We start from the raw sequence: 90,739 nt of genomic DNA, 5'->3' as shown, positions 1-90,739 counted from the left end.
CAGAACCGGGGGCAGTCCCTAACGCGGGTCAATAACGCCGGCCATGCAAATAACCGTGGCAAGCAAATACCCCACGCCGACGCGAAGCCCCAGGCACATGCCCGCGCCCTCCTCTGGGATGGATAAACGCGGCTGCGGCCGCGCCTTGGCCACGCTGCCTCAAACAGCCCCCGCCCAACAACCCCGCCCAACGACCCGACCCAACAGCCCACGCTCAACAGCCTCGCCTTAAACAACTCCGTCCCGGCCGGAACCAAAGGTTCCAGCCGGGACGGGAGCTACCACCCGCCGTCGCGTACGGCTCGAGCGACGCATGGCCGCCACCCGCCATCGCGCGTTCGGCTCGAGCAGCGTTTGCACCGTGAATCCAGGGCCATAGGCTGCGGTGCGTCAAGGACATACCGGGCCGACAGGCGCCCTGAACCGTCGGCCTAAGTAGCGTGGATGAGGATCAGCCTCGCGCTGTTCTCCTCTTCAAGCGTGACCCTCAGGACCGCCGGCCCGTGGCTTCCGGGAAGAACAACGGCATCTGCCACCCCCCACATGGGGTACGCCACCGTTACCGCAGGGCGCTGGCCGAGCCAGGCCGGAAGCTCTATGGACTGCTCGGCCCCGCCTCCCCGGCGGTGCACTGCTATGGCCAACGTCGCCTCACCCAACCTGGCGCCCTGCGCGATCCAGTTGTCGCGCCACCCCGGAAGTCCCAAGGGGAACGTGGGCAGGCTGGCCGAAATTCCTCCGCGCAGCTGCTTGTAAACTTCCACTCCGGCGCGAACCACCTCCAACTGGGCGGGCCCGAGGGTATCAATCCGGCCGGCAAGGTGGACCCGCGACAGCAGCGCACTGATCAGGGAGAACGCCAACTGCTCATCGCCCATGGAGCCTTCCACGGAGGCCCAGACGCCCGACTGTTCCGGTGTGATGGCTAGCGGCGCGGCGGCCGAAATCGGCGGGGTCTTGGCAAAATCCTGCTGGTCGGTCAGCGACTGGACCGGGAACACAGCACCCGAGGCGCCATCCGTGCGGGAACCACCAGCAGCGCAGCCCTCGATTGTCAGGCCCGGATGCCGATCCATCACCGCGGTCACCCAATCCAGGAAGGCTCGGTTGTGGTCCAGCAGCCCTGCGCCGACGGCACCATTGAGGTCCGTGCCTGCGCCGATGTCGATGTTGTAATCCAGCTTGAGGTACGCCAGGTCAAAATCGGCCATCAGCCGGTCAACCATGGTGTCCAGGTGGGCACGCGCGGCGGGGTGGCGCAGGTCCAGCTGGTAGCGGCCCCACTCCTTGATGCGTTCTCCGCCTCGGCTGAAGAAGGCCTCCCCCGGAAGAAGCTCGGCAAGCCGGCTCCGTGCCCCCACCACTTCCGGCTCGAGCCAGAGTCCCGGCTTCATGCCAGCCTCGCGGATCTTTCCGATCAAAGCGGCCAGGCCGCCGTCGGGGAAACGTTTGACGGAGGGCTCCCACTCCCCCACGGAGTCCCACCAGCCGCCGTTCTCGTCGTCGTACCACCCGGCGTCGATGCAGAAAACCTCCACGCCCAGCGCGGATGCGGCTGCGATCAACGGAAGCTCCTTCTCCGTAGTGGGGTCCGACATGAGGCAGTTGAGGAAGTCGTTGTAGATGACCGGAAGGTCCACATTGTCAGGGTGCGGCCGGCGGATACGGCGGCGGTAGGCGGTCAGCTCTGCGGCGACGGCGTTGATGCCGCCGGTGGGGACCACCGCGACTGCAGCGGGCGCGGTGGTGAAAGTCTCGCCGGGTTCGAGGGTCACAGACCACTGGTGCTCCGCCGCGGTGGGGCCGGAGATCGTCAGGTAGAGGTCGTCATACCGGTCACCGAGTTCGTAGTGCCAGGCGCCGTTGTGCTCCAGCTGCCACGCCAGCACGCTCCCGGTGGCCAGGTCCTCGAGGATGCCCATGGGCAGTTGCTCGGCAGTGGACCACGCACCCGTTGACGTTGCCGCGATCCGGTTCTTGGAACCCACCTGGCCGTATTCCACCATTCCGACGTTGTACAGGCCATGTTCCGCGATGGTATTCCGGCGCCATCGGAACTCCCCCGACCATGGATTGGCGGCCTGCCAGAGGCCCAGCTGTTCTTCCCAGTCCTGGCCGTGGCCCAGCCCCGACAGGGTGAATGAGGAGACGTATTCAACGCCGACGGCGGAGCTTCCGGCCTGCACTTCGGTCCAGCAGCGCAGCACGGACGAGCCGGCGGCGAGCTCGTAGTGGACGGTGGCGCTGATGCCGGAGACGGGATCCGTGGCATGCAGTTCGAGCCGCCGGACGCCCCTCGCTTCGGATTCCTGCACGTTTGTCAGCCGCATCCTCTGGGCGGCTCCGCCATCCACGTGCCGCTTGCCAGCCGTACCGTGCCGCCCGTCGCCGGCGAGGGCAATCTCCACGACCGGCAACGATGAACGGCGCAGTTCCTCCAGGTCGCGTGGCCCGACCTGGGCGTGCTGGATGGTGAGCAGCCTCGGTGCGATGTGGTCACCATGAAGGAAGTGCAGCTGCAGGCACTCATTTCCCCAGGACAGGACCTCTCCGCCGGCTGCGACTTCAAGAGTCGGGGGCTTGTCCTCAAGCTCGGGACTAAGGTGCGCAAGGGTCATGGTGGCTCCCGGGAGTATGCGGCCAGGCGTTTCGAAGCCGCCGCTAAACGATGGTCAGTCCTTAGAGGATAACGTTATCCCAGCGGTTTGGCGAGCAAGTAGATAACCGGGCAGAAAAGTGAGACGACGACGGCGGGATGTCCCGCCGTCGTCGTCTCCCCAGGCCAGTGCCGCGGCAAAGGACGCAAAGTCCGTTGCCGCTGCGCCGTCGTCGAATTCGTGCTTTCTGTTGGCGGACAGTACCTTCGGCACCGGCAAGCCTGATGCAAACAATGGCCGCTTACAAGAGATTTACGGGAGCCAGCGCGTCATCACTCCGCCCGGAGAGCCGCCGCTCCCTGTGCGAGCTTCGTGATCTGCTTCCAGTCCCTGTCATCAACGGCTCTGCGGGGCGTGAGCCAGCTGCCGCCGACGCATGAGACATTCGGCAGGGCGAGGTAATCGGGCGCCGAGCCAAGGCTGACGCCGCCTGTGGGGCAGAACTGCACCTGCGGGATAGGGGCTCCGATGGCGGCCAGGTAGTCGGGTCCACCGGCCGGGCCTGCCGGGAAGAACTTCATGGCTTCCAGGCCGCGCTCCAGGACAGCCATCACTTCGCCCACGGTCGCGACGCCCGGCAGCACCGGAACGTCAAGGGTGAGCATGTGGTCCAACAGCGACGGCGTCACGCCGGGGCTGACCAGGAACTGTGCACCGGCGCCCACAGCGGCGTCTGCTTGGCCCGGCGTAAGGACGGTTCCGGCACCAAGGAGAATCTCCGGAACCTCGTTGGCGATGAGCTTAAGCGAGGTGAGGGCGCTCTCGGTCCGTAGCGTGAGTTCAATGATGCGGACCCCGCCCGCTGCCAGCGCCCGGGCAATGGGCACCGCATTTTGCGGGTCGTCTATAGTCACCACCGGGATGACCGGGGAAACGTGCAGGACACTGGTGGCCTCAGCCATGGTTGATCTCATTTCTCAGGCCTTCCAGCCCGTGGGTGTCGATAAGGCGGTACCAGTCCATGAGGAGATCAGCGAACCCGCGGTGGGTTGCCATTTCGTCGTCGAAGATGCTCCGGCAGCCAAGCAGCGCCGGGACCACGTCCGCGGCGTTCCCTGTCGCGGGCAGTACAGCGTGGAGCTCCGCCGCGAGCGGATCGTTCAGCTCCGCCGTCGGGGTGGATGCCACATGGTGCATCCATGCCGCCACGGCGAGCGCGGCCCACCTTGGCTCGCGGCCGGCGTCGAGGTTGCCTTTGACCGTCCTCAACAACCGCAGCCCGATCTTTTGCGAGCCGTCGCTGCCAACTTTGGCGGTGGTGTGACCGAGGGCAGGATTCGCGAAACGCCCCAGTACCTGGGCGCAGTACGCTTCTCCTTCCAGTCCCGCTGGCAGGCTGATCGTGGGAAGAACATCCTCGACCATCATGCGGCTGCAGGCGGTGAGGAACGCATCCTCCCGCACGGCGTCGCTGATGGTCGTGTTCCCGGTGGCCAGTCCCAGATACGCCAGCATCGAATGGCTGGCATTCAGCAGGCGCAGCTTGGCCGCTTCCCACGCCGCAACGTCTGTGCTGAACACTGCTCCGGCGTCCTCCCAGCGCGGGCGGCGCGACGCAAAATTGTCTTCAATGACCCATTGCATGAATGGTTCCGCCACCACCGCGGCCTCGTCCCTGAGCCCCAGTTCACGCTCGACGGCGTCAAGGTCACCATTCGTGGTGGCCGGCACCATCCGGTCCACCATTGTGTTGGGGAATGACACGTTCGCCTTGAGCCAGGACGCGAGCGGGTCCCCCTCTGCCGCCGGAAGCGCCGCGGCAAAGGCGCGCACGAGCTCCCGAGTCAGGTCCCCGTTGCCCGGTAGGTTGTCGCATGAGACTACTGTGAGGGGCCCGGCCTCCGCCCGGGCCCGCTGCTGGAGGCCCCTGGCGATCTGCCCGATCGCTGTCCGGGGTGGCTGGCCGGCAACGTCAGCCCGGACCTGTTCATCAGAGAGGCTCAGCGTTCCGGTGCGGGGGTCTATACGGTATCCCTTCTCGGTGACGGTGAGCGTGACCACCGACGTCGATGAGGCGGCAATGCGGTCCGTCACTGCGAGCGGGTGGTGCAGCCCCGAGATTGCCTCGGTGATGCTGGAAACCACCCGAAGCGGCGCTGCACCACTGCCCCTCTCACTCACCGTGAACAGGCAGTCCTGCGGTCCGAGCTGCCGCGCCACAGTGTCCGAGCGCTGCGTGACTCCGGCGATCCCCCAATTGGAATCGCCCGAGGCCAGCATCGCGTTTTCGGTGAACACGGCGGTGTGTGCCCTCGCGAAGGCGCCTAGGCCGAGGTGCACGATGCCCGGCTGGAGCGCATCGCGCGGAAAGGGTGCCCTCTGGTTTCCGCTGGCCGCAAGGGAGGCGGCAGTCAGGCGTGTGATGGCACTTCCCCCTCCGCGGTTCGCTGGGCGTGCGAGCTGGTTTCTTCAAAGGTTGGGACCAGGCCTGTGCCACCCTTCCCGCCCACCACTAGAGATGCGGCGGCCGCGCCGTAGCGGGCTGCCACAGCAAGACTGTCGCCGAGCACCATCCGGGCCGTCAGCGTGCCAACGAACGCGTCACCCGCGCCTGTCTGGTCCACCACAGACGGCGCAGGAATCGCGTCGATCCAGGACGAATCCTGGGAGTCGTCCAGTTGGCCGCCGGCCAGCTGGATTCCCTCAGCCCCGCAGGTGACTGCCACATTCGCGGCGCCAAGACCGCGGAGTTTCGCCGCGGCCTCGGCTGGCGACTGGCACGCCAGCAGTGCTGACGTTTCACCGGGGAAGGACGGGGTGGCCAGGAAGGTCTGCGGGGCCAGCGCCTCGAGCAGCTCGGAAGCTTCTTCCGCGCTGGTCAGGCGGGGCCGGAAATTGGGATCGAAAACAAAGCGTTTGGCGAGCGCGGCGGCCTTCAGGACGGCGGCGCGGGACGACGCGGAGATGGCGCAGGCGATGCCGCCCGCGACCACCGCCCCGGCCGCCGAGAAGACGCCGGGGTCAACATCCCACGGTCCGAGCGTTGAGCCCACGCTCCCGGTGCGGGCGTAGGAAAACTCGCGTTGCCCCTGGGGGTCGCAGTGCATCAGGTACACGCCCTGCTGCCCGGTCCTGAACTTCAGCAGCTCGGTGGAAACGCCAAGTTCCCGGATCCGGGCGGCAATCGCAGTGCCGAGGTCGTCGTCGGGGAGTACGGAAAGCAGCCCCACGTTTGCTCCCGCAGAAGCCGCGGCCGCCGCCACATTCAGGGCATCCCCTGAGATGCCCAGCTGTGCGGGAACGCCGTGGGCGAACGGCGCATCGGTCGCCACTTCGATGAGGATTTCGCCCATCACGACGACGTCGAACGGCTGACGCTGGTTCTCTTGCGTTGCGGCGCTCACCAGTCGTGCACCGATCCGTCGAGCCGCCGGTTGACGGGCAGATACTTCGGGTCGAACGGGAAAGATGCGGCGGCTTCCGCGTTGAATTCCACGCCGAGGCCGGGGGCCTCGCCGGGGTGCATGTACCCGTCAGTGAACGTGTATGAGGTCTTGAAGACCTCGCCGGCGGGATCGCGGTGGCCCATGTACTCCTGGACACCGAAGTTGGGAATGCTCATGTCCACATGCAGCGCCGCGGCGAAGGAGACCGGCGAAAGATCCCCCGCGCCGTGGGAGCCGGAGCGCACTCCGTAGAGGTCCGCCAGCGAGAAAATCCTGCGCAGGTGGGTGATGCCGCCTGCGTGGGAGACAGAGGTGCGGATGTAGTCGATCAGGCGTTCGGTAATCAGCTGCTGGCAGTCCCAGATCGAGTTGAACACCTCCCCCACCGCAATGGGCGTGGTGGTGTGCTGGCGGATCAGGCGGAAAGCCGACTGATCCTCTGCCGGCGTCGGGTCCTCAATCCAGAACGGGCGGTACTTTTCGAGTGCCGCCCCGAGCCGGCCGGCCTCGATCGGCGTCAGCCGGTGGTGGACATCATGCAGGACGTGGACGCCGTAGCCGAACTGTTCGCGAACGTGGGCCATCATCCTGGGCGCGAAGTCCAGGTAGGCAGTGGTCTCCCACAGGTCCTCCTGGGGAAGGTTGCCGCTTGCCGGTTCATAGGTCCGGCCGTCCACGGGCGCAATGCCATAGGTCTTCTCCAGCCCGGGCACTGCGGCCTGCGCGCGGATCGCCTTGTAGCCGAGGTCCAGGTGATGCTGGAAATCCGCGCTGAGGTCCTCCAGTGTGGAACCGCTGGCATGTCCGTAAACCATGACTCCTTCACGGGCCGCACCGCCCAGGAGTTCGTAGACGGGCATGCCCGCTGCCTTGCCCTTGATGTCCCACAGCGCGACGTCGATCGCGGCGATCGCGGTCATGGTCACCGGCCCGCGTCGCCAGTAGGCGCCCTTGTAGAAGTACTGCCAGGCGTCCTCGATCCGGCGTGCGTCGCGACCTATCAACAACGGGCAGAGGTGCTCCGTCAGATAAGAAGCGACGGCCAGTTCGCGGCCGTTGAGGGTGGCGTCGCCGATGCCGGTGACGCCGTCCTCGGTTTCAACAACGAGCGTGACGTAATTCCGTCCTGGCGACGAAACCACTACCCGTGCGTCGGTGATCTTCACTGGTTGATCCTTAGGTAAGTGGGAAAAATCAAAGTAGGTCGCAGTAACCGTCGTTCAGTCCTCAAAACGACACTTACTGCTACTCAGTTGGGCTGGCAGTAGTGCGGGGCGTCAGTTGGGGCCGAGGCGGAGCATGACCTTGCTGCTGCCGGACGCAGGATCCGCCGAAACCCGCATGGCCTCCGCGGCCTGGTCAATCCCGAACTTGTGGGTAATGACGGGAGATACGTCGAGTCCGGCGGCCATGGCGCTGAGTGCGTCACTGATCTCGTCCACGAAGCGGTAGGAACCGATCCAGGTGATCTCGCGTGTCACCAGGTCCCCCAGCGTCGCAGGAGCCGCAGCACCAGGCAGGTTGCCCACCTGGACCAGGGTTCCGCCGCGGGCAGTGGCCCGGAGGACACCACCCAATACGCCGGGAATGCCGGAGGCTTCGAACACCAGCTCCATGTCTTCCGGAAGGCCGCCGCTTCCGGAGACGTTTAGGACTTCGTCAGCGCCCATGGCCTTGGCAATCCGCAGCGAGGCATCGTTGATGTCCGCCGCGATCACTGTCCTGGCTCCGGCGAACTTGGCTGCTGCGATCACCAAGGAGCCGATGGGTCCGGCACCGTTTACCAAGACGTCCCTGCCGGCGAGGGATCCCACCCTTCCCACTGCGTGCAGGGCGACGGCGAGCGGTTCGGCGAGTGCACCGTGCAGGGTGTCCACACCTTCCGGCAGCGGCCGGATCTGGGCTGCCCTGGCGAGCTTCCGTTCGCTGAACCCGCCGTCGGTATGCGGGTCAAAGGCCGCCGAACCGAAGTACCGGATGTGCGGATAGAGGTTGGTGCGGCCAGCCAGCCGTTCCGGCATGGTGCCGTCCCCCACCAATTGCGCAGGGTGAACCGTGACCGGCTGGCCGACGTCGAGGTTTTGCACACCTGCGCCCAGCTGGGCGATCCGGCCGGCCACTTCGTGGCCGAGAACCAGCGGCGACTTCAGCGCAGCAGTCCCCGAGGCACCGTGGCGCCAGTACGAAAGGTCCGAGCCGCAGATGCCGCCCCATTCGACGTCGAGCACTACCTCGCCGGGGCCGGCAACAGGTTCCGGCCTGTCATCGATGCGCAGGTCGTTGGCTCCGTGGACTACGACGGCTTTCAAACCGCGTCCTCCAGCCGGACCATATCGCGGCCGCGGACCTCAGGTCCGACGGCGGCGGAGACCAACGTAATCAACGAGTAGCCTACGAGCATCGCGGCCAGCGGCCACCAGTGTCCTGTGACGGCCGTGAGCGTCGCAGCCAGCAGGGGTCCGATGGCGGTGGCGAGGATGCCCCCGATTTCCTTTGCCAGGGCGAGCTGTGTGAAGCGGGTGCGGGCTCCGAAGAACTCAGCCATGGTGACGCTCTCCATGGCGAAGAGGCTCAGCACGCCCAGGTTCAGGCCGATCACGATGGCGACGGTGATAACCGTTGTGTTGCCGCTTGTGATCATCATCATCATGGGGATGGCGAAGAGCGCCGTAAGGGCGCTCAGTGCGAGGTACAGCGGCTTCCGGCCGAACCGGTCGCCCAAGAGGCCCATGATCGGGATGGTGATGAAGCCCAACAGAGAGCCGTAAACGATGGCTGTGGTGCCGACACTCTTGTCCACGAGCAGGACAGTCGCGAGGTAGCCGATGAGGAAGGTCTGCACGAGCCCAGAGTTTCCGGCCTGACCGAAACGGAGGCCGAGGGCGATCAGGAAGGACTTGCCCTTGCGCTGGTGCAGGGCCGCCTCGATGGTGCTGGTGCCGGCCTGGACGGCCGCCGCGGCTATGTCCTTCTTGGCCAGGGCGACGCCGTCAACAACATCGGCGCGCTGTTCGAAGACCGGGCTTTCCTTGAGCGAGCGGCGGATCCAAACCGCGAAGATCATCAGCACGAAGCTGGCCAGGAACGGGATGCGCCAGCCCCAGCTGAGCAGCTGGTCCTCAGGGAGGATGCTGACCAGGATGGCCCAGAGCCCGGAAGCCGCGAGGGTGCCGGAGTTCGTGCCGAGACAGACGAGGGAGGAGATCAGGCCGCGGCGGCGGGCCGGTGCGAATTCCGCGAGCATCACGGTGGCTCCGGCGATTTCAGCGCCAGCGCCAAATCCCTGGATCAGGCGCAGCGCCACGAGCAGGATCGGAGCCCAGATGCCGATCATGGCGTACGTGGGAAGGACACCGATGAGGGTCGTTGAGGCGCCCATGAGTGCAATGGTGATGAACAGGACCTTCTTGCGCCCGATCCTGTCACCCATGCGGCCGAAGTAGATAGCGCCCACCAGGCGGGCAACATAGCCCACACCGTACGTCGCCATGGCTGCGATGAGGCCCATCACCGGGCTCACCTCCGGGAAGAAGATCTTGTTGAAGACAATGGCAGCGGCCAGTGAGTACAGCTGGAAGTCCATGAACTCCATGGCGGTCCCGAGCCAGCCGGAAACGGCGACCTTGGCCAGGTCCCGCGTGGTCCGCGACTCCGGCTTAGTGGTGGGTGGTGCGATGCTCTCGGTCATCAGGTGCTCCTTTGCAGGCGATGAAATGAAGGGGAGAGTGGAACGGAAGAGAGTGCCCGGAGTTGTGCTGGAGTGACCGGCGACACCCTGTGGTGTACTACCATACAAGCACTACCATTCTAGTGTGTCAACAGAATAGACTGGGAGCATGGCAACCGACAAACGCGGCAAAGGACAGCAACCACGGCTGTCCGTCCGGGACCAGACGCTCGAAACCCTCCGGCGGCGCATCATCTCACTGCAGCTCCCGCCGGGGGAACCCCTGTCGGAGAACGAGCTCTCGCAGGAACTGGGGGTCAGCCGTACACCGGTCCGGGAGAGCCTGATTCTGCTGCGGGAGGAGGGGCTTGTTCAGGTCTTTCCCCAGATCGGCTCGTTTGTTTCCCTCGTGGATCTGGCCCGGGTATCTGAAGCCCAGTTTGTCCGGGAGGCGATCGAATGCGCTTCCCTCCGTGATGCAGCTGTTGACGACGCCGGCATCGCAGGGCTTCGGGACATCCTCCAAAGTCAGTCGAAGGCTGACTCCAGCGGGGATGTGGAGGAGTTCTTCCGCCTGGACGAGGATTTCCACCGCGAACTTCTCAGGCTGGCGGGGCACGAAGCTGCCTGGGCTGCAGTCAACTCAGCCAAGGCGCACCTGGACCGGGCCCGGCGCATGAGCCTGCTCAACACCAGGCCGATTTCAACGCTGATCCGACAGCACGCTGCCGTAGTGGATGCCCTTGAGGCCAACAACCTGCCGGAGGCCGACAGTTCCCTCCGCCTGCACCTGCGAGGCGTCTTTGATGATGTCAAACGGATCCAGGCCGCGACTCCGGAGCTCTTCTCCGATGGCGGAGTCCGTCGCGCCTCCCGCCGGAGCATCGCCCGCCTCGCCTGACAAGCCGCCACGAAGAGCAAGAGGCCGGGAGGCTAGGCATCAGGCCTTGCCCGCAACCGTCAAGCCACGCTCTCTAGCAATCCGGAGCGGGACTGGACCCCGGCATAGTAGCCGCCCTTGAAGAAGAGCAGCGGTTCGGCGTCCAAGCGGGCACTTAGGGCCCGGACCGCTGCCACAACGATGGTGTGGTCGCCGCCGTCGTACTCCTGGTGAAGTTCGCAGTCCACCCAGGCCAGGGCCCGGTCCAGCACCGGATTGCCAAGGGGTGACGGAGAATGATCCACACCGGCGAACTTGTCAGCTCCTGACCGCGCGAACTGGGCGGCCAAGTGCCGGTGCTCGGCCGGAAGGATATTCACCGTGAAGGTTCCGGCGGCACGAAGCAACGGCCACGTGCTGGAGGTCCGGGCCGGGCTGAAGGTCACCAGCGCCGGATCCAGCGAAAGGGATGAAAAGGACTGGCACGTGAAGCCTGCAGGTCCGCGGTCAGTTGCAGCCGTAATCACCGTCAGCCCGGAGGCAAAATGGCCAAGGACGGTACGTAATCTGTCCGGGGTGACATCGGAGTGTTCCGGCATGGATTCTTCCTTTCGGGGTCTGTCCAACAAACCAACCACTCGGTTATGCCGGTTCTCAACACCCGGTGAAACGCGCCGACGTGCAAGGCAACACGGCTTCACGGCCCGAAGCACGGGGTAACGAAACCCGCCGCCTTCACTCTTTTCGTGACCGTTTCCAGTGGCGGACCTGCACCGAAGGGCCTACGCCTTGGCTGCGATAAAGTCGCGGTCCTCCTTGGACAGAACGATCTGTCCGTGCCCGTCACGCTTGATGGTTCCGCCCGCTGCGATGTTGACCTTCGCCGATACGGTGCGCGGCAGGATCAGGCATCCTGGGTTTTCTGTCAGCCATCTTTGCGTCGTGGCATCGAGCCTGCCCCACAGCTCACTAATGCACATCTAAATCCATGCCGCCTTCCCCCTGGCTTGATATGGATGACCGGACACCCTCCACATCCGGATCAATGCCAAGAATACGCCCGGTCAGCGCGGAACGACAGAGACTCCGGCGATGACGCTGGAGCTGCGGGAAGCCTCGCGAAGACCCACCACGGCCGCGATCGCCCGGGCGATCTTGGACCCTCCCTGGTCAGACGGCTCGATGGAATTGGCGTAGTCCCCATCATCGTTGCAGATCAGACGCAGGTCGATGAGGGAAGCGCCACGGGCGAAGGCTGCACGGGTGATGCAGTCATTGAAAAAAGCCAAGGCCGCCTTGATGAGCCCGTGCTCTGGCACCGAAGCAGGAGTGTCGTAGATCGTACAAACAGCTATGGGCAGCCCGGTAGCGGCAAGCGCTTCCATCATGGCTTCGTAGTCCGCTGCAAACCGATCTTGGGCGCTCCTGAACAGCTGGAGGGTTTCTGCGACGGAGCTGGCAGGAGACGCGAGCAGGTAAGCGAAGCCAAGCGCGTCGTTTCCGCCTGCACTGATAGCCAGATGGGTCGCATCATGCGGCAAGGAACGCAGCTGCCCCAGGACTCCGGAGATGACGTCGCCGTCTATCGCCAAGAGGGTGGCCCTCCAGCCGGGTGGAAGTTCTCCTCGAAGGTGATTGACGACGTCAGGATCGCCGCCGACGTACGCTTTGTTGTCGAAAATGGAGTCACCGAGCAGAACCACATGGCCGGTTGAAGGTACCGGATCTTTTCCACCAATCACCGTCAAAACCCCCTCTTTGTTGCCCTCGGACCGCAGGCCTTGAAAGTGCTCCTGTGGTCAGCAGATATGTCCCCGGAGTGCTCCCTATTTTCTCATTGCTCTGGACAGACTCGGCGCCGGGCCGTACATTCATTAGCAACCCCAGTGACAGCCCTCAGGGGCGGGACCTCTTCCGGCCGAGTGCACGGCCGCAAGAAACGCTGCTGTAGACGCATGGCGGCACATAATGCACATCGCGGAAATGAGCCCGTTATGGCCACCTCGCAGTTTGAGCAATTCCTCAACGAAGCCACCATTCCAGACCCGGACACTGACTGCCCGCTCCAGGCCGATTGCCTTTACGGACTGTACGTCAGCTGGTGCTTTCTTCAGGGCTTCGATCCCAAGCCGGACGAAGCGTTCCGGGCGGCCATGAGGCGGAACGGCATCGACGTCCAGGACAGCCGGCTCCGGATGAACGGGCCCGCAGCAGCGGACTACATCCTGGCCAGCTACCCCTCGGCAGCCTGACATGTCCATCAGCTCTGACGCTTACACCTTCGACGGATCCAGCCAGGACAATGTCCTCGTCTTCGCAGGGCACTACATGCACTGCGGACAACTGATGGAAAAAGGCGGGACAGAACTGCGGCGCTTCCAGGCATCCCGGTCAACAGAAAACGTCCAGGATGAAGCCCTGGACGTATACCTGTCCACCCGCGTCCTCAGATGCGTCTGCGGCTTCCAGATCGAAGTACCGGAATAAGGCTGGTTACTGCTCCCGCTGCCACCTGCGGATCCATAGCATTTCGACGGCGGCATCGAGGAGGTAGATCTTGCTGATCCGTCCCTTGGCCGCGTAGACCACGTCGATGGCGGCGAGTGTGGCTGCTGTTCCTATCCCAAGGCGCCTGGCCATGGCAATGTCCTGGGTATCGTCGCGGCTAAGGAACTGGACAATGCCAATGGTGACCAACAGACCGGAGACTGTGCGGACCAGCCATTTGTCTGTCTTAGGCCCCGTTATAGCTTCAAAGCTGCGCATATGAACCAGCGGCCAGACTCCGCTCACGACGTTAAAGCTGCCTTGAAGCCTGGATACTGGTAGCGACGCCATCGGCACTCCTGGAGGGTCTACTGCTGTTCACGTGACTTGGCGTGATACTACTCCTGGCCAGGGACAGCGAAAAGTGGACGGCTCTGGCCGTTCGCGTGTCAGGCGCGGGCGTGCTCGGCGAGAATGGTGTCGATCTGGCTGACAGCCTCCTTCAGGCCCTCTTGCATGCCCATTTCCACCATCTTTTCCATCTGCTCTTCCGACTCGAAAGAGGAGTTGATGGTCATCCTGGTGCGGCCGCCGAGGTCCTCAAGGGTGACCGTGGCGTGCGTGGTGCCCATGGCCTCGACGGGAGCGCCGGTGTCGTCGGCGAAGCCGTCGTCGAACTCGAGCTGGCTCGGAGCCTGGATGGCGGTGAAGCGCCACCAGCCCCCCGCCTTCTCGCCCTCTGGACCTGTCATGTAGTAGCCGGCCTTGCCGCCGGGCTGGAAGTCGAACTGCTCAAAGGTGGCCGGCCACGTAGGCGGGCCCCACCAGCGCTCCAGCTGCCGCGGGTCTTCCCAGATCTGCCAGACGCGCTCGACGCCGGCGTCAAACTCGGCGATCAAGGTGAAGCTCAATGCCTCGAGATTCTTCATGGAACTGACAACGGTCATTGCGGAACCCTTTCCTATCCTTCAGCCAGAATGTCCGCGATCCGGTCGACGCGCCGCCGCCAGATCGCCTCATACTCGTCGAGCAGGCGCCGGGCTTTCTGCAGGCCTTCATGATTGCCCCGCACGATCTGCTCCCTTCCACGCTTTTCCTTGATCACCAGGGAAGCGCGCTCCAACACCACCACGTGCTTCTGCACCGCGGCGAAACTCATGGCGTAGAGGGCAGCGAGGCCAGACACCGAATACTCAGCCACCGTCACCCGCCGGACAATATCCCGGCGGGTGGCGTCCGCGAACGCCTGGAAGAGCCGGTCGACGTCGGCATCACTCATCTGATCTACAACCATTTGGTTGTAGAATATGTCCGTTGTAGTGGGGTGTCAACGGTCCAGGGTGGAGTCTCTTATCTGGACGGGGCGGAACCCCCCAGCTCCCGGTACTTCGAGGCACGCGCTTTCAGCAGGTCCGCCACGGGCACTCCGGCGATGGTGCTGAGTTCGTATTCAATGGCCCGTGCCATACGGACGCAGAACTCCTTCGGTTCGAGCGAAGCGTCGTCCCGTTCGTCCACGATGTGGTCCACCAGCCCATTGGCATACAGCGCTGCGACGTTCACGCCCTGCGCTTGTGACATCTCCGGAGCAAATTCTGTGGTGCGGTGCACAATCGCACTTGCGCCTTCCGGGGGAAGGGGCGACAGCCAGCTGTGCTGTGCCGCTATGGTCCTGTCCGCGGGGAGCAGCGCCAGGGCTCCGCCACCGGCGCCCTGGCCGAGCAGCACAGAGACCGACGGCGATTCCAGTCCAATCAGTTCGTACAGGGACCTAGCGATCTCCCCGGCCAGGCCGCCTTCCTCGGCCTCCTGCGAGAGTGCAGCGCCGGCTGTGTCGATGACGGTCAGGAGTGGGAGTCGGAGTTCCTCCGCCAGCTTCATCCCACGCCGCGCCTCCCGCAATGAACCCGGCCCCATACCGGCCGCATCCTTCCGCAACGGGCGCGCATGGCCGAGGACCACACAGGACTGCCCGCCGAAGCGTGCAAGTGCCAGCAGGAGCCCAGGATCCTTCTCGCCCTGGCCAGTGCCGCTCAGCGGCAAGGCGTCATCCGCGCCGAACTTGAGGAGCTGGCGCAGGTCCGGCCGCCGCTGCTTTCGGGAAATTCCGATCGAGGTCCACGCATCCACGGGCGACGGCCGGACCCCAAGGCTGGCCGGCGCCGTCTTTCTGGCCGTCGCCCCCTGGCCGGCAGGCGCTGCCGCAAGGATGTTCAGCGCCCGCTCGATGATTTCCGGCAGGGCCGCCGGTTCCACGACGCCGTCGATCAGCCCCTTGTGGAACAGGTTTTCGGCCTCCTGCACATTCTCCGGGAAGGACTCTCCATGCAGCGCCTGGTAAACCCGTGGCCCCAGGAAGCCCAGCAGGGCGCCGGGTTCGGCCACGTTGACGTGTCCCAGGGAGCCCCACGAAGCCATGACTCCCCCGGTAGTGGGATGGCGGAGGTAGACAAGGTAAGGGAAGCCGGCCTGCCGGTGCGCCCGTACCGCACCCGTGATCTTGACCATGGACAGGAATGCGAGCGTCCCTTCCTGCATGCGCGTGCCTCCGGATGCCGGACCAGCGAGCAAGGGAAGACCCTCTGCCGTGGCTCGTTCCACGGCAGCCACGATCTGCTGCGCCGCGGCACGGCCGATTGAGCCGGCGAGGAAGGAAAACTCACTGACGATCACCGCCACCCGGTGACCACGGATCATGCCGGCCCCGGTGATCACCGATTCATCGGTCCCGCTTCGCTCCCGCGCCCTTTCAAGGTCGCGGGCATACTCCTGACTCAGCGGCGGCTCCTGGGCGGGGCCGTTCCAGGACACGAACGACCCTTCATCAATAACGGTGTCCAGCAGTTCGGTGGCGTTCAGGTGCCGGACCTTTTCTGTGGTTGGCACGTCAGTTCGCCCCCACTGCCGCATGGGTCAGAGCCAGCCACTCACGGATGTCCGCCCCGTCCTCGTCCAGCAAGGGCGGCGCGTCGTGCTTGGTCACGGTGGTCTCGGTGGTGTCGCCGGGTGCGAAGAACCTCAGCGGAGGCCCGGGCAGGCTGATGTTTCCGAGCAGCGGGTGTGCAACGTCGATGACCAGCCCCTGCGACGCCACCTGGTCCCACCTGTACACCTCATCCAGCGAGCGCACCTTCCCGCTGGGGATCCCGGCGTCGTTCAGCTTCTTCAACAGCTCCGCCGCACCATAGTCGGCAAAGACGCGTTCGACGGCGGCGATCACCCCGTCGCGGTTCCGCACCCTTTCGGCGTTGCTGGCAAACCCGGGTGCGGAGGGGTCCAGGCCGAAGGCAGCGGCGAAGGATGCCCACAGCTTTTCGCTTCCCACGCTGATCTGTACGCTCCCGTCCCGGCAGGAGAACAGCCCGTAGGGCGCGATGGACGGGTGATGGTTTCCCTGCGCCTGTGGCACTTCCCCGGCCATTGTGGTCCGGGTCCCCTGAAAGGCATGGACGCCGATCAGCGATGCCAGCAGGGATGTGCGCACAATCTGTCCGCGGCCGGTTCTGTCCCGTTCGACCAGCGCTGCCAGCACGCCGAACGCTCCGTTCATACCGGAGAGGAGGTCAGCGATGGGGACGCCCACGCGCTGGGGGTCGTCCGGTCCGGAGCCTGTAAGTGACATGAGGCCAGCCTCGCCCTGGAGGATTTGGTCGTAGCCTCTGCGCCGGGATTCGGGGCCGTCGTGGCCGAACCCCGTGATGGAGAGGATCACCAGCCGTGGATTGATCTCGTGCATGACCTTGGTTGAAAACCCAAGGCGGTCCATGACACCGGGACGGAAATTCTCGATCACCACATCCGCACGGCCCAGCAAACCGCGCAGCACTGCCTGACCGTCACCGCTCTTCAGATCCAGGCTGATGGACTCCTTGTTGCGGTTGCAGGACATGAAGTAGGTGGACTGCGGGGCATCATCATGGCCAACAAAGGGCGGTCCCCAGCCGCGGGTGTCATCGCCGGTACCCGGGTTCTCCACCTTGATCACCCGGGCACCCAGATCGGCGAGCATCATGGCGGCATGCGGGCCGGCCAGGGCGCGGCTCAGGTCCACCACCAGGTGCCGGGACAGGGGGCCACTGTTGCGGCTGTGGTCGGTTCTGCTCATTGCCTTGGGCTCCTTCGGTTGTGTGCTGGCAGGGACGATGGCGGGCTGCGGTTCGGTCCGGTTAGGCGGTTCCTGGCCCTGGATTCCCGGAGCTACAGCCATCCGGGCACCACCAGGGCCAGCCAGGCCAGGACCGGTCCGGCAATTATCACGACGCCGCTGTAGCCGAGGATCTGTTTGTAGAACTTGTCCTTGTCCACGTCTTCAGGGGCGTTGGCCAGGACCAGTGCCCCGTTGGTGGAGAACGGTGAGACGTCCACGATGGTGGCTGAAACGGCAAGGGCACAGATAACCCCGACTGCGCCGATCTCTCCGGTGGAGAGGAAGGGCACAGCCAGCGGAATCAGGGCTGCGAGGATGGCGGTGGAGGAAGCGAAGGCGGATACCACGGCCCCGATGTAGCAGATGAGGAGGGCCGCCAGCAGGGGCATGCCCATTCCGGCCACGCCGTTGGAGACGAACTCGATGGTCCCGGCTTCCTCCAGCACGCCAACGAAGGTCAACATGCCACAGATGAGGAGCACAGTGGACCAGCTGATCTTATTGATCGCGCCTTTCTGGGCCTTGGGCGAGACCAGTGCGAGTACGAGGGCGATGGTGATGGACACAAATCCGACGTCCACCTTGAATCCGAGGGCAATGACGGCCAGCGCAATCAGTCCGGCAATGGTCACAAGCTGCGGCAGCCTCTCGGAACGATCCTTGGTTGCGGCCGCGCCGTCGCCTGCGGGGTCCCGCGGCCCGTACATTCCGGAACCGAATCCCTTGAAAGGAACGTCGGAGCCCGACCTGGCGCCGACGCTGACCGCCATCCTGGCTTCCGCGGCTAGCTCCACGAAGTGGCCGACGCGGGAGGACAGGAGTTCCCGGCCGCCGAGGACAATGAACAGAATCAGGGCTATGACGAAGTTGAACACCAGGCTGGACAGGAAAAGGGCCGTGGGGCTGAAGTCCAGGCCCGTTTTGGCAAGGATGCCGTTCACTGTCACTCCATAGACCGCGATTGGCGAAAAGCCCCCGGCCTGCGCACCGTGGATCACCATCATGCCCATCAGCAACGGGCTGATCTTGTACTTTCCCGCAAAGCTGAGCGCAATCGGGGCAATGATGGCTACGGCGGCGGGAGACAGGGCGCCAACGGACGTGATGACCGCCGTGATGGCAAACATGACCCACGGAATCAGGGCTACCCTGCTGCCCACCATCTTGACTGCACCGCGGACCAGCAGGTCAATGGTGCCGTTGTTCTGGGCGATGGCGAACAGATAGGTCACGCCAACGATGGTGAGGAACAGGCCGCCGGGAAAGTTGGCCAGGATGTCGTTGGTGGACATCCCCAGGACCAGGCTGCCGAGCAGGAAAGCCCCGACAAAGGCGAGGGCGCCCATATTCAAGGGCAGGACTGTGGCGAGCAGGAACATCGCCGCCAGGATGATGATGGACAAGACAGGAGCGGACATCTTTGGTCCTCCAATAAAGACAGAAAGTGTGATGTGAGTAACTGGCTCACTGGACTAGCCTCCTAGACACCTAGTCTATCTGTCAATACGCCTGCAGTGTATTCTTGGAAAACCGACGACGTAGTGAGGCTTTTGTGGAGAAGACAGCGCGGCTTGGACTGGAGCGGCTTACCCGGCCGCGGCTTTACGAGCAGCTCGTGGAGCAGATCCTCGCCTATATCGAGTCGGCCCAGCTCGTCCCGGGGGATCTTCTGCCCGCTGAACGGGATCTGGCTGAGCGGCTGGGGGTCTCCCGCGCAACGCTTGCCCAGGCCCTCGTTGCCCTCGAGGTCCTTGGCGTGATTGATGTGCAGCACGGAACGGGCGCCGTCCTGGCACGGCGCCCCAGCGTGGCCTCGGTGATCAAGGGACTGCGAGAGCACCAGAGCAGGCTGCCTGAAATCGTGGAGGCGCGCAGCACCCTTGAGGTGAAGCTGGCAGCCCTGGCCGCTGAGCGGCGCACCCAAGAGGACCTGAAGGCGATCGACGACGCTCTTCAGGTCATGGCCGATGAAATCAGCAAAGGTGACCGCGGAACCCACGGTGACGAACTGTTCCACCAGGCCATCACCGGAGCGGCCCATTCGTCAGTGCTGGCACAACTGATGGCATTCATTGCCGAGATGATCCTGGAAACCCGGATGGAGTCACTCGGCCAGCCCGGACGCCCCGAACAGTCGCTGGCCTCACATCACAAAATCGCGGACGCCATCCGCGCCCAGGACCCGGCCGGCGCCGCTGACGCAATGCTCGCCCACATCGACATGGTGTCGGACGTGGAGCTGCTCCGCTGAGCTTCCTGTGCTTTTGGCGGCGCTAGGTCCTTAACGGACGACGGCGAGACTCACCAGGGTGCCGCCGCCTTCGGCCAGCAGTCCAACGGCGTTTCCGGGCTGATCAGGAAAGATGAGATCGGTGATGGTCGCCAGGCCGTCCTGCGCGAAGACTTCCACGGAGCACCGGTCCAGGAAGATCCGCAGCCTGAGCCGGCCGTCTTCCAAGGGCACGGCAACGCGTTCCACCGACGGGAATGTCTCATGGAACCCCACGTTGCCGGACTGCGTCCGGTCCAGGCTGAGCTCGCCGGAAATGCATTCATATGCCAGCACTGTCCGAAGTCCGGCGGGATCTTCGTGGCCGGATGCGCCGCCGGGTGCACCGCCAGCTTCGCTGCCTGCCCGGAGCACGAGCCCTACCGTGGCGGCAGCGCCGGGTTCGAATTCCGCGTCGATCCGGAGCACATCACCGGAGGCGTCGGCCGGAAGCCAGGCCACGCCTTCCGCCAGCGGCTGCCTATCCAAGGTGAACGGCGCCGTACTCTGGCCACCCTGCTGCCCGAGCGGATCCATCGCTTCCTGGACCAGCACGGGCCGCCCGCCGCGGGAGATGAGCCTGACTTCACGGGCAAGCGACATGGCGCTCCGCCAGCCGTCCGAGGGTGTGGAGCCGGCGTACTGCCAGTTGCTCATCCAGCCGATCATGAGCCGGCGCCCGTCCGGGACATTACTGAAGGACACCGCGGCGTAGTAGTCCCTGCCCCAGTCGAGCCACCTGTAGTCAGTCATCCGGCTGTTATCGGGCTGCATGCCTTCGGTGACGGTGGTTTCGGAGCGGAACGTCACGCCGTCGAACGTTCCGATGAAGTACTGGGAGCCGGAGCCGCCGGCGATGCCGCCGGGACTGAGGCTTACCACCATGACCCACCGCGTGTCGGAGGCGTCGCCGTCGAGCGGCAATTCAAAGAGGTCCGGGCACTCCCACAATCCTTCCGTGGCGTTCGCCGGGCCGAAGGTGCTCAGGTATTCCCAGGACTTGAGGTCCTCTGACCTGTAGAGAACCACTTCGCGGTTCAGCGCCTCGACTGCGACCATCACCCAGTAGCAGCCGGCGTCGCCCTCATGCCAGAAAACTTTGGGATCACGGAAGTCCGAGGAGGCCCGGTCAAGAACAGGGTTCCCGGCGTACTTGGTCCAGGTGTCGCCGTCGTCCGTGCTGTAGGCGAGGGACTGGGCCTGCCGCCCGGCGAGGGGTGACTCAGGCGAATACGCGCTGGTGTAGATGGCCACCAGCGGAGGCACTCCACCGATGCCGAACCCGCTGGTGTTATGGTGATCCACCACCGCAGAGCCGGAAAAGATGCTCTCCTGCTCATCGCACAGGATAGCCACGGGCCCCTCCTCCCACTGCAGCAGGTTCTCCGAGGTTGCGTGCCCCCAGGACATGTTGCCCCAGTCATTGCCGTGCGGGTTGTGCTGATAGAAGAGGTGATAGGTGCCGTTGGAGTAGACCAGGCCGTTGGGATCGTTGAGCCAATTGCGCTCCGCGGAGTAGTGCCATTCTGGCCGGTAGGGGACGTCGAGTCCGGTGATGCTTTTCATGAGGATATGTTGTGCGCTTTCGCGTGAGGGGGCCGGTCAGCCCTTGACGCCGCTGGAGGCGATGCTGTTGATGAAGGAACGCTGGAACGCGATGAACAGGACCACTACCGGAACGGTGATGAGGGACGCGTATGCCATCACTTCGCCCCAGGAGACGTTGAGCTGGAAGAAGTATTGGATGCCGATCATCACCGGGCGGAGCTCCTCGGACTGGACCACCATGAGCGGCCAGAGGTACGAGTTCCATGCGGGCAGGAAGGTCAGGATGGCAACAGTGGCGGTGGCGGGTCCGGCCAGGGGCATGACCACCTGGCGGTAGATCTTGAACCAGCCGGCGCCGTCAATCCTTGCCGCCTCGTCCAGTTCCTTGGGGATGGACTCGAAGTACTGGTGGTAGAGGTAGATGGAGAACGCATTGGCGATGAAGGGGATGATCTGGACCTGGTAGGTGTCCAGCCAGCCCTTCGAGATCTCCAGGCTGAACCCGTTGAGCTCAAAGTACGGCAACTGGTTCACCCACCACACCAGCGGCAGCGCCAGGGTCTGGAAGGGCACGATCAGGGTCGCGAGGATTGCAGTGAACACCACGCGTTTGCCCCGCACCTGCATGCGCGACAGCGCGAACGCGCAGAGGCTGTTGATGAAGATGCCGAGCACCACGGTGACCGCGGAGATCCCAATGGAGTTGACCAGGAAGCGGGCGGCCGGGACCCTGTCGAATACGGCTGCGTAGTTGTCGAACGAGATGTTTCCGATCGGCAGGAAAGCCGCCACGGAGGACATGTCGCCGAAGATCTGCTGGTCCGGTTTCAGCGAGGAAATCAGCATGAAGAGGATGGGGAAGGCTGCGACGGCGGCGAACAGGATCCGTATGGCCATGGTCCCCAGGCTGTTGAGTTGAAGTGCGTTTTTCACGTCAGTCCTTCTCTCTGGTCAGGTAGCGCTGCACTGCGGAGATCAGCAGCACGAGGACGAAGAATACGAGCGAGATGGCCGAGGCGTAGGAGGTTTCCTGTTGCTTGAAGCCGGAGCGCACCGCTTCGTAGATGATGGTGGTAGTGGAATCGAGGGGCCCGCCCTGGGTCATGACGCTGACTTGGTCGAAGAGCCCGAGCGCCTGGATGGTGATGGTCACCAGGATCAGGGTGCGGGTGTGCTTGAGGCCCGGCCAGGTGACGTAGCGGAACTGGTGCCAGCGGCTGGCCCCGTCCAGCTGGGCTGCCTCGTACAGTTCGCCCGAGATGCTCTGCAGGCCCGCGAGCCAAATGATCATGTGGAAGCCGGCGGCCTGCCAGATGGACAGCGCAATGATGGCCGGCATGGCCGTGGCGGGATCGTTGAGCCAGTCGGGGCCATGGATAAGGCCGAAGCTGGCGTTGGACAGCAGCTCATTGATCAGTCCGTCCTTGCGGTACATGAACATCCACAGCAGCGATACGACCACCATGGACGTCACGACAGGCAGGAAGTAGACAGTCCGGAAGAAATTCACGCCGCGGAACTTCTTGTTGATGAGCAGGGCCATTGCCAGGGCGAGGGCGGACTGGACGGGGACCACCACAACGGCGAAGTAGCTGACGTTCAGCAGTGCGCGCCAGAACGTGGGATCGGTGAAGAGCCGGGCGAAGTTGTCGACGCCGACAAACTCCACCGGCCGCGGGGAAATAAGGCGGGCGTTGGTAAAGGCCAGGCCAAAGCCCAGAATGGCCGGGAGGAAGACGAACGCCAGGAGAAGCAATGCGGCGGGGGCGATCATTCCCCAGCCGCTGATCTGTTCGCGCAGGTAGCGCGGACGCCGGCGATGCGGATTGAGGGGCGGCCGGACCGGGGCGGAAGCGGTCGAACGGCGGCGGGGTGAGGGAAGCTGGGTGGTTGTCATGGGATTCTCCGTTGACAGTCAGGGCCGGCTGGTACGACGACGGCGGCGGTTGAGCACCGCCGTCGCCGTACCGTTCGGCAGCTGGCTAGCTCTTGTAGCCGCCGTTGGACTTGATGTTGGCATCAATCGCCTTTACGGCCTTGTCCAGAGCCGTCTTGGGGTCCGCGCCGGCCAGGATGTCCTGGACAGCCTTGCCGTATTCGGTGGCGATGAAAGGGTAGGCGGGGGTCTCGGGCCGCATCACGGCGTAGTTGCGGGAGAAATCCATGAAGACCCGGTTGGCGCCACCCTTCGCATAAGCGGGGATCAGGGCTGCGGCGTCATCGGTGGCGGGAATAGTTCCGGTGGCCGTGGCGACTGCGGCGAGGTTTTCGGGCTTGAGTGAGAAGGAGAGGTAGTCCATGGCCGCGTCGGCGTTCTTGCAGCCGCTCGTGACACCCCACTGCCAGGAGGCGCCGCCGATCTTGGGTCCGGTGCCGAGGTCCACCGTCGGCATGACCACGAGGTCATCTCCGAAGGCGGCCTTGGCCTTGTCGGCTGCCCACGAACCCGTGTACAGCACAGCGCTCTTGTTGTTAAGGAAGTCCTGGGTGGAGTCCTTGCCGCTCTTCGTGGCCATGAAGCCCTGGTCGGCGAGCCCGTGGAACCACTTCGCCCACTCGATGGCCTTGTCGCCGTTCAGGGCGCCGTCGGCCGACTGGAAGCCGTCCCGGTTGATGAGGTCACCGCCGAAGGACTGAAGGAACGGCGAGTAGCCGTAAGGCAGCCACTCGCCCGTCCCCGCGGTGCCCATGTCCAGCGGGTAGTCCCACTTGCCAAGGGCCTTGAGCTTGGTCAGGGCGTCCTGGAACTCGTCTTTGGTCCAGGGCTGTTCGATGGTGGCTACCCGGACGCCGGCAGCCTTGAGGTCCGAGGCGCGTGCCATCATGGCGAGGGCCACGTCGTAGTAGCCAACGGCGTAGGTCTGGTCTTCCCATTTGGCCACCGTGCTGGGGAGGTTCTTGGAGAGATCGGTTGAGAGATTCAACGGCGTCAGATACTTGGCCCACGCCCAGTTGGGAACGTTGGGTCCGTCGATGTCCACGATGCATGGCAGGTTGCCGGATGCCGCAGCCGAGACCACGGAATCGTTGTAGGACTCTTGCGGGAAAGCCTGGACCTTGATTTGCGCCTTGGCGCTGCTGCTCTTGTTGTAGGAGTCGACGATGTCTTGGATCGCCTTGAGCTCAGCAGGATTGCCCGCGTTGTGGGTCCACATGGTGATCTCTTTGGAGCTTTCGGACGAGGCCGAGGAGCTGCCTTTTGAGCAGGCCCCCATAGTGCCGAGGAGGGCCGCCGCAGCTACACTGGTGGCCAGGATCCGGGTGAATCGTTTGTTCATGATGGTCAATCTTTCTGCTGATTTTATGCGTGGATGATAGCCCCGGATCTGTGGGGGCGCGGCCGGTGCAACGGCTGCGTCCCTTTTGATGTGGTCACCGGGCTGGGGACTGTCTTAGGGATGGTGCTTTGGTGCTTGGTGCGGTTGATCGGCTAGCTTGGCGGCGGGCCCAGCGACGCCCGCTCAATGAGGGGGCAGTCAAGTTGGACCTGGACCGCGGGCAATCCCGGATTTTCGATGTCCTCCAGGATTCGGTTGACTGCCCAACGGCCCATCTCGTAGTGGGGAAGGGCCACCGTAGTGAGTCCGGGCCATAGGGCGTCTGCGATGATTTCCAGGTTGTCGATTCCCACAATGGAGACGTCCTCAGGAATGCGGAGCCCCAGCGCCGTAGCCGCCTGGTAGGCGCCCATGGCAACCCTGTCGTTGAAGCAGAACAGGGCAGTGGGACGGCCGGGCTGGCCCAGAAGCTTCAGTGCAGCCTCACGGCCTCCCTGGGTGTGGGCCGTTCCAATGACATAGTGGCCGGGGTTGTCCTCCAGCCCGTGGCGCCGAAGAGCGTTATGGAAACCCTCCCGCCGGCCGTGCGTAGCGGGAATGTCGTCCTCGTTGTTGATCATCCCAATGCGGGTGTGGCCCGCAGTGATAATGGCCTCAACAGCTGTTTCTGCTGCGCCAATCTCGTCCGGGGTAACGGAAGAAATGAACTTATCATCAGCGGCGGCATCCAAAAGTACTGTGGGGAGTCCCGCCAGCTGGGTGGGGACCTGGGCGTTTTGGTGGTACATCCTGGCGTAGACAACACCATCCACCTGGTGCTGCTGAAGCATGCTGATTTCACGGTTTTCCAGCTCGCTGTCCATGCCCGAGTTGACCACCATCACCACGTAACCACGTTCATAGGCGGCATCCTGCGCACCGCGGATCATGGCTCCCGCAAAGGGTGTGGTGGTGATTTCATCACTTACCAGGCCTAGGATTTGGGACCGCTGGTTCCGCAGTCCGCTCGCCAGCCTGTTAGGGGCGTACCCAAGGTCCTTGGCCACTTCCCGGATATGTTCCTGCGTTGCAGCCTTGACCCGGAAACTCGTGGCCTCGTTAAGTGCGTGGGAAACCGTCGTCACGGAGACCCCGGCGGCCTTCGCCACCTCGCGTATTCCCACTCTTGTCGTCATCGACTTCCCTTTGCAAAACGTTTTGTATTCGGTGTGAGCCACCATACACAAAACGTTTTACACTTGTCAACGGCAAGATTCCCGGCGTCAAACTCCATCCTCTCGCCCCACGCGACACCGGCGCGGCAGGCAAACCAGACACACCATGTGCTGATAGGTCAGGAAAACGTTTGCCTGTGGATCAGGAAAACGATTGCCTGGAAGGGAAATCGCGGCTAAGCTTGCCAAAAATCGGTTGCTCCGCGCCTACCCCTGCGGTGCGACCGGCCGCGAAACCTTTTCGATAGGCGAGCCGCATCAAACCGCTGGCGGACGAGGTCAAGTACTCAATCCAAGGCTCTAATCAGAACAGCACCCATAAGAAACAGGAACCACAAATCGATCCAGGAGGACCGATGAGAAATGCTTCAATGATGAGGCGATGGGCCCGATTGCTCGGGCTTGCCGCAGCCGTTGCCCTTGTGGCCCCGGCAGGAAGCTTCCCCCTGCCGGGTAGCGCTGCTCCCGCGGTGGCCGACACGGGCCAGGACGTGACAATCACCGAAAGCGTGGACGCGAGCGGCTTCGTCCATCCCGGCATCGGCGTGACAGCCGCGAGCCTGCGCAACGCCCGCGCCATGGTCAAGGCCGGCACCGAGCCGTGGAAGAGCTACTACGCCGCGATGGCGGAGACCCCGTTCGCCGCGAAGGACTTCCGCTCCTCCAACGCCGGCAGTGTCCTCGACCAGCCGGGCACCACGGCGTTCAACTCCCAGGGCGTTCAAAGCAAGCTCATCCGGGACGCCTTCGGAGCCTATACGCAGGCAGTTCTCTACGTCATCACAGGCGACCCCGTGTACCGGGAAAACGGAATGCGACTCATCCGCACCTGGAGCAACATTGACCCGGCGAAGTACGCCTACTACCCGGATGCGCACATCCACTCGGGGGTCCCGCTCTATCGGCTCGTGGCAGCGGCTGAGATCTTCCGCGCCACGAGCGTGCCCAGCGGCTATGCGGCCTATGACCTGGGCTGGAACGACCAGGACACCACAAAGCTGAGCGCCAACCTGATTGCGCCGATGACGGAAACGTTCCTGCACACCAACTGGCGCTATCTGAACCAGCACGACTATCCGCTCACGGGCGCGATCGCCGGGTACATCTTCACCGGGAACCGTGACCGGTACAACGAGGCGGTGGAGTGGTACACCGTCAACGCGTCCACCTCCCGGCCGGAGCAGAACGGTTCGATGGCGGCCCTCTTCCCCCTAATCTCCAAGGATGACCCGCTCAATACGTATGGCTACTCCTTCGTCCAGCACCAGGAGATGGGCCGCGACCAGGCCCACGCGTGGGACGGCGTCAACATCCAGGGCGCACTGGCCCGCTTCCTGACAGTCCAGGGCACCAAGATTGATCCCTCTGCCGGGACTGCTTCCACGGCTCCGGACGCAGTCTCACCCTACAAGTTCCTGGGTGACCGCCTCCTCAAGGGCGCGAATGCCTTCACGGGTTACATGCTCGGCTACGAGACGCCTTGGATCGACACCACGGGCGGCCCGGGCTCACTCTCTGAAGCCTACCGAGGACGCTTGTACAACCCGATCGACGAGCTCTACAACGTCTACAAATACGATCTTGGCGTGGACGTCGACAAGGAGGCGCCCTACGTCGCCGAACTGCACGCCAAGGCCGACGGACCGAAGTTCTACTGGGGCACTGGCCTCTCCAACTCCTGGGACAGCAACCCGGACTACAGCCCCGAGTACTGGCTCTCTCTTCCGGCCCAGGTCGCGGGCCAGACGAGGCCCGTGGCGACTGATCCGAAAGTCCAGCTGGAAACCCGCAGTTCGGCCATGGACACGCACTCGAAAGTCATGACCGAGGATGATCGGACCTTCGTGAGGGTCGACGCGTCCAAGAAGGGCAACACCATCGCCGTGCGGACCCTTATGTACCCCAGCCGCAGCGGCTACAGCCCGGTCGGCGTCCAGTTCCGAACGAACGGGCCCGCTACCCTCGCGATCGGACAGGACCCGGCCACCCGGCTTGAGGTTCCGCTGCCGGACACCCACAACGAGTGGCGGTATGTCACCTACGACGTCGACGCCGACAAGCTGGCCGGCAAGGACCTGGGCGGTGAAAACCTTGCCTACTTCACCGTCCTCGGCACCGGTAGCGTCAGGGCAGACTTTGACTACGTCAACCTCGAGGCCAAGACCCAGTTGACGCCACCGCAGTTCCCTGCCGACGTGACCACCCCGATTATCGCTATTGCCGGGGCGGCCGTGACACGTTCACTCGCCGCCACGGACGCCCCGGGCGAGGTGCTGAAATACAACGGCGTCGGGCTGCCCGCGGGCGCAAGCCTCGACTCCGCGACTGCCGAGCTTAAGTGGAAGCCATCTGCTGGCGATGTCGGTACGGCCACCTTCCAGGTCGTAGCCGACGACGGCACCACCGTCTCGACGCGTCCCGTTACAGTGGTCGTGGCCGCTGACCGGCAGGCAGCCTACGACGCCGCACTGAAAGGCTTCGATCCGAACGCGGTGTATGAGTCGCCGTCGTTCTCGGCCTTCGACGCGGTCAGGACTGAAGCCACGTCGGCCATGCAGACGGCCGACGACGCCGGCTACCTTGCTCAGCTTGTACGCCTCCAGGGAGCGGTTGCCGGGCTCAGGCTCCTGACACCGCACCTGGCAGACGACGGTTCGATCGACTACCGCGGGCTGGTCACGACGAACCCGACCAGCGTCCAGCCACGGAACCTCGTGGATGGCGACTTCAACACGACGACGGGAGACTTGCGGGCACCATTCACACTGGACTTTGGCCAGGGCTTCCAGGTCTCCGCGGACTCGTTCGGCCTCCAGGCGAGGTTCAACTTCGCGAACCGTTCCCAGGGCGCCAATGTTTACGGCTCCCGTGACGGACGGACGTGGACGCTCCTGACTGAACGGGAGACCACCAACACGACTGCCAGCGGTTTTGCGATGGAGACCATCCCGGTACGAGCCGAGGTGGCCGGGCAGACGTTCCGCTACCTGAAAGTCCAGGTGGACCACCCCGGCGTGCCAACGGACCCCGCCTACCCCGGCATCTCGTCCTTCAGCGAGTTCCGGATCCACGGCGAGCGGCACGAGGTGGCCAATGCCATCTCGTCGCTGTCCATCTCGACGTCCAACGCGAACAAGGGCCTGGCCACGAACGGGGACACGGTAACATTCGACGCCGTGGCCACCGAACCGCTGTCCACGCTGAATGTCGTCGTCGAAGGTGCGCCCGCCACGGCCACCTCTACCGACGGGATCCATTGGAAGGCCAGCGCGGTGCTACCGAGTAACGTCGAGTACGGCCGGGACGTCCAGTTCACGGTGGACTACCGGACGGTTTCGGGGAAATTGGGCACCACGCTCACAGCCACCACGGATGGTAGCCGCCTTGCCCTCTGGAATACCGCCATCCAGCGGACGCCCATCGTTCAGGGCTGGGTGAACGCCTCCACGCCGGCATGGCCGGGGACCGGCACAACGCAGGCCAACGGATGGCGGATGTTCGACCAGAACTTCGCCACGGCCCCGGACACGACGACGGCCAACGGCTGGGTCACGGTGAAGCCTACCGACGGCACGCGGATCATCGCAGACATGGTGCGGGTCTACCCGCGTTCGGATCAGATCGCCCGCGGCAACGGCACTGTCATCCTAGGCTCCAACGACGGTGGAGCAACGTGGCAGACCTTTATGACCGTCACGGGCATGTCGGCCGCCAACTGGTACACGTTCACGCTTCCGCAGCGGGCCGACTTCGGCCAGGTCCGGGTGCTCGATGAGCACGGCGGCCACGTGAACATCGCGGAGGTGGAGTTCCTGCACCGGGCCTCCTAAGTCTCCAGTACGAAAAGTCCAGAGGACGACGCCGGGATCACCCGCCGTCGTCCTCTGACGTTTCGCGGTCACTCAAGACAAGGTCAGGACGGGTCCCGAGGTAGTGAACGCCGGGGTTCACCAATAGGGAACAGTGGCGGAAGTCCTAGCCCAGAGATCAATCCAGAATTTCTTTTCGACATATTTGACTCTGCGCGACTCCTTATGCAACGCGCGTAAATCCCGAGAAGCGCAAACGGTTGCGCTTGTGGTCCTTGACGCCCAGAACGGAAAGTAAAGAGGCTTGAAGCCCCTTCAGAAGCATGCTTAGGGTATTGCCAGGCGCAGCACAGGAGACCCCAAGCGGCCTATGGCAAGGGCCGAAAGACCCTTCTCACCCAAAACGAAGGCGTCCCGAGAGATAGCTGTAGTCGATGGGCCACCGGAGTTTTGGAAACCGGGCATCCGCCCATCTTCCACGAAAGTTTCATACTCCTCGAGAAGAGCAAACATGCATAAGCACCCCCATAATCCCCAGACCCTGCGGAAGCGATCGGCTGCCGCAACACTGGTGGCGGCACTTGCCGTTACCACGTTCCTGGCGGCTCCGTCGGCCCAGGCAAACGAGCCGTCGGACCCGCCGGTAAGCCAGCAGCCGCCGGCACCCACCCCGGGGTTCCCGCTCCCCACCCAGCACACGCAGCAGGCGTATGACCCGGCGTCGGACTTCACCTCAAAGTGGACCCGCGCGGACGCCAAGCAGATCATGGCCCAAAGCGACTCAACAGTCGCTCCCGGGGAGAACTCCATGAGCCCGGCGGTGACTATGCCGGAGATCCCCGAAGATTTCCCGACCATGAACGACGACGTCTGGGTGTGGGACACCTGGTCCCTGACAGACGAAAACGCGAACCAGATCAGCTACAAGGGCTACGACGTGATCTTCTCGCTGGTGGCGGACCGCCACGCCGGGTATGGCTTTGACCAGCGCCACTGGAACGCACGCATCGGCTACTTCTTCCGCAAGACCAACGCTGATCCGGCCAAGGACAAGTGGAACTACGGCGGCCACCTGTTTGTTGATGGTTCCTCGATCGGCAACACCGAATGGTCCGGTTCAACCCGCCTGATGCAGGGCAACCACGTGAACGTCTTCTACACGGCCACCACGTTCTACGATGTGGCCGAGCGCAATGCCGGCGGCGGCGGAATCGCCCCGGATGCCGTCATATCGAAGGCGCTGGGCAACATCCACGCAGACCAGAACGGCGTGACGTTCGACGGCTTCGAGCACACCAAACTGCTTGAACCGGACGGCAAGATGTACCAGAACAAGGCTCAAAACCCGGGCTTCGCCTTCCGTGATCCCTACACCTTCGAGGACCCGGCCCATCCCGGGAAAACCTACATGGTGTTCGAGGGCAACACCGGCGGTACGCGAGGCGACTACAAGTGCAAGGAAGAGGACCTCGGTTACAAGCCAGGTGATCCGAAGGCTGAGAACCTGAATGAGGTCAACAGCAACGGAGCCTACTACCAGACGGCTAACGTGGGACTCGCCGTGGCGGACAATAAGGACCTCACCAAGTGGTCCTTCCTGCCTCCCCTCCTTTCCGCAAACTGCGTCAACGACCAGACCGAGCGCCCGCAGATCTTCATCCAGAACGAAGGCGGCAAGAACAAGTACTACCTGTTCACGATCAGCCACCAGTTCACCTACGCGGCAGGCATGCGGGGTCCTGACGGCGTCTACGGCTTTGTCGGCAACGGTGTCCGTTCCGACTACCAGCCGATGAACAACAGCGGCCTTGTCCTGGGATCTCCGACGGACTTGAATCTGCCGTCAGAGTCGCCGGAAGCTCCGACGCCTGAACAGAATGGCCGGCAGTTCCAGGCGTACTCGCACTACGTGCAGCCAGGGGGCCTGGTGCAGTCCTTCATCGACAATGTGAACGGCGTCAGGGGCGGATCACTTTCTCCGACTGTAAAGATCAATTTCCGCAACGGAATTTCTGAAGTTGACCGTTCCTTTGGCCAGAATGGCCTCGGCCCGTATGGTTACCTGCCCACTAATGTCAAGGTTGGCGGCAAGGGCCTGTACAAGTAACGCACAATAGCCAGGCCGCAATTGCTTGACGCAAAAGCCTGCTGAAATACTGTGAGCGGGGGCACCGGAAACGGCGTCCCCGCTCCTTTTGCCGGTAACCTGTCCTACCTGAATGGGCCATGATGTCCGAAAAAGCGAAACTTCGTTCCCCTGCTGGCGAGCGGAGGACCTGGATTGCAGTTGCAGTGGCTGCCACCGCATTGCTCGTGGCCTTGGTGGCTCTCATTCCCAACGTTCACAAGCCCGACGACGCCGGGCGCCGGGCAGAAACTGCCCTCAATGCTGTTGCCACGGCCCAGGCCGCCTTCAAGACTTCCCGGGACACCTATGGGTCGTACTGGTTGTCAGGCGGAGATGGCACCCTTGAGGCCGGGCGCCCTATCCAAGCCGCCGGAGTAGAGGATCTCCGCAGCATCAATTGCGCCGACGGCTGGGTAGCTGCGGCCAGGATCGGCAGCGACATCTTCCTCCGGTCAAGCGTTGAGGATGCAACGGCCAAGGCAGGAGTCCGCGAAGTCCGCCGGCCTGACTGTATTTCACTTGAAGCCGTTGATTCCATGCTCAGCGACCTGGGCAGAATCGACCGCTCACCGGCACCAGGAACAAAACCCCAACGACCTGCAGGTTCCTCCCTGTACCGCCCGAGTTACCACATCACGCCGGAGCGAAATTGGATGAATGATCCGCAGCGGCCGTTCCTCCTCGACGGGCTTTGGCACTACTACTACCTCTACAACGCGGACTACCCTGACGGCAACGGAACCGAGTGGTACCACCTCACCAGCAAAGACCTGGTGACATGGAAGGACGAGGGTGTTGCCATCCGCAAGTACCAAAACGGGCTGGGGGACGTCGAAACGGGCAGTACCGTGGTGGACTACGAGAACACGTCCGGCTTCGGAAAAGGCGCCGTCATCTCCATCCTGACCCAGCAGGACAAAGGCGTGCAGAGGCAGTCACTTTTTTATTCAACCGACGGTGGTTTCAGCTTTTCCTCCTATGAAGGAAACCCGGTGATGGAGAACCCCGGAGCGGAACACTGGCGCGACCCCAAGATCGTCCGCGACGAAGCACATGGGCAATGGCTTATGGTCCTGGCCGAGGGCAACAAGCTGGGGATGTACACGTCCACGGACCTCAAAGGCTGGCGGTACACCTCAAGCTTCGAGAGGTCCGGCCTGGGCACTCTGGAATGCCCGGATATTTTCCAAATGGACGTCGACGGCGACCCCGCCAAGAGAACGTGGGTCCTGGCAGCCAGCGGCAACGGAAGTGAAGAGGGCCGGACAACCGGCGTCGCCTACTGGACCGGAACCTGGGATGGAACAAGGTTCACTCCGGCCGATGAGAGGCATCAATGGCTGGACGCGGGCTCGGACTTTTACGCCGCCGTGAGCTGGGATGACCCGAGGCTTACGGAAGGCCAGCGGATGCAGTCCCGGCAAGTCATGGGCTGGATGAACAACTGGAACTACGCCCGGGAACTCCCCACAGCAGACTGGCACGGCGGAATGGACTCGATAGTGCGGGATATCCGGCTCAAGACCGTCCAGGGCAGGCCCGCCCTCGTCTCGACTCCTTCGAAGACCTTGGCCCGCATCGAAGGAGAACCGTCGTCGCACGGCCCGGAGCCCATCACCAAGGAGGAAACTGCGGGGCTTCCGGCCGTGCAGGGTGGCGCCTACCGGCTGGACCTGACCATCGGACAGGCTACCGCGGAAGAGCGGGCGGCTAAAAGCGCGGAAAGTGCCGGCAAGGGATCTGAGGCTCTCCTGCAGTTCGTAAGCGATGAATCCATCTTCGCTACAGTCGGTTACAACTTCGAGGACGGAGCCGCCTTCGTCACACGGGAACCGCCAGGTGATGCTGCAGGCCTTGCCCCGCTGTTCACCGAGAGACGCACGGCCTCCGCGCCGCCCAGGAACGGCACGGTAGACCTGACGGTATTCGTCGACCATTCCTCCATCGAAGTATTCGTCAACGGAGGAGAACAGACGTTTACATCGCTGGTTTTTCCCAAGTCGGATGAGCAGGCCGTGAAGCTGGTGACAGGTGGCGGGGTTCTCACCCTGGAGGCCCTCACTTATACGCCGTTACTGTCAACGCGCTAATGAAGCCGTCGCAATTTTGACAGAAGCATGTGACTGATGCCATAGTCGCTCTCATGGACCTGTTGGACAGCTGGACAGCTAGACAAGACCGCGTGGTGCGCGTTGGTGCGGCGGAGCAGGTTTTCGCGTCGCTGCGGGGCGCGATAGAAGGCGGAAAGATCCCCGTCGGCACCCGCCTTGACTCGGAGGCCACGCTCGCCCGGCAGTACGGCGTGAGCCGGACAATGGTCAGGGAGGCGCTGCGTTCCTGCACCGCCTTGGGACTCACCGCGACGTATACAGGCAAGGGAACCTTCGTCATCGCAGACAAGGTCGCCCACGACCTCAAACTCGGCAAATACTCCGCCAGCGCCCTTGTGGAGGCGCGCCCCCACGTGGAAGTTCCTGCCGCAGCCCTTGCCGCGCAACGCCGCAGCAGTGAAGACCTGGAAGCCCTGCGGGAAATCCTTCGCGAAATGTCGGAGGAGGACAATATCCAGCAGTGGGTGCTCCTGAACACCGAGTTCCACATGACCGTCGCCCGGTGCAGCGGTAACGGTGTCTTCGAAACATTCCTCTCAGACATCTGTGAAGCCATGGCAAACCAGTCGAACACCCTTAACCTGGTGGCCGACCGGCGAAAGGAATCGGGCGACGAACATGCCCGTATTTTCGATGCCATTGAGCGCGGTTCAGCCGAAGACGCATCCCGGGCCATGACCATGCATTTGCACGGCGTGGAGTGCGCCCTGGGCACAATCGTCCCGGGCAAAGCGTCCAAAGCCGGCCATACTGGCTGACTTTTAGACCCCCGGGCTAACAATCGGGCGCGTCACCGTCCGCAGAATACCGTGCAACTTCCTTGCCACGGAACACCCTGACATAGAACTCCCATGCCTTTTCCTGTCCAAACCCGTCAACGAAGCCCTGTGAGGACCCCATGACCATAACTAATACCGCCAGCGCCGCCAGTAGTCCGGCGGGCAACCAGGCCGGGACGCGTTCTGAACATGATCTGCTCGGTGACCGTGAGGTCCCGGCCGACGCGTACTGGGGCGTGCATACCCTGCGCGCGGTGGAGAATTTCCCGATCACGGGCCAGCCGCTGGCCTCGAACATGCACCTGGTCCGCGGCCTGGCCGCCGTGAAACAAGCAGCCGCCCGCACCAACCGCGAACTCGGGCTCCTGGACGCCGGACGCGCCACCGCGATCGAACAGGCCTGCCAGGACGTCATCGACGGCAAACTCAGCGCCGAGTTCGTCGTGGACGTCATCCAGGGCGGCGCCGGGACCTCCTCGAACATGAACACCAACGAGGTCATCGCCAACCGCGCCCTGCAAATCCTTGGCCACCCCAAAGGCGACTACGCCCGCCTGCACCCCAACGACCACGTCAACCTCTCCCAATCCACCAACGACGTCTACCCCACCGCCGTGAAACTCGCCACGATCTTCGGGATCAAAGAGCTCCTCGCCGCCCTGGCAGAACTCGAAGAAGCCTGCGCCGCGAAAGCCGCCGAGTTCCGCACCGTCGTCAAAATGGGCCGCACCCAGCTCCAGGACGCCGTGCCCATGACCCTGGGCCAGGAATTCGGCACCTACGCCATCACCATCGGCGAAGACCGGCTCCGGCTCGCCGAAGCCGAAGTCCTCATCCACGAAATCAACCTCGGCGCCACCGCCATCGGCACCGGCCTGAACGCCCCGCCCGGCTACGCCGCCACCGCCTGCCGCCACCTCGCCGAGATCACCGGCCTGCCCCTGGTCACCGCCCCGGACCTGATCGAAGCCACCCAGGACGTCGGCGCGTTCGTGCACCTCTCCGGCGTCCTCAAACGCGTCGCCGTGAAACTCTCCAAAATCTGCAACGACCTGCGCCTGCTCTCCTCCGGCCCCCGCGCCGGATTCGGCGAAATCAACCTGCCCGCCGTCCAGTCCGGCTCCTCCATCATGCCCGGCAAAATCAACCCGGTCATCCCCGAAGTCGTCTCCCAGGTCGCCTACGAAGTCATCGGCAACGACGTCACCATCACCATGGCCGCCGAAGCCGGCCAACTCCAACTCAACGCCTTCGAACCCATCATCGTCCACAGCCTCCACAAGAGCATCTCCCACCTCGAAGCAGCCTGCCGCACCCTCACCAAACGCTGCATCCAGGGCATCACCGCCAACACCGAACACCTGCGCCTCACCGTCGAACAATCCATCGGCCTCGTCACCGCACTAAACCCCCACCTGGGCTACACCACGGCCACCGCCATCGCCCAGGAAGCACTCGCCACCGGCAAAGGCGTCGCCGAACTCGTCCTCGAACACGGACTGCTCACCGCCACGCAACTCCAAGAACTCCTCAGCCCCCAACGCCTCGCAAACCTCACCAAACAAAACCCCCAGCCCTAGCAGCCATACCCAGCCCACTCAAGGGAGCAGGGGCACACCGTCGTGCCCAAATCTTCCGCACCTACCCAAGGATGGACCATGAAAAACAAATCAACCATGTGGATTCTGGCAGCGCTCCTGTTCGGAATCATCAGCGGTCTGCTGTTCCACTGGCTGCTCCCGCTGGAAGCCCGCGGATCAGTGGTTACGGTCCTCGACACAGTGACCCATATGTTCCTGAACCTGATCAAGATGATTATCGCCCCGCTGATCTTTGCCACCCTCGTTTCGGGCATCGCGGGAGCTGCGAAATCAGCCGGAGTGGGCAAGCTCTTCGGCCGCTCGATGATATGGTTCTTGTCCGCCTCAGTCCTGGTGGGCGCCTTCGGCTTCATCACGGCCCATGTGCTCAACGTTGGTGCCGGCCTGCACCTGGTACCCGGCGGGGACTCGGGGGTGGAAACGAAAGCCCTCGATTACGCGGAGTTCTTCACCCACATCATCCCCACCAGCGTTTTCGCTGCCCTGACGGCGAACAATCCCCTTCAGATCCTCGTCTTCGGCGCGCTCTTTGGCATCGCATTGCTGAATCTGCGGAAGAAGCGCCGCTCCTCCATTGCGGATGCCATCGATGAACTCATGGGCGTCATGCTCAAGGTCACCGGGTACGTGATGCTGGCAGCACCCGTGGGCGTTTTCGCGGGCATCGCGGCCGCGTTCACATCCCAGGGGCTCGATGCGTTTGCCACCTATGCGTCCTTCATCGGCGGGTTCTACGTGTCCCTCTCGGCGCTGTGGGTCCTCATGATCGCCGTCGCTGTTGCGTTCCTCGGACGGGCGGCGTTCCGCCTGGTCCGGATCGTGCGTGAACCCATGGTCATCGCCTTCGCCACCTCCAGTAGCGAAGCCGCCCTGCCCAAGCTCATTGAGGGTTTGACCAGGTTCGGCATCGAGAAGCGCACCACCGGTTTCGTGCTCCCCTTGGGTTACTCCTTCAACGTGGACGGTTCCATGATGTACATGACGTTCGCATCCGTCTTCCTCTTGAACGCCTACGGCATCGACATGGACCTTGGCCAGCAGATCGCCATGACCGCCATGCTGCTGCTCAGCAGCAAAGGCATGGCAGGCGTACCCCGCGGTTCGCTCGTCGTCGTGGCCGCCGTGGTCCCTGCCTTCGGTATCCCGGCTGCGGGCATTGGCGTTCTCCTGGTGATCGACCAGCTCCTGGATATGGGCCGAACCGCCACCAACATCCTGGGAAACGCCATTGCCACCGCCGTCATTGGGCGGAACCATGACCAGGCTTCCTCCCTGGTCCCGGCGTCACCGGCGGCTGCCGGTCACGACGCACAAGACACCGAAGGCAGCAGGGAGCCTGAGCGTGTCGCGATGCACTGACCTGGTCCCACCCGGCATCAACCAATGATCAGCCGATTTACCCCTCACCCCGGATGAAAGGCCATTGAAATGACCACCGACTTCGAGCTGAAGAAACCGCTGGCGGTGCACCGCCCCGGCCGCAGCGAAAAAGGACGAAGCACACCGATCAGAACAGAAATCATCGACTACCTGGCACGCAACGGCGCGAGCAAAGTAGCCGACATCAGCAACGGCGTCGGTTCCTCGCGGGACTGCGTCAGGTACCACCTGGCGGCGCTGGAGACGGCGTCGATTGTCCGTTCCGATACCTCCCCCGGAGCCAGGGGCGGGTTCACGCCGTTCTACGCGCTGGCCCCCGAAAAGCGACCGGGCTGGAAGGTGTAATCGGTCACAGTCGGGCCTAATAAGTTGCAAACGTCGCTGGCCAGCATGAACCATAAGCAAGGGAATACGTTTCCACGCTACCCAAACCAGCAATCCTCACCGACGAGGATGCGACCCCTGCAATGACGACTCGGGGCCGTCAGCTGTATGAGTGAAAGTACTGACAATGACGTTTGAAACCACCGACTCCGTGACGCTGAAAATCTGGGACCGGTCAGCAATTGACCACACCATCGAGACGGCCGTGCAAGACCTTTCCCCCGGGCCAAAGCAGCAAAATGCGGCATCGCAGTCACCCGCAGCGGGCCCAACACTTTTACTGTGAGCCTCAACCGGAACGCGCCTCAGGGCGCCACCTTCGAGGATGTCACCCGCTAGGAACGGAACAAGCGGACGACGCCGGCACCTGCCGCCGTCGTCCGCTTTCCTCTATTTACTTGTCGGGCTCGGACGCTACCGGCCGCCTTCAATCTTCCGGCTGCGCTGTTCAATCGCCTTGGGTCCGTAGGGATAGACCCCGACGCGCGGCTGGCTGGCCGTGGTCAGCCGTTCAGTTTCCTCGGGGGTCAGTTCAAGCTCCGCAGCGGCAAGGTTGTCCGCCAACTGTTCGAGGTTGCGTGCGCCGAGAATCACGGACGTCACCGCTGGCCGGTCCGCCAGCCAGGCCAGTGCCACCTGCGAGGCACTCACTCCGTGGTCGGCGGCAATCTTTTCCAACGTTCCGATGACATCCCAGGTGCGTGGGTCGTCGTTGCGGGCCTGCCACGCTTCCATGCCGCGCTGTGGATTCTCACCGAGCCGGGTGGCACCGGCTGGAGGTTCGTCGCGCTTGTACTTGCCAGACAGCCAGCCGCCGCCCAGAGGCGACCAGGGCAGCAGGCCAACGCTGGCATCCAGCGAGGCCGGGACGATCTCCCACTCAATTTCGCGGACCAGCAGGCTGTACTGCGGCTGCAGGGTTACGGGGGCGCTCCAGCCGTGGGCCTTGGCCAGGTGAACCGCCTTGGTCAGCTGCCAGCCCAGGAAGTTGGAGAACCCGTAATAGGCGATCTTACCGTTGCTGACCGAGTCGTGCAGGAAGCGGAGCGTCTCCTCCAGCGGCGTGATGGGGTCCCACGCGTGCATCTGATAGAGGTCAATCTGCTCCACACCCAGGCGCCGGAGGGAATCATCCAGCGCCCGGACCAGGTGACGGCGGGACGTGCCGACGTCGTTCGGGGCGGCACCCATCGGAAAGCGGCCCTTGGTAGCCAGTACTACCCGGTCCTTGGCTTCGGGCCGCTGCGCGAGCCACCGTCCGATGATCTCCTCAGATACGCCGGCGCTGTAAACATCTGCCGTGTCGATGAAGTTGCCGCCGGCGGCAAGATATTCATCCAGGATCGCGTGGGACGTTTCCTCGGTGGCTTCCGCCCCGAATGTCATGGTGCCGAGCGCGTAATGTGAAACCACGGCGCCGCTGTTGCCCAGTGTTCGGTACTGCATGATGCTCCTCAGTCTTCGGTAGGGGTGTTTCTGCCGGGGTGGTAGGTGCGCCAGGTGTGTTCGGGCTCAAAGCCCAGCAGCCGCCTGGCTTTGTCGATGGAGAGCATGGTCTCGTGTTCGCCCAGGTCCTTGATCACCTTGACGGCGGGAAACACCTCGGCGGCGAGGCTGGCACTGGAACGGCTCATGACCGTGTCCGCGTTCGCGATGATGAACGCCTCGAACCCGGGCTTTCCGTTCTCCAGGGCCCGGACTACCGCCTGTGCGCCGTCCCGGCCATCGATGTACCCCCACAAATTCCACTTGCGCAGCATGGGATCCGCGTCGAACGACGGGAACCGTTCATAGTCCTCGGCGTCCATCACGTTGGAGAACCGCAGACCCGTGATGCTCAGACCGGGGTCCCAGCGCGTCAGTTCCACCGCCATCTGCTCCTCCAGGTGCTTCACCAGCGAATAGGTGCTTTCCGGCCGGGCCGGGTATTCCTCGTCTACGGGGATGTAGGGAGGGTCGACGTCGAACGGCAGTCCCAGCACCGTCTCGCTGGAGGCGTAGACCACCTTCTTGATACCGGCCCGGCGCGCCGCCTGGAACACGTTGTAGGTGGAGAGCATATTGTTCTCGAACGTGGCCGCGTCCGGAGCGATGCCCGGCGCGGGAATGGCGCCCAGGTGTACGACGGCATCGAAACCGCTATGCCGGTCGTCCAGCCCCATCAACACGTCCAGGACCTGGCCGTAATGACGCAAATCGACGACGACGAGCCCAGGATTCCTCTCCCCCGCACGGTCCAGGTTCAGCACCTGGTGCCCGTCCTGGACGAGCCTGCGGACCACATGCCGTCCCAGCTTGCCGCTTCCACCGGTCACTGCAATTCTCATGATCGCTCCCTTGCTACATCCATCAGACCCGGCATCCGTCTTGTCATCCAACATGCATTGAACGGCCACGTCGGCACCCTTCCCGCCGATAGGAGCGGTGGGACAGTCGAGCGGGGAACCGCTTTCATGCGGTTCATGCACATGACGTTACGCATCTTGGCTGGCCTTGTCAGCAGGTTTCCCTGTCCCTGCTTTTCCTAGGACCCGGAGTCCTACCTTCCCGGTGGCGACGCAGGGACGACGGCGGGACTTCCCGCCGTCGTCCGCTTGCTGCCGAACCGCCGGGTGCTTACTGGATGCCGGAGGAGGTAAGTGCGACGGCGGCTGAGGCGTGGTGCAGGAAACGATCAGCGACGGGGTTTTTGACCCGGTGCAGCGTCCCGATCTCGTCCGGCACGAGGTCCCAAAGGCCCATGGTCAGGCGGTAGTGTTCCAGCGGTTCCGTGCCGTAGCGGTAAGTCCATTCGTACATGTCGGTCACTGGCCACCAGGTGTAGCCCACGATGTTCTGCCCCTGGGAGCGCAGCTGCTGCACGCAGTCCACGGAGGCGTCCAGCCATTGGAGGCGCTGGGCATACGAGCCGGTGAGGCAGGTTTCGGTCAGGGCTACCGGCGCGCCGTAGCGCTGCCCGTAGGTAGTCAGGACATCGGCCAGGCCTTCGGTCCAGTCGTTGCGGACAGCGCGGGGATCTGCGATGTCTCCGCGTACAGGCTTGCCACTTACCAGCAGCTCGGTGGAGTGAAGGGGGTAGTAGTTCACACCCATGACGTCGGGCAGCACAATGTTGCTCTGGTGCCAGTTCAGGTCATAGTCGCTCATGCCATGACGGCTGAGCCAGGGCGCCAGTTCGTGGTCGGCGTTCACCTTCCCGGTCACGAGGTCCTCGACCAGATATGAACGTGCTTTGAGGTGACGGATTTCGTCCTCGTGTTCGCCGGTGGCAGAGTCACTGACAAACCGGAACCCGGCGTCCACGTGGGTGAAGATGGCGCGGTCCCCCAGGACTTCGGCCATGTTCTGCTGCGCCAGGACGAAGCCTTTGGACAGGTTGCGCACGAGGGCAACGAGGCCGTCGTCGCCTGAGAGGTATGGCGGCCAATGGCCAAACTTTCCCGAGAAGAGGGTGTGAATCATGGGTTCGTTGACCGGCGTGTAGTCCACCACCCTGTCGGCATACCGGGCGGCGACCCGTGCGGAATACTCGGCGACCCGTTCGGGGTAGCTGGAGTTCAGGAACTGGTTGTCCAACCAGGTGGGGGTGCCGTAGTGCATGAGGTCCACGAGAGGCTTGAGCCCGAGCTCGGCGAAGCGGTCCATGACCTTGTCCAGCCAATCCCATTTCCAAGTTCCCGGTTCAGGGTTGATCCGGTACCAGGGGATCCCCCAGCGGAGGAATTCCCCGCCTGCTTCCCTGGCCAGTCCCAGGTCCTGGTGCCAAAACCTGTAGTGCTGCATCAGCTCGTATTCGTCCAGGGAACGCTCACCGGGCCGTTCCTGCGGGATGAATGTGTCCTCTATACCGAGACCGAAATGCAGGCGGCCGTCTTCAAACCATTTCACTAAAACCTCACTTCAATCCGGTGGTCGCGACGCTTTCAATGAAGCGGCGCTGGACAAACATAAAGACGGCGACCAAGGGGAGGATGGCCACAAGGGCACCGGCCATCATGACGCCGTAGGGGACTATTCCGCCCGGGCCGGTAAGGAGGGTCAGCCCTGACGTGAGGGTCCCCATGTTCTTATCGGTGGTGAAAATGAGCGGCCACAACAGGTCATTCCAGTTATTGACGAAGACAAACACGCCCAGGGTAAGGATTGCGGGGGTGGCGTTGGGCAGGACGATGTTCCAGTACACGCGCCACTCGGAGGCGCCGTCGATGCGGGCCGCGTTGTCCAGGTCCCGGGGAAGGGACAGGAAGAACTGCCGAAGGAAGAAGATTCCGAAGGCGTCCGCGGCACGCGGGATGATCAGGGCAGCGAAGGTGTTAACCCAGCCAAGGTTGCTGGCCAGCTGATACACGGGAACCAGGGTTGCCTGGAACGGGATCATCAGGCTGGCGATGATCGCGATGAGCAGCATCCGTCTGCCGGTGAAGTCGATCCGGGCCAGGGCGTACGCGGCCAGGGAGTCGAACAGGAGTGCCAACAGGGTAACGCCGCCGGCAAAGGCGAAGCTGTTTCCGATCAGGCGGACGAACGGCAGTTCCTGGAAAATGCGGGTGAAGTTCTCCATCGTCCACTGGCCTGGGACCAGCGTGGGAGGGAAGGCATTGACTTCCGTTGCCGGCTTGAAGGCGGTGAAGACGATGATCGCGATGGGCAGCAGAATGACCGCGGTGGCCAAGGCCAGCAGGACAACCACCACGGCACGGTTCAGCCTTGCCCGGGCGGCGCGGCGGGAGCCGGAAACAGGACCCCCTGGCGGAAGGAGGCGTGGGCGGAGTGTGGTGGACATCAGTCCCCTTCCCTTTCACGTCTTCCGAAGAAGACGAACTGGATGACGCTGAGCAACAGCGTGGCTCCCAGCAGTACATAGGACAGTGCCGAGGCGAAGCCGACGTCTAGTTTGCGGAAGCCGGATGTGTAGATCTGCATGACCACCGTCTCGGTGTGGCCGTAGGGGCCCCCGCCGGTCATCACGTAGATCTGGTCAAAGGCCTGGAGGGCGGCAATGAGTGCGAAGATCAGCACGAACGCTGTCGTGTTGGAGAGCATGGGCATGGTCACGTGCCGGAATCTGGTCCAGGCACCGGCGCCGTCCACCCGGGCCGCCTCGTACAGTGATCCTGGGATCTCCTGGAGGCCGGCGAGGAAGATCACCATGTAGAAGCCGAAGCTCTTCCACACAGCCACGAACGCTACGGCAGGCATGGCCAGGACGGGGTCCTGCAGTACGTTTCCGATGCGGATCCCGGCCGAGCTGAGCCAGTAGTTCAGCAGCCCCACCTGGGGGTCGATAAGGTAGGCCCACGCGATGGCTGCGACCGCCAGGCTGATGATGAAGGGCAGGAACAGCGCTGTCCGAAAGAAGCCCCGGAAGGGCAACCGCGGATCGTTCAGCAGCAGGGCCAGGACCAGGGCCAGCGCGACGGCGGTCGGCGTGAACAGCAGTGCGTAGAGGCCAGTGTTGACTACTGCGTTGATGATGACTGGGTCGGTGAAGATGCGCGCGTAGTTCTCAAAACCCACCCACTTTTCCTTGCCGAAGCCGCTGGCGTTGGTGAAGGACAGCCGGAGGGCCGAAACCATGGGCCACGCGGTGAACGCCCCGAGGACCAGCAGCGCCGGGAGGAGGAAGGACAGAGCCTGAAGGTTCTTGCGGCGCTGTCCGACGGCGGGGCGGCGCCGGCCGCCGATCGGTGCCGGAGCGCGGTATCGCGGCGCCTGCGGCTTTCTGTGCACGGTGGTGCTCATGGGAACTTCTTTCCTGGGGACGCGGCGCCCACTGCTGCTCGAGGTCAGCCAGCGGCCGGGGCGCCGCATCCGTAGGGCTTCTGGATGTTAGTTACTTGTTTCTCAGCTACTTGGTGCCAGTTACTTGGTGTCGAGGACCTTCTGGACGGAGGTCTGTGTCTCGGCCAGGAGGTTCTTGATGTTTTCGCCGGCGACGGCGCGCTGGGTGAGCTTGTCCACGGCCGTGAGCACGTCAGTGCTGTTCACCACACCGGGCAGCAGCGGACGCCCGAATTCGGATTGCTTCGTCAAGGCTTCCACAACCGGGTTGGAGGCAACGGCGCTGGCAGGAATGTCAGAACGCAGCGGCGGCCATCCCGAGCCGAGCGACCATGCAGTGGCCTGCTCCTTCTGCAGGAAGTACGCGAAGAACTTCTGGGCAGCGGCAGTCTTGGCTCCGTCTTTCTGAGAGGTGATGCCCATGGAAATGCCGATAGCCGAGGCCGCCTGCTCCTTCGGGCCGGCCGGGACGGCGGCGATACCGTAGTCAATGTTGCTTTCCTTGGCGATAGAGGACATCCACGGTCCGCCCAGGTACATGGCGGCCTTGCCGCTGCTGAACAGCTTGTCGCCTGCAATCCCGTCCAGGCCGGACGGGGAGATCTTGTCATTGCGGACCGCATCCACCCAGGTCTTCAGCGTCTCGGCGTTCTCCGGTGAGTCAACCACTGCCTTGCCGTCCTTGACGACGTCGCCACCGTTGCCATAGAAGAGCGAGGGCCAGACGCCGTTAGCAACTGTTGCGTGGTCCGGAAGGCCGAGGCCGTACTGCTCCGGGGTGCCGTCCTTGTTTTCGTCAATGGTCAGCTTCTTCGCGGCGGCGATCCACTCGCTCCAGGTTGCCGGAGGGGTGGTGATGCCGGCCTTAGCGAACAGAGCCTTGTTATAGAACATGGCCAGCGGCACGAATCCGGAGGGCACGCCATACTTGTGGCCGTTGACGGTCTCCATGTCGGCAGCAGCCGGGACAAGCTTGTCCAAGTTGCTGTTGGAGTCCTTATAGAAGTCATCAAGCTCCACGAACGCACCCTTGTCAGCGTAAACGGGGAGGCGTTCGGCCGGCATGGCCACGATGTCTGGTCCGTTTCCGGAAGAGAGCGCCGGGAGCAGCGTGTCATCGATGACCGACCAGGGGTTGGTCTGGACTTTGATCGTGACGTTTGACTGGGAGGCGTTAAAGTCCTCAACGATCTTGTTCAACACCTTGCCGTCCGCTTCGGTGTAACCATGCCAGAACGTGAGTTCGGCCTTGGTGTTGTCGCTGGCTCCGGTGCCTGCACCAGAGCAGGAAGTCAGAGCCAGGGACGCGGCAGCGACCGCGGTGAGAATAGTGAGCGACCTTTTCATGTCAGCCCTTTCAATGGTGCGGGACTCCCCTGTCCCTGGTGGAAACTTCTCTAGATCAAATTTGGGTAAACGTTGTACGTAAACGTTGTATCTAGCATGCAGTGCCGATTCTCAGCGGTCAAGACCTACTGTCTATTTTCTTTTCAGGCGGCGGTAGTCGCGCCCTCAGCACCCGTCAGGACTCCGCCGGACGACTGGCGGACTTCGAGCACAAAGCCTGTCTCCACTTCGTGTGCCTCCAATTCGCTGCCGCCTTCAATGCGGCGCAGAAGAGTCTCCACTGCAGCCTCGGCGATCTGGTCCCTCCGAGGATTAACGGTCGAAAGTGCCGGTAGGGAGTACCGGGTTTCGTCCAGGTCATCGAAACCGACGATCGCCACATCCTCCGGGATGCGCACGCCAGCCTCCTGGAGCACGCGCATTGCGCCGAGGGCGAGAGTGTCGTTGAATGCGAAGACCGCGTCAAAGGTCAGGCCCTCCTTAAGCAGCTTCGTCATTGCAGCCGCGCCGCCCCGGCGGTGCCAGGAGTCGGCGTAGCAAACAAGATCCGGATCGAATGTCAGGCCGGCCTCCTCGATGGCCTGGCGGTATCCGGCCAGGCGGAGCTCAGCAGAAGCGACGATCTCCCCCTCATGGGCACCCAAGGCAAGGACCCGCTTCCGGCCAGCGGCCAGCAAGTGCCCGGTTGCGGCGCGGGCACCGGCGGTATTTGCCATGGTGATGCGGTCCACCTGGCCATCGAAGGACGTGTCACCAAGGACCACCAGCGGGGTGTCGACGCTCTTGAGAAGCTCGGCATCCCCTGCGTCCAACGTCAGGGCGCTGTAGATAATCCCGTCAACCATGTGCCGATGCTGGCCGCGGAGGGCGGCGAGTTCGTTGTCGCGGCCGCTTCCGATTGGCTCGATCAGCACCGCCAGCCCCCTCGAGGCCGCCGTTCGCATGACCGCGTCCGCGAGTTCGGCGAAGTAGGCCGTGGTGAGATCCGGAATAATCAGGCCAATGACTCCCGAGCGGCCCGATCGCAGGTTCCGGGCTGACAGGTTGGGCCGATAACCCAGTTGCTCAATGGCGTCCTGGACGCGCTGCCGGGTCTCCGGCCTCAGCTGCGGATGCCCATTGATCACGTTGGACACCGTCTTGATGGAAAAACCGCTGACTCGCGCAACATCCCGGATTGTGACAGACACCGCCACTCCCTCCCAGTCTCATGGCCTGAACCTGCGGCCCTGCCATCAGGGTACAACGTGGGAAGTGTGTGGAGGTACAACGTGAGAATCTGGCAGCGGCTGTCGAGGGTCACCTCGGGTTAAAGCGTTGCCGGGCCTACCAACGACAACAGAATCTGGTGCACGAGTCCCACCAGTGTCGCTCTTGCTGCATTGGACCGTCCGTTACGAAACGCCAGTTCGGTGGTTATCACGATGTGCAGGGATACGTCGTGTTCACAGATTGGCGTCCGACAGTGTTCCCCTCACTGTTTGATGCTCTGCACCAGAGGCAAGCAGCAGCCGCCGCTGTGTGAGGCGGTATCCGAAGACTTTGATCCACGCCGGATACCGCCTCTTTCTTCCAATCACCGGATTGATCGTCCACGGACGCTGGCCAACAGGGACTATCAACGCCACAGCCGGGAAGATCAGGATGACCGGTGGAGGCGTTCCAATAGACAAGTACCGGTGGCAATGACGCCTATAGATCTCGCCGCGTTTCCCTTGGTCAACGCATGGGAGTTGCTCGGGCCGCACAAAGCGGAGTTCCCATGGTCGCACTCTTTCGCTTGATATGGTGCAGGACCGCGGCGAGGGCAGGCCAGGTTTCGTTGCCGCGGCGTGTCCGCGCGTAAGCGCGCACCCGGACATCGGGCTGCGTGAGGGGAATCAGAATAATGCCTTTGGGAGGTTGGCTGTCGGCGGGTAGTAGACCTATTCCCATTCCGGCGAGGATGAGGTCTTCAACGAGGTCCAGGCTGTCAGCCTGGTGTCGGATTTTGGGTTCAAAGTCCGCCATTGATGAGATCAGCCGAAGGACGTCCTCATCTGCCCGGTTTCGTGAGTTGCCGATCCAGTCATGGTCGCGGAACTTTGCGAAGACGTCAGGTGCGCTGATGGCTGTCGTTCCCATATCGCGGTCGGGAACGCCGAGGCTCCAGGGGGTGCTCCACAAGGGGACGGAATCGAAAGCGGCGCCGCGCCCGTCCGGGGCAAGGTTATAGTCATAGGTCAGGGCCAAGTCCACCGTATCGGAGGCGAGCAGGGCGAGGGCTTCGTCTGGCTCATGCTCCCGCACCTCGACTTTGACGTGAGGGTGGCTGAGGGCAAGGTCACCAATGATGGGCATCAGAACCTTGCGCACGGCGGTAACGAATCCAGCCACCCGCACTGTTCCCACCGGTTCGGCTTCGGAGTCCAGTTCCGCAGAAGCGGCCTTCACCGCTGCGAGGATGGTTTCCGCGTGCCCGGCCAAACGCCGGCCGGCGGGAGTCAAACGGACGCCCCGGCCGGCAGGCTCCAGCAGTGCTGTCCCGGCTTCCCGGGCAAGGGCTGCTACCTGCTGGGAAACCGTGGACGTCGTAGTGCCCAAAGTGTCGGCAACGTGGCGCATCGAGCCCTGGCGGGCCAGTTCGAGCAGGACTTCCAATCTTCGGGTTTCCATCACTCCATTGTCCGTTATTTGCGGATGGTTTGTGCATGATTGTCACGTGGACGTAAATGGTCATCCAAGGTCTACTGGAAGACATGATCAATTTCTCCCAGGGACGTTTCAGCGGCGCCGGCAGTGGAACGGTGATGGCAGGCGCAGCAATGTGCTGCGTTCAGCTGGGTCTGGCCGCTTCGGTGGGACTCTCGGACCGACTTGGTTCTGAGGGAGTGGCTTGGCTGCGGCTGGCGTGGGCCGCGTTGATCTTGGTTGCCTTCACCCGGCCTTGGCGTACCAAGTTGAGCCGTTCAGCCCTGCTGACCTGCGTCGTGCTGGGCGTGGTGACGGCTGGCATGACGCTACTGTTCATGGCCGCCGCGGTCCGGATACCTTTGGGCACGGCAAGCGCCTTGGAGTTCCTGGGTCCGCTGTCGGTTGCCGTCATCCGTGGAAACAAAGCCGGTCGATGGTGGGCGTTGGTGGCAGCAGGCGGCGTGGCAGCACTGACGGAGCCATGGCACCGCGGTACGGATTCGATCGGGGTGCTCCTGGCCCTGAGCGCCGGTGCGTGTTGGGCGGCCTACATTCTCCTGACGCAGCGGGCCGGTGACGAAGTCAACGGTCTGCAGGCGTTGGCGGTTTCCATGCCCGTGGCGGCAATCGCGACGACCTTCGTTGTCGGACCTGCGGTATTCAGCCATCTCGACTGGCCGCTTCTGCTTCTGGGTGCCGGATTGGCGTTGCTGATGCCGGTGATCCCCTTCAGCCTGGAACTGCTCGCCCTGCGCCGTCTGAAAGCGGCAACTTTCGGGACGCTGATGAGTCTGGAACCTGCGATCGCGGCAATGATCGGATTCGTGGTCCTGGGGCAAGCTCCCGGGCTCAGCGCCGTCATAGGGGTTGCGCTGGTTGTAGCAGCAGGCATCGGTGTCACCCTCCAAGACAACGCCTCATCCCAGCCACCGTTACGGGCTGAAAACAACGACGACGTCGGTGGAGTGGCACGCGCAAATCCTGCAGAAGCACGCTCCTGAACCAAGGCACAACAAAAGCAGTCCTCCAGCACCGCATCATCCCGCTGCTACTCAAGGAGCACCATGTACGTCCCCGAGCATTTCGCTGCCAGCCCCGAAGCCCTCCGGGACCTTCTGGCCTATCCAGGCGCTTCCAACCTGGTGACCATGACCTCCGAAGGCATGATTGCAACCTTGGTGCCCTTCCTCTACGACCCCTCAGCCGGCGAGCATGGCACCCTGTTGGGCCATCTGGCGCGAAATAATCCGCAGTGGTTGGAACCGGTGACGGGTGAATCGTTGGTCATTGTGCAGGGCCCGGACGCCTACATAACACCGTCCTGGTACGCATCAAAGGCCGAGCACGGCCGAGTCGTGCCGACCTGGAACTACTCCACCGCCCACGTATATGGCGATCTCATCATTCACGACGACCCAGAGTGGGTCGGTGACATGGTTCGCCGGCTGACCGACCTCCATGAAGCATCATCACCTGAACCGTGGACCATGGACGATGCACCGGAACGTTTCATCGCAGGCCAACTGCGTGCCATCGTAGGAATTGAGCTGCGTATCACCCGCGTCGAAGCCAAGCTCAAACTCAGCCAAAACCGTCCGGCCGCCGACATAGAAGGCGTGATCGGCGGTCTCCATGGCCGAGGCGACCACCGCAGCGCCGCAGCCGTCCAGGACGCCCGCCCTTGAGTTCACCCGACGAGCATCACCGAAAACAGACGCCGTCTGGCGTCGACGAACGATCAATTCACACAGGACCCCCGGCCGCTAGGTCTCTCTTGAGGCTGTAGTAAATTTCTCTGGCGATGAAGCGTTTGAGACAGCGAATGGCGTCTGCGGATGAATGCCCTTGAGCGCGTTTGCAGTCACGATAGGCCTTCGATCTGGGGTCGTGGCGCAGTCGGCAGATCGCTATGAGGTAGATGATTCTATTGGCTTGGCGGTTGCCTCCTCGGTGAAGCCGCATCCGGTTTGATTTACCGGAGGAGACCGGAATTGGTGCAACGCCGCATAGTCGGGCGAAAGCGGCTTCGTTGCGGAAGCGTTCGAAGTTTTCGCCGGCTGTGATGCGTAGTTGGGCGACGCTGACTGGGCCTACTTGTGGGAGGGCCAGGGTGTTGGGCGCGATTGCGCTGACCAGGCGGAGCAGGTGTTTGTCGATGAATTTGGGTGGTGAGTTCGTAGACGCGGCGGCCCAGCTCGCGGAGGGCCTATTTCACGGCGTGCTCATGGTTCGTGGATCCGCTTCGGGTTGGGGCGCAGACTTCTGGCCTGAGTCGCTTTACCTTCTAGAGTCTTGGTATTTAGGCGTTCCCTAGGGTCGCCTGGGGCTGTGAGCAGGATGTCCCGCAGCTGGACAAAGGCCGCGCTGCCGGCTTTGATTGCTTAATCCCTCACAAGGTGTAGGTTCCTAATTGCCTCCACCGTTCCGGTGGTGTCTTTTGCTGGAGCGGAGCATTCCCCGGAGAGCACCTTGCGGGCAGCTGCCTCTGCATCCACGGCGTCAGTCTTACCCACTCTGTTCCGGACTTGGATGTGGCTGTGGTTCACCTCCACGACATCGATTCCGGCGGCGAGCAGGTACCTAGTGAGCCCGGCGCCGTAAGAGCCGGTGCATTCGATGCCGAACACGTTGATGATGCCGAAGCCGGCCGACCAGTCCAGCAGTTGTCGATAGCCGCACGGGTCTGCTGGGAAACGTTGGTCTCCGAGCAATCGGCCGTCCTGGTCGACTGCGGCCGCGTGATGCACTAACGAGTGGGTGTCTACACCTATCGTGATTGTCCTGGTGGGCTGGGTCGCTACGAGAGTCATGCTCACTCATTCCTGTCGATGGCTGAAGATGGCGAGCACGGATGACCGGGCCGGGCGGACAGAGCATTGAAGAGCTAAGCTGCACGTTCCTATCAAGTCACTACCTATTCTCCTCGGAGACGTCGCGGGGGTGGATTAGCGCCGTTCCTCTAACTCGTTAGCTCCTCTAGCTCGTTAGCTGGCATTCGCCCGCGGCCTGCCCCTGTGGCTTCACTTGCGGTCATTGCCGCCCCCGTCAACGATGTTCGGGACGGCCTGGAGTTGTAGGCGGCACGCAGCCCGGCGCGTGCCCTGATCAGCAACGCCGACACTGCATTTGGTTCGATATCCAGCATCCGAGCGATATTCCGGGGCGGTTCGCCCATTACCTCGGCGTACCACAGGACGGTCTGCCACCTCGCAGGCAGCGCCCGCATCGCTTCGACCACGTCCTCCCGCTCAAGCACGGACAAAACCCGTTCGAGACCTGGGTCATCAACCGGGTCAGGTTCCAGCTCCTCCACCAGGGCAGGCCTCTCCCGCATCTGCTTCGTCCACACGGAGGCGGCCACCGACCTCACGCAGGTGCTCAGGTACGCCCCGAAGTTCCCAGACGGGCCGTATCCCCTTCTGATAGCGCTAACAGTCTTCGCGAACGCCTCGTGAAGTACATCTTCAGCATCCTGGCGACGGGAGGTCAAGGACGCCGCGAACCGCAAGGCCTCGTCCCGGTGTCGCTCATACAACACGGCCATCGCTTCCGGGTCCCCTGACCTCACCCCGGCAAGCAGTTCGGCCTCGGTGGGTGGGGGAACCTCATGCCCTGGACTGGGCCCGGTGCGCCTTGGCCGCGGAGTCTGGCCCCCATGCCGGGCAATCGTGTCGGGGAGGCGTTCAGTGTTCATGTCGCGGGCAATCGGGGTCCGGGCCACTCAACGCCGGGCGCGCCTTCACGACGGAGGGACAGAATTCACACGAGAAATCCGCGGCGTCAGCATTCGCAGAGATCGATACATCCCCAGCGCCCATAAATCTCCCCCAGTCGGATCGAGGCCGACGGTAGGCGTCCTCGATGAGATTGTGACATGCGCGCTGTCAAACACCAAGTAAGCAATGCAACGCCGCGAACGTCGAGCCCGGACTTTCGTCAATCCGTGCCCAAGCCGCCCCAGCGAACGGAGGGTTTACCTGAAGGGTCCTGCCAGAAAATTGTGCTACGTCACGATTCGGATCTCCCGAGGTTATATCGAGGTAATTGCATTTTTTGGGGGCGGTGCTTGCGGGTTGCGCTCCGGAGCTGCTGGAAGGATTTTCATGAGGTCTCATTCGCAATCCAAGGGGAGCGGGCAACGGCACCCCTCCCATATAAGGGCCATAGCCGGCAGGCCGGGCCCCTCCCACCGCCATTCAGGGCAGAAAAGCCTGCGCAGCCAGATCCAGAACTTCTCCGCCGGTATCAGGGCACTGGCGGGCCTTCTCGCACTCGCCCTGATTGCCACAACGGTCGCATCCGGCCTCATCGGACTCACACCGTCCGGATCAGCGCAGGCCGCGCCGGGCACTCCCGGCACTCCGGGTGCTCCCTCGCTCATCTACCAGGAGGATTTTCAGAACGCGCCCCTGACGGGAGCGACCAATATCGCCGCCTACACGAGCACCACCGGCGCCACGTACACGATGGACTCCGTCTATCAGAACGCGTCGCGGTGCAACGGAGTGATCTTCGGTCATCAGGCTACCGATGCGGCTCTTGGCGCTGCGCAGTTCTGTGCGGCCAGCTGGTGGCCCACGGCCAGGACAGTACCGGCCGCAATCGGGCAGCACGCAGGCATGGCTGATCCCAACACAAACCTCGCAGTGGCAGAGCAGACGGCTGGCGGCTTCAACGACTACACCGGGGTGATGATGGAGGGCTCCGGCATCAACGTCGGGGGTACCGGTCGATTCGTCACCTTCTCTCTTGACGTCGGAAACCTGTGCAACATTGGTGTCCAGGCGCTTGACCGGTTCTATGTGATAAACGGCACCACGCCTATCGCATTGAACGCCACGGACTACAACATCTGCGCAGACCCCAACCGCCAGACGTACACCGTCGACGGTAACGTCGTCAGCGTTGGTACTTTCACCGGAAACCAGGCAGCCTTGGTCACCAACCCGACGGTCGGCTTCCGGGTTACCAACCAGCAGCCCAACGGCAGCGGCAATGATCAGGCTTTCGATAACTTCAAGATCCTCGATGTGACCCCACAGCTGGACAAGTCCTTCAGCCCGGCATCCGTCCCCGTCGGGAGCACCTCGACGCTGACCCTCACGGTCACCAACACCAGCGAACTCGGCGCCAAGAACGGCTGGTCCTTCACTGACGCCCTTCCAACCGGACTGACCGTCGCCGGCCCTGCCACCACCAACTGCCCCGCAGGCGTCGTCACCGCGGCCGCGGGCGGAACTTCGGTCGGTGTGACAGGGAACCTGAGCACCGGCCTGGCCTCCTGCACCGTGACGGTGAACGTCACCTCGAAGGCAGCGGGCTCCTTCACGAACGGCCCGTCAAACGTCACTGGAACGGGCATCAATCCTCCCGGCACCTCCACGGTTAACTTTGTTGAGCAGCCGTGGGCGTGTGACGCTTCGGGCTACCTGTTCCAGAGCCCCGCGGGTCTTGCTGATCCTCACCTGGTCCAGAAAGTCGACCTGGTTTCGGGTGCCTTCTCAACCGCTTTCACCATGTCAGAAGCCGTGAACGCCGTCGGCTACAACGTCCTGGACAACTACTTCTACGGAATCGCCAGCGGCAACGGAGCCCTTCTGCGCATCGGTGCCAACGGATCCGTGGCAGATCTTGGCGTTCCTGCCGGCTCACCTGGAGGAGCGTTCGTTATCGGTGATATCGACAACGCAGGGCGCTACTGGGTCACGAACGGGACCGCATACTATGCGATCGATCTCGTCCCAGGATCGCCTACCTTCAACACGGTGCTCAGCTCCGGAACCCTGCCCGGGACGAATATGGGTTTTGACTGGGGCTTCACCAACGGGGCGTTCTATAGCGTCGGAGTCAACGGCGCGAACAACGTCTTGGTCAGCTTTGATCCGGTAACCGGGACGCAGACCGTCGGGCCTGTCCTGACATCTCCGGCGGGGACGCCGGTCACCGGGCTTGTTGTCGGTGCCGTCTACGTCGACGCTACCGGCTACCTCTACGCATCCGACAACACGACTGGCAACATCTCCCGCATCGATGTCAACACTGCTCAGATGGTGCCGCTTTCGGCAGGCCCTGCTTCCGGCGGCAACGACGGCGCACGTTGTGCCTCAGCACCCATCCCGACCCTCACAGTCACCAAGACGGTCAGCGGACGCGCAGTACCAGCGGACCAGTTCACCGTCGGTCTCCAGGCTCCCGCAGGGGCAGTCCTCACCTCCGCCACAACTACCGGTACTGCAACAACGGTCAGCACCCTCAACCAGCCGGTTTCCCAGGGAAGCACCTACACAATCACCGATGCCATGGCCGCAGGCTCCGCCAGCGGGATCAACGCCTACAACGCTTCCGTCGCGTGCACGAACACGGCCACCGGAGCCACGGTTCCGACGGCGGGCAGCGGACCCTGGACCTTCACAGTCCCCTCCGCCGCCGCGTTCACCTGTAACGTCACGAACGCACCGGTGAAAGTGAGTGTGGGGTTGGTCAAGACGGCGGACCAGGCAGCCATGAACAGCCTCCAGCTGGGGCAGGTCATCACCTACTCGTTCGAGTTCACCAACACCGGTGATGTGCCGCTCACTGATATCCGTATCAACGAAACCGGCTTCACAGGCACCGGCACCGCGCCGGTAGCAGTCTGCCCCACCGGTCCCGTGGCGCCTGCGGCAGCAGTGACCTGCACCGCGACCTACACGGTCACCCAGGCTGACGTGGACGCTGGTTCGATTTCCAACACAGCCACAGGCACCGGTACTCCGCCGCCAGGCATCACGACTCCGCCGGTCTCACCGCCGTCGGAGGTCATCGTGCCGGCACCGCCTGCACCGGCCCTCACTGTCGTGAAGTCCGCTTCCCCGGAGACGATCACGGCGGCAGGCCAGCCCGTGACGTACTCGTTCCTGGTCACCAACACCGGCAACGTCACTCTTAAGGACATCACGGTCAACGAAGGCAACTTCACCGGTACCGGCGACCTCTCCGACGTCACCTGCGACGCCGGAGCAGCTTCACTGGCGCCGGCAGCAACCGTGACCTGCACCGCGACCTACACTGCCACCCAGGCGGATGTCGACGCGGGAGCCATCACCAACACCGCCACCGCGACCGGCACCCCGCCTGGAACAACGACGCCGCCGGTCTCACCGCCGTCGGAAACCACCGTCACCATCCCGGCAGCACCGGGGATCACGGTCGTGAAGTCCGCATCCTCGGAAACGATCACGGCGGCGGGGCAGTCAGTAACGTATTCGTTCCTGATGACCAACACCGGCAACGTCACCCTTAAGGACATCACTGTCAACGAAGGCAACTTCACCGGTACCGGCGACCTCTCCGACGTCACCTGCGACGCCGGGGCGGCTTCACTGGCGCCGGGAGCAACCGTAACCTGCACCGCGACCTACACCGTGACGCAGGCCGACGTCGACGCCGGATCCATCAGCAACACCGCCACCGCGACCGGCACACCGCCCGGAACAACGACGCCGCCGGTCTCACCGCCATCGGAAACCACCGTCGCCATCCCGGCAGCACCGGGGATCACGGTCGTGAAGTCCGCTGACGCAGGAGCACTGAAGAGCCTGGTTGCAGGCCAGACCATCACGTACTCGTTTGTGGTCACCAACACCGGCAACGTGACGGTCACAAATGCTGCCGTGGTTGAAGGGGACTTCAGCGGTGCAGGCAAGCTTTCGCAGGTCACCTGCCCGGACGGGGCCGCCAGCCTCGCCCCCGGAGCAATAATCACCTGCTCCGCGACCTACACCGTGGTCCAGGCCGACCTGATCTCCGGAACAATCACCAACACCGCCGCGGCCACCGGCAGAGTCCCCGGCGGCGCTGCACTGGTCTCGGCACCCTCCACGGCCAAGGTTGCCGCTCATGCCCCGGTCATCACTGCAGTACCGGCATCACCGGCCAACCTCGCTAGCACGGGGCTGGATCCGGTACCGCTGGTCTTCGGTGGGCTGGCAATCCTCCTCCTCGGAGGAGGCACCCTGGCAGCATCAAAGATCCGCCGCCGCCAGAGCTAGCCCTGTCCACCCACGCTCCTAAGCAACCGGAGCCAACCTGAGAACAGCGCCCGGGATGCGAGCAACACTCGCACCCGGGCGCTGTTCCGGGCTGACCCAGATCCCACTTGGGCAGGCCCGCAACAAATGCGTCATCTTGCCGGGCACTGCGGGGCAATACAGTACGGTTGCTGACGGGGAAATCAGGCTCCACGACGAAAAAGGTTCTCCCCATGCCCTCCATTGACCTTCGTGACTACCCCCATGGCAACGCCCTCCACAGCCAGTCACTGAATTGGATCTACGCCAACGGACTGGACCCGTTTGCTATCCCTCATGGGGAAGTAGAGATCGTCGGGAACCACCTGACTGCACAGCTGGCTGAGGGCACCTGGCGCACCATCCCCATGCAGGCACCGCCAGAAGAGTACGGACTCACACGCAGAGCCTGATCCGGGGCAGGCGGTTTTAAGGAAACTTCGCCGTCGCCATGAGTTGCGTCATGATTCGGCGGAGTGAAGGTTATACACCTGTGCGGGATTCCATGCCTGTCCACCAAAGGTCCCCCGACCCGCCGGTAGACGCCCCGCACGACCGACCGGATACTATCCCAGCCCCGGGCGGGGACGGGCGGGGCCGCGGACGTGAGACACCCGACAGACCCGCCCGTCCAACCATTCACTTCCAATCCTTCCCGCGTCGGCTCGACCTGCGACGATCCTGCGGCGCAGCACAAGCACGGGTGCGGAACTTGCGTGCGCCTGACGTCACGATTCCGCTTCTACACCGTTAATAGACCTTCCGTCACGAAATGATTCCCCGCAGGTTATCCCCATGTGAGCACGGCGCAAGGGGAGCCTTTGCGTCTCAACATGCGGTTCCGGGTTTGCTCAGATCGTCGACTTGCAGACGTTCTGATCCGCTGGCTGGTCTCTTTCCGGCCAGGGTCTTGCATTCCCTGTCCGATGAAAAAATAGGGGAACAGAATGATAGGAATGCATCAGAGGCGCAGCCGCCTCTGGGCCTCGCCGCCGGGCGGTACGCTGCTGGGTCAACTCGGGACAAACCGAACGCTAGCCGGGTCCGTAGTCCTGGCACTTCTGCTGGGGCTGTTGTTCATGGCCAACACGGTGCCGGCCTTTGCCGCACCGGTGAATGAGATCACTGCACGATGGGCCGACAACACACCGGCGCAGGTGGCCTCCGGAGACGTGGTCACAGGCGAGTGGCGGATCAACGTCAACGACGACGCGACCGCGCCCGCCAACGCCCCGGTCGATAACGTTACCCTGGATATCACGCTCACCAATGGGGTGTTCGAACGGCTTCCAGACGCCTGTTTGACCACCGGCGTGACGCCGGCGTCAACACTGTCAGCAGACAAGAAGACCCTTACCTGTAATCTGGGCACCCACAACGAAGGTACGGCGGTCGCGCTCCAGGTACCCGTCGTCGTCGACGGCCCGACCGGAGCACAGGTGAGCGCAACAGGGACTATCAACGGCAAGAGCGCCGCCCTGCCTCCACTGAACATTGTGAATCCCTTTGCGATGGACATGCGCTGGGGTACCGGCACCCCGATGTACTCGCAGGGCGACGGCGGTTTCCTGATCGACTACGAGTGGACGTTGAGCAGGGCCCTGCGCAGCGAAGCGGGCCCGCAGACGGTTACCTATAACCTGAACATCGCCTCCCCGCAGGGCGGCGCGATCTCGGTCGACCCGAAGGGCTGCACGCCCTTCCAGGGCCCGGGGGCAGCTGATGGCCATCCGTGGTCCGGAGGCACACACCCGGCCAACCAGATGACGTCTCCCGCAACCACCTGCACCATCACGCAGACGGGTCCGACCACCTTTCAGCTGACGATCTCCGGGATCGACTACGCGCCGGCTAACCCGCCGACGCTGGACTCGGCCGGCAACCGGCTGCCCGTTGACCAGATGGCACTGACTTCAGGATCGATCTGGGTGCGGGTGAACACTGCATCCCAGGGGTCAGCTCTCCTGACGTCCAACGCCCCGACGTACACGTCGACGACCGGCCAGACAGTGCAGGATGACCCGTCCAACAACACCGAATCCAAGGCCTGGACCACGCCCGGGATCTACTCGTCGGGCTGGGGCCGCGGCTACACCGGCAGCGGCGGCACGACCTGGGACGACACCTACCGTGTTGCCGCGGGTTCAACCGTTGGGCAGTACATGGACACGGCACTGCAGCTTCACACCGACCGGCCCGATGACAGGATCGTGGGCATGTGCACGGCCCTGGACACGAAATACGTGACCTTCGCCGGGTGGAGCTGGGGTCAGCCCGCCGCCGCAGGCATCGGGACAACCACCGAGTACTACGTCGGCAACGACGCGCACCTCGATCCCGCCAGCGCCGGGTATGACCCGAACGGCTTCGATTGTGGTTCGAGTAGTGGCTGGACGACAACCGGGCCCGCCGACCTCACCACCGTCAAGGCGATGCGCATCACCGGTACCCAGGGACAGTTCGAGAAGTTCTCGAACTACCCGAACCTCACCCCGGTTGTGTCTCAAGTGATCAGGCCGGGTACTCCGGCAGGCACAGACGTGTGGTCCTTCTTCTCCGGCGTCATGGATGCGCCGCTGAACAACTGGTGGAACGCCACCGGCTGCATCACACCCACCCCGGGATCGCGATACCCCTGCACCACGGGCTTCCGCGATGTGCTGCGCGTCGTCACGGCGACGCCCGCGATCGTCAAGTCCGTTGACCGAAGCGTCGTCACCCCCGGCATTCCGGCCACCTACACGCTCACCTACGCGGCGAACGGCTCCGGTGCAATCCCGGCAACAGTCGACGGCTACCAGATCGTCGACACCCTCCCGACAGGCATGACCTACGTTGCCGCGTCGGCCAGTCCGGCACCTGCCGTGACCACGAACGGATCCGGACAGCAGGTCCTGACCTGGACACTGAACGGAGTCGGCACGAACGCCAATCACGCACTGACCTACCAGGCAGTCGCCGACAGCACCGTCACCCCCGGGCAGACGCTCACCAACTCCGCCACCGCTACCTACGCCGGCATCAGCAGGTCAGCATCCGCACAGGTCACCGCCGCGACAAACGGCTTCACCACCATCGGTAAAACCGCTGATGAGGCGTTCATCCCGAATGTGAACGGTGACGGTTCCGGTGCGGGTTCATGGACTGTGACGCTGCGTTCGGCTGATCCGACGCCGCAGGCGTTCACCGACACGATCGACATCCTGCCGTACACCGGTGACGGCCGCGGCACCTCCTACAGCGGTTCCTACGCCCTGACCGGAGTCACCGCTGTGGCCGGGTCCACGGTGTACTACACCACCGCCGATCCGGGAACGCTCAACGATGACCCGGCCAACGCCGCCAACGGTTCAGCCGGAAACGTGACAGGTAACACCGCGGGCTGGACCACTGTTCAGCCGGCGAACCCGACGGCTGTCCGTGTGATCGGCCCGGCACTGGCACCTGGTGCCACACAGGCCTTCAAGGTCAGCATCCAGACCACCGGGGCCAAGGGCGGTGACATCCTGGTCAACCGGGCGCAGGCCAGGGCGGAACACACCGAACTGGTGATGCGCACCTCCGCACCGATCAGCATCGCGAACTACTACTCGGCGTCGCTGAAGAAGTACGTCCAGGATGCTGCCGGTACCTGGCATGACGCGAACACCGTCGAGGACTACCCCGCTTTCCGCACCGGGGACCAGGTCAACTACCGGATCACCATGGAGAACACCGGCCAGGGCACCCTGACCAACGTTGTGGTCGCGGACGACAAGTACGCGGCTGAGGGCGGCTTCACCATCGCCTCCCTGGCACCTGGCGCCACAGAGACCCACGAGTTCACCATTACCCTCGGTGCCGGTGTGGCCTCAACGTTCGTGAACACCGCCTCCGCAACCGCGGACACTCCTGCCGATTCCCAGATCGCAGCGACGATCAACGCCGACCAGGCGGGGATCGAGGTCGCGAACTACACCACCGTGAAGACCTCCGACCCAGCATCCGGTTCCACGGTTGTTCCCGGGCAGAAGGTCACCTACACGGTGGCGGTCACGCAGACCGGGTCCGTTCCGGCTGCCGCGTCCTTCACAGATGACCTGACCAAGGTGCTCGATGACGCCGACTACAACAACGACGCCGTCGCCTCAACCGGCAGCGTCAGTGTGGCCGGCAGCGGGCTCTCCTGGAACGGCACGGTACCCGTCGGAGGAAAGGCGACCATCACTTACTCCGTGACGGTCAAAGCACTTCCGGCCGGGGACCAGACCCTGACCAACGTAGTGACCTCGGATGGTTGCGTTCCCGTCAACGGGCAAACCCCGGACTGCACAACGACCCACCCGGTGGGTGCCTACACGGTCAGCAAGACCTCGGACCCGACCTCAGGTTCCACGGTCGCACCGGGCCAGAAGATCACCTACACGGTCCACGTCAAGCAGACCGGTCCCGGCGCCCTGACCGCGGTCACGGCAACCGATGACCTGTCCAAGGTCCTGGACGACGCAGCGTTCAACAACGACGCGACAGCGTCCGCGGGAACCGCCACGTTCGATGCCATGGCCAAGACGCTGGCCTGGACCGGTGACCTGCCAGTCGGGGCCGATGTCACGATCACCTACTCCGTCACCGTCGCCCCACTGGGCACCGGCGACGGAAAGATCGATAACGTCATCACCCCGACCAGCCCGGGTGGGACCTGCGACACCGCTGTGGGCTGCAACACCGGCCAGTTGGTCTCGGAGCTCAGTGTCAGCAAGAGCGTTGATCCGGCATCGGGCACCACAGTGTCCGCCGGTCAGACACTGGCGTACACCCTGACCTTCAAGAGCACGGGACAGGGTGCCTCCGCGGTCGCTTTCATCGATGACCTCACCGATGTCCTCGATGACGCCACAATAACGTCAGCGCCAGTATCTTCGGATCCGGCCCTGAGGGTAACTGACATTACAGATGGCAGGTTCACTGTGAGCGGCAGCGTGAGTGCTGGCCAAACCGTGAAAGTGACCTACACAGCAAAGGTCAAGGAATACGCGGACCAGGGCAACCATGCGCTGGGGAACTTCCTTGACCCGGTCGGTTCCGAGGGTGCGGGTGGCGCTCGTACGTGCGTTACGGGCAATCCCCTGTGCACATCCAACCCCGTCACTACTCCTGCGGGACTGGCATACACCGGAGCGAACGTCTCAGGCCTCGCCCTGCTGGCACTCTTCGCACTGCTAGGCGGAGGAACAATCCTCGCGTTCCGCCGACGCAGGGCCTCCATGTAACACAACAAACCCACTAAAACCGGAACCAGCTCCCGAAGAGATCCAGGCCCGGCCTGACCGCCACGTGCGGTCAGACCGGGCCTGACTTTTGCCGTACAACAAGCGAAATGAGCGTCACGAAAGCTTCTCCAACTGGTTAGCCAGGCATGACGAAAATAAAGGACCAGACGGTGAATATCCACGACACGATGGTGCCGACTGTCGCCGTCGGAGCCCTGCAGATTGGGCGGCTCAAGCGCCACTGGTCCGAGTACTGCTCCGCGACCGACCCGGACAATGGGCCCATCGATCTTGTCGAGGCCCTCAACCGCACCGGTGCACTCTTGCACGCCGTCGGGGATGTGATCACCTCCGAACAGATTGGCGACCACTCAGTCCCCTGAGCAGGCTTGCCGCTGGTCCCTACTCCCCCGCGGTGCCGTCTTCTGCCTCGGTCTCCCGGTCAATCGTCACCGTGCCAAGGAACTTTTCTACCGACCGGAGAACAACACCGGAACGTTGCATCGCGAGGACAGGGTCAATGGGACCGGCCAGCGGTTCGACCGCCTCCCGGTAGGCCGCCCATGAAGCGGTAAGACGTTCGTATTCCTGTTGACCCACCGAAACGGCGAGCCGCCCGCTTGATCCTTCGGGCATTCCAAGCACCTCAAATTGATACGCATGCTGACTAAATCAAAATACTACAGGGGCATCTCCCAACCTGTGAACTGACTGGGTGTTTCCCGACTGCGGGGGAGGTGAAGACAGCCCGCGCCGGCCTGGACAGCTGATGCCTAACCGGTCAGACAAATGAGCACGAACACAGTGCACCTTGGTCCTGCCGGCGGTTGGGTCTGGATGGACGTGGGCGTTGCTGTTGCCGTGGCTTGCGCTGTCGGGCTGTACGTCGGGACGGCCGTTGGAGTTGCCGTCGGCGTACTCGGTTGAGTCCCCAGAGGGGGGTCGTGAACAGGAGCGGACGGTAAGGCGGGAGCCAGCGTTGCTCCGGGAGTCAGAGCAGCCCCGGCCCTACTCTGCTGCGCGGCCAGCGCGGGCGAATCCCCTGCCTGTATTGGCCCGCCAGGAGCACTTCCGGCGACCCATTGCTGCGAGGTGCCGGGCGCTAAAGGAGGGCTCTGATCGGGTGCGGCCGTTGCCTTGGTGGCCGCCGCTGCCTGCGCCACAGCGGTTTCCCCCTGTGCAGGGGCCGCTGTAGCGGTTTCAGCCGGAAGTTGGGCCGGCTGTTGTGAAGGAACGCTCCAGTCCGTCGATTGGGCTGTGAGGGGCGGAACAGGTGTGGATTGGCCGATCAGGGCCAAGCCGCCTGCTGCGGCTACTGGTACAGCAGCGATGAGGACCGCCGCCGCGGTCAATACCGCTGCCTGTGTTGTTGACATGCCAGTTTTGGGGAGAACCCGGAGACCAGGAAGGACAACGCCGGACGGAACCAGGATCAGTGGAGCGAGTATCGCCCGCATTGTCGCTCCGACGTCGGTAAGTTCAGCCAGGACCTTGGCGCAGTCGTCACAGCCGCGGGCGTGTTCCTTTACTTTCCGGCGGTCCCGGGCAGAGCTCGTGCCGAGGACTGTGGCTGCCAGATACGGAAAAGTCGGTTCGCACTCGGTGCGGGGAGGAGCCTCTGCGTAGGCGGTGAGATAAGCCTCCCTGAGCCCCTTCCTGGCCCTCAAAAGCAGGGCAGAGACGGCAGCTGGTTCAATGCCCAAGATAGGGGCGATCCTTCGTGGGGGCTCCCTTTCCACCTCCGCATGCCACAAGGCGGTCATCCACCGAACGGGCAATGACTGGAACGCTTTCATCACGAGCCCGGGGTCTTCACGCTCCAGCAGCGAGGCCAGGGAAGCATCTTCGACCGGTGTATCGCCGGTATCGTCGGTCGGTGTCTCCTTGGCCTGCTTTCCCCACCGGTCGGCCGCTGCGGTGCGCACCGCCCGCAACAGGTAAGGCCTAAATGCTATCTCCGGTCCGTTGCCTCGCATCATTGCTGCAGCTACTTTAAGGAACGCCTCCTGTGCCACATCTTCTGCGTCAGCCTTGTTCGCCATGAGGCGGCGGGCATATTTCAGACCGGCCTGGTGGTGCCTGCTGTAGAGGGTTTCCAAGGCAAGGCTGTCCCCCGTGCGGTAGGAACGGATGAGATCCTCATCCGAAATCTCCGTTGTATTGATCCTGAACCCCTCATCCGACGCCCCAAACACCCATTCCCAGCAGGCAAAACAGCTGGCTCATGTTAACCCGGAATCCACTGAATCGTGACGCGGACAGGCCAGGTATGCAACCGCAAGAGCAGAACTGCTCCGATATGCAGACGATGGGGTGTTGTCGATCACTGCAGCGCCTTTCCGTTATTGACCGGGCAATCCTCGGCATCGTGCCCAGTAGCTGCGAGAATATGGCGTACTGAGGCGAGGATGTCCCCTGTAAGTCCCAAAGTCCTGATGGGATCGAACGGCCCCGACAACGCCTCCCTGTACGCCACATACCGGGCGGCCAACTCCTGCAACTGCTCCTGCAGCAACGGCACGTCAATGCCACCATCCCCTCCTTGGCCGAGGCTGCCCGCAGTGCCCGGCCCGCAGCGCCGTGCGCTAATTGAACTCACCCTTTTCGCCAGCGCCATCCGTTGAGGCCGTGCGGAGATCATAGGCGGCACGGAGCCCGGCCCGAGCGCGGATCAGTAACGCCGATACCGCATTTGGTTCAATGCCCAGCAGCGGGGCAATGACCCGCGGAGGTTCTCCCATCACTTCTGCACGCCATAGGACCGTCCGCCACCGCTCCGGCAAAGTCCGCATGGCTGCCGCAATATCGTCGTGCTCAAACACAGACAGCACGCGTTCCAGGCTTACGTCTTCCACTGGGCCCGGATCCAATTCTTCGGACACGGCAGGCCTCTCCCGGGCCTGCTTTGTCCACACCGAGTTCGCTGCCGATCGCACACATGTGCTCAGGTACGGTCCGAACATATCCGTGGGGCCATAGCCGTTACGTATAGCGCTGACTGCCTTGGCAAACGCCTCGTGAAGGACGTCCTCGGCGTCCTCGGAGCTGGACATCAAGGCCCGCGCGAACTTCAGCGCCTGATCCCGATGCCGCTCGTAGAGCACTGCCATCGCCGCCGCGTCGCCAACCCTGACCCCGCGAATCAGGTCCGTATCCGGACCCCACTCGCGCAGCCGGTCCGCCGACAGGGAACCATGAACGCGCTGTTCGGGAACACCCGTCTCATCCCCGGAGCCAAAAAAGCGGCTTCCCTCCCCCGGTACCACTCCACCCACTGTTTCCACTGCCAGTCATCCTGTCCCTGATCCACAACTGCGAGCTAAGAAGCACTCCTGCCCCGTATACCCAGCGAACGCGTGTTTCATGACGTGAAAAAAACAAGGGTTGGAAAAACCTGAGGCGGTCGCGGGCACGAACAGGCAGGGTTCTTCTCCGGTGCCCCCGGTATACATTCATTTCCCGATGCCGCCGCAGCAAGTAAACTGGTTCGCAATCATCCAGAAACGCCAACCCGAGTGCGATCGCCGGGGGCCCAGCATGAGCCAGCAATTCAAAGCGGAGTCCGTGGCCCGGGCACGCGGAACAGGGAAGCCATCCGGCAGCACGTCGCTGTGCCTGATCCCGGCCGCGTTGCTGTCAGCATCGGGCTTCATCCTTTTCGTGCTTGAGGACCGCCTGAGCGGCTTCATCCTGCTGGGGGCTGCCCTGGCCCTCGCGGGAACCATCAGCCGCCGACTCTTTACGGACCTGGCCCTGATCGCGGTTGGCCTGACAGCCATGAGCGCCGTCCCCATCACCACAGATATCAGCACAGAGCACATGCTGGTCATGGGAACGGCCATGATTGTGGCTGTCGGGGTCCCCTACGGAGTCTCACGATTCATTACCAAAGAACATGCCATCAGGTACCCCATCAGGACCGGCCAGCGGTGGACCCTTGGTGAAAAGTGGTACCTGCCCGCAGTCCTGGTGCTTGGGTATGCGGTGCTGCCTGTCTATATGATCCGGACCGGCGTCTACGCCAACTGGCCCGCAGTCAGCCATCCCGACGGCATCGGCCGCCTCTTCCTGGGGACGAATGCCCTGGGAATCTGGGACGAACTCTTCTTCATCTGCACCGCGTTCACCCTACTGCGCAGGCACCTTCCAGACTGGCAGGCCAACGTGCTGCAGGCCGTGCTTTTCACGTCATTCCTATGGGAACTGGGATTCCATGCCTGGGCACCCTTCTTCATCTTTCCCTTTGCACTGCTCCAGGCGCGGCTCTTCACCGTGACCAAATCCCTCGCCTACATCGTGTGCGTCCACCTGCTCTTCGATCTGGTCCTGTTCCTGGTTCTTGTCCATGCCCATAACCGCGAGTGGATAGACATCTTCCTCTACTGACACGGATACGCCAGGTCTTCGAAATTTCCGTGTTGCTGAGTGGGTCCGCCGATAGGCTGACATGATGACTGAGTTGGCTGCCTTCGTTCCGACCTTGGTAAGCGTCGGTCTCCTCGTGGCTGTGACTGTTTCAGTCCTGTGGGGTTTTAGGGCTCAGCATATCCGGGCTCCTGGACTGGCAATCCTGCGCGGGGCCGCCCAGCTCGCCCTTATCAGCGTGATCCTCAGCGGCGTCATCACAAGCCCCGCATTCGTCGCCCTCGCACTGTTGATCATGTTCACCGTTGCCGCTGTAACTGCCACCCGCCGCGTGGTGTGGAGCTGGAAAAGCTTCGCACTCGTCAGCAGTTCCATGGCGGCAAGCATCGCAGTCACTTTGGCGATCATTTTTGTCACCGGCGCGATCCCTTTCACCCCGCGCTACGCCCTGGCGATGGGCGGCATCATCATCGGAAACGCGATGACGATCGCGACGCTGGCGGGTCGACGCTTTACAGAATCGGTTATCGATCGCTGGGACGAGATCGAGGGGTGGCTCGCCCTCGGCGCCTCGCCGAGGCAATCTACCCGGGATTTGGCGCGGGGTGCCGTGTATTCAGCTCTTATCCCGTCGACGGATCAGACCAAGACAACAGGATTGGTCACGTTGCCCGGGGCCTTCGTCGGAGCAATTTTTGGAGGGATTTCACCGTTGGAGGCAGGGCGCTTCCAGATCCTTGTCCTGGCCTCCATCATGGCGGCCGGCTCCATTACCGCTGTCATGATCATTGCCGTTCTCGCACCCGTCCGCGTCCGCCCGGCCCCGCTGCACTGATGCAGGTCCCTCCCCTACAGTGCCGACCAGCCGCCGTCGGACGCGAGGATAGCGCCGTTGACATTGGTGCCGTCGTCGCTAAGCAGGAACGTGATGGAGGCGGCGAGCTGCGCGGCGGTAGCGGGTGTGGGGACGTTGGCCTGCATCAGTGGACCGAGGCGTTCGGCCGCCATCTGGGATCCCCAGTTCGCAACAATGCCGGTCATGGTGGGGCCAGGAGCAACGGCGTTGAAGCGCAGTCCCTTAGGCCCGTAGATCACGGCCGAGTTCTTGGTCAGGCCGATGACGGCGTGCTTGGACGCTGTGTAGGCGGCCCCGGCGGCGGAACCGCGCAGGCCGGCCTCGGACGCGACGTTTACCACTGACCCGCTGCCTGCTTCGAGCATGAGCGGCACCACGGCGCGGGTGAGGCGCATGAGGGCCGTGACGTTGATCCGGAAGACCCGCTCCCACCGCTCATCATCCACCTCGTGGATGGGGGCGAAGTTATCCATAATGCCCGCGACATTCGCGAGCGCGTCCACACGTCCGCCGGCAGCAGCCACGACGGCGGCGACCGTCTCCTCCGTGGAGATGTCGCCCGCCACGGCCACCAGATCCAGGCTGCCGTTCTGGGCAACGAAATCATCGAGGCGTTCCTTGCTGATGTCGGCCGCGATGACCCTGCCGCCCTCCTTGGCGATGCGTAGTGCGGTGGCCTGGCCGATGCCCGAGGCCGCGCCCGTGACGATGGCGGTCTTTCCAGCAAAGCGGTCAGCACTTGTGACTTCTTGCCACCCAGTTTCGTTGCCCATGATGTCCTTCCAGACGTTGCTGTCGATAGTGCTATCCAGCTTATGACACTCTGTGTCATTATGGAAGCATGAATACTGGAGGGATGTTGATGGAAGACCAGAACGTCACCGGAGTGCGTTCAACTGGCCGCCCGGCCACGATTGATCCGGATGCTGTAGCCGGTGTCGCCCTGCGCCTCTTCGCTGAGCGAGGATACGAACAGACCTCCATGGAGGACATCGCACGCGAGGCAGGGATCGGACGCAAGAGCCTGTACCGGTACTTCTCCAGCAAGGCGGACCTGGTCTGGGGCGGAACCGAACCGGTCATCGATGCTTCGTCGTTGGTGCTGGATTCAACTCACGCTCATCACAGCTCCGCCGATATCCTGGCAGGGCTGCGCGAGGTGGCTATCGTGGGCGCCGCTGTGCTGCCGGACCTCGACGTGACGCGCGGCCGCCTGCGCCTGATTGCCGAACATCCCGAACTGATGAGCAGGAGCTACGAAGCCCTGGCATCGCAACGCGATTGGGCCAGATCCCATCTTTTGGAGCGTGGAGTCCGCGAAGATACCGCCCGCTACTTGTGCGCAGCATACATCGGCGCAACGTTCGAGGCCTGGATGCAGTGGGCCGCGGGGACGGACCCGGACCCGGTACCTTACTTGGTTGCCGCCGTCGGGGTCCTGCGCGTCCCGGAGTCTTGAGGCTACGGCAGCGGCGTTTCGGCGCTCGTGGTACTGGGCGACGCGTTGGCCTGATCGGCCGGGTGGCGCTGGCGGCGGCTGGCCAGCAGGAAGGGCACCGCGATCAGGTCGATCACGCCGCTGATTGCCAGCGAGGCAGGGTAGCCGTAAACATCGGCCGAACGGCCCAGCAGCGGCTGCACCACCACGCCCCCGCTGGATCCCATGAGTGAATCGAAGCTCAGTACTGTGGCCCTCTGCTTCGATTCGATCATGTCGTTCAGGTAGGCCTGCCGCACCGGGAGGTGCGCAGAGGAGACGAGAGCCCAGAGCGCCAACAGCACCAGGGCCACCCAGAAGACGTGGGTGAACCCGATCACGACCAGAATCAGGGCGCTCACGATCCTACTCAAAATCAACACGGTGGTGCGTTTGCGGACGAGGCCCCGCACCTGTGGCGCCAGCCAGCCGCCAACAAGGTGCGCCCCGGCCACGATCGCCGCCGCCAGCCCCGCGATGGAAAACGCCCGCGGGTCGCCGAAGAGCTCAAGCAGGTACGGCTGCAAGGCGTAGAACACGTAGAGCTCGACGCTGGCGCTGAAGGGCGCGGCCAGCATCACGTATCGTACCGGCGGGTTCTTCAAACCATTCTCGATCGAGGCGGAGAGTACGGCACGTGTAGCCCGAAGAGGATGCGTCGAACGTTCAGGGGTGAAACCGACATCGTGCATGAGCCACCACGCGACCAAGAACATGACCAACAGGACGCCCGCACGCAGCAAAAACGGTACGCCGAGGTTGGTGGCCTGCGCGATGACTCCGCCTGCCAACGATCCGGCGAGCACCCCGAACCCCCACACCATCTGGCCCCGCCCGAACACCTTCTCCATCCCGCCTTCATAGCCGGAGAATTGCAAAGCGTCGACAAGCCAGGCCTCGACTGCACCCGAGAAGAAGGTGAAACCCAGACCGAGCAATACCGACACCACGGCCCAGCCCCAGAACGGAGCGGAAAACTGCCAGAGCAGGTAGTACAGGTAGGTGGATACGGACAGTGTCACGGTGCCAAGGAGGAATGAAACCCGGCGCCCCCAACCGTCGGCGACCACTCCGGTGGGCACCTCGAACAGCACCATGCCGGCCGTGAAGAAGGCGTTCGCGGCGAAGGCCTCGAGGTTGCTGAGCCCGGCATCCAGCAGGAAGAGAGTGTTGATCCCCCAGATGAATGAGGCAGCAAGGGTATTGCCCAGCGTCAACGTCAGATAAATCCGCTGAATCTTTCGGGCGGCGGGGTTCATCGCTTCGCCGTCCCTGCCACGGCGAAGGGGGACCACGAGCCCATTCTCGTCTCCTTCAGCGGGCTGCGCCAGAGGGATCGTGGGTGCGAATCCGCCGGTCAGGTTACCCGATAGGGGCTTAACGCAACCGGACGACGGCGGGAGGTCCCGCCGTCGTCCGCTTATGCGCGCTATGGGGTTGAGCTACTCAGCGGCTTCGGGCCCAAGGGCGTGCACTTTGGCCGTGTGCTCTTCGGACCGGGCAAGGTAGTCGGTCAGGCGCTCGGCAGCGAGTTCCGCGTCCCCGGCTTCGAGGGCTTTGCAGATCTGCTCGTTGTCAGGCAGCCAGACTTGGTAGAAGCCGCCGTCAACCGAGGCCTTGTGAAAGAACAACCGCATCTCGGCCAGCACCTGCGACATGATGGTGTTCAGCCGTTCACTTCCGGCCAGTGCCACCAGGGCGCCATGGAAATGCTGATTCGCGGTGCCTAGTCGCTCAGTGTCTCCGGCGGCGGCGGCGCTTTTCCCCTCTTCGACGGCGGCACGAACACGGGCGATACTCTCGGGGCTTCCGCCGCCGCGGACGGCGCTCACCTCGATGGCGCGCCTGACGGTGTAGACATCATGGATGTCCTTGGCGCCGAGGCTGGCAACGAACACGCCACGGTTGGGCTGCCGGACAAGCAGCCGTTCACTCACAAGCTCGGCGAAGGCTTCGCGGACGGTGTTGCGGGAGACGCCCAGCTCTTCGGAGAGGGCCTCTTCCTTGAGCTGCGTTGCCGGCGGCAGCGCGCCGTCCGCAATTTGCAGGCGCAGTTCCGCGGCCACCCGGGCCGGTACGGATGGCACGGCCACCCGCAGCCTGGAAGCTTCCCGGGCCGTAGGTCCGCGCATGGCGTCGGCCTCGGCGTTCGCGTTCAGTCTAGCCATATCCCGAATTTACACGAACGTCCGACAATCCCTTTGTTGGATTGTTCATCAGGTGGGTTCTCGTGGGCCCTGCTATTGCATTGCATCGTCGAGTCGATGCAACCAGAGCTGGAATTCTTCCGGACCAGCGAAATGCGCACCGGATACTCTGCTAACTTCCGGAGCTGTGTCCGGTCCCTCGATGACAAGCGCGTATCCGCCAGCTGCGGTTGCAGCCTCGAAGGCGGGTAGGTCGCCGCGGTCGTCACCTGCATACGCAACAGTTTGAACGTTCTTAGTAGTGATAATCCTTCGAAGAGCGGTGCCTTTGTCCTGGTCCAGGGGCATGCGAAGTTCGTCTACGTATTTCCCGGGCTCACGCCGCAAACCGTAGGTGTCCACCGTTTCCCGGATTAGCGGGGCGATCAGCCTTGCAGCGCCGTCACGATCTGGCGCGCGCCGCCAATGGACGGCGACGGCGAGGGACTTGTCTTCAACGTATATGCCGTCAACACTGTCGAATTCCTGGTGCAATCTCCTAGTGGCTTGTCGAACGGTGGCTGTCCACCGTTGGGCTTCCGGAACTACCTCAATGCCGTTATCGGTGAGCTGTTCGAGACCGTAGGAACCATAGAGCTCTACCCCTGGAATGGTTGCCCGCTCTGCGAGGAAGCTGGCCGAACGCCCTGACAGGAGGGCAATGACTGATAGCTTGGTTGCCAAACTTGCGAGAATGTCTGCGGTGCCGGGCAGCAACTCGCTAGCATCTGGATTGTCAGTGATACGAGAGAGAACACCGTCAAAATCCATCACCAGTCCCGCGTTCGCACTAGAAGTGAGAGCTTGTAATTCTGCCGTCGCTGAATCCATACAGCCACCCTAGCCCGAGGGCCCTATCGGCTATCTAACGACAAGCGCTCGGTTGTCCGCCCCGAAGGCCGGGCGCTTGCCGGGCGTTTGACCTGTCACGAAGATTGAGAGCGTACGTCCTGTAAATGACGGGCAAACCGTCGGGACGATGATCAGTCGTTGAGGGGTTCTCTGCGATGTATCGGAAGCCGCACCGTTCCGCTACGCCAAGTGATGCAGTGTTCTCGCGGGCAGCGCGGATGATTGCTCTGTCGCCGATATCCTCCTCCGCAAGGTAGTTGCAGATCTGAAGGACGGCCGTAGTCGCAACAGCCTGACGGCGGGCCCATGGATGGACGGCATAGGAGATATTCACATCGCCAGCGGCAGGCATGTCGTTCGCGTCGGGATCGAAATCGATGTACCCAGCCAACTGGTCGTCGAGTCATATTCCGAATCCCCGCTTACCTGCTCCGCGGCTCGCATTCTCTGCCAGCATCGCAAAGTGTCGGCGGCTGGAATCGTCGGTGCCCTTCCTCCCCGAGAGCCAGCGAACTGTCTCGTCGTCCTCACCAGCGTTGTGCGCTTTTACATCCTCGTCGGTGAGTGCCCGGAGTTCGACCATGGGCACAATGTACAACGCATTTCTTGAAACCTCCCACCGGGTGCCGTTCGCCGAGGTCAATGGCCAAGAAGACTATTTCCGTTTCCTGTTCTTACGCTGCGGCTGGAGGCGCTGGCCCCTCCCTTCAATATCTGAAGCTGCTGCTCCGGCTTCTGTTTCCTCGTCGGTCCTCCTGCCTTCCAAGATGGGCAGAGCCGGCAGGCCTTTCGCTTTACGGCGTGCGGCGAGGGCCCTCGCCGCCGGCGATCCCGGCGTGGGCATGCGTCGGATGACGAAGAACTGCTGGGCCATCGTCCAGAGGTTGGTGGTAGTCCAGTAGATGAGGACACCGATGGGGAAATTGATGCCGCCCACGCCGAAGACGACGGGCAGGATGTACAGCATCATCTTCTGCTGGCGCATAAAGGGGCTGGCCATGGCCTCTTCAGACATGTTCTTAGCCATAATCTGCTTCTGCGTGATGAACTGCGAGGCCGTCATCGCCAGGATCATCACGATAGTTAGGACCGTGACGGCGACATTGCCCGAGTCGTTGCGCAATAGCACGGCTGACAGCGGAGCGCCGAAGATGCTGGACTCATCGAACTGCAGTACCTGTTCGTGGCTCATCGCGCCAACGCCCTCACCTTCGCGGGCGTTCGTGCTGATGCCGGACAGGACCTGGAACAGCGCAAAGAAGAACGGCATCTGGATCAGCATCGGCAGGCAGGCCGAGAACGGGTTGGTCCCGTGCTTCTTGTACATGGCCATCTGTTCCTGCGCCATTGCCTGGCGGGACAACTGGTCAGTCTTGCCCTTGTACTTGTCCTGAAGCTTCTTCAGGTCCGGCTGCAGCAGCTGCATGCCGCGCTGCGCCTTGATCTGCTTAACGAAAACCGGGATCAGGGCGGCGCGGATGACCAACACCAGCCCGATGATGGACAGCGTCCAGGTCCAGCCGGATGCCTCAGGCAGGCCAATGGCGCTCAGTCCTTCGTGGAAGCCCACCATGATGATGGAGACAAACCACTTGAACGGGAACATGATCGTCTCAAAGAAGTCCATACGATTCCCCTATTCCGTCAGACCGAAAGCCGGCCCACTTCATGAGTCCGGGTTGCCGGTTGCTTGTTGAAGCAGCCACGCACAACAGATTGTGGTGGGTTTGGTCTTCAGGCCGAGCCCGGTGGCAGGCTGGGTACTTCATACGGTGAGCCTAACTTAGCTGCCGCCTGGTGATCAGCGTTACGATCGTGTGATGGCTCGCCTTATCGCTCCGGACGCAAGTTACCACGCATCCTGGCTGGAGGGGTCCGCAGAGTTCGACGGCGCCCACAGGAACGGCGGCGGCGGTGAAGACTGGCCTCTGGAAGAGCTCACTGACCTTCGATCATTCCGCCGCTTCGTCGATTCCCTTGTCGACGATGCGTTGCCGGAGAGCCCCCGGAAACCGGGGTACGTTCCTTGCACGTACTTGTGGATCGTGGACGGCGACACGTTCCTGGGCTCGCTGGCCATCAGGCACGAGTTGAACGACTTCCTCCTCAACGGGGGTGGGCACATCGGCTACAGTGTGAGGCCGTCGGCCCGGCGCCGCGGTCACGCGTCGAATGCACTGGCCGATGCCCTGCCGTTAGCCAAGGAACTTGGTATCTCCCGGGTTCTGATTACCTGCGACGAGGACAACCTCGGCTCCCGTGCGACTATCGAAAAGAATGGCGGCGTCCACGAGGACTCCCGCAACGGCAAGCGGCGCTACTGGGCCGACACGGAACAAGCCGGCGCAATTGATCCCACCCACAGGATAGGGGGCCCGTTGGGCGTCCCCGGCGGGTAGCCGGCTGCCGATTTAGTAGCTGAGGGATCGTGGCCACCTCGGCTGCTTCCGTCTCAGCAGCTGATGGTAGTCACATCCTGATTGCCGTCGGCCACAGCGGTCCAGTCGGCTACCTGCTGGCCGAATTCAGGGTCCGCGAGGCCAACCCGTTCAAGTACGCTTCATCGGTCTTCTTTATCCACCACATTGCGGTGGAGCCTTCCCACCAAGAGAAGGGAGTGGGCAAGCGACTCATGAGCTCAGCCTCAGAGCTGGCGGGACAGCTGGGGGCATCCTTCTTGCGGTTGGATTCCTGGCATTTCAATGTCGACGCCCACAAGTTTTTTGAGGCCCAGGGCTTTGCGCCGGTCAGCATCGGCTTCGAACGCCAACTGAGCTAACTTTTGATCTGCACTTCGGAGTCCTCACCAGCCATCGGGGAGGATGCGTTCCGAACTGCCGCTAAGCGGTAGCTCATCGGGCACTCCATTGCCCGATAGGAAGGAGGATCCCTTTGCAAATGCGATCACAGACCGCTTGCGACCTCGAGGAGATCCGTCAAGCTGCGAATAACTAGGTCGGGAGCCGCGTCTTTTGGAGTTGGCGCGCTGTCTCGATTGAGCCAGATGCCGGTCCAGCCCGCCGATTGCGCGCCTTGGACGTCGTTTCGCAGCGAGTCGCCGACCATGATCCGCGGTTCGCCCGGAAGGAGCGCCGAGGCGATATCGAAAATGCGCTTGTCGGGCTTCTCGATGCCATGGTCTTGGGAGGGCACGGTCGCCTCGAACAGATCTTCCAACCCCAAACGGTGAGGATAGGAATTGCCATTGGACAAGAGCCCCACATGGTGGCTGCGCCGGAGCTCGGCCAGAACAAGCAGGACGTCATCGTACAGTTCGACGTCGGCGAATCGCCGCTCGAGGTAGAACGCGTTCAGGTGTGCGGCGAGAGCGTCATCCGGAATATCGATCCGCGCAAGGCTGTGCTTGAACGCTGCTAATCGCACTTGCTCAAGGTTGGTGACCCTGCCGAGTAGCCTTTCGGCGACCACTTCGCGGTCGGCGATGAACTGGTCCACGCCCAAGTCGCCTTCGGCGTCGGGCCGCAGCCGCTTCAGCTCGCCAATCGTGGCGGCCATGGCCCGCCTCATCATGGCACGGAAGTCCAACAGCGTCTGGTCACCATCGAAATAAAAAACCGCCACGACTCCATCCAAGCAGGCAGACCCGCTCCCACTCAGGTGACCACGCCGCGTCCGGTAGAGGATCCCTCACCGTGCGCTCAGAGAGTCCGCTGGACCACCGGCTCTCTACCATGCCTTGATCCAGCATGAGTCCTAATTCAGCTCAAACCTTGCCGAGCGTGATCTCCAGAGACTTGGGCTGCTCGTCTGCTCCCATCGCCCATTCCCATCCAGGAAGGAGTGCTGCGTTCTTGAAGAACTCCTCAAGTGCAGAATCGAAAGACCACATGCTGCCGCTACCCAGGGCAACGGTATCCGGGGTCGGATCCCAATAGAACGTGCATGACAGGTGCCACATCGGAGCATCGACTTCGCCGGCTTCAATAAATTGACGCGTAAGGTCGACGTTGAATTCCTGCGTGCCGCGAAACCCGCAGGTCCCGAACTGGGCCAGAACGCCATCGCCATCTTCGTCTATGGGAGCGCAGTCGTTCGCTGGTATAGCGGCAAAGCGCTTAAAGACCTCCATTACGGTGCCGGGGTTCAGTGCGCTTCTGAGTTCACCGGCCCTCGTGATTGCAAGCATCTGCTCCAACTGGGCCCTCGAATCTCGAATCAGCATGCCCTGATTATCCAGCAGGAAACTGAAGGAGCCGGCCCGCCGTCGTGTCTAGCCCTAGCGGATCCCTTACCGGACGGTATCTCGAGCTTGTCATCAAAGGTTTGGGCTCTGTCTCTGACGGATCTTTTAGTGGGCAGATCATCCGATGCACTACGGCACGGTGGACGCCCAATCCATGCCTTCCGTTTCGGCTCTCTGACGTAGTTCGGACCACGGCCTCGCGTTCTCGATAGCCTCGAGAGCCCGTTGGATGGCGGAAATGGCTGACTGCACGACTGCAGACTCCCGGGGACGCCTTCTCCTCATCCTCGGTGGCGAAGCCTCCTCCAGGGTTTGCCTGAAAGTATGCGAGATCGGCCGCATCAAAGAACTGCCGAGCTGCCCAGGCGGCCTCTTGAGGGGTTGGTGAGCCAGGTGCGAAGCGCGTAGGCGGCAGCGGCTGCGGCGTTACCAGCGTAGGTCCTACCGGCTGTCCACCCTTCGTCGTCCTCGTCCGGAACCATGGCCTCTGCCTCAGCCTCGAAGCGGTTCGCATCGATATCGTGGCCCGAGGCCTGCTTGCCAGACCGCCGAAACGATGACGGCCAGCCGCTGCTGGCGCGGCGTGTCGCCCACTTGCTGCGCGTACCGGTCGGACAAGGGCAGTAGACGCTGGGCACAAGCGGCGGTGAAAGCCGTCTTGGCCGAGCGGTCAAGTGGCTCGAGCCGCAGCCTCAGCAATATGTCATCGTGATTGATATTGATCATCTGCAGTCCGCTCTCAACACGATCCTTTACCGGGCGCGATGGACGTCAGTGGTGAAGCCTTTCCTCCTGGTGCGTTCTTGCAGTGTTTCAAGTTCTTGGAAGAAGGTCAGCTGCCAGCCAGCAGGACCTTGCACTCTTCCGTTGATGGTCTCGAACGGAGTTCTGATTGGGGGCGCGAGCACCTTCAACCCAAACTCTTCGGCGGAGGTCATCGCAACTTCCGTGTTGTCCACCTCAAGGGCGATTCGGAGCGTAGGCCCTTCGGCAGATGGCGCGTTTTCAATAGCGTCAATGTTGCGAACGTGTGTGGGTGTGGCGAGCTCAATTGTCGCCGCGCCGACGTTCAGTATTGACACTCGATCCTCACCATCAGTTGCGAAAGCGGGCTGTTCCGTAAGGCCAAGGACATCGCGATAAAAACGTAAGGCGCTATCGAAGTCGTCTGTTTCGATGATCAAACGCAATTGCTTCGGCTGCTGTGATGGAGTCATGTCCATCATTTTGGAGGGTGACATGCGTGTCAGGTGCAAGCCCGTATCGATCCCCCAGCTGTTTCAGTTTTAGAAGTTCGGCTTCGACGGATTCCTTCTCGCTCTTCAGCCGTGCCTGCGCAGCAGTTAAGGAGGCCCGGAGCAGATCAAGGTTTCTTACGGGATTGACCAGGGCGGGAAGCAGCGTGCGAATTACGGAGCTGCAAAAACCAGCTTCAAACAAGTCTTGGATCTGAAGCACAAGACGCTCGTCCTCGATCGAGTAAAAACGGTGACCCGCCGAAGTGCGTTGCGGCTCAAGCAGGTCTTGCTGTTCGTAGTAGCGCAACGACCTGACGCTGACGCCAGTCTTCGTCGCGAGTTCTCCAATCCTCATGCCCCCATCTTCGCTGATTTCTGGCGCCCGTTAGCCGATCCCCTTACGGTGCTGTAATAAATTTCCAGCGGATAGCATCCTTCTCATGACACCAAGACTGAAAGGTCGCCGACGAGCTGCACAGCAGATCGTCAGCGAAGTTGCTACCTGGGCGAAACAGGAAGACAGAGTGAGAGCCGTTGCTCTCGTGGGGTCTTATGCCCGGGGCGCGGAGCGAATGGCCAGCGATGTCGACCTCGTGGTGTTGAGCGACACTCCGGGAACCTTTGAAGATGCGGCATGGTTTAAACAACTCCGTCCTGGGGCTCGTCTTATCCGCTCCGAGGTATGGGGGCCAGTACGCGAACGCAGATTTCGGTTGGCATCAGGATTGATCGTGGAACTGGGCATCGCTCCCTCGACCTGGGCTGATCTCCCTTTGGACGAAGGAACGCGTCGCGTCCTCAGCGACGGCCACCGCATTCTGTACGACACAGGGCTTCTCGGAAGGGCCTCCGCAACCGTCACTAGATAAGGCATCCGCTCCCGTCGCACACTGCCTGCAAGCGGAAGGTGCACCCAACACCACAACCCATTCCAATCAATATGGAAGCTGAACCACATGAGCGTTCGTTGTGGATCCTTCGCCGGACACTGTTACTTGTGGCTACCCCCGGCCAAGCTTCGGTGTTTATCGTGTTGTTTGTCCGGTGATAAGTTGCCATGGGTGTGGTGCGGGCGTCAAAGTGCCGGTGATGGCGGCTAGGGCGCATGCGGCGCCTTGTTGGCGAAGGTTCTGTTGAACGGTGGTCACCTGTTTCACTGACGCGGCATCGGAGGCATCCCAGCCCGTGACGGCGAGGCTCCTCGGAACGTGAATGCCGGCTTTCAATGCGGCCTCTAAAGTTCCCAGGGCCAATTCATCACTCATCGTGAGAATGGTGTCTGGAGGATTCGGGCGAGCCAGCAATCGGTCGGCGGCTCGTGCTCCTTCACCAAAACTGTTGATGGAGCAAGAAGCCACTTCGACACTCTCCCATTGGAACCCTGCCGCGGTGAGCGCGTCCTGGTATCCCAGGAGCCGGTTACGCGTGACGGGGAACGTCGCCGTCGCCGGGTCAGGACCCATAATGATCATCTCGACTCTTTCCTTGGTGAAGGGAAAGGCGATGATGGCAGGGCGTTGGCTCTGGTGTAGGCCCAATGCAGCGACCGCTTGGGCAGCGGCGCGATCGTCGATGCCCACCAGACCGAATGCCTTTTTCTTTGGTCCGGCATGGATGATGGCTGGCCTCCCAGTCAGGGCAATGGCCTCAAGCACCGGGTCATCGTCCGTCGTCGTCCACACAACGAAGGCATCTACGGCTGCTGCGCGGATGCGCTGATCATCGTCAGCAGATCCGTTGGTCGGGAGAATGGTCATGGCCAAACCATGTTCCGCGCAGACATCTGCGATCCCGGCAAGAAAGCGTGTCGCCTGGGGGTCATCAAAGGCGTAAGACAGGGTCTCTCCCAGAACGACCCCGAGAGCGCCGCTGGTTCCCGTGCGCAGCGACCGGGCGCTGGGGTCGGGCCCTGGATATCCGAGCACCTCGGCGGCCGTAAGGACTTTCTCCCGGGACGCTGCCGAGACGCGGGAGGGTGTGCTGTAGGTGTAGGAAGCGGTCATCACCGAGACTCCAGCCTCGCGGGCTACCTCACTGAGGGTGATTTTGGATTCCGGTGCTGCAGGTGACATAGGACCAGCCTACCTGTGTATCGTTACACACATGATTCGTTCCTCATCGCGATCCCCTCATAGGTTGGCGTTCGCGTCCTATGCCTCCTTTGCAGCGTTCGGTGTTTTCTGGGGCACCTGGGGTGCGAGTATTCCAAGAATCAGGTCCCAAGCCGGCATTTCGGACGGGCAGCTCGGCACGGCACTGTTGTTCATCGGAGCCGGGGCGGTGCCGGCGATGCTTCTGACGGGCAGGATCATTGACCGCTTCGGAGCGCGGATCACCGCGGCCGTCACACTCATTCTGCTGGGGGCCTCTGGACTGTTCGTGGCCCTTGCCGCAACGGGATTCGCCAGCCTGTGCTTCGGGCTGCTTCTGGTTGGTGCGGCCAGTGGGGCGGCCGACGTGGCGATCAATTCGGCGGCAGGGTCCGCGGAAAAGCTTGCTTCCACACCGGTGATCACCCGTTCCCATGGCGTGTTCTCCGCATTCGTGGTGGTCTCCAGCCTTGTTGTTGGACTGTTGACTGCGCTGGGCACTGGCACCACCTTCTCCTTCGTCCTGGTCGTTGCCGCGTCAATGATCGTCAGCGGGTACCTGCTCCATGCTTCTTCTGCTGAAGTGCCCAGCGATCAACAGCGCATTAGGGCGGAAACGGGCGAACTGCGTCATCGCCGCGCCGACCCCGCTTCAGGTGTCCCTGGTCTGGCGGTCTTGCTGGTGGGAATTCTTGGGGCGGTGGCCTTTGCTAGTGAGAATGCCCATCAGAGTTGGGCGGCCGTGTTCTTCGAAGACGAGCTAGGCACCGGGGCCGTCCTGGGTTCTACCGCTCCTGCGGTGTTCGCTGCCGTCGTCGCCATCACACGCTTCAGCACCGGAGGACTACAACCGGCCTACGCAACAAGAGCACTGATCCTCGGCGCCGCCGCGGCCAGTGCCGGTGCAGCAATGCTCTCCGCCGCGCCGGACTTAATCGTGGCCTTGATCGGACTGGCAGTAGCCGCCGCCGGCACAGCAGTGCTGTACCCAACGTTGCTGGGTATCGTCTCGCGCTCCACCGAAGAGGCCACCCGTGGGCGGACAACTTCCCTACTCACTACGATTTCCTATCTTGGATTCCTCTTGGGCCCCGTCTATGTAGGACTGTGGTCCGAAGCCGCCGGACTGCGAGCAGCGATGGCCGCCATAGCGGCCCTGTGTGCGGTCCTACTTGCCCTCACACCGGTCATCCTGCGGATCCGGCGGAAGCTCACCGATCCCACCTCGCCACCGCACATTGCGAATACCGCCCACCACCCGAAACAGGATGATGATGCTCGAGAACATGATCTGGCTGAATGAACCAGCCCAATGGGAGAACAACCCGAACGAACTAACCGTGGTCTCCGATCACGACACAGATTTCTGGCGGGAAACTTTCTACGGCTTCACGCACGACACAGGGCACTTCCTCCACCGTGAGGTGGTGGGCGACTTCACAGCTACGGTGAAGTTATCCGGCGACTTCACGACGCTCTACGACCAAGCCGGACTCATGGTTCGAGCCAACAAGCGAGCCTGGATGAAAACCGGTGTCGAGTACACCGATGAGGCACTCCACCTCAGCACCGTGATCACCCATGGCGCATCGGACTGGTCGATCATGTCGCTGCCGAATACTCCGGACGAGATAACGATGCAGGTAACCCGCCAAGGCAATGCCCTTCGGGCCCAGTACCTTCACCCCCAAGGGACGGTAGGACAGTGGCGCATGCTGCGCCTTGGGCACCTGCCACTCGAAGACTCCTGCCAGGTCGGGATGATGATGTGCTCACCAAAACGCGGTGGACTCCGCGCCCGGTTCAGAGATTTCAGCATCACCCCATCCCAGCGCATCGACCTACACCCTCACCAGAAACACTAATCGCCTCGAATCGGCGTCCGAGAGCGTCGTCGTCGCTGTGTGGCACTGGACAGCGGCCATGTATGAACTGCTCAAGAATTCCAATGTCACGGGAACCGACGTTTGGAACGCCTGGCGGCGAATACCGGCCGGCTGACCGAGATCCCGCAAGAGCCGCGTCACGGTAGGCCGGATCCACAGCACGGTAGAACGAACCTTCCACAGTGCGCATAAGGGCACTTTCCCAACTGACAACTGGGTGGTCTCGCTGCAGGTTTCCTTATTCTTACGACTGGTTTTCAGGGGCGCTAGCTCTCTACGTACGGGAGCCGATCCCTACCTGACGGGGAAGGTGAAGAATGTCACAGGGGACGCCGCGGCTCCCTGTGCCCGGTAGAAGTCGAGAGCGTGCTTGTCTTCGTTGTCGGCTGGCACAAATACCTCGCCGAAGCCTGCTGCTGCGGCGGCTTCGCGTAGTTCGAAAACCAACCTGCTTCCAACACCCTGTCTTTGGTGATCCTGGCGCACTGCAAGGTCATAGATGAATACCTCTGACGATGGGGATCGCGTCATGGGCAGAGTGTGGGCGGTGATGCCGCCAACAACGTCGTCACCGACGAATGCGGCGATCGCCCAAAACGAGTCTCGATCGAGAAGCCAAACAAGATAGTCGTCGGTGAGCGGCTCGGCATCCTCTGCGAATACAGCAGCCATCATCGCGAACATGTCACGCGCCGCTGTCAGATCGCCTCGGACGAGCCGCTTTGTCCAGAGAGTAGTCATTTTGAAATCGTGTCATGCCCGATCCGCACGGACAATGCCGTCTGCAACAGTAACTTGGGCTCGAATCGCCACTCTGGATTAGGTTCCGTATGGATCACTCAACGGGACAACGGGCGAAGCTGGTCCTCGTCCACTGGGAATGGCACCGTGTAGTAAAGCTGGGGTGCGGTCATATCTCCCCAGTCGTCTTTCTTCACTCTTATCTCGACGGACGATACCTCGGCGATACGCACGCGCAGCCAGTCATCATGACCTAGTCGCAACTCGTGCGGGTCGGCGAGGTAGCCCAGTCCAAGTTCATCCAACGTCTCCTCTGCGAGCATCCAGTCCACAACTTCTGTCCGTGGGCGCCCCCACAGGTCGATAGCGACAAAACCTTCGTCGATGGGTTTCATCCATCCCACTCGCTCCCCGTCATCCGCACGCCTGTGTTCGATCCAGTCCTCTTCCATGTCGCAAGGCTAACAAACCAGCTCACTGAGGTGCCCGGCTAAGGATCCCTCACCGTACGTTGAGGGACAGTCAAATCTAATGAGGGCCCGGACGGATCCTCCACGGAGTTCGTCTGTCTGGGTGTAGCCGAGCGATTCATAGAATGCCTTCTGCTTCGGCTCATCATCAGTGATCAGAACTTTCTGCCGCACATGCGGGTACTCTTCGAGTGCTCGTTCGGCGATAGCTCGTCCTATAACTTTCCGATGGTGTGACCGCAGGACCAAGATGTCTTGGAGATAGCAGATCGAAGCACCGTCGGAGATTATTCGCGCCAGTCCGACAAGCGCCTGGCCAGGACCGGTCTCCTCGGGTTTCTTCGTCTATGAGTGCTTGGGCCGTGCGCGTACGTGCATGCGCTCTCCCTGCTGTCCAAACAGGCTGATGAACTCGACGGGTTTGCCGTCAGCGCTGGCGAACCAGTGCGGTGTGTGGGTGTCGAATTCCGCGGCTTCGCCAGGGCGAAGTTCAAAGTCCTTGTCGCCCAGTACTAAACGCAGCCGTCCGTTGAGGATGTAAAGCCATTCGTAGCCTTCGTGAACGCGCGGGTCGGGCTCTGCCCCGCGGGCATCACCGGTGAGCACCATCTTGAACGCCTGTAATCCGCCTGGCCGGCGCGTGAGAGGAAGAGCCGTCATGCCGCCATGGGTGATGGGCTGCAGATGGATTCTCGGATCCCCCGTGGGAGGTGCGCCGACCAGATCATCGAGGGGAACACCGTACAACCTCGCGAGGGGCAGCAGGATTTCAAGGTTTGGTCTGCGTTGGCCGGATTCAAGGCGGGACAGGGTGCTCACCGATACTCCGGATGCGGAGGACACATCTCCGAGGGTGAGGTTCCGTTCCGCACGGAGCGCCCGAAGCCGGGGGCCGACCGCACCGAGAACACCGTCAAGTTCAGTTGTCATTACTCATAGTTTGCCATAACGGCAAAGATTATTGCCAGTCCTTGTGGATGCGATGGAAGCTGGTGTAACCGCCCAAGGATGCTGGCGGCGAACTATCAGGGCCGAGACGAAGGACAAATCAGTTTGGACACCACACGGTATGACGTTGTTATTGTTGGCGGCGGCGCGGCGGGACTCAGCGCGGCCACGACGCTGGCCCGGGCGCTGCGCTCGGTACTTGTCATCGATTCCGGGACCCCACGCAACGCACCCGCGGCGGGGGTACACGGTTATCTTTCCAGGGACGGCATGAACCCCGGGGAACTCCTGTCCGTCGGACGCAGTGAAGTGCTTTCCTATGGAGCTACGGTCATTGACGGCGAAGCCGTTTCGGCACGGCGAACCCCAGATGGATTCGAGGTAATCCTCGAAGATACCCGCCGGTTCTCCGGCAGACGCCTGCTCGTCACCACCGGATTGACCGACGAACTGCCTCCCATCGACGGGCTGCGGGAGCAATGGGGAAAGGGCGTTGTGCACTGCCCCTACTGCCATGGCTGGGAAATCCGCGGGCAACGCATTGGAGTGCTGGGCACAGGCCCGTTGTCTGTCCATCAAGCACTGTTGTTCAGGCAGTGGACCCGGGATATCACCCTCTTCCTCAACGACACCGTGGAACCCACCGACGAGGAGTGGGACAAGCTCGCCGCCCGATCCGTAACGGTCGTTGACGGCGCCGTGGCTTCTGTTGAAGCGGTCGATGGCGTACTCACCGGGATCACGCTCCGCCAAGGCCCCTCATTCGACCTTCAGGCCCTGGCAGTCGGAACACGGATGGAGGCCAGGTCCGCGCTTCTGGAATCACTCGGGCTATTTTCCCAGGTGCACCCGTCAAGGGCCGGACGGTTCATCGAGACCGACGCTATGGGTGGTGCGACGGCCGTCCGCGGCGTGTATGCAGCCGGCAATGTCTCCAACCTAATGGCCCAAGTCATCACCGCGGCGGCCGAGGGTGTCATGACCGGCGCAAGGATCAACGCCGACCTCATCGAAGAGGAAACCCGATGGGCCGTTGAGGGGCACTTCGGCCCCTTCTCCGCCGCCTCGGAAGCAGCCGTCTCTAAGATCGTGCTCGGTGACCGACGCCACGGCCTTGATGATGGACCGAACGTCACCGGCGTGGGCCCTGCGCCCACAGTAGAAAGGTAATCAGCATGGACCACCATCCCCGCCCGATACGGCACTCCAACCACCAGCACCACAAGCGACCTGGCAGTCATGACCAACGCCGGGGCAGTCCCGACCGGGGATGCGCGTATCGCAGTCGGGGCTAATGCACTGGCAGTGGCGGGCGATGCCAGTCAGTCAGGTCTGGGTCGTTCTCGACTAGGAGCCGTTCCAATGCTTCCCAGCCATGCGTACGGGCAAATGCTGCTTCCTCTTTAAAGAGCGGGATCAGCCAGGCGATGACAATGGGTTCGTCGGGTTCCTCGCACGCCGAAAACTCATCGGGCAGGTAAACAGGAGCGCAAACGTACATGGCTTCGAGACTGGTGCCGGGGTCAAGCGCACCTCTGGGACCGATGACGGACTCGGGCGCCAGATCAGGGATCCCGATCAGGGCAGGCGGTAACTGCGCTAATCGGCAAAGGTGTCCATCGAGGGATCGGTACCGGGCACTGGGGGGACGTTGAACCATCGTTTACCGGGCGTCAGATCTGATCGGACGTGATCAGACGTTCAACCTCATCCGCCAGTTGTGGGACCGGTCGACGGCCATCAAGTTCGAGGGTCGCGCTCTTTCGAAGGAGCGGTTCGACGTCGAGAACGTGTTGGCGGATTGCGTGCTGGTCAGCCTCTGAGCTGCCGTAGGTATTGGTCGTACGAGCCGAGACTCGCTCGATGAGGACTTCTACCGGCGCGCTCAGGAGAACAACACCGGAGAAGCGGTCATAAAAGCGACCTTGATTCTCGACAGTCCCCGAGACAACTAGGGACGAATCAGACGCGAGAAGTGCCGACATGCGCGGTTCATCCCATGTTCCGTCAGGAAGCACCCAGGCGTCGTAGTCGGTGTCGATCGTTCGGTAGCCCCGCCGGGACAACTCATGCAGCACAGTTGTCTTTCCCGCCCCAGACATGCCAGTGATCAGTATTCGAGACATGAGAGCCAGCGTATCCGGGGCTGGGGTGTCCGTTAATGGATCCCTATCCGGACATACTGTGCCCACCATGAGGACTTGACGTCACACTTGCATTTTGCAAGTATAGGCCGCATGAGCCTTTTCATCACCTGCCCGGTCGAGAGCGTCGAGCGCGCGACCGCCTTCTACACCGCCCTCGGCTGGACCCTCAACGCCGAGATGTCCGATCACAACGTGTCATGCTTCGCGATCGCGCCCGAGCAGTACGTCATGCTCGGCAGCCGCGAAATGTATGCGAGCGTCGGCGGCGCCGAGGAGCTGGTCGGCAGACCCGACACCCCCTCGAAGGTCACGGTCTCGTTCGACCTCGGCAGCCGTGAGGCGGTCGATGAGCTCGTCGAGCGCGCCGGTGCCGCCGGCGGGCGGACCGGTGATATCGACGACTACCCCTTCATGTACCAGCGCCAGTTCGACGACCCTGACGGCTACCACTACTCGCCGTTTTGGATGAAGCCGGACGCCGATCCGACCGTGTGAGCGACCTCGCCGCGGCCCTCGATATCGTTGGAGCACGGTGGGCCTTGCTCGTCGTGGAGCGGCTGCTCGACGGGCCGCAGCGCTACGGCGATCTGCAGCGCGACCTCGGAGTGCCGACGAACATTCTCGCGACCCGCCTGCGCGAGCTCGAAGCGGCCGGGGTACTGTCCCGTCTGCCCCTCCGGCACAACACCCGGGCCTACGCGCTGACCGATCGCGGGCTTGCCTTACGTGAGTCGATCGTCGCGCTCGGTCGCTGGGGCGGCGAGGAGGCCTAGGCGTGGCGCGGAATCGCGATACGCTCCGACGAGCTCCTTCGCAACTACCGTGCCGCCGTCAGCCTCGCAGCCACCCTGATCTGGATCAGGTCAGACTCGATCAACACGGCCTAGGAGCGCCTCAGAAACTTGAAGCTTCCTAAGACACTCGAACGGGCTAGGCACCGCGCACCCACTCCCTGTGGGTTGCAGCGGTGAATGGCGTGGTTTCCGCAGCGCTTTGTGGCCGAGCGACTAGTCCCCTAAGCCCGTCCTTCAGCGTGACCCTGTAGTGTCTGCTTACCATTCAGTATGGGCAGCAGAAACTTCCTTATCGAGGGCGGTTCCGGAACCGGAAAGACGTCGGTGTGCGAGGAGTTGGCTCGGCGCGCGTACCACATTGTCCACGGCGATCGGGAACTGGCCTACCAGGGCGACCCGAACACCGGTGCACCTGTGAACGTCACTGGGCTCTCAGTCCATGACCATCACATTTGGCGCGTCGACGAGGTCAAGGCGCTCATCGCGGATCATCGCGAGGCTACGACGTTTTTCTGCGGAGGCTCCCGCAACTTCGCGAAGTTCGTCGATCTGTTCGACGGCGTCTTCGTGCTCGAGGTCGACGTCGAGACCCTGGCTCGGCGGCTGGATAAACGGGGTAAGGACGAGTGGGGCGGGCGGGGTCGACAAGCGGAACAGGATCTCATACTCCGACTGCATCGCACGAAAGAGGACGTTCCACGGAATGGCATCCTGATCGACGCCACCGCTCCACTCACGCACGTCGTCGACGAGATCCTCGCGAAAAGCCGAGCGGCGGGAAGCTCTGCCTGATGGCCGGCCGCTCATGGGGGCCACCGGCCTCCCATGACGGTCCCGTTCGGACGCTGGAGCTGACGAATCCGCAGGCTTTCCGTGCGAGAGAGTTGGTGACGAGAAGAAAAGCCTCCGGAATGTGGCTCGCAGTGATAAATGGCGGGGTTTCCGCAGCGATAAATGTCATCCCCGGCCGGACCGCTAGCCGATCCCTTACCGGACAGGTATGGCCCATCAAGAATGTTGTACGGCCGTTTGAGCCGGATGGACTTGGCCTGTCGCGAGCTCTTGATGGGTACTGTTGCTACGTGAGTATCAAGCTTGTTGTCGCACACGACAATGAACGGGGAATCGGGCGAGCCGGACAGTTGCCGTGGAGACTTCCTGGTGAGATGGCAAAGTTGTCCGCCGCCACGCGCAGAACAGCTGACCCGTCAAAAAGGAATGCTCTGGTCATGGGGAGGCTTACTTACGAGTCTTTTCCTGCTAGTAGGCGTCCGCTGGCGGGGCGACTCAATGTTGTCGTTACGAGTCGCCCGATTCCGGACGCAGAAGTCCAAACGGCGGCAACTCTGGAGGCCGCCGTAGCCGAAGCCGTCGGAGCCGCAGACGTTGAGGACGTGTTCATTTTCGGGGGTGCGAGAATCTACAAGGAAGCCCTTGACGACTTGATCCCGGACGAACTTCTAGTCTCGGTGGTCGATGGCGTCTTTCAGTGCGACACCTTCCTATCTCATCTGCCAGCTTCGTACATCCTCGAAAAGTCGACGGAGGAAACATACGAAGGCACAAGAGTGGTGCACGAACGATACCGGCTACGCCGGTAGTTTTTAGCGTCATTCTGGCTCTCTACCAGTGGCATGAAACACGGAGTCCGGTAAACGATCCTTCAGCGAGCGGGTTACTCCTCGTAGCCGCTTGCTCCGCGCAGGTCGACGCTTAGAGCGCGGGAATTGTTTATCTGTCCAACCGCCTCAGGCTTGCTCGGAACCTGATCCCAAGGGCGTACGGTGCCGTCTCCTTGATGTCGAGGAATGAGGTGAACATGCAGGTGAAACACGTCCTGCCATGCCGCCTCGCCGCTGCTCTGAATCAGGGTCAGTCCTTCGGGATTCAGCTCTCGCTTGAGGATGTCAGCAGGGAGCTGCTTGTCCGACCGTCTACGGACGTGTGGGGGTGTTCAGCGATGCGCGCATCCGATGACTCGGATGCTACGGTGGCGCTCATCGTGTGATGTCTCGGACTCTAATGGGGGAATCATGTTTGTTGCTGGTCCAAATGGCGCGAAGCCATGAGGGTCATTCTCTTGTCCGATTCGTGCACCACGGGCTGGCTCCACTGGGGCCATGGTGAACTCTGGCTCACTCCGTCGCACCTTGTGCGGATCGGCCGGCCGGAACTGACTCGGCGGGCAGCAGGATGGGGTGGAACCAGAGGCGGTGCCGCGTTCGCAGCCGGGGCTGCGGGGACGAATGCGGCAGAGGCCCTTGTGGGGTCCACCGCTGGCGCAGGACCCGTCCCGGGGGCGGCAATTGAGGTCAACCCAGAGCAATGGGAGCAGGAGGTCACGGCCGAGCCCAGTCGTACCCTGGTGTTGAATCTCGAGGAAGTTGCCACGGTCCAGTTCAGACAAGGCATCACGGCCTCGCGCTTGGGAGTTGGAATGGCCGATGGCGTCAAACACAAGCTGCTCTGGCTGCCAAACGCTCACTCAAAGTCCGTGTTGGCGGAGACCCTTGGTTCAAGGCTGGCTTTCAGCTAGATCCCGGTCGTCCTCAAAGCGATTTTGTGGTGTAACGAGCGGTCGTTGGCGGCTAATGGCGGCACCGAAATGCTGACGCTGGAGGTGCGCCAGTATTGGCCACCGTGCAGCCTTTAAGGGGATCCTCCACTGGAACAGGTATGCGCCGAAAGTAGCCCATAACTGCGTACCCTCAGTGCATGGGTGAGTTCATTCGCTTTCAAAGTGCCGTCCCAAACCGGCGCGGCCAATTTCCAGGCGTGTTCGCGATGGCCAACGGCCTCCGAGATGAAGGGCTTCTGAGTAAAGCAGATGAGCGATGGCTTCAAATTGCCAACGCCAACGCCACCTCGACCTATACGGACCCCACAACTGTGGCGACGGATTGCTACAACGCTGAGCTAAACCCTGGCGCCCGATCGTGGTTCAAGGCCGCGTCCTTGCAACTTCTCGATATGACAGCTGAATACTTGAACCTCCTCGACCGGCACGGCATCCCCTGGATGGCACTTCGCAGCGACAATCCCGGCCGACTTGTCTACGAGGACGCAGTACAAGTCGTTGCAGTTCCACATACCTATCCAGAGCATTGGCCGTTCCGACCAGCCCGTTAATGGATCCGTTAGCGGGCGGCGCGCTCCCGGAATAGGTGCACGCCTTCCACCTGATCCCGCTGCCGCGTGGCATGCCACCCTGACCGCTGGCTGAGTCAGTGCTTATTGGCCGAGCTGATTCCTCGCCACCATTCGAGGTCCCGAGCCGCGCTCTCAAGGCCGTCAATCTTAGCGAACGCGTGGCGAACGAACCGGTCCGGAAGCCGCACAGCGTGTTCAACCACGTAATGGGCCAACCCGTCAGGCCATACGAAATGGCCGTCGCTCAACTCCAGATTGCCGTTCTCTTTCCCACAGAATCGGCAGCGCGAGAACCCCATGTAGCTCCGCGTGATAAGCCCCATCTGCAAGTAGTAGGCGACGAAATCACGCTCCTCGGTATCCCAACTAGCGTCAACGAATTGCTCGGGAGAAGGCCATGACCGGCCTGTCTGGGGACCGTCCCAGTAGCCAATCAGAATCAGTTTCATGGACTGAACCATCACCACTCCCCACCATCGAAGATCGGCAGCGTGTTGCCACCGACTGCTCGCGCCCAATGTTACGGGGGAATGGGCAGACCCTCGAGGATGCTGCCACGCTGCTCGTTCGGTGGTCCTTGCTGGCCAGTCTCCCATTCCCTGATGCACAATTCCGGGTCGAAAGCGGCCGTGATAGAGCATGCAGAGGCGCCCGGAAGCCGGACCTCCACTGGCCGCCGCACCGCCTACTCCGCGCTCTTCAAAAAGGCCGTGGTTTCGGGTTCTCTAAATTCTCATAAGACCCGCCCGCAAAACTGCGGTGAGGTCCCTTAAACGCTACGCCCGGCGACAGGCTCATCGGATACGCCCGTGTCTCCACCAACACCCAAGACCTGACCGCCCAGCGCACTGCTCTCGCGGCAGCTGGCGTGGACCCTGACGCGATCTACGTCGACCACAGATTCAGCGGAACCAGCGTGAACGCCCTGGACTGGGAAAGGCCTTCGCCGCGTGCCGGAATACATTCGCTGGCATGGCCGCAGGATGCGGGGACAGAGGCAGACTCTTCAGCGTCCGCTGAAGGATCCCCTACCGTGGAGACGACTTTGGACATTTTGTGCAGATGACTTCGGAAAATGCCCCACATGGCCGCCGTTTTTGTCAGACCCTGCTGAGATGCTCTTCTTGTGGAAGGCTTGAGTGTTTGGAAAGCGCGTAGTGGCGAGGCCTTGGAGGCCGCCACCGGGCTCCGGGCCGCCCAGGCCCTGTCTGCTGTCGCGGCGTCCGTTGCTGTTCTCGACCGCATCATCAGACTGGATTTCAGGGACCGTACTGATGGCAGCGGTGTTGCTGGTGACTGGGATTCCGATCCGCTGCGGCGACGAGCCGATGCGTGCCTGGATGGCTTGGCTGAGGTCGCCCGGTTCGAAGCCAAGACAGCTGCAATGAAGGTGCAGCTGGCGGCCGAGTACCTCGAGGTGGCAGAGGCCATCGCTTCCCCTGCCGCCACCCCGCGGGAGGCCACTGCGCAGGAAATGTCAACGATGGCGGAAGTCGCCTGCCTGCTGTCTGTCAGCGAACGCAGCGCCGGAGCCCTGCTGTCCGAGTCCCGCGAACTAACCACCACTCTTCCCCTGACACTGTCCGCGCTGCAGGCCGGAAGCATTTCATGGCAGCACGCCAAGATCGTCGTTGATGAAACCGCAGGCCTTGACCCCACCGCCGCCAGGGCGCTCGAAGCGCACTTCCTGGACGCCTATGCACCGAACGCCGCCCGCGGGTGCCCGGCCGGGGAACTCGTCCCGTCCCGGTTCCGGTACAAGGCCCGGACCTGGCGGGAACGACACCACCCGGTGTCCATCGAAAAACGCCACCGCAAAAGCATCCAAGACCGCCGCCTCGAGTACGTTCCGGACCGGGACGGGATGGCCTGGCTCTCGGCCTACCTGCCCGCCGGGCAGGCCGCAGGGATCTGGGACCGTGCCACCACCGCCGCCAGGGCAATGCAAGGCCCCGACGAGCCCCGGACCCTCACCCAGCTGCGCGCCGACAACGCCGCCAACTGGCTCCTGGGCGGCGTCACCGAAGGGACCCCATCCCCCAAGGCGCAGGTCCTGGTCACGGTCCCGGTGCTCTCCCTGATCGGTGCCGGTGAGGAACCGGCCACCCTTGACGGGTACGGGCCCATCCCGGCGTCCATGGCAGCGGAACTCGTCGCCGGCGGCGCCGAGTCCTTCCACCGGGTCCTGACTGACCCCCGCGACGGGGCACCACTGGAAATCGGCCGCACCAGCTACCGGGTTCCCACAGCGATGCGGCAATGGCTCCGGATCCGGGACGGCAAGTGCCCGTTCCCTGGCTGCAGCAACCGTTCTCTGGATAACGAGGCCGATCACCTCCTCGCCTGGGCCGATGGCGGCACCACCGGCATCACCAACCTCGGCCAGCCCTGCCGCAAACACCACCGGCTTAAACACACCAGCGCGTGGAGACCCACCCCGGCCACCCAAAATAAGCCGCCCGGGTGGGTATCACCCAGCGGCCGCCACTACCAAAGCGAACAACAAGACTGG

General features: G+C 62.7%; 90 protein-coding genes and 3 pseudogenes. 35 read left to right on the top strand and 58 right to left on the bottom strand.

Annotated features, from left to right (window positions below; genetic code table 11):
- Positions 1-431 precede the first annotated feature (431 nt).
- The 7 genes from J7E83_RS19275 to J7E83_RS19245 all read right to left on the bottom strand — a co-directional run bounded on the left by J7E83_RS19275 (position 432) and on the right by J7E83_RS19245 (position 9,731).
- Positions 432-2,618 (bottom strand): glycoside hydrolase family 36 protein, encoded by a 2,187-nt coding sequence (locus J7E83_RS19275; RefSeq protein WP_214965399.1) that lies wholly within the window; start codon positions 2,616-2,618, stop codon positions 432-434.
- 311 nt (positions 2,619-2,929) lie between these two features.
- Positions 2,930-3,559, bottom strand: a complete 630-nt coding sequence (eda, locus tag J7E83_RS19270) for a bifunctional 4-hydroxy-2-oxoglutarate aldolase/2-dehydro-3-deoxy-phosphogluconate aldolase (protein ID WP_214965397.1) — start codon at positions 3,557-3,559, stop codon at positions 2,930-2,932.
- Positions 3,552-4,937 carry a mannitol dehydrogenase family protein gene (locus tag J7E83_RS19265; RefSeq protein ID WP_214965395.1) on the bottom strand — a complete coding sequence of 462 codons (1,386 nt, stop codon included), beginning with the start codon at positions 4,935-4,937 and terminating at the stop codon, positions 3,552-3,554. Before J7E83_RS19265 ends, eda begins: the two co-directional genes overlap by 8 nt.
- Positions 4,938-5,008: 71 nt before the next feature.
- A complete protein-coding gene (locus tag J7E83_RS19260; protein ID WP_214965422.1) occupies positions 5,009-5,950 on the bottom strand; it encodes a PfkB family carbohydrate kinase in 942 nt (313 codons plus the stop codon).
- Between the two features lie 47 nt (positions 5,951-5,997).
- On the bottom strand, positions 5,998-7,209 hold the full coding sequence (gene manD, locus J7E83_RS19255) for a D-mannonate dehydratase ManD (protein WP_214965393.1): 1,212 nt from the start codon (positions 7,207-7,209) through the stop codon (positions 5,998-6,000).
- Between the two features lie 111 nt (positions 7,210-7,320).
- Positions 7,321-8,352: an L-idonate 5-dehydrogenase gene (locus J7E83_RS19250; protein ID WP_214965391.1), complete on the bottom strand. Its 1,032-nt coding sequence runs from the start codon at positions 8,350-8,352 to the stop codon at positions 7,321-7,323.
- A complete protein-coding gene (locus tag J7E83_RS19245) occupies positions 8,349-9,731 on the bottom strand; it encodes an MFS transporter (protein ID WP_214965390.1) in 1,383 nt (460 codons plus the stop codon). The genes J7E83_RS19250 and J7E83_RS19245 overlap by 4 nt, the downstream gene beginning before the upstream one ends.
- Positions 9,732-9,879: 148 nt before the next feature.
- On the opposite strand from J7E83_RS19245, the gene J7E83_RS19240 reads away from it, so the two are divergent.
- Positions 9,880-10,611: a GntR family transcriptional regulator gene (locus J7E83_RS19240; RefSeq protein ID WP_214965388.1), complete on the top strand. Its 732-nt coding sequence runs from the start codon at positions 9,880-9,882 to the stop codon at positions 10,609-10,611.
- A 59-nt stretch (positions 10,612-10,670) separates the two neighbouring features.
- Here the strand turns inward: J7E83_RS19240 and J7E83_RS19235 are convergent, their stop codons facing one another.
- The 3 genes from J7E83_RS19235 to J7E83_RS19225 all read right to left on the bottom strand — a co-directional run bounded on the left by J7E83_RS19235 (position 10,671) and on the right by J7E83_RS19225 (position 12,332).
- Positions 10,671-11,189, bottom strand: coding sequence for a flavin reductase family protein (locus tag J7E83_RS19235; protein WP_214965386.1), 519 nt, complete (start codon positions 11,187-11,189; stop codon positions 10,671-10,673).
- 183 nt (positions 11,190-11,372) lie between these two features.
- Positions 11,373-11,570, bottom strand: a complete 198-nt coding sequence (locus J7E83_RS19230; protein ID WP_214965384.1) for a hypothetical protein — start codon at positions 11,568-11,570, stop codon at positions 11,373-11,375.
- 84 nt (positions 11,571-11,654) lie between these two features.
- Positions 11,655-12,332 (bottom strand): GDSL-type esterase/lipase family protein, encoded by a 678-nt coding sequence (locus J7E83_RS19225; protein WP_214965420.1) that lies wholly within the window; start codon positions 12,330-12,332, stop codon positions 11,655-11,657.
- 252 nt (positions 12,333-12,584) lie between these two features.
- Between J7E83_RS19225 and J7E83_RS19220 the strand changes: the two genes are divergently transcribed.
- Entirely contained in the window at positions 12,585-12,842 is a 258-nt protein-coding gene (locus J7E83_RS19220) for a hypothetical protein (RefSeq protein ID WP_214965383.1), read from the top strand.
- A gap of 1 nt (position 12,843) precedes the next feature.
- On the top strand, positions 12,844-13,077 hold the full coding sequence (locus J7E83_RS19215; RefSeq protein WP_214965381.1) for a hypothetical protein: 234 nt from the start codon (positions 12,844-12,846) through the stop codon (positions 13,075-13,077).
- A gap of 6 nt (positions 13,078-13,083) precedes the next feature.
- Here the strand turns inward: J7E83_RS19215 and J7E83_RS19210 are convergent, their stop codons facing one another.
- From J7E83_RS19210 to J7E83_RS19185, 6 genes are all read right to left on the bottom strand, one after another.
- Positions 13,084-13,428 carry a hypothetical protein gene (locus J7E83_RS19210; RefSeq protein ID WP_214965380.1) on the bottom strand — a complete coding sequence of 115 codons (345 nt, stop codon included), beginning with the start codon at positions 13,426-13,428 and terminating at the stop codon, positions 13,084-13,086.
- 98 nt (positions 13,429-13,526) lie between these two features.
- Complete coding sequence (locus J7E83_RS19205; RefSeq protein ID WP_214965378.1) at positions 13,527-14,024, bottom strand: SRPBCC domain-containing protein; 498 nt, start codon at positions 14,022-14,024, stop codon at positions 13,527-13,529.
- A 14-nt stretch (positions 14,025-14,038) separates the two neighbouring features.
- Complete coding sequence (locus tag J7E83_RS19200) at positions 14,039-14,371, bottom strand: winged helix-turn-helix domain-containing protein (RefSeq protein ID WP_214965376.1); 333 nt, start codon at positions 14,369-14,371, stop codon at positions 14,039-14,041.
- 56 nt (positions 14,372-14,427) lie between these two features.
- Positions 14,428-15,963 carry a carboxyl transferase domain-containing protein gene (locus J7E83_RS19195; protein WP_214965374.1) on the bottom strand — a complete coding sequence of 512 codons (1,536 nt, stop codon included), beginning with the start codon at positions 15,961-15,963 and terminating at the stop codon, positions 14,428-14,430.
- A 1-nt stretch (position 15,964) separates the two neighbouring features.
- Positions 15,965-17,182 carry a CaiB/BaiF CoA-transferase family protein gene (locus tag J7E83_RS19190; RefSeq protein WP_214965372.1) on the bottom strand — a complete coding sequence of 406 codons (1,218 nt, stop codon included), beginning with the start codon at positions 17,180-17,182 and terminating at the stop codon, positions 15,965-15,967.
- Between the two features lie 92 nt (positions 17,183-17,274).
- Complete coding sequence (locus J7E83_RS19185) at positions 17,275-18,642, bottom strand: SLC13 family permease (RefSeq protein ID WP_214965370.1); 1,368 nt, start codon at positions 18,640-18,642, stop codon at positions 17,275-17,277.
- 134 nt (positions 18,643-18,776) lie between these two features.
- Here J7E83_RS19185 and J7E83_RS19180 point away from each other — a divergent pair, with 134 nt between their 5' ends.
- Positions 18,777-19,475 (top strand): FadR/GntR family transcriptional regulator, encoded by a 699-nt coding sequence (locus J7E83_RS19180; protein WP_214965368.1) that lies wholly within the window; start codon positions 18,777-18,779, stop codon positions 19,473-19,475.
- Positions 19,476-19,505: 30 nt separating this feature from the next.
- On the opposite strand, the gene J7E83_RS19175 is transcribed toward J7E83_RS19180, so the two are convergent.
- From J7E83_RS19175 to J7E83_RS19155, 5 genes are all read right to left on the bottom strand, one after another.
- Complete coding sequence (locus J7E83_RS19175) at positions 19,506-21,059, bottom strand: glycoside hydrolase family 32 protein (RefSeq protein WP_214965367.1); 1,554 nt, start codon at positions 21,057-21,059, stop codon at positions 19,506-19,508.
- Positions 21,060-21,095: 36 nt separating this feature from the next.
- Positions 21,096-21,974 (bottom strand): carbohydrate ABC transporter permease, encoded by an 879-nt coding sequence (locus J7E83_RS19170; RefSeq protein WP_214965365.1) that lies wholly within the window; start codon positions 21,972-21,974, stop codon positions 21,096-21,098.
- Between the two features lies 1 nt (position 21,975).
- Positions 21,976-22,938 (bottom strand): carbohydrate ABC transporter permease, encoded by a 963-nt coding sequence (locus tag J7E83_RS19165; RefSeq protein ID WP_214965359.1) that lies wholly within the window; start codon positions 22,936-22,938, stop codon positions 21,976-21,978.
- Between the two features lie 85 nt (positions 22,939-23,023).
- A complete protein-coding gene (locus tag J7E83_RS19160) occupies positions 23,024-24,319 on the bottom strand; it encodes a sugar ABC transporter substrate-binding protein (RefSeq protein ID WP_214965358.1) in 1,296 nt (431 codons plus the stop codon).
- Positions 24,320-24,471: 152 nt separating this feature from the next.
- Positions 24,472-25,494: a LacI family DNA-binding transcriptional regulator gene (locus J7E83_RS19155; RefSeq protein ID WP_251044146.1), complete on the bottom strand. Its 1,023-nt coding sequence runs from the start codon at positions 25,492-25,494 to the stop codon at positions 24,472-24,474.
- A gap of 395 nt (positions 25,495-25,889) precedes the next feature.
- Here J7E83_RS19155 and J7E83_RS19150 point away from each other — a divergent pair, with 395 nt between their 5' ends.
- The 8 genes and pseudogenes from J7E83_RS19150 to J7E83_RS21300 all read left to right on the top strand — a co-directional run bounded on the left by J7E83_RS19150 (position 25,890) and on the right by J7E83_RS21300 (position 38,064).
- Positions 25,890-29,363: a putative Ig domain-containing protein gene (locus J7E83_RS19150; RefSeq protein ID WP_214965356.1), complete on the top strand. Its 3,474-nt coding sequence runs from the start codon at positions 25,890-25,892 to the stop codon at positions 29,361-29,363.
- A gap of 490 nt (positions 29,364-29,853) precedes the next feature.
- The gene (locus J7E83_RS19145) at positions 29,854-31,449 is read left to right on the top strand and encodes a glycoside hydrolase family 68 protein (RefSeq protein ID WP_214965354.1); all 1,596 of its coding nucleotides are present in this window, start codon (positions 29,854-29,856) and stop codon (positions 31,447-31,449) included.
- Between the two features lie 185 nt (positions 31,450-31,634).
- Positions 31,635-33,560: a glycoside hydrolase family 32 protein gene (locus J7E83_RS19140; protein ID WP_311379802.1), complete on the top strand. Its 1,926-nt coding sequence runs from the start codon at positions 31,635-31,637 to the stop codon at positions 33,558-33,560.
- 53 nt (positions 33,561-33,613) lie between these two features.
- Positions 33,614-34,339 carry a FadR/GntR family transcriptional regulator gene (locus J7E83_RS19135; protein WP_214965352.1) on the top strand — a complete coding sequence of 242 codons (726 nt, stop codon included), beginning with the start codon at positions 33,614-33,616 and terminating at the stop codon, positions 34,337-34,339.
- Positions 34,340-34,479: 140 nt separating this feature from the next.
- Entirely contained in the window at positions 34,480-35,940 is a 1,461-nt protein-coding gene (locus J7E83_RS19130; protein WP_214965350.1) for an aspartate ammonia-lyase, read from the top strand.
- 78 nt (positions 35,941-36,018) lie between these two features.
- On the top strand, positions 36,019-37,320 hold the full coding sequence (locus J7E83_RS19125; protein WP_214965348.1) for a dicarboxylate/amino acid:cation symporter: 1,302 nt from the start codon (positions 36,019-36,021) through the stop codon (positions 37,318-37,320).
- Positions 37,321-37,389: 69 nt separating this feature from the next.
- The gene (locus J7E83_RS19120) at positions 37,390-37,686 is read left to right on the top strand and encodes a winged helix-turn-helix domain-containing protein (RefSeq protein ID WP_214965346.1); all 297 of its coding nucleotides are present in this window, start codon (positions 37,390-37,392) and stop codon (positions 37,684-37,686) included.
- A gap of 166 nt (positions 37,687-37,852) precedes the next feature.
- Positions 37,853-38,064: pseudogene (locus J7E83_RS21300) on the top strand (hypothetical protein).
- A gap of 75 nt (positions 38,065-38,139) precedes the next feature.
- On the opposite strand, the gene J7E83_RS19115 reads toward J7E83_RS21300, so the two are convergent.
- From J7E83_RS19115 to J7E83_RS19080, 8 genes are all read right to left on the bottom strand, one after another.
- Positions 38,140-39,171 carry an aldo/keto reductase gene (locus tag J7E83_RS19115; RefSeq protein ID WP_214965344.1) on the bottom strand — a complete coding sequence of 344 codons (1,032 nt, stop codon included), beginning with the start codon at positions 39,169-39,171 and terminating at the stop codon, positions 38,140-38,142.
- Positions 39,172-39,179: 8 nt separating this feature from the next.
- The gene (locus tag J7E83_RS19110) at positions 39,180-40,052 is read right to left on the bottom strand and encodes an NAD(P)-dependent oxidoreductase (RefSeq protein WP_214965343.1); all 873 of its coding nucleotides are present in this window, start codon (positions 40,050-40,052) and stop codon (positions 39,180-39,182) included.
- A gap of 289 nt (positions 40,053-40,341) precedes the next feature.
- Positions 40,342-41,613 carry a family 1 glycosylhydrolase gene (locus J7E83_RS19105; protein WP_214965342.1) on the bottom strand — a complete coding sequence of 424 codons (1,272 nt, stop codon included), beginning with the start codon at positions 41,611-41,613 and terminating at the stop codon, positions 40,342-40,344.
- 7 nt (positions 41,614-41,620) lie between these two features.
- Positions 41,621-42,508, bottom strand: a complete 888-nt coding sequence (locus J7E83_RS19100; protein WP_214965341.1) for a carbohydrate ABC transporter permease — start codon at positions 42,506-42,508, stop codon at positions 41,621-41,623.
- Complete coding sequence (locus tag J7E83_RS19095) at positions 42,508-43,467, bottom strand: carbohydrate ABC transporter permease (protein WP_214965340.1); 960 nt, start codon at positions 43,465-43,467, stop codon at positions 42,508-42,510. Before J7E83_RS19095 ends, J7E83_RS19100 begins: the two co-directional genes overlap by 1 nt.
- Before the next feature lie 120 nt (positions 43,468-43,587).
- On the bottom strand, positions 43,588-44,853 hold the full coding sequence (locus J7E83_RS19090) for an ABC transporter substrate-binding protein (protein ID WP_214965339.1): 1,266 nt from the start codon (positions 44,851-44,853) through the stop codon (positions 43,588-43,590).
- A 143-nt stretch (positions 44,854-44,996) separates the two neighbouring features.
- Complete coding sequence (locus J7E83_RS19085) at positions 44,997-46,043, bottom strand: LacI family DNA-binding transcriptional regulator (RefSeq protein WP_214965337.1); 1,047 nt, start codon at positions 46,041-46,043, stop codon at positions 44,997-44,999.
- A gap of 529 nt (positions 46,044-46,572) precedes the next feature.
- On the bottom strand, positions 46,573-47,508 hold the full coding sequence (locus J7E83_RS19080) for a LysR family transcriptional regulator (protein WP_214965335.1): 936 nt from the start codon (positions 47,506-47,508) through the stop codon (positions 46,573-46,575).
- 83 nt (positions 47,509-47,591) lie between these two features.
- Here J7E83_RS19080 and J7E83_RS19075 point away from each other — a divergent pair, with 83 nt between their 5' ends.
- Positions 47,592-48,527: a DMT family transporter gene (locus J7E83_RS19075; protein ID WP_251044143.1), complete on the top strand. Its 936-nt coding sequence runs from the start codon at positions 47,592-47,594 to the stop codon at positions 48,525-48,527.
- A 63-nt stretch (positions 48,528-48,590) separates the two neighbouring features.
- On the top strand, positions 48,591-49,211 hold the full coding sequence (locus J7E83_RS19070) for an FMN-binding negative transcriptional regulator (protein ID WP_214965333.1): 621 nt from the start codon (positions 48,591-48,593) through the stop codon (positions 49,209-49,211).
- 58 nt (positions 49,212-49,269) lie between these two features.
- On the opposite strand, the gene J7E83_RS21295 is transcribed toward J7E83_RS19070, so the two are convergent.
- The 3 genes from J7E83_RS21295 to J7E83_RS19060 all read right to left on the bottom strand — a co-directional run bounded on the left by J7E83_RS21295 (position 49,270) and on the right by J7E83_RS19060 (position 51,247).
- Positions 49,270-49,590, bottom strand: a complete 321-nt coding sequence (locus tag J7E83_RS21295; protein WP_311379804.1) for an IS110 family transposase — start codon at positions 49,588-49,590, stop codon at positions 49,270-49,272.
- Positions 49,591-49,907: 317 nt separating this feature from the next.
- A complete protein-coding gene (locus J7E83_RS21290) occupies positions 49,908-50,336 on the bottom strand; it encodes a transposase (protein ID WP_251044141.1) in 429 nt (142 codons plus the stop codon).
- 149 nt (positions 50,337-50,485) lie between these two features.
- On the bottom strand, positions 50,486-51,247 hold the full coding sequence (locus J7E83_RS19060) for an RNA polymerase sigma factor (RefSeq protein WP_214965332.1): 762 nt from the start codon (positions 51,245-51,247) through the stop codon (positions 50,486-50,488).
- A gap of 382 nt (positions 51,248-51,629) precedes the next feature.
- Between J7E83_RS19060 and J7E83_RS19055 the strand changes: the two genes are divergently transcribed.
- From J7E83_RS19055 to J7E83_RS19040, 4 genes are all read left to right on the top strand, one after another.
- Positions 51,630-55,556 carry a DUF6923 family protein gene (locus tag J7E83_RS19055; protein WP_214965330.1) on the top strand — a complete coding sequence of 1,309 codons (3,927 nt, stop codon included), beginning with the start codon at positions 51,630-51,632 and terminating at the stop codon, positions 55,554-55,556.
- Between the two features lie 212 nt (positions 55,557-55,768).
- Positions 55,769-55,987, top strand: a complete 219-nt coding sequence (locus J7E83_RS19050; RefSeq protein ID WP_214965329.1) for a hypothetical protein — start codon at positions 55,769-55,771, stop codon at positions 55,985-55,987.
- A 543-nt stretch (positions 55,988-56,530) separates the two neighbouring features.
- Positions 56,531-60,823 carry a hypothetical protein gene (locus tag J7E83_RS19045; RefSeq protein WP_251044138.1) on the top strand — a complete coding sequence of 1,431 codons (4,293 nt, stop codon included), beginning with the start codon at positions 56,531-56,533 and terminating at the stop codon, positions 60,821-60,823.
- A 146-nt stretch (positions 60,824-60,969) separates the two neighbouring features.
- Positions 60,970-61,206 (top strand): hypothetical protein, encoded by a 237-nt coding sequence (locus J7E83_RS19040; RefSeq protein ID WP_214965327.1) that lies wholly within the window; start codon positions 60,970-60,972, stop codon positions 61,204-61,206.
- 19 nt (positions 61,207-61,225) lie between these two features.
- Here J7E83_RS19040 and J7E83_RS19035 read toward each other — a convergent pair whose 3' ends face one another.
- The 4 genes from J7E83_RS19035 to J7E83_RS19020 form a co-directional block, all read right to left on the bottom strand.
- Positions 61,226-61,459 (bottom strand): hypothetical protein, encoded by a 234-nt coding sequence (locus tag J7E83_RS19035; protein ID WP_214965325.1) that lies wholly within the window; start codon positions 61,457-61,459, stop codon positions 61,226-61,228.
- Positions 61,460-61,596: 137 nt separating this feature from the next.
- Positions 61,597-63,018 carry a sigma-70 family RNA polymerase sigma factor gene (locus J7E83_RS19030; protein ID WP_214965323.1) on the bottom strand — a complete coding sequence of 474 codons (1,422 nt, stop codon included), beginning with the start codon at positions 63,016-63,018 and terminating at the stop codon, positions 61,597-61,599.
- Positions 63,019-63,146: 128 nt separating this feature from the next.
- Complete coding sequence (locus J7E83_RS19025) at positions 63,147-63,422, bottom strand: hypothetical protein (protein ID WP_214965321.1); 276 nt, start codon at positions 63,420-63,422, stop codon at positions 63,147-63,149.
- Entirely contained in the window at positions 63,409-64,107 is a 699-nt protein-coding gene (locus tag J7E83_RS19020; RefSeq protein WP_214965320.1) for an RNA polymerase sigma factor, read from the bottom strand. The genes J7E83_RS19025 and J7E83_RS19020 overlap by 14 nt, the downstream gene beginning before the upstream one ends.
- A gap of 253 nt (positions 64,108-64,360) precedes the next feature.
- On the opposite strand from J7E83_RS19020, the gene J7E83_RS19015 reads away from it, so the two are divergent.
- Positions 64,361-65,209 carry a type II CAAX prenyl endopeptidase Rce1 family protein gene (locus J7E83_RS19015; RefSeq protein WP_251044136.1) on the top strand — a complete coding sequence of 283 codons (849 nt, stop codon included), beginning with the start codon at positions 64,361-64,363 and terminating at the stop codon, positions 65,207-65,209.
- Between the two features lie 64 nt (positions 65,210-65,273).
- The gene (locus J7E83_RS19010; protein WP_214965318.1) at positions 65,274-66,023 is read left to right on the top strand and encodes an ABC transporter permease; all 750 of its coding nucleotides are present in this window, start codon (positions 65,274-65,276) and stop codon (positions 66,021-66,023) included.
- A 14-nt stretch (positions 66,024-66,037) separates the two neighbouring features.
- Here the strand turns inward: J7E83_RS19010 and J7E83_RS19005 are convergent, their stop codons facing one another.
- Positions 66,038-66,817, bottom strand: a complete 780-nt coding sequence (locus J7E83_RS19005; RefSeq protein WP_214965311.1) for an SDR family NAD(P)-dependent oxidoreductase — start codon at positions 66,815-66,817, stop codon at positions 66,038-66,040.
- 83 nt (positions 66,818-66,900) lie between these two features.
- On the opposite strand from J7E83_RS19005, the gene J7E83_RS19000 reads away from it, so the two are divergent.
- Positions 66,901-67,503: a TetR family transcriptional regulator gene (locus J7E83_RS19000; protein ID WP_214965310.1), complete on the top strand. Its 603-nt coding sequence runs from the start codon at positions 66,901-66,903 to the stop codon at positions 67,501-67,503.
- Positions 67,504-67,505: 2 nt separating this feature from the next.
- Here J7E83_RS19000 and J7E83_RS18995 read toward each other — a convergent pair whose 3' ends face one another.
- From J7E83_RS18995 to yidC, 6 genes are all read right to left on the bottom strand, one after another.
- Entirely contained in the window at positions 67,506-68,780 is a 1,275-nt protein-coding gene (locus J7E83_RS18995; RefSeq protein WP_214965308.1) for an MFS transporter, read from the bottom strand.
- 183 nt (positions 68,781-68,963) lie between these two features.
- The gene (locus tag J7E83_RS18990) at positions 68,964-69,653 is read right to left on the bottom strand and encodes a GntR family transcriptional regulator (protein ID WP_214965407.1); all 690 of its coding nucleotides are present in this window, start codon (positions 69,651-69,653) and stop codon (positions 68,964-68,966) included.
- Between the two features lie 108 nt (positions 69,654-69,761).
- Positions 69,762-70,538: a trehalose-phosphatase gene (gene otsB, locus J7E83_RS18985; RefSeq protein WP_214965306.1), complete on the bottom strand. Its 777-nt coding sequence runs from the start codon at positions 70,536-70,538 to the stop codon at positions 69,762-69,764.
- 34 nt (positions 70,539-70,572) lie between these two features.
- Positions 70,573-70,950 (bottom strand): GNAT family N-acetyltransferase, encoded by a 378-nt coding sequence (locus J7E83_RS21640; RefSeq protein WP_214965304.1) that lies wholly within the window; start codon positions 70,948-70,950, stop codon positions 70,573-70,575.
- Between the two features lie 12 nt (positions 70,951-70,962).
- Positions 70,963-71,142 (bottom strand): hypothetical protein, encoded by a 180-nt coding sequence (locus tag J7E83_RS18975; RefSeq protein WP_214965303.1) that lies wholly within the window; start codon positions 71,140-71,142, stop codon positions 70,963-70,965.
- A 72-nt stretch (positions 71,143-71,214) separates the two neighbouring features.
- On the bottom strand, positions 71,215-72,186 hold the full coding sequence (yidC, locus tag J7E83_RS18970) for a membrane protein insertase YidC (protein WP_214965302.1): 972 nt from the start codon (positions 72,184-72,186) through the stop codon (positions 71,215-71,217).
- Positions 72,187-72,379: 193 nt separating this feature from the next.
- Here yidC and J7E83_RS18965 point away from each other — a divergent pair, with 193 nt between their 5' ends.
- Together J7E83_RS18965 and J7E83_RS18960 are read left to right on the top strand one after the other, a co-directional pair.
- Positions 72,380-72,958, top strand: a complete 579-nt coding sequence (locus J7E83_RS18965; protein WP_214965301.1) for a GNAT family N-acetyltransferase — start codon at positions 72,380-72,382, stop codon at positions 72,956-72,958.
- Positions 72,959-72,987: 29 nt separating this feature from the next.
- Positions 72,988-73,338, top strand: coding sequence for a GNAT family N-acetyltransferase (locus J7E83_RS18960; RefSeq protein ID WP_214965300.1), 351 nt, complete (start codon positions 72,988-72,990; stop codon positions 73,336-73,338).
- A gap of 125 nt (positions 73,339-73,463) precedes the next feature.
- Here the strand turns inward: J7E83_RS18960 and J7E83_RS18955 are convergent, their stop codons facing one another.
- The 6 genes from J7E83_RS18955 to J7E83_RS18930 all read right to left on the bottom strand — a co-directional run bounded on the left by J7E83_RS18955 (position 73,464) and on the right by J7E83_RS18930 (position 76,356).
- Positions 73,464-74,141, bottom strand: a complete 678-nt coding sequence (locus tag J7E83_RS18955; protein ID WP_214965299.1) for an HAD family hydrolase — start codon at positions 74,139-74,141, stop codon at positions 73,464-73,466.
- A 142-nt stretch (positions 74,142-74,283) separates the two neighbouring features.
- Complete coding sequence (locus J7E83_RS18950) at positions 74,284-74,742, bottom strand: hypothetical protein (RefSeq protein ID WP_214965297.1); 459 nt, start codon at positions 74,740-74,742, stop codon at positions 74,284-74,286.
- 362 nt (positions 74,743-75,104) lie between these two features.
- Positions 75,105-75,245: a hypothetical protein gene (locus tag J7E83_RS18945; protein WP_214965295.1), complete on the bottom strand. Its 141-nt coding sequence runs from the start codon at positions 75,243-75,245 to the stop codon at positions 75,105-75,107.
- Between the two features lie 10 nt (positions 75,246-75,255).
- The gene (locus J7E83_RS18940) at positions 75,256-75,489 is read right to left on the bottom strand and encodes a hypothetical protein (RefSeq protein WP_214965294.1); all 234 of its coding nucleotides are present in this window, start codon (positions 75,487-75,489) and stop codon (positions 75,256-75,258) included.
- Between the two features lie 26 nt (positions 75,490-75,515).
- Positions 75,516-75,980, bottom strand: coding sequence for a VOC family protein (locus J7E83_RS18935; RefSeq protein ID WP_214965292.1), 465 nt, complete (start codon positions 75,978-75,980; stop codon positions 75,516-75,518).
- Positions 75,919-76,356 carry a MerR family transcriptional regulator gene (locus J7E83_RS18930; RefSeq protein WP_214965290.1) on the bottom strand — a complete coding sequence of 146 codons (438 nt, stop codon included), beginning with the start codon at positions 76,354-76,356 and terminating at the stop codon, positions 75,919-75,921. Before J7E83_RS18930 ends, J7E83_RS18935 begins: the two co-directional genes overlap by 62 nt.
- A gap of 85 nt (positions 76,357-76,441) precedes the next feature.
- Between J7E83_RS18930 and J7E83_RS21635 the strand changes: the two genes are divergently transcribed.
- Positions 76,442-76,870, top strand: a complete 429-nt coding sequence (locus tag J7E83_RS21635; protein WP_214965288.1) for a nucleotidyltransferase domain-containing protein — start codon at positions 76,442-76,444, stop codon at positions 76,868-76,870.
- A 156-nt stretch (positions 76,871-77,026) separates the two neighbouring features.
- Here the strand turns inward: J7E83_RS21635 and J7E83_RS18920 are convergent, their stop codons facing one another.
- Positions 77,027-78,073 carry a LacI family DNA-binding transcriptional regulator gene (locus tag J7E83_RS18920; protein WP_214965286.1) on the bottom strand — a complete coding sequence of 349 codons (1,047 nt, stop codon included), beginning with the start codon at positions 78,071-78,073 and terminating at the stop codon, positions 77,027-77,029.
- Positions 78,074-78,137: 64 nt separating this feature from the next.
- On the opposite strand from J7E83_RS18920, the gene J7E83_RS18915 reads away from it, so the two are divergent.
- Both J7E83_RS18915 and J7E83_RS18910 read left to right on the top strand, forming a co-directional pair.
- Positions 78,138-79,394: an MFS transporter gene (locus J7E83_RS18915; protein WP_214965284.1), complete on the top strand. Its 1,257-nt coding sequence runs from the start codon at positions 78,138-78,140 to the stop codon at positions 79,392-79,394.
- Positions 79,360-79,956: a DUF1349 domain-containing protein gene (locus J7E83_RS18910; RefSeq protein WP_214965282.1), complete on the top strand. Its 597-nt coding sequence runs from the start codon at positions 79,360-79,362 to the stop codon at positions 79,954-79,956. Before J7E83_RS18915 ends, J7E83_RS18910 begins: the two co-directional genes overlap by 35 nt.
- Positions 79,957-80,271: 315 nt before the next feature.
- Here the strand turns inward: J7E83_RS18910 and J7E83_RS18905 are convergent, their stop codons facing one another.
- The 4 genes and pseudogenes from J7E83_RS18905 to J7E83_RS18890 form a co-directional block, all read right to left on the bottom strand.
- On the bottom strand, positions 80,272-80,718 hold the full coding sequence (locus J7E83_RS18905; protein ID WP_214965281.1) for a GNAT family N-acetyltransferase: 447 nt from the start codon (positions 80,716-80,718) through the stop codon (positions 80,272-80,274).
- A 98-nt stretch (positions 80,719-80,816) separates the two neighbouring features.
- Positions 80,817-81,170: a hypothetical protein gene (locus J7E83_RS18900; protein WP_214965280.1), complete on the bottom strand. Its 354-nt coding sequence runs from the start codon at positions 81,168-81,170 to the stop codon at positions 80,817-80,819.
- Positions 81,171-81,179: 9 nt separating this feature from the next.
- Positions 81,180-81,491: pseudogene (locus J7E83_RS18895) on the bottom strand (GNAT family N-acetyltransferase); the annotation flags it as partial.
- Between the two features lie 42 nt (positions 81,492-81,533).
- Positions 81,534-82,118, bottom strand: a complete 585-nt coding sequence (locus tag J7E83_RS18890; RefSeq protein WP_214965278.1) for a helix-turn-helix domain-containing protein — start codon at positions 82,116-82,118, stop codon at positions 81,534-81,536.
- A 123-nt stretch (positions 82,119-82,241) separates the two neighbouring features.
- On the opposite strand from J7E83_RS18890, the gene J7E83_RS18885 reads away from it, so the two are divergent.
- Positions 82,242-83,306 carry an NAD(P)/FAD-dependent oxidoreductase gene (locus J7E83_RS18885; protein ID WP_214965276.1) on the top strand — a complete coding sequence of 355 codons (1,065 nt, stop codon included), beginning with the start codon at positions 82,242-82,244 and terminating at the stop codon, positions 83,304-83,306.
- 121 nt (positions 83,307-83,427) lie between these two features.
- Here J7E83_RS18885 and J7E83_RS18880 read toward each other — a convergent pair whose 3' ends face one another.
- Positions 83,428-83,796, bottom strand: coding sequence for a suppressor of fused domain protein (locus J7E83_RS18880; protein ID WP_214965274.1), 369 nt, complete (start codon positions 83,794-83,796; stop codon positions 83,428-83,430).
- A 13-nt stretch (positions 83,797-83,809) separates the two neighbouring features.
- Positions 83,810-84,262: an AAA family ATPase gene (locus J7E83_RS18875; RefSeq protein WP_214965272.1), complete on the bottom strand. Its 453-nt coding sequence runs from the start codon at positions 84,260-84,262 to the stop codon at positions 83,810-83,812.
- Positions 84,263-84,373: 111 nt separating this feature from the next.
- Between J7E83_RS18875 and J7E83_RS18870 the strand changes: the two genes are divergently transcribed.
- From J7E83_RS18870 to J7E83_RS18855, 4 genes are all read left to right on the top strand, one after another.
- The gene (locus J7E83_RS18870; RefSeq protein WP_214965270.1) at positions 84,374-84,778 is read left to right on the top strand and encodes a VOC family protein; all 405 of its coding nucleotides are present in this window, start codon (positions 84,374-84,376) and stop codon (positions 84,776-84,778) included.
- The gene (locus J7E83_RS18865) at positions 84,775-85,056 is read left to right on the top strand and encodes a helix-turn-helix domain-containing protein (protein WP_214965268.1); all 282 of its coding nucleotides are present in this window, start codon (positions 84,775-84,777) and stop codon (positions 85,054-85,056) included. Before J7E83_RS18870 ends, J7E83_RS18865 begins: the two co-directional genes overlap by 4 nt.
- Before the next feature lie 291 nt (positions 85,057-85,347).
- Complete coding sequence (locus J7E83_RS18860; RefSeq protein ID WP_214965266.1) at positions 85,348-85,869, top strand: AAA family ATPase; 522 nt, start codon at positions 85,348-85,350, stop codon at positions 85,867-85,869.
- A gap of 290 nt (positions 85,870-86,159) precedes the next feature.
- Positions 86,160-86,678 (top strand): dihydrofolate reductase, encoded by a 519-nt coding sequence (locus J7E83_RS18855; protein ID WP_214965264.1) that lies wholly within the window; start codon positions 86,160-86,162, stop codon positions 86,676-86,678.
- Between the two features lie 74 nt (positions 86,679-86,752).
- Here the strand turns inward: J7E83_RS18855 and J7E83_RS18850 are convergent, their stop codons facing one another.
- Entirely contained in the window at positions 86,753-86,968 is a 216-nt protein-coding gene (locus J7E83_RS18850; protein WP_285289374.1) for an HIT family protein, read from the bottom strand.
- A gap of 174 nt (positions 86,969-87,142) precedes the next feature.
- On the opposite strand from J7E83_RS18850, the gene J7E83_RS18845 reads away from it, so the two are divergent.
- Positions 87,143-87,613, top strand: coding sequence for a hypothetical protein (locus tag J7E83_RS18845; RefSeq protein ID WP_214965262.1), 471 nt, complete (start codon positions 87,143-87,145; stop codon positions 87,611-87,613).
- Positions 87,614-87,792: 179 nt separating this feature from the next.
- On the top strand, positions 87,793-88,206 hold the full coding sequence (locus tag J7E83_RS18840) for a hypothetical protein (protein ID WP_214965260.1): 414 nt from the start codon (positions 87,793-87,795) through the stop codon (positions 88,204-88,206).
- A 95-nt stretch (positions 88,207-88,301) separates the two neighbouring features.
- Here the strand turns inward: J7E83_RS18840 and J7E83_RS18835 are convergent, their stop codons facing one another.
- Positions 88,302-88,676 (bottom strand): hypothetical protein, encoded by a 375-nt coding sequence (locus tag J7E83_RS18835; protein WP_251044132.1) that lies wholly within the window; start codon positions 88,674-88,676, stop codon positions 88,302-88,304.
- Between the two features lie 347 nt (positions 88,677-89,023).
- Between J7E83_RS18835 and J7E83_RS21285 the strand changes: the two are divergent.
- Positions 89,024-89,187: pseudogene (locus J7E83_RS21285) on the top strand (recombinase family protein); the annotation flags it as partial.
- 175 nt (positions 89,188-89,362) lie between these two features.
- Positions 89,363-90,739: DUF222 domain-containing protein (locus J7E83_RS18825; protein ID WP_396020577.1), on the top strand; the 1,377-nt coding region annotated here is incomplete at its 3' end.

This window comes from Arthrobacter sp. ISL-48, from assembly GCF_018613805.1.
Classification (GTDB): Bacteria; Actinomycetota; Actinomycetes; order Actinomycetales; family Micrococcaceae; genus Arthrobacter.
The sequence above is the reverse complement of the archived record's forward strand: the minus strand, read 5'-3'. Positions and strand labels throughout refer to the sequence as shown.

Bases quoted from the DNA above. Each gene is read 5' to 3' on its own strand.
- J7E83_RS19190 (WP_214965372.1), bottom strand. From the start codon at position 17,182: ATGAGCAGAACCGACCACAGCCGCAACAGTGGCCCCCTGTCCCGGCAC.
- J7E83_RS19050 (WP_214965329.1), top strand. From the start codon at position 55,769: ATGCCCTCCATTGACCTTCGTGACTACCCCCATGGCAACGCCCTCCAC.
- J7E83_RS19185 (WP_214965370.1), bottom strand. From the start codon at position 18,642: ATGTCCGCTCCTGTCTTGTCCATCATCATCCTGGCGGCGATGTTCCTG.
- J7E83_RS19175 (WP_214965367.1), bottom strand. From the start codon at position 21,059: ATGAAAAGCATCACCGGACTCGACGTCCCCTACCGGCCAGAATGGCAC.
- J7E83_RS19045 (WP_251044138.1), top strand. From the start codon at position 56,531: ATGCATCAGAGGCGCAGCCGCCTCTGGGCCTCGCCGCCGGGCGGTACG.
- J7E83_RS18860 (WP_214965266.1), top strand. From the start codon at position 85,348: ATGGGCAGCAGAAACTTCCTTATCGAGGGCGGTTCCGGAACCGGAAAG.
- J7E83_RS19070 (WP_214965333.1), top strand. From the start codon at position 48,591: ATGTACGTCCCCGAGCATTTCGCTGCCAGCCCCGAAGCCCTCCGGGAC.
- otsB (WP_214965306.1), bottom strand. From the start codon at position 70,538: ATGGATTCAGCGACGGCAGAATTACAAGCTCTCACTTCTAGTGCGAAC.
- eda (WP_214965397.1), bottom strand. From the start codon at position 3,559: ATGGCTGAGGCCACCAGTGTCCTGCACGTTTCCCCGGTCATCCCGGTG.
- J7E83_RS19150 (WP_214965356.1), top strand. From the start codon at position 25,890: ATGAGAAATGCTTCAATGATGAGGCGATGGGCCCGATTGCTCGGGCTT.
- J7E83_RS19215 (WP_214965381.1), top strand. From the start codon at position 12,844: ATGTCCATCAGCTCTGACGCTTACACCTTCGACGGATCCAGCCAGGAC.
- J7E83_RS18875 (WP_214965272.1), bottom strand. From the start codon at position 84,262: ATGTCTCGAATACTGATCACTGGCATGTCTGGGGCGGGAAAGACAACT.
- J7E83_RS18890 (WP_214965278.1), bottom strand. From the start codon at position 82,118: ATGACAACTGAACTTGACGGTGTTCTCGGTGCGGTCGGCCCCCGGCTT.
- J7E83_RS18930 (WP_214965290.1), bottom strand. From the start codon at position 76,356: ATGAGGATTGGAGAACTCGCGACGAAGACTGGCGTCAGCGTCAGGTCG.
- J7E83_RS18905 (WP_214965281.1), bottom strand. From the start codon at position 80,718: ATGACTACTCTCTGGACAAAGCGGCTCGTCCGAGGCGATCTGACAGCG.
- J7E83_RS19015 (WP_251044136.1), top strand. From the start codon at position 64,361: ATGAGCCAGCAATTCAAAGCGGAGTCCGTGGCCCGGGCACGCGGAACA.
- J7E83_RS19240 (WP_214965388.1), top strand. From the start codon at position 9,880: ATGGCAACCGACAAACGCGGCAAAGGACAGCAACCACGGCTGTCCGTC.
- J7E83_RS19155 (WP_251044146.1), bottom strand. From the start codon at position 25,494: ATGACGACAAGAGTGGGAATACGCGAGGTGGCGAAGGCCGCCGGGGTC.
- J7E83_RS19160 (WP_214965358.1), bottom strand. From the start codon at position 24,319: ATGAACAAACGATTCACCCGGATCCTGGCCACCAGTGTAGCTGCGGCG.
- yidC (WP_214965302.1), bottom strand. From the start codon at position 72,186: ATGGACTTCTTTGAGACGATCATGTTCCCGTTCAAGTGGTTTGTCTCC.
- J7E83_RS18845 (WP_214965262.1), top strand. From the start codon at position 87,143: ATGAGGGTCATTCTCTTGTCCGATTCGTGCACCACGGGCTGGCTCCAC.
- J7E83_RS19055 (WP_214965330.1), top strand. From the start codon at position 51,630: ATGAGGTCTCATTCGCAATCCAAGGGGAGCGGGCAACGGCACCCCTCC.
- J7E83_RS19210 (WP_214965380.1), bottom strand. From the start codon at position 13,428: ATGGCGTCGCTACCAGTATCCAGGCTTCAAGGCAGCTTTAACGTCGTG.
- J7E83_RS19125 (WP_214965348.1), top strand. From the start codon at position 36,019: ATGAAAAACAAATCAACCATGTGGATTCTGGCAGCGCTCCTGTTCGGA.
- J7E83_RS18975 (WP_214965303.1), bottom strand. From the start codon at position 71,142: ATGGTCGAACTCCGGGCACTCACCGACGAGGATGTAAAAGCGCACAAC.
- J7E83_RS18995 (WP_214965308.1), bottom strand. From the start codon at position 68,780: ATGAACCCCGCCGCCCGAAAGATTCAGCGGATTTATCTGACGTTGACG.
- J7E83_RS18940 (WP_214965294.1), bottom strand. From the start codon at position 75,489: ATGATCAATATCAATCACGATGACATATTGCTGAGGCTGCGGCTCGAG.
- J7E83_RS19010 (WP_214965318.1), top strand. From the start codon at position 65,274: ATGACTGAGTTGGCTGCCTTCGTTCCGACCTTGGTAAGCGTCGGTCTC.
- J7E83_RS18965 (WP_214965301.1), top strand. From the start codon at position 72,380: ATGGCTCGCCTTATCGCTCCGGACGCAAGTTACCACGCATCCTGGCTG.
- J7E83_RS19110 (WP_214965343.1), bottom strand. From the start codon at position 40,052: ATGAGAATTGCAGTGACCGGTGGAAGCGGCAAGCTGGGACGGCATGTG.
- J7E83_RS19090 (WP_214965339.1), bottom strand. From the start codon at position 44,853: ATGAAAAGGTCGCTCACTATTCTCACCGCGGTCGCTGCCGCGTCCCTG.
- J7E83_RS19100 (WP_214965341.1), bottom strand. From the start codon at position 42,508: ATGTCCACCACACTCCGCCCACGCCTCCTTCCGCCAGGGGGTCCTGTT.
- J7E83_RS19220 (WP_214965383.1), top strand. From the start codon at position 12,585: ATGGCCACCTCGCAGTTTGAGCAATTCCTCAACGAAGCCACCATTCCA.
- J7E83_RS19135 (WP_214965352.1), top strand. From the start codon at position 33,614: ATGGACCTGTTGGACAGCTGGACAGCTAGACAAGACCGCGTGGTGCGC.
- J7E83_RS19080 (WP_214965335.1), bottom strand. From the start codon at position 47,508: ATGGAAACCCGAAGATTGGAAGTCCTGCTCGAACTGGCCCGCCAGGGC.
- J7E83_RS19165 (WP_214965359.1), bottom strand. From the start codon at position 22,938: ATGACAACCACCCAGCTTCCCTCACCCCGCCGCCGTTCGACCGCTTCC.
- J7E83_RS18920 (WP_214965286.1), bottom strand. From the start codon at position 78,073: ATGTCACCTGCAGCACCGGAATCCAAAATCACCCTCAGTGAGGTAGCC.
- J7E83_RS19040 (WP_214965327.1), top strand. From the start codon at position 60,970: ATGACGAAAATAAAGGACCAGACGGTGAATATCCACGACACGATGGTG.
- J7E83_RS18950 (WP_214965297.1), bottom strand. From the start codon at position 74,742: ATGCTGATTCGAGATTCGAGGGCCCAGTTGGAGCAGATGCTTGCAATC.
- J7E83_RS19095 (WP_214965340.1), bottom strand. From the start codon at position 43,467: ATGAGCACCACCGTGCACAGAAAGCCGCAGGCGCCGCGATACCGCGCT.
- J7E83_RS19035 (WP_214965325.1), bottom strand. From the start codon at position 61,459: ATGCCCGAAGGATCAAGCGGGCGGCTCGCCGTTTCGGTGGGTCAACAG.
- J7E83_RS19000 (WP_214965310.1), top strand. From the start codon at position 66,901: ATGTTGATGGAAGACCAGAACGTCACCGGAGTGCGTTCAACTGGCCGC.
- J7E83_RS19200 (WP_214965376.1), bottom strand. From the start codon at position 14,371: ATGGTTGTAGATCAGATGAGTGATGCCGACGTCGACCGGCTCTTCCAG.
- J7E83_RS19115 (WP_214965344.1), bottom strand. From the start codon at position 39,171: ATGCAGTACCGAACACTGGGCAACAGCGGCGCCGTGGTTTCACATTAC.
- J7E83_RS18945 (WP_214965295.1), bottom strand. From the start codon at position 75,245: ATGGTTCCGGACGAGGACGACGAAGGGTGGACAGCCGGTAGGACCTAC.
- J7E83_RS19230 (WP_214965384.1), bottom strand. From the start codon at position 11,570: ATGTGCATTAGTGAGCTGTGGGGCAGGCTCGATGCCACGACGCAAAGA.
- J7E83_RS18990 (WP_214965407.1), bottom strand. From the start codon at position 69,653: ATGCGCGGACCTACGGCCCGGGAAGCTTCCAGGCTGCGGGTGGCCGTG.
- J7E83_RS19205 (WP_214965378.1), bottom strand. From the start codon at position 14,024: ATGACCGTTGTCAGTTCCATGAAGAATCTCGAGGCATTGAGCTTCACC.
- J7E83_RS19120 (WP_214965346.1), top strand. From the start codon at position 37,390: ATGACCACCGACTTCGAGCTGAAGAAACCGCTGGCGGTGCACCGCCCC.
- J7E83_RS21635 (WP_214965288.1), top strand. From the start codon at position 76,442: ATGACACCAAGACTGAAAGGTCGCCGACGAGCTGCACAGCAGATCGTC.
- J7E83_RS21290 (WP_251044141.1), bottom strand. From the start codon at position 50,336: ATGACTCTCGTAGCGACCCAGCCCACCAGGACAATCACGATAGGTGTA.
- J7E83_RS19075 (WP_251044143.1), top strand. From the start codon at position 47,592: ATGATCAATTTCTCCCAGGGACGTTTCAGCGGCGCCGGCAGTGGAACG.
- J7E83_RS19235 (WP_214965386.1), bottom strand. From the start codon at position 11,189: ATGCCGGAACACTCCGATGTCACCCCGGACAGATTACGTACCGTCCTT.
- J7E83_RS18935 (WP_214965292.1), bottom strand. From the start codon at position 75,980: ATGACTCCATCACAGCAGCCGAAGCAATTGCGTTTGATCATCGAAACA.
- J7E83_RS19005 (WP_214965311.1), bottom strand. From the start codon at position 66,817: ATGGGCAACGAAACTGGGTGGCAAGAAGTCACAAGTGCTGACCGCTTT.
- J7E83_RS19260 (WP_214965422.1), bottom strand. From the start codon at position 5,950: ATGGGCGAAATCCTCATCGAAGTGGCGACCGATGCGCCGTTCGCCCAC.
- J7E83_RS19275 (WP_214965399.1), bottom strand. From the start codon at position 2,618: ATGACCCTTGCGCACCTTAGTCCCGAGCTTGAGGACAAGCCCCCGACT.
- J7E83_RS18870 (WP_214965270.1), top strand. From the start codon at position 84,374: ATGAGCCTTTTCATCACCTGCCCGGTCGAGAGCGTCGAGCGCGCGACC.
- J7E83_RS18880 (WP_214965274.1), bottom strand. From the start codon at position 83,796: ATGGTTCAACGTCCCCCCAGTGCCCGGTACCGATCCCTCGATGGACAC.
- J7E83_RS19245 (WP_214965390.1), bottom strand. From the start codon at position 9,731: ATGACCGAGAGCATCGCACCACCCACCACTAAGCCGGAGTCGCGGACC.
- J7E83_RS18835 (WP_251044132.1), bottom strand. From the start codon at position 88,676: ATGAAACTGATTCTGATTGGCTACTGGGACGGTCCCCAGACAGGCCGG.
- J7E83_RS18910 (WP_214965282.1), top strand. From the start codon at position 79,360: ATGATGATGCTCGAGAACATGATCTGGCTGAATGAACCAGCCCAATGG.
- J7E83_RS18840 (WP_214965260.1), top strand. From the start codon at position 87,793: ATGGGTGAGTTCATTCGCTTTCAAAGTGCCGTCCCAAACCGGCGCGGC.
- J7E83_RS19130 (WP_214965350.1), top strand. From the start codon at position 34,480: ATGACCATAACTAATACCGCCAGCGCCGCCAGTAGTCCGGCGGGCAAC.
- J7E83_RS18900 (WP_214965280.1), bottom strand. From the start codon at position 81,170: ATGGAAGAGGACTGGATCGAACACAGGCGTGCGGATGACGGGGAGCGA.
- J7E83_RS19145 (WP_214965354.1), top strand. From the start codon at position 29,854: ATGCATAAGCACCCCCATAATCCCCAGACCCTGCGGAAGCGATCGGCT.